This window comes from Mycolicibacterium sp. ND9-15, assembly GCF_035918395.1.
GTDB lineage: Bacteria > Actinomycetota > Actinomycetes > Mycobacteriales > Mycobacteriaceae > Mycobacterium.
The window spans coordinates 2,834,291-2,946,647 of record NZ_CP142362.1 but is presented as its reverse complement, the minus strand read 5'-3'; the positions used below and the strand labels follow the sequence as shown (position 1 = coordinate 2,946,647).

112 protein-coding genes and 2 pseudogenes (2 of these 114 cut by a window edge) are annotated in these 112,357 nt (G+C 66.8%); 56 read left to right on the top strand and 58 right to left on the bottom strand.

The window, feature by feature from the left end; all coding sequences use genetic code 11:
* From QGN32_RS14405 to QGN32_RS14390, 4 genes are all read right to left on the bottom strand, one after another.
* On the bottom strand, positions 1 to 162 hold the 5' portion of the coding sequence (locus QGN32_RS14405) for an MlaE family ABC transporter permease (RefSeq protein ID WP_326549076.1). It extends 681 nt beyond the left edge of the window; the window shows 162 of its 843 coding nt (coding positions 1-162); its start codon is at positions 160 to 162; its stop codon lies beyond the left edge, outside the window.
* Between the two features lie 88 nt (positions 163 to 250).
* Positions 251 to 1,015, bottom strand: coding sequence for an MlaE family ABC transporter permease (locus tag QGN32_RS14400; RefSeq protein WP_326545051.1), 765 nt, complete (start codon positions 1,013 to 1,015; stop codon positions 251 to 253).
* 272 nt (positions 1,016 to 1,287) lie between these two features.
* Positions 1,288 to 2,205, bottom strand: coding sequence for a 3-oxoacyl-ACP reductase (locus tag QGN32_RS14395; protein ID WP_326545050.1), 918 nt, complete (start codon positions 2,203 to 2,205; stop codon positions 1,288 to 1,290).
* Positions 2,206 to 2,250: 45 nt separating this feature from the next.
* Positions 2,251 to 2,442 carry a ferredoxin gene (locus QGN32_RS14390; protein ID WP_326545049.1) on the bottom strand — a complete coding sequence of 64 codons (192 nt, stop codon included), beginning with the start codon at positions 2,440 to 2,442 and terminating at the stop codon, positions 2,251 to 2,253.
* A gap of 145 nt (positions 2,443 to 2,587) precedes the next feature.
* Between QGN32_RS14390 and QGN32_RS14385 the strand changes: the two genes are divergently transcribed.
* The 3 genes from QGN32_RS14385 to fadD17 are packed head-to-tail and all read left to right on the top strand — an operon-like array spanning position 2,588 to position 6,391.
* Positions 2,588 to 3,778, top strand: coding sequence for an acyl-CoA dehydrogenase family protein (locus QGN32_RS14385; protein WP_326545048.1), 1,191 nt, complete (start codon positions 2,588 to 2,590; stop codon positions 3,776 to 3,778).
* Positions 3,779 to 3,786: 8 nt separating this feature from the next.
* Positions 3,787 to 4,884, top strand: coding sequence for an acyl-CoA dehydrogenase family protein (locus QGN32_RS14380; RefSeq protein ID WP_326545047.1), 1,098 nt, complete (start codon positions 3,787 to 3,789; stop codon positions 4,882 to 4,884).
* Position 4,885: 1 nt separating this feature from the next.
* Positions 4,886 to 6,391 carry a long-chain-fatty-acid--CoA ligase FadD17 gene (fadD17, locus tag QGN32_RS14375; protein ID WP_326545046.1) on the top strand — a complete coding sequence of 502 codons (1,506 nt, stop codon included), beginning with the start codon at positions 4,886 to 4,888 and terminating at the stop codon, positions 6,389 to 6,391.
* Positions 6,392 to 6,420: 29 nt separating this feature from the next.
* Here the strand turns inward: fadD17 and QGN32_RS14370 are convergent, their stop codons facing one another.
* Both QGN32_RS14370 and QGN32_RS14365 read right to left on the bottom strand, forming a co-directional pair.
* Positions 6,421 to 7,551, bottom strand: a complete 1,131-nt coding sequence (locus tag QGN32_RS14370) for an NAD(P)H-dependent flavin oxidoreductase (RefSeq protein ID WP_326545045.1) — start codon at positions 7,549 to 7,551, stop codon at positions 6,421 to 6,423.
* On the bottom strand, positions 7,551 to 9,221 hold the full coding sequence (locus tag QGN32_RS14365; protein ID WP_326549075.1) for an acyl-CoA synthetase: 1,671 nt from the start codon (positions 9,219 to 9,221) through the stop codon (positions 7,551 to 7,553). The genes QGN32_RS14370 and QGN32_RS14365 overlap by 1 nt, the downstream gene beginning before the upstream one ends.
* 33 nt (positions 9,222 to 9,254) lie before the next feature.
* Here QGN32_RS14365 and QGN32_RS14360 point away from each other — a divergent pair, with 33 nt between their 5' ends.
* Positions 9,255 to 10,055 carry a crotonase/enoyl-CoA hydratase family protein gene (locus QGN32_RS14360; RefSeq protein WP_326545044.1) on the top strand — a complete coding sequence of 267 codons (801 nt, stop codon included), beginning with the start codon at positions 9,255 to 9,257 and terminating at the stop codon, positions 10,053 to 10,055.
* A 106-nt stretch (positions 10,056 to 10,161) separates the two neighbouring features.
* The gene (locus tag QGN32_RS14355) at positions 10,162 to 11,022 is read left to right on the top strand and encodes a type IV toxin-antitoxin system AbiEi family antitoxin (protein ID WP_326545043.1); all 861 of its coding nucleotides are present in this window, start codon (positions 10,162 to 10,164) and stop codon (positions 11,020 to 11,022) included.
* Here the strand turns inward: QGN32_RS14355 and QGN32_RS14350 are convergent.
* Genes QGN32_RS14350 through QGN32_RS14340 form a run of 3 tightly spaced genes read right to left on the bottom strand, consistent with a single transcriptional unit; the run spans position 10,994 to position 13,999 of the window.
* Positions 10,994 to 12,190 (bottom strand): cytochrome P450, encoded by a 1,197-nt coding sequence (locus QGN32_RS14350; RefSeq protein WP_326545042.1) that lies wholly within the window; start codon positions 12,188 to 12,190, stop codon positions 10,994 to 10,996. The genes QGN32_RS14355 and QGN32_RS14350 overlap by 29 nt on opposite strands.
* Positions 12,187 to 12,903, bottom strand: coding sequence for an acetoacetate decarboxylase family protein (locus QGN32_RS14345; RefSeq protein ID WP_326545041.1), 717 nt, complete (start codon positions 12,901 to 12,903; stop codon positions 12,187 to 12,189). The genes QGN32_RS14350 and QGN32_RS14345 overlap by 4 nt, the downstream gene beginning before the upstream one ends.
* Positions 12,904 to 12,958: 55 nt before the next feature.
* The gene (locus QGN32_RS14340; RefSeq protein ID WP_326545040.1) at positions 12,959 to 13,999 is read right to left on the bottom strand and encodes an LLM class F420-dependent oxidoreductase; all 1,041 of its coding nucleotides are present in this window, start codon (positions 13,997 to 13,999) and stop codon (positions 12,959 to 12,961) included.
* Positions 14,000 to 14,057: 58 nt separating this feature from the next.
* Between QGN32_RS14340 and QGN32_RS14335 the strand changes: the two genes are divergently transcribed.
* The 6 genes from QGN32_RS14335 (at position 14,058) to mddA (ending at position 19,946) form a co-directional block, all read left to right on the top strand.
* Entirely contained in the window at positions 14,058 to 15,062 is a 1,005-nt protein-coding gene (locus QGN32_RS14335; protein ID WP_326545039.1) for a Zn-ribbon domain-containing OB-fold protein, read from the top strand.
* 11 nt (positions 15,063 to 15,073) lie between these two features.
* Positions 15,074 to 16,141, top strand: a complete 1,068-nt coding sequence (locus QGN32_RS14330) for a thiolase family protein (RefSeq protein ID WP_326545038.1) — start codon at positions 15,074 to 15,076, stop codon at positions 16,139 to 16,141.
* Entirely contained in the window at positions 16,142 to 17,311 is a 1,170-nt protein-coding gene (locus tag QGN32_RS14325; RefSeq protein WP_326545037.1) for a thiolase family protein, read from the top strand.
* A gap of 5 nt (positions 17,312 to 17,316) precedes the next feature.
* Positions 17,317 to 18,195, top strand: a complete 879-nt coding sequence (locus QGN32_RS14320; protein ID WP_326549074.1) for a TIGR03619 family F420-dependent LLM class oxidoreductase — start codon at positions 17,317 to 17,319, stop codon at positions 18,193 to 18,195.
* The gene (locus QGN32_RS14315) at positions 18,192 to 18,608 is read left to right on the top strand and encodes a nuclear transport factor 2 family protein (RefSeq protein ID WP_326545036.1); all 417 of its coding nucleotides are present in this window, start codon (positions 18,192 to 18,194) and stop codon (positions 18,606 to 18,608) included. The genes QGN32_RS14320 and QGN32_RS14315 overlap by 4 nt, the downstream gene beginning before the upstream one ends.
* A gap of 513 nt (positions 18,609 to 19,121) precedes the next feature.
* Entirely contained in the window at positions 19,122 to 19,946 is an 825-nt protein-coding gene (mddA, locus tag QGN32_RS14310) for a methanethiol S-methyltransferase (protein ID WP_326545035.1), read from the top strand.
* On the opposite strand, the gene QGN32_RS14305 is transcribed toward mddA, so the two are convergent.
* Entirely contained in the window at positions 19,935 to 20,915 is a 981-nt protein-coding gene (locus QGN32_RS14305) for an MOSC domain-containing protein (RefSeq protein WP_326545034.1), read from the bottom strand. The two genes, mddA and QGN32_RS14305, sit on opposite strands and share 12 nt — an antisense overlap.
* A 75-nt stretch (positions 20,916 to 20,990) precedes the next feature.
* On the opposite strand from QGN32_RS14305, the gene QGN32_RS14300 reads away from it, so the two are divergent.
* Positions 20,991 to 21,647, top strand: coding sequence for a hypothetical protein (locus QGN32_RS14300; protein ID WP_442791705.1), 657 nt, complete (start codon positions 20,991 to 20,993; stop codon positions 21,645 to 21,647).
* An 8-nt stretch (positions 21,648 to 21,655) separates the two neighbouring features.
* Here the strand turns inward: QGN32_RS14300 and QGN32_RS14295 are convergent, their stop codons facing one another.
* Positions 21,656 to 22,183: a gamma carbonic anhydrase family protein gene (locus QGN32_RS14295; protein ID WP_326545033.1), complete on the bottom strand. Its 528-nt coding sequence runs from the start codon at positions 22,181 to 22,183 to the stop codon at positions 21,656 to 21,658.
* 97 nt (positions 22,184 to 22,280) lie between these two features.
* Between QGN32_RS14295 and QGN32_RS14290 the strand changes: the two genes are divergently transcribed.
* From QGN32_RS14290 to QGN32_RS14280, 3 genes are read left to right on the top strand one after another with little or no spacing between them, the layout of a single operon-like run.
* On the top strand, positions 22,281 to 23,435 hold the full coding sequence (locus QGN32_RS14290) for a 3-ketosteroid-9-alpha-monooxygenase, oxygenase component (protein ID WP_326545032.1): 1,155 nt from the start codon (positions 22,281 to 22,283) through the stop codon (positions 23,433 to 23,435).
* Positions 23,432 to 23,896 (top strand): hypothetical protein, encoded by a 465-nt coding sequence (locus QGN32_RS14285; RefSeq protein ID WP_326545031.1) that lies wholly within the window; start codon positions 23,432 to 23,434, stop codon positions 23,894 to 23,896. The genes QGN32_RS14290 and QGN32_RS14285 overlap by 4 nt, the downstream gene beginning before the upstream one ends.
* A gap of 8 nt (positions 23,897 to 23,904) precedes the next feature.
* Complete coding sequence (locus tag QGN32_RS14280; RefSeq protein WP_326545030.1) at positions 23,905 to 24,552, top strand: sensor domain-containing protein; 648 nt, start codon at positions 23,905 to 23,907, stop codon at positions 24,550 to 24,552.
* Between the two features lie 4 nt (positions 24,553 to 24,556).
* Here the strand turns inward: QGN32_RS14280 and QGN32_RS14275 are convergent, their stop codons facing one another.
* Genes QGN32_RS14275 through QGN32_RS14265 form a run of 3 tightly spaced genes read right to left on the bottom strand, consistent with a single transcriptional unit; the run spans position 24,557 to position 27,608 of the window.
* Positions 24,557 to 25,705 (bottom strand): sulfotransferase family protein, encoded by a 1,149-nt coding sequence (locus QGN32_RS14275; protein ID WP_326545029.1) that lies wholly within the window; start codon positions 25,703 to 25,705, stop codon positions 24,557 to 24,559.
* The gene (locus QGN32_RS14270; RefSeq protein WP_326549072.1) at positions 25,702 to 26,475 is read right to left on the bottom strand and encodes an SDR family oxidoreductase; all 774 of its coding nucleotides are present in this window, start codon (positions 26,473 to 26,475) and stop codon (positions 25,702 to 25,704) included. Before QGN32_RS14270 ends, QGN32_RS14275 begins: the two co-directional genes overlap by 4 nt.
* A gap of 5 nt (positions 26,476 to 26,480) precedes the next feature.
* Entirely contained in the window at positions 26,481 to 27,608 is a 1,128-nt protein-coding gene (locus QGN32_RS14265; protein WP_326545028.1) for a hypothetical protein, read from the bottom strand.
* Between the two features lie 88 nt (positions 27,609 to 27,696).
* On the opposite strand from QGN32_RS14265, the gene QGN32_RS14260 reads away from it, so the two are divergent.
* Positions 27,697 to 28,623: an IclR family transcriptional regulator gene (locus QGN32_RS14260; protein WP_326545027.1), complete on the top strand. Its 927-nt coding sequence runs from the start codon at positions 27,697 to 27,699 to the stop codon at positions 28,621 to 28,623.
* A 36-nt stretch (positions 28,624 to 28,659) separates the two neighbouring features.
* Here the strand turns inward: QGN32_RS14260 and QGN32_RS14255 are convergent, their stop codons facing one another.
* Complete coding sequence (locus tag QGN32_RS14255; RefSeq protein ID WP_326545026.1) at positions 28,660 to 29,070, bottom strand: hemophore-related protein; 411 nt, start codon at positions 29,068 to 29,070, stop codon at positions 28,660 to 28,662.
* A gap of 121 nt (positions 29,071 to 29,191) precedes the next feature.
* On the bottom strand, positions 29,192 to 31,282 hold the full coding sequence (locus QGN32_RS14250) for a RecQ family ATP-dependent DNA helicase (RefSeq protein WP_326545025.1): 2,091 nt from the start codon (positions 31,280 to 31,282) through the stop codon (positions 29,192 to 29,194).
* A 92-nt stretch (positions 31,283 to 31,374) separates the two neighbouring features.
* Between QGN32_RS14250 and QGN32_RS14245 the strand changes: the two genes are divergently transcribed.
* Together QGN32_RS14245 and fmdA are read left to right on the top strand one after the other, a co-directional pair.
* Positions 31,375 to 31,656, top strand: a complete 282-nt coding sequence (locus QGN32_RS14245; RefSeq protein WP_326545024.1) for an FmdB family zinc ribbon protein — start codon at positions 31,375 to 31,377, stop codon at positions 31,654 to 31,656.
* 11 nt (positions 31,657 to 31,667) lie between these two features.
* Positions 31,668 to 32,921, top strand: a complete 1,254-nt coding sequence (fmdA, locus tag QGN32_RS14240; RefSeq protein WP_326545023.1) for a formamidase — start codon at positions 31,668 to 31,670, stop codon at positions 32,919 to 32,921.
* A 25-nt stretch (positions 32,922 to 32,946) separates the two neighbouring features.
* Here fmdA and dmpG read toward each other — a convergent pair whose 3' ends face one another.
* The 3 genes from dmpG to QGN32_RS14225 are packed head-to-tail and all read right to left on the bottom strand — an operon-like array spanning position 32,947 to position 35,719.
* Entirely contained in the window at positions 32,947 to 34,002 is a 1,056-nt protein-coding gene (gene dmpG / locus QGN32_RS14235) for a 4-hydroxy-2-oxovalerate aldolase (RefSeq protein WP_326545022.1), read from the bottom strand.
* Positions 33,999 to 34,919 (bottom strand): acetaldehyde dehydrogenase (acetylating), encoded by a 921-nt coding sequence (locus QGN32_RS14230; protein ID WP_326545021.1) that lies wholly within the window; start codon positions 34,917 to 34,919, stop codon positions 33,999 to 34,001. Before QGN32_RS14230 ends, dmpG begins: the two co-directional genes overlap by 4 nt.
* Positions 34,920 to 34,933: 14 nt before the next feature.
* Positions 34,934 to 35,719, bottom strand: coding sequence for a 2-keto-4-pentenoate hydratase (locus tag QGN32_RS14225; RefSeq protein WP_326545020.1), 786 nt, complete (start codon positions 35,717 to 35,719; stop codon positions 34,934 to 34,936).
* A 64-nt stretch (positions 35,720 to 35,783) separates the two neighbouring features.
* Here QGN32_RS14225 and kstD point away from each other — a divergent pair, with 64 nt between their 5' ends.
* Together kstD and chsH3 are read left to right on the top strand one after the other, a co-directional pair.
* Positions 35,784 to 37,475 carry a 3-oxosteroid 1-dehydrogenase gene (gene kstD / locus QGN32_RS14220; RefSeq protein WP_326545019.1) on the top strand — a complete coding sequence of 564 codons (1,692 nt, stop codon included), beginning with the start codon at positions 35,784 to 35,786 and terminating at the stop codon, positions 37,473 to 37,475.
* A 1-nt stretch (position 37,476) separates the two neighbouring features.
* Positions 37,477 to 38,346 (top strand): enoyl-CoA hydratase ChsH3, encoded by an 870-nt coding sequence (gene chsH3 / locus QGN32_RS14215; protein WP_326545018.1) that lies wholly within the window; start codon positions 37,477 to 37,479, stop codon positions 38,344 to 38,346.
* Positions 38,347 to 38,366: 20 nt separating this feature from the next.
* Here chsH3 and QGN32_RS14210 read toward each other — a convergent pair whose 3' ends face one another.
* Positions 38,367 to 40,076: a hypothetical protein gene (locus QGN32_RS14210; protein ID WP_326545017.1), complete on the bottom strand. Its 1,710-nt coding sequence runs from the start codon at positions 40,074 to 40,076 to the stop codon at positions 38,367 to 38,369.
* Between the two features lie 260 nt (positions 40,077 to 40,336).
* Between QGN32_RS14210 and QGN32_RS14205 the strand changes: the two genes are divergently transcribed.
* From QGN32_RS14205 to QGN32_RS14195, 3 genes are all read left to right on the top strand, one after another.
* Positions 40,337 to 41,266 carry an MPT63 family protein gene (locus tag QGN32_RS14205; protein ID WP_326545016.1) on the top strand — a complete coding sequence of 310 codons (930 nt, stop codon included), beginning with the start codon at positions 40,337 to 40,339 and terminating at the stop codon, positions 41,264 to 41,266.
* Between the two features lie 654 nt (positions 41,267 to 41,920).
* Positions 41,921 to 42,349, top strand: a complete 429-nt coding sequence (locus tag QGN32_RS14200) for an MmpS family transport accessory protein (RefSeq protein ID WP_326549071.1) — start codon at positions 41,921 to 41,923, stop codon at positions 42,347 to 42,349.
* Positions 42,350 to 42,378: 29 nt separating this feature from the next.
* Complete coding sequence (locus QGN32_RS14195; protein WP_326549070.1) at positions 42,379 to 45,213, top strand: MMPL/RND family transporter; 2,835 nt, start codon at positions 42,379 to 42,381, stop codon at positions 45,211 to 45,213.
* A gap of 63 nt (positions 45,214 to 45,276) precedes the next feature.
* On the opposite strand, the gene QGN32_RS14190 is transcribed toward QGN32_RS14195, so the two are convergent.
* The 7 genes from QGN32_RS14190 to QGN32_RS14160 are packed head-to-tail and all read right to left on the bottom strand — an operon-like array spanning position 45,277 to position 52,219.
* Complete coding sequence (locus QGN32_RS14190) at positions 45,277 to 46,071, bottom strand: hypothetical protein (protein ID WP_326545015.1); 795 nt, start codon at positions 46,069 to 46,071, stop codon at positions 45,277 to 45,279.
* 44 nt (positions 46,072 to 46,115) lie between these two features.
* Positions 46,116 to 47,282: a 17-hydroxy-3-oxo-4-pregnene-20-carboxyl-CoA lyase gene (gene ltp2, locus QGN32_RS14185; protein WP_326545014.1), complete on the bottom strand. Its 1,167-nt coding sequence runs from the start codon at positions 47,280 to 47,282 to the stop codon at positions 46,116 to 46,118.
* Entirely contained in the window at positions 47,282 to 47,716 is a 435-nt protein-coding gene (locus QGN32_RS14180) for a MaoC family dehydratase (RefSeq protein ID WP_326545013.1), read from the bottom strand. The genes ltp2 and QGN32_RS14180 overlap by 1 nt, the downstream gene beginning before the upstream one ends.
* Positions 47,713 to 48,678: a bifunctional MaoC family dehydratase N-terminal/OB-fold nucleic acid binding domain-containing protein gene (locus QGN32_RS14175; protein WP_326545012.1), complete on the bottom strand. Its 966-nt coding sequence runs from the start codon at positions 48,676 to 48,678 to the stop codon at positions 47,713 to 47,715. The genes QGN32_RS14180 and QGN32_RS14175 overlap by 4 nt, the downstream gene beginning before the upstream one ends.
* Positions 48,675 to 49,838, bottom strand: a complete 1,164-nt coding sequence (gene fadE29 / locus QGN32_RS14170) for an acyl-CoA dehydrogenase FadE29 (protein WP_326545011.1) — start codon at positions 49,836 to 49,838, stop codon at positions 48,675 to 48,677. Before fadE29 ends, QGN32_RS14175 begins: the two co-directional genes overlap by 4 nt.
* A 2-nt stretch (positions 49,839 to 49,840) precedes the next feature.
* On the bottom strand, positions 49,841 to 50,902 hold the full coding sequence (locus QGN32_RS14165; protein WP_326545010.1) for an acyl-CoA dehydrogenase family protein: 1,062 nt from the start codon (positions 50,900 to 50,902) through the stop codon (positions 49,841 to 49,843).
* Positions 50,903 to 50,938: 36 nt separating this feature from the next.
* Positions 50,939 to 52,219, bottom strand: coding sequence for a cytochrome P450 (locus tag QGN32_RS14160; protein ID WP_326545009.1), 1,281 nt, complete (start codon positions 52,217 to 52,219; stop codon positions 50,939 to 50,941).
* A gap of 129 nt (positions 52,220 to 52,348) precedes the next feature.
* Here QGN32_RS14160 and QGN32_RS14155 point away from each other — a divergent pair, with 129 nt between their 5' ends.
* Entirely contained in the window at positions 52,349 to 53,512 is a 1,164-nt protein-coding gene (locus QGN32_RS14155; RefSeq protein ID WP_326545008.1) for a steroid 3-ketoacyl-CoA thiolase, read from the top strand.
* Here QGN32_RS14155 and QGN32_RS14150 read toward each other — a convergent pair.
* The gene (locus tag QGN32_RS14150; protein ID WP_326545007.1) at positions 53,509 to 53,889 is read right to left on the bottom strand and encodes a DUF8021 domain-containing protein; all 381 of its coding nucleotides are present in this window, start codon (positions 53,887 to 53,889) and stop codon (positions 53,509 to 53,511) included. The genes QGN32_RS14155 and QGN32_RS14150 overlap by 4 nt on opposite strands.
* Positions 53,890 to 53,912: 23 nt before the next feature.
* Between QGN32_RS14150 and QGN32_RS14145 the strand changes: the two genes are divergently transcribed.
* Positions 53,913 to 54,368 carry a nitroreductase family deazaflavin-dependent oxidoreductase gene (locus QGN32_RS14145; protein ID WP_326545006.1) on the top strand — a complete coding sequence of 152 codons (456 nt, stop codon included), beginning with the start codon at positions 53,913 to 53,915 and terminating at the stop codon, positions 54,366 to 54,368.
* A gap of 23 nt (positions 54,369 to 54,391) precedes the next feature.
* Here the strand turns inward: QGN32_RS14145 and QGN32_RS14140 are convergent, their stop codons facing one another.
* The 3 genes from QGN32_RS14140 to QGN32_RS14130 all read right to left on the bottom strand — a co-directional run bounded on the left by QGN32_RS14140 (position 54,392) and on the right by QGN32_RS14130 (position 57,769).
* Positions 54,392 to 55,927 carry a PE-PPE domain-containing protein gene (locus QGN32_RS14140; protein ID WP_326545005.1) on the bottom strand — a complete coding sequence of 512 codons (1,536 nt, stop codon included), beginning with the start codon at positions 55,925 to 55,927 and terminating at the stop codon, positions 54,392 to 54,394.
* A gap of 145 nt (positions 55,928 to 56,072) precedes the next feature.
* Positions 56,073 to 56,978 (bottom strand): SDR family oxidoreductase, encoded by a 906-nt coding sequence (locus QGN32_RS14135; protein WP_326545004.1) that lies wholly within the window; start codon positions 56,976 to 56,978, stop codon positions 56,073 to 56,075.
* Between the two features lie 17 nt (positions 56,979 to 56,995).
* Positions 56,996 to 57,769: an SDR family oxidoreductase gene (locus QGN32_RS14130; protein ID WP_326545003.1), complete on the bottom strand. Its 774-nt coding sequence runs from the start codon at positions 57,767 to 57,769 to the stop codon at positions 56,996 to 56,998.
* A gap of 64 nt (positions 57,770 to 57,833) precedes the next feature.
* Here QGN32_RS14130 and echA20 point away from each other — a divergent pair, with 64 nt between their 5' ends.
* From echA20 to QGN32_RS14085, 9 genes and pseudogenes are all read left to right on the top strand, one after another.
* On the top strand, positions 57,834 to 58,592 hold the full coding sequence (gene echA20 / locus QGN32_RS14125; protein ID WP_326545002.1) for a (7aS)-7a-methyl-1,5-dioxo-2,3,5,6,7,7a-hexahydro-1H-indene-carboxyl-CoA hydrolase: 759 nt from the start codon (positions 57,834 to 57,836) through the stop codon (positions 58,590 to 58,592).
* The gene (gene ipdA, locus QGN32_RS14120) at positions 58,589 to 59,467 is read left to right on the top strand and encodes a cholesterol ring-cleaving hydrolase subunit IpdA (protein WP_326545001.1); all 879 of its coding nucleotides are present in this window, start codon (positions 58,589 to 58,591) and stop codon (positions 59,465 to 59,467) included. The genes echA20 and ipdA overlap by 4 nt, the downstream gene beginning before the upstream one ends.
* Positions 59,464 to 60,213, top strand: a complete 750-nt coding sequence (gene ipdB, locus QGN32_RS14115) for a cholesterol ring-cleaving hydrolase subunit IpdB (RefSeq protein WP_326545000.1) — start codon at positions 59,464 to 59,466, stop codon at positions 60,211 to 60,213. Before ipdA ends, ipdB begins: the two co-directional genes overlap by 4 nt.
* Entirely contained in the window at positions 60,210 to 61,271 is a 1,062-nt protein-coding gene (gene ipdC / locus QGN32_RS14110) for a (3aS,4S,5R,7aS)-5-hydroxy-7a-methyl-1-oxo-octahydro-1H-indene-4-carboxyl-CoA dehydrogenase (RefSeq protein ID WP_326544999.1), read from the top strand. The genes ipdB and ipdC overlap by 4 nt, the downstream gene beginning before the upstream one ends.
* 9 nt (positions 61,272 to 61,280) lie before the next feature.
* Positions 61,281 to 61,640 carry a thioesterase family protein gene (locus QGN32_RS14105; RefSeq protein ID WP_326544998.1) on the top strand — a complete coding sequence of 120 codons (360 nt, stop codon included), beginning with the start codon at positions 61,281 to 61,283 and terminating at the stop codon, positions 61,638 to 61,640.
* Between the two features lie 139 nt (positions 61,641 to 61,779).
* The gene (locus QGN32_RS14100; protein ID WP_326544997.1) at positions 61,780 to 62,427 is read left to right on the top strand and encodes a SatD family protein; all 648 of its coding nucleotides are present in this window, start codon (positions 61,780 to 61,782) and stop codon (positions 62,425 to 62,427) included.
* A pseudogene (locus tag QGN32_RS14095) lies at positions 62,424 to 63,160 on the top strand (hypothetical protein). The gene QGN32_RS14100 and the pseudogene QGN32_RS14095 overlap by 4 nt, the downstream one beginning before the upstream one ends.
* Before the next feature lie 59 nt (positions 63,161 to 63,219).
* Positions 63,220 to 64,338 carry an NDMA-dependent alcohol dehydrogenase gene (locus tag QGN32_RS14090; RefSeq protein ID WP_326544996.1) on the top strand — a complete coding sequence of 373 codons (1,119 nt, stop codon included), beginning with the start codon at positions 63,220 to 63,222 and terminating at the stop codon, positions 64,336 to 64,338.
* A gap of 10 nt (positions 64,339 to 64,348) precedes the next feature.
* Positions 64,349 to 65,245 (top strand): hypothetical protein, encoded by an 897-nt coding sequence (locus QGN32_RS14085; RefSeq protein WP_326544995.1) that lies wholly within the window; start codon positions 64,349 to 64,351, stop codon positions 65,243 to 65,245.
* Here QGN32_RS14085 and fadA6 read toward each other — a convergent pair.
* From fadA6 to ipdE1, 4 genes are read right to left on the bottom strand one after another with little or no spacing between them, the layout of a single operon-like run.
* Positions 65,229 to 66,398 (bottom strand): steroid 3-ketoacyl-CoA thiolase FadA6, encoded by a 1,170-nt coding sequence (gene fadA6 / locus QGN32_RS14080; protein ID WP_326544994.1) that lies wholly within the window; start codon positions 66,396 to 66,398, stop codon positions 65,229 to 65,231. The two genes, QGN32_RS14085 and fadA6, sit on opposite strands and share 17 nt — an antisense overlap.
* A gap of 7 nt (positions 66,399 to 66,405) precedes the next feature.
* On the bottom strand, positions 66,406 to 67,005 hold the full coding sequence (kstR2, locus tag QGN32_RS14075; protein WP_326544993.1) for a TetR family transcriptional regulator KstR2: 600 nt from the start codon (positions 67,003 to 67,005) through the stop codon (positions 66,406 to 66,408).
* Positions 67,002 to 67,790, bottom strand: coding sequence for a (5R,7aS)-5-hydroxy-7a-methyl-1-oxo-2,3,5,6,7,7a-hexahydro-1H-indene-carboxyl-CoA reductase (ipdF, locus tag QGN32_RS14070; protein WP_326544992.1), 789 nt, complete (start codon positions 67,788 to 67,790; stop codon positions 67,002 to 67,004). Before ipdF ends, kstR2 begins: the two co-directional genes overlap by 4 nt.
* Entirely contained in the window at positions 67,787 to 68,935 is a 1,149-nt protein-coding gene (ipdE1, locus tag QGN32_RS14065; RefSeq protein WP_326544991.1) for an acyl-CoA dehydrogenase IpdE1, read from the bottom strand. The genes ipdF and ipdE1 overlap by 4 nt, the downstream gene beginning before the upstream one ends.
* Before the next feature lie 47 nt (positions 68,936 to 68,982).
* Between ipdE1 and fadD3 the strand changes: the two genes are divergently transcribed.
* The 6 genes from fadD3 to QGN32_RS14035 all read left to right on the top strand — a co-directional run bounded on the left by fadD3 (position 68,983) and on the right by QGN32_RS14035 (position 75,161).
* Positions 68,983 to 70,527, top strand: a complete 1,545-nt coding sequence (fadD3, locus tag QGN32_RS14060; protein ID WP_326544990.1) for a 3-((3aS,4S,7aS)-7a-methyl-1,5-dioxo-octahydro-1H-inden-4-yl)propanoate--CoA ligase FadD3 — start codon at positions 68,983 to 68,985, stop codon at positions 70,525 to 70,527.
* Positions 70,527 to 71,651, top strand: coding sequence for an acyl-CoA dehydrogenase family protein (locus QGN32_RS14055; RefSeq protein WP_326544989.1), 1,125 nt, complete (start codon positions 70,527 to 70,529; stop codon positions 71,649 to 71,651). The genes fadD3 and QGN32_RS14055 overlap by 1 nt, the downstream gene beginning before the upstream one ends.
* Before the next feature lie 4 nt (positions 71,652 to 71,655).
* Complete coding sequence (locus QGN32_RS14050) at positions 71,656 to 72,612, top strand: acyl-CoA dehydrogenase family protein (protein WP_326544988.1); 957 nt, start codon at positions 71,656 to 71,658, stop codon at positions 72,610 to 72,612.
* Positions 72,609 to 73,550, top strand: a complete 942-nt coding sequence (gene ipdE2 / locus QGN32_RS14045; protein ID WP_326544987.1) for an acyl-CoA dehydrogenase IpdE2 — start codon at positions 72,609 to 72,611, stop codon at positions 73,548 to 73,550. Before QGN32_RS14050 ends, ipdE2 begins: the two co-directional genes overlap by 4 nt.
* Before the next feature lie 10 nt (positions 73,551 to 73,560).
* Positions 73,561 to 74,715: an aminotransferase class I/II-fold pyridoxal phosphate-dependent enzyme gene (locus QGN32_RS14040; RefSeq protein ID WP_326544986.1), complete on the top strand. Its 1,155-nt coding sequence runs from the start codon at positions 73,561 to 73,563 to the stop codon at positions 74,713 to 74,715.
* 83 nt (positions 74,716 to 74,798) lie between these two features.
* Positions 74,799 to 75,161, top strand: a complete 363-nt coding sequence (locus QGN32_RS14035) for a carboxymuconolactone decarboxylase family protein (protein ID WP_326544985.1) — start codon at positions 74,799 to 74,801, stop codon at positions 75,159 to 75,161.
* Between the two features lie 44 nt (positions 75,162 to 75,205).
* Here the strand turns inward: QGN32_RS14035 and QGN32_RS14030 are convergent, their stop codons facing one another.
* The 4 genes from QGN32_RS14030 to QGN32_RS14015 all read right to left on the bottom strand — a co-directional run bounded on the left by QGN32_RS14030 (position 75,206) and on the right by QGN32_RS14015 (position 80,709).
* Positions 75,206 to 76,648 (bottom strand): HNH endonuclease signature motif containing protein, encoded by a 1,443-nt coding sequence (locus QGN32_RS14030; protein WP_326544984.1) that lies wholly within the window; start codon positions 76,646 to 76,648, stop codon positions 75,206 to 75,208.
* 61 nt (positions 76,649 to 76,709) lie between these two features.
* Entirely contained in the window at positions 76,710 to 78,608 is a 1,899-nt protein-coding gene (locus tag QGN32_RS14025; RefSeq protein ID WP_442791704.1) for an acetoacetate--CoA ligase, read from the bottom strand.
* A complete protein-coding gene (locus QGN32_RS14020; protein ID WP_326544983.1) occupies positions 78,605 to 79,348 on the bottom strand; it encodes a 3-hydroxybutyrate dehydrogenase in 744 nt (247 codons plus the stop codon). The genes QGN32_RS14025 and QGN32_RS14020 overlap by 4 nt, the downstream gene beginning before the upstream one ends.
* Positions 79,345 to 80,709, bottom strand: a complete 1,365-nt coding sequence (locus QGN32_RS14015) for an MFS transporter (RefSeq protein WP_326544982.1) — start codon at positions 80,707 to 80,709, stop codon at positions 79,345 to 79,347. Before QGN32_RS14015 ends, QGN32_RS14020 begins: the two co-directional genes overlap by 4 nt.
* A gap of 120 nt (positions 80,710 to 80,829) precedes the next feature.
* Between QGN32_RS14015 and QGN32_RS14010 the strand changes: the two genes are divergently transcribed.
* Together QGN32_RS14010 and QGN32_RS14005 are read left to right on the top strand one after the other, a co-directional pair.
* Positions 80,830 to 81,747 carry a LysR family transcriptional regulator gene (locus QGN32_RS14010; protein WP_326544981.1) on the top strand — a complete coding sequence of 306 codons (918 nt, stop codon included), beginning with the start codon at positions 80,830 to 80,832 and terminating at the stop codon, positions 81,745 to 81,747.
* Positions 81,748 to 81,757: 10 nt separating this feature from the next.
* A pseudogene (locus QGN32_RS14005) lies at positions 81,758 to 82,035 on the top strand (serine aminopeptidase domain-containing protein); the annotation flags it as partial.
* Positions 82,036 to 82,183: 148 nt separating this feature from the next.
* On the opposite strand, the gene hsaB reads toward QGN32_RS14005, so the two are convergent.
* The 4 genes from hsaB to hsaA are packed head-to-tail and all read right to left on the bottom strand — an operon-like array spanning position 82,184 to position 85,792.
* The gene (gene hsaB / locus QGN32_RS14000; protein ID WP_326544979.1) at positions 82,184 to 82,750 is read right to left on the bottom strand and encodes a 3-hydroxy-9,10-secoandrosta-1,3,5(10)-triene-9,17-dione monooxygenase reductase subunit; all 567 of its coding nucleotides are present in this window, start codon (positions 82,748 to 82,750) and stop codon (positions 82,184 to 82,186) included.
* Between the two features lie 34 nt (positions 82,751 to 82,784).
* Complete coding sequence (hsaC, locus tag QGN32_RS13995) at positions 82,785 to 83,684, bottom strand: iron-dependent extradiol dioxygenase HsaC (protein WP_326544978.1); 900 nt, start codon at positions 83,682 to 83,684, stop codon at positions 82,785 to 82,787.
* Complete coding sequence (gene hsaD / locus QGN32_RS13990; RefSeq protein WP_326544977.1) at positions 83,681 to 84,595, bottom strand: 4,5:9,10-diseco-3-hydroxy-5,9,17-trioxoandrosta-1(10),2-diene-4-oate hydrolase; 915 nt, start codon at positions 84,593 to 84,595, stop codon at positions 83,681 to 83,683. Before hsaD ends, hsaC begins: the two co-directional genes overlap by 4 nt.
* Before the next feature lie 12 nt (positions 84,596 to 84,607).
* Complete coding sequence (hsaA, locus tag QGN32_RS13985) at positions 84,608 to 85,792, bottom strand: 3-hydroxy-9,10-secoandrosta-1,3,5(10)-triene-9,17-dione monooxygenase oxygenase subunit (protein ID WP_326544976.1); 1,185 nt, start codon at positions 85,790 to 85,792, stop codon at positions 84,608 to 84,610.
* Positions 85,793 to 85,995: 203 nt separating this feature from the next.
* Between hsaA and QGN32_RS13980 the strand changes: the two genes are divergently transcribed.
* The gene (locus QGN32_RS13980; protein ID WP_326544975.1) at positions 85,996 to 87,054 is read left to right on the top strand and encodes a 2Fe-2S iron-sulfur cluster-binding protein; all 1,059 of its coding nucleotides are present in this window, start codon (positions 85,996 to 85,998) and stop codon (positions 87,052 to 87,054) included.
* A gap of 39 nt (positions 87,055 to 87,093) precedes the next feature.
* Positions 87,094 to 87,639, top strand: a complete 546-nt coding sequence (locus tag QGN32_RS13975) for a hypothetical protein (protein ID WP_326544974.1) — start codon at positions 87,094 to 87,096, stop codon at positions 87,637 to 87,639.
* Between the two features lie 96 nt (positions 87,640 to 87,735).
* Here QGN32_RS13975 and QGN32_RS13970 read toward each other — a convergent pair whose 3' ends face one another.
* Positions 87,736 to 89,850, bottom strand: a complete 2,115-nt coding sequence (locus tag QGN32_RS13970; protein WP_326544973.1) for an acyl-CoA dehydrogenase family protein — start codon at positions 89,848 to 89,850, stop codon at positions 87,736 to 87,738.
* Positions 89,851 to 90,048: 198 nt separating this feature from the next.
* Here QGN32_RS13970 and kstR point away from each other — a divergent pair, with 198 nt between their 5' ends.
* Entirely contained in the window at positions 90,049 to 90,729 is a 681-nt protein-coding gene (kstR, locus tag QGN32_RS13965; protein ID WP_326544972.1) for a cholesterol catabolism transcriptional regulator KstR, read from the top strand.
* Here the strand turns inward: kstR and QGN32_RS13960 are convergent.
* From QGN32_RS13960 to QGN32_RS13945, 4 genes are read right to left on the bottom strand one after another with little or no spacing between them, the layout of a single operon-like run.
* Complete coding sequence (locus QGN32_RS13960; RefSeq protein WP_326544971.1) at positions 90,726 to 91,826, bottom strand: Rv3575c family transcriptional regulator; 1,101 nt, start codon at positions 91,824 to 91,826, stop codon at positions 90,726 to 90,728. The two genes, kstR and QGN32_RS13960, sit on opposite strands and share 4 nt — an antisense overlap.
* Positions 91,827 to 91,858: 32 nt before the next feature.
* Entirely contained in the window at positions 91,859 to 92,725 is an 867-nt protein-coding gene (locus QGN32_RS13955) for a metal ABC transporter permease (protein ID WP_326544970.1), read from the bottom strand.
* Positions 92,725 to 93,510, bottom strand: a complete 786-nt coding sequence (locus QGN32_RS13950) for a metal ABC transporter ATP-binding protein (RefSeq protein WP_326544969.1) — start codon at positions 93,508 to 93,510, stop codon at positions 92,725 to 92,727. The genes QGN32_RS13955 and QGN32_RS13950 overlap by 1 nt, the downstream gene beginning before the upstream one ends.
* A complete protein-coding gene (locus QGN32_RS13945; protein ID WP_326549068.1) occupies positions 93,497 to 94,420 on the bottom strand; it encodes a metal ABC transporter solute-binding protein, Zn/Mn family in 924 nt (307 codons plus the stop codon). The genes QGN32_RS13950 and QGN32_RS13945 overlap by 14 nt, the downstream gene beginning before the upstream one ends.
* Before the next feature lie 94 nt (positions 94,421 to 94,514).
* Between QGN32_RS13945 and bluB the strand changes: the two genes are divergently transcribed.
* From bluB to QGN32_RS13925, 4 genes are all read left to right on the top strand, one after another.
* Positions 94,515 to 95,186, top strand: coding sequence for a 5,6-dimethylbenzimidazole synthase (bluB, locus tag QGN32_RS13940; protein ID WP_326544968.1), 672 nt, complete (start codon positions 94,515 to 94,517; stop codon positions 95,184 to 95,186).
* The gene (locus QGN32_RS13935) at positions 95,183 to 95,941 is read left to right on the top strand and encodes a LamB/YcsF family protein (RefSeq protein ID WP_326544967.1); all 759 of its coding nucleotides are present in this window, start codon (positions 95,183 to 95,185) and stop codon (positions 95,939 to 95,941) included. Before bluB ends, QGN32_RS13935 begins: the two co-directional genes overlap by 4 nt.
* Positions 95,942 to 96,050: 109 nt before the next feature.
* Positions 96,051 to 96,971 carry an MBL fold metallo-hydrolase gene (locus QGN32_RS13930; RefSeq protein WP_326544966.1) on the top strand — a complete coding sequence of 307 codons (921 nt, stop codon included), beginning with the start codon at positions 96,051 to 96,053 and terminating at the stop codon, positions 96,969 to 96,971.
* A complete protein-coding gene (locus tag QGN32_RS13925; protein ID WP_326544965.1) occupies positions 96,962 to 98,200 on the top strand; it encodes an SLC13 family permease in 1,239 nt (412 codons plus the stop codon). Before QGN32_RS13930 ends, QGN32_RS13925 begins: the two co-directional genes overlap by 10 nt.
* A 6-nt stretch (positions 98,201 to 98,206) precedes the next feature.
* Here the strand turns inward: QGN32_RS13925 and rlmB are convergent, their stop codons facing one another.
* The 4 genes from rlmB to carD all read right to left on the bottom strand — a co-directional run bounded on the left by rlmB (position 98,207) and on the right by carD (position 101,637).
* Complete coding sequence (rlmB, locus tag QGN32_RS13920; RefSeq protein ID WP_326544964.1) at positions 98,207 to 99,151, bottom strand: 23S rRNA (guanosine(2251)-2'-O)-methyltransferase RlmB; 945 nt, start codon at positions 99,149 to 99,151, stop codon at positions 98,207 to 98,209.
* A complete protein-coding gene (gene cysS, locus QGN32_RS13915) occupies positions 99,152 to 100,537 on the bottom strand; it encodes a cysteine--tRNA ligase (protein WP_326549067.1) in 1,386 nt (461 codons plus the stop codon). It abuts the gene before it with no gap.
* A gap of 126 nt (positions 100,538 to 100,663) precedes the next feature.
* Positions 100,664 to 101,143 (bottom strand): 2-C-methyl-D-erythritol 2,4-cyclodiphosphate synthase, encoded by a 480-nt coding sequence (gene ispF, locus QGN32_RS13910; protein WP_326544963.1) that lies wholly within the window; start codon positions 101,141 to 101,143, stop codon positions 100,664 to 100,666.
* Between the two features lie 5 nt (positions 101,144 to 101,148).
* A complete protein-coding gene (carD, locus tag QGN32_RS13905) occupies positions 101,149 to 101,637 on the bottom strand; it encodes an RNA polymerase-binding transcription factor CarD (RefSeq protein ID WP_003888533.1) in 489 nt (162 codons plus the stop codon).
* A 341-nt stretch (positions 101,638 to 101,978) separates the two neighbouring features.
* Between carD and QGN32_RS13900 the strand changes: the two genes are divergently transcribed.
* From QGN32_RS13900 to disA, 3 genes are read left to right on the top strand one after another with little or no spacing between them, the layout of a single operon-like run.
* On the top strand, positions 101,979 to 102,533 hold the full coding sequence (locus QGN32_RS13900) for a copper chaperone PCu(A)C domain-containing protein (protein ID WP_326544962.1): 555 nt from the start codon (positions 101,979 to 101,981) through the stop codon (positions 102,531 to 102,533).
* A gap of 33 nt (positions 102,534 to 102,566) precedes the next feature.
* On the top strand, positions 102,567 to 103,967 hold the full coding sequence (radA, locus tag QGN32_RS13895; RefSeq protein WP_326544961.1) for a DNA repair protein RadA: 1,401 nt from the start codon (positions 102,567 to 102,569) through the stop codon (positions 103,965 to 103,967).
* 30 nt (positions 103,968 to 103,997) lie between these two features.
* Complete coding sequence (disA, locus tag QGN32_RS13890) at positions 103,998 to 105,116, top strand: DNA integrity scanning diadenylate cyclase DisA (protein ID WP_326544960.1); 1,119 nt, start codon at positions 103,998 to 104,000, stop codon at positions 105,114 to 105,116.
* 4 nt (positions 105,117 to 105,120) lie between these two features.
* Here the strand turns inward: disA and QGN32_RS13885 are convergent, their stop codons facing one another.
* Together QGN32_RS13885 and QGN32_RS13880 are read right to left on the bottom strand one after the other, a co-directional pair.
* The gene (locus tag QGN32_RS13885) at positions 105,121 to 105,879 is read right to left on the bottom strand and encodes a hypothetical protein (RefSeq protein WP_326544959.1); all 759 of its coding nucleotides are present in this window, start codon (positions 105,877 to 105,879) and stop codon (positions 105,121 to 105,123) included.
* Between the two features lie 58 nt (positions 105,880 to 105,937).
* Positions 105,938 to 106,558, bottom strand: a complete 621-nt coding sequence (locus QGN32_RS13880; protein WP_326544958.1) for a carbonic anhydrase — start codon at positions 106,556 to 106,558, stop codon at positions 105,938 to 105,940.
* Here QGN32_RS13880 and QGN32_RS13875 point away from each other — a divergent pair.
* Complete coding sequence (locus QGN32_RS13875) at positions 106,557 to 107,432, top strand: iron-sulfur binding domain-containing protein (RefSeq protein WP_326544957.1); 876 nt, start codon at positions 106,557 to 106,559, stop codon at positions 107,430 to 107,432. The genes QGN32_RS13880 and QGN32_RS13875 overlap by 2 nt on opposite strands.
* A gap of 14 nt (positions 107,433 to 107,446) precedes the next feature.
* Here QGN32_RS13875 and QGN32_RS13870 read toward each other — a convergent pair whose 3' ends face one another.
* A complete protein-coding gene (locus tag QGN32_RS13870) occupies positions 107,447 to 108,442 on the bottom strand; it encodes a helix-turn-helix domain-containing protein (protein ID WP_326544956.1) in 996 nt (331 codons plus the stop codon).
* Between the two features lie 71 nt (positions 108,443 to 108,513).
* Here QGN32_RS13870 and QGN32_RS13865 point away from each other — a divergent pair, with 71 nt between their 5' ends.
* Positions 108,514 to 108,735: a hypothetical protein gene (locus QGN32_RS13865; RefSeq protein WP_326544955.1), complete on the top strand. Its 222-nt coding sequence runs from the start codon at positions 108,514 to 108,516 to the stop codon at positions 108,733 to 108,735.
* Here the strand turns inward: QGN32_RS13865 and QGN32_RS13860 are convergent.
* Complete coding sequence (locus QGN32_RS13860) at positions 108,709 to 109,473, bottom strand: alpha/beta fold hydrolase (RefSeq protein ID WP_326544954.1); 765 nt, start codon at positions 109,471 to 109,473, stop codon at positions 108,709 to 108,711. The two genes, QGN32_RS13865 and QGN32_RS13860, sit on opposite strands and share 27 nt — an antisense overlap.
* 54 nt (positions 109,474 to 109,527) lie before the next feature.
* Between QGN32_RS13860 and mhuD the strand changes: the two genes are divergently transcribed.
* Complete coding sequence (gene mhuD, locus QGN32_RS13855; protein WP_326544953.1) at positions 109,528 to 109,851, top strand: mycobilin-forming heme oxygenase MhuD; 324 nt, start codon at positions 109,528 to 109,530, stop codon at positions 109,849 to 109,851.
* Complete coding sequence (locus QGN32_RS13850) at positions 109,838 to 111,205, top strand: serine hydrolase (protein ID WP_326544952.1); 1,368 nt, start codon at positions 109,838 to 109,840, stop codon at positions 111,203 to 111,205. Before mhuD ends, QGN32_RS13850 begins: the two co-directional genes overlap by 14 nt.
* Before the next feature lies 1 nt (position 111,206).
* Here QGN32_RS13850 and QGN32_RS13845 read toward each other — a convergent pair whose 3' ends face one another.
* Complete coding sequence (locus QGN32_RS13845; RefSeq protein ID WP_326544951.1) at positions 111,207 to 111,758, bottom strand: histidine phosphatase family protein; 552 nt, start codon at positions 111,756 to 111,758, stop codon at positions 111,207 to 111,209.
* A protein-coding gene (locus QGN32_RS13840; protein WP_326544950.1) for a CbtA family protein crosses the window boundary here: on the bottom strand, positions 111,755 to 112,357 show its 3' portion. 213 nt of this gene lie beyond the right edge of the window; the window shows 603 of its 816 coding nt (coding positions 214-816); its start codon lies off the right edge, out of view; the stop codon is at positions 111,755 to 111,757. The genes QGN32_RS13845 and QGN32_RS13840 overlap by 4 nt, the downstream gene beginning before the upstream one ends.

Below are 112,357 nucleotides of genomic sequence, written 5' to 3'. Positions count from 1 at the left end.
CTCGGCGATGTTGCGGATGGTCTCCTTGCGGTACCGCCTGACGGCGTTGGGCAGATACCGCATCGTCTCGCCGTAGAAGAGCGCCTGTTCACCGATGCCGTCGACGACCTTGGGCACACCGCTGAACAAGCGGCGGAATCGGACCGTGCCGTCGTAACTCATGGTCGTCTCTTCTTCGCGCAAGCGCTCATCAATCGTCTCTTCTTCGCGCAAGCGCTCATCAATCGTCTCTTCTTCGCGCAAGCGCTCATCATCGGTCCAGCACCCTCACCCCGACCGCGGTCATCACCACGTTGATGACGAACAGGCAGATGAACGCGTAGACGACGGTTTCGTTGACCGCGATGCCGACGCCCTTGGGACCACCCTTCACCGTCAAGCCGCGGTAACAGCCCACCAGGCCGGCCACCACCCCGAACAGCAAAGCCTTGATCTCCGCCATCACCAGCTCGCCCAGACCCGTCAGGACCGTCAGCCCATTGATGAAGGCGCCCGGGTTGACGCCCTGCAGGAAGACCGAGAACACGTAGCCCCCGGACAGGCCGATGAGGCACACCAGACCGTTCAGCATCAGCGCGACGAACGTCGAGGCGAGGACGCGTGGCACCACCAACCGCTGAATCGGGTCGATGCCCAACACGCGCATCGCGTCGATCTCCTCGCGGATGGTGCGTGCGCCGAGGTCCGCACAGATGGCGGTCGCGCCGGCGCCCGCCACCACCAGCACGGTCACCACGGGCCCGAGCTGAGTGATGGTGCCGAATGCGGTGCCCGCCCCGGACAGGTCGGCCGCACCGATTTCGCGAAGCAGGATATTGAGGGTGAAAGCGACCAGCACGGTGAACGGGATGGCCACCAGCAGCGTCGGAACCAGCGAGACGCGTGCGATCATCCAGGTCTGGTCGAGGAACTCCCGGAACTGAAACGGCCGCCGAAAGGTCTTGGCGAACGTATCGAAGGACATTTCGACGAACCCGCCCACGGCCCGAGCCGGAGCCGCGAGCTGTTCGATCAACCTTGGCTCCGTTCTCGGGGGGCGGGATGTTCGGCGCGCAGTGGTCGTGGCGAAGAGGTGAAACCCGTTGTCACGGCGGGTTTCAGACCCCTTGGCTAAGCGTTGCTCTCGATGAGCCGGATCATACTAACTAGAACACGTTCGCAGTGTCAAAGGACCTTTATTAGAGTTCAAATTGTGACTTTTGCGCAGGTCAAGACAGGTGTGATCTAGCTCATTCTAGAACGTGTTCTAGTAACGCAAAGCCCTGACGAGTACGGTCGAAAGTCTTGCTAGTTCATCAGCGCGGTCGCCGAGAAACTCTTCTGCGGATCCCGCTCAGCAAAGTACCCCCGAAGTGTCTCGGACAGCTCCGAGGGATCCCAGGCGTCGGATTCGGCGCTGAATTGCGCCTCGGCCGTCGGCGCTGCCACCAGTGTCACCGTTGGACCGTAGACGATGAACAGCTGCCCGTTAACCCCTTCGGCCGCGGGCGAGGCCAGGAAACGGACCAAGTTCACGACATGCTCGGGCGACAGCGGGTCGATCTGCCCCTCCGCCAACTCCGGCTCTTCGCCGAACACGCCCGCGGTCATCGCGGTCCTAGCGCGCGGCGCGATGGCGTTGGCCCGCACACCGTAGCGTTCGAGCGCCCGCGCCATCGACAGCGTCAGCGCGGTGATGCCCGCCTTGGCCGCGCCGTAGTTGGCCTGGCCGACCGGGCCTACCAGCCCGGCTTCCGAGGACGTGTTGATGACCCGGCCGTAGACCTGGCCGGCCCCATCTGCTCCGTTTTCCTTCGCTTTCGCCCGCCAGTACGTGGCGGCGTTGCGGGTCAGCAGGAAGTGTCCGCGCAGATGCACGGCGATCACCGCGTCCCAGTCCTCGTCGGACATGTTGAACAACATGCGATCGCGGGTGATGCCGGCATTGTTGACGACGATGCCGAGGCCGCCGAGGCCCTCGGCGGTCACGACCAGTTCGTCGGCCGTCGACCGCTCGCTGATGTCACCCGCGACCGCGACGCCCTTGGCTCCTGCGGCGGAGATCTCGTCGAGCACGTCGGACTTGTCCAACGCGGCGGCGATGTCGTTGACGACGACGGTGGCTCCCGCCCGGGCGAGGCCGATTGCCTCGGCACGGCCCAACCCGGCAGCCGCGCCGGTCACCACCGCAACGCGGCCGGACAGGTCATTGGGGTCTGTGCTCATGCCACTCCTCGAACGCCCGGTTTCGTCCTCAATTTATGAATACCTCTAGTCTCGGCGATTCAGGGCAGCGCGCGGACACTCCGTGATCGCCTGCTCGGCCAGGTCCTCCTGGTCGGCAGGCACGGGATCGGCCTTCACCACCGCATAATCCTCGTCATCGAGAGCGAACAGGTCGGGCGCGATTCCCACGCAGACGGCGTTGCCCTCGCACCGGTCACGGTCCACTTCCACCCTCATCACAACCTCCTCGCGGTCAGAGCTGCTCCGAGCCCAGTGTGTCACCGGCCTGGACCCCAAGACTAGAACGTGTTACAACCGGGGGTGAATCGGGGCTGCCCCCCGGTGTGCCACTTCGTGCCTCTACAGAAGTTAGGACAAGGCGATGCGGATCGGCTACACCCCAGAGCAAGATGAGCTGCGCCGCGAGCTGCGCTCCTACTTCAGCAAGCTGATGACGCCTGAACGCGCGGAGGCGCTGGCATCCAACGACGGGGAGATGGGGCGCGGCAACGTCTACCGCGAAACCGTCGCGCAGATGGGCAAGGACGGCTGGCTGACGTTGTCGTGGCCCAAGGAGTTCGGCGGCCAGGAGCGTCCGCCCATCGATGGTCTGATCTTCAACGACGAGGCCGCGATCGCGAATGTGCCCGTCCCGTTCCTGACCATCAACAGCGTGGCGCCGACCATCATGGCGTTCGGCACCGACGAGCAGAAGAAGTTCTTCCTGCCCAGGATCGCGTCGGGTGATCTGCACTTCTCGATCGGCTATTCGGAACCGGGCGCGGGCACCGATCTCGCGTCGCTGCGCACCACCGCGGTCCGGGATGACTCAGGCACCGGGGACTACGTGATCAACGGCCAGAAGATGTGGACGAGCCTCATCGCCTACGCGGACTACGTCTGGCTGGCCGCGCGCACGAACCCCGAGGCCAAGAAGCACCGGGGAATCTCGATGCTGATCGTGCCCACCACCGCGGAGGGCTTCTCCTGGACGCCGGTGCACACCATGGCCGGCGTCGACACCAGCGCCACGTACTACCAGGACGTGCGGGTGCCGGTGACCAACCTGGTCGGCGAGGAGAACGCCGGCTGGAAGCTGGTCACCAACCAGCTCAATCACGAGCGCGTCGCGCTGGTATCGGCGCAACCGATCTTCCTGGCGCTCAACGGCGTTCGCGAGTGGGCCCAGAACACCAAGGACGTGCATGGCAACCGCCTCATCGACTCGGAGTGGGTGCAGCTCAACCTGGCCCGGGTGCACGCCAAGGCCGAGGTGCTCAAGCTGATCAACTGGGAGCTGGCGTCCACGGAGGAAGCGGCGCCGTCACCGGCGGACGCATCGGCGGCCAAGGTCTACGGCACCGAGCTGGCCACCGAGGCCTACCGTCTGCTGATGGAGGTCCTCGGCACGGCGGCCACGCTTCGCCCCGGCACGCCGGGAGCGCTGCTGCGCGGACGGGTCGAGCGGATGCACCGCAGCTGCCTCATCCTGACCTTCGGCGGCGGCACCAACGAGATTCAGCGCGACATCATCGGCATGGTCGCGCTCGGCCTGCCCCGGGTCAACCGATAGGAATCGTCATGGATTTCAAGACAACCGAAGCCTCCGAAGACCTCGGCGGGCTGGTCCGCACCATCGCCGATTCGGTCGTCACCCCGGAGCGCCAGCGCGAACTCGACGGTCTCGAGCAGAGATTCGACCATGCGCTGTGGGGCAAGCTGATCGCGGCCGACGTGCTTTCGGCCGCTTCCCCGGAGGCGTTGGGCGGCGGCGGGTTCGGCGTGTTGGAGCAGGTGGCCGTACTGGTCGCGCTCGGTAGGCAACTGTGCGCGGCGCCGTATCTCGAGTCGGTCGTGCTGGGTGCGGGCGTCCTGGCCGAGTTCGGCTCCGGCGCGCTGCAACAGGAGTGGGCGGTGCCCGCGGTCAAGGGCGACAAGGTCCTCACCGTCGCGCTCGACGGTGAGATGGGCCAAGGTCCGGTCCAGGCGCAGCCGAACGGCTCCGGCCACCGGCTCACCGGGTCTCGCACCCAGGTGCCCTACGGTCCCGTCGCCGACGCATTTCTGATCCCGGCCGAAACCGATTCGGGCACCAAGGTTTTCCTCGTCGCGGCGGGGGACGCCGGCGTGGCGATCGAGTCGTTGAGCACCACCGGCCACGGCAGCATCGGGCATCTGGAGTTGCAGGGCGTTGAGGTGGGTGCCGACCGCGTCATCGGCGACGGCTCTGTCGCCGCTTGGCTCAGTGTTCGAGCGAGCCTGGGCCGCAGCGCATTCCAGCTCGGGGTGCTCGAGCGTGCGCTGGAGCTCACCGCAGCGTACGCGCGCGAACGCGAGCAGTTCGACCGACCGATCGGCAGCTTTCAGGCGGTGTCGTCCCGGCTGGCCGACGGCTACATCGACGTCAAGGCGCTCCGGCTGACGCTGACCCAGGCGGCCTGGCGGCTGTCCGAGGGCCTTCCCGCCGAGATCGACGTCAGCACCGCGGCATTCTGGGCCGCCGACGCCGGCCACCGTGTCGCCCACACCACGGTGCACGTGCACGGTGGCGTGGGAATCGACACCGACCACCCGGTGCACCGGTACTTCCTGGCGGCCAAGCAGACGGAGTTCGCGGTCGGCGGCGCCACCGGCCAACTGTTGCGCATCGGCCGGGAACTGGCCGACACGCCCGCGTGATGTGAGCGGGCTGCCCACGGTCTCCGAACTGCTGACGCCGCTGTCCGACGTCGACGATCGCGGCGTGTATTTCGAGGAGACGTTCACCACCTGGCGTGACCATCTCCGGTACGGCGCCGCCGTCGCCGCCGCATTGCGCACGCGCCTGGATCCCGACCGGCCGCCCCACGTCGGGGTGTTGCTGCAGAACACGCCGTTCTTCTCGGCCGTGCTGGTGGCCGCGGGGTTGACGGGCATCGTGCCGGTCGGGCTCAATCCGGTCCGCCGCGGCGCGGCGCTGCAGCGCGACATCACCCATGCGGACTGTCAACTGGTACTGGCGGATTCGGCATCGCTCGAGCTGGTCGGTGATATCGGCCATGTCGACGTCGACTCGCCGCAGTGGGCGGCGGAGGTCGCGAGTTTTGCCGATCAGCCCGTCGTGGTGCGCCACGCCGATCCGGGGGACCTGTTCATGCTGATCTACACCTCGGGCACCAGCGGTGACCCGAAGGCGGTCAAGTGCAGCCAGGGCAAGGTCGCGGTCGCGGGCGTGACGATGACCCAACGCTTCGACCTCGGCCCCAGGGACGTCTGCTACGTGTCGATGCCGCTGTTCCACTCCAATGCGGTGCTGGTCGGGTGGGCCGTGGCATTGGCATCGCAAGGCTCGTTGGCGTTGCGCAGCAAGTTCTCTGCGTCACAGTTCCTACCCGACGTCCGCCGCTTCGGTGTGACGTACGCGAACTATGTGGGCAAGCCGCTGTCGTATGTCCTGGCGACACCCGAACTGCCCGACGACGCCGACAATCCGCTGCGCGCGGTGTACGGCAACGAGGGTGCGCCCGCCGATATCGAGCGGTTCGCCAAGCGGTTCGGCACGGTGGTGATGGACGGGTTCGGGTCGACCGAGGGCGGTATTGCGATCGCTCGCACCCCCGACACCCCGCCGGGTTCGTTGGGTCCGCTGCCGCCCGGGACCGAGATCGTCGACGTCGACACCGGCGAGCCCTGCCCTGCGGGTGTGACGGGCGAGCTTGTGAACGTCTCGGACGCAGGGCGATTCGAGGGTTACTACAACGATCCGCAGGCCGATGCCGAGCGGATGCGCGGCGGCATGTATCACAGCGGCGACCTGGCCTACCGCGACGAAAACGGCTACGTGTACTTCGCGGGCCGACTCGGCGACTGGATGCGTGTCGACGGCGAGAACCTCGGTTCGGCGCCCATCGAGCGGGTGCTGCTGCGGCATCCCGATGTGGTCGAGGCCGCGGCCTACGGAATCCCGGCGCCCGACATCGGCGATCAGGTGATGGCGGCGGTGACGTTGACCGACGACACCGTGTTCGACCCGGACCAGTTCCGCGAATTCCTTGCGGCACAACCCGATCTCGGGCCTAAACAGTGGCCGTCGTTCGTTCGGGTGAGCGCAGCACTGCCTCGCACGGAGACCTTCAAGGTCATCAAGCGGCAGCTGTCGGCCGAAGGCACGGACTGCGCCGATCCGGTGTATCGGATTCCGCGCTGACGGCCATCACCACTGCGTCGAACGGCTGGTCAGTTTCCGCGGATGTCGTCGAGGCGGCGCGTCGCCTCTTCGAAGCCGGAGACCAACTCGGTGATGATGTCGGCGACGGGGCGGATCTCGTTCATCCGGCCGACGATCTGGCCGACCGGCATCGCCACGGTGTCGGGATCGTCCGACTCGTTCATCCGTTGGTGCGCCTCGCTGACGAGGATGTTCTGCAGTGGCATCGGCAGCGGCTCGGGCGCATCGGGGGCATCCCAGGCATCGGTCCACTTCGTCTTCAGCAGGCGCGCAGGCTTTCCCGTATAGATGCGGCGCCGCACCGTGTCGGCCGAGGTGGCCTTCAGCAGGCCCTCCTGGATCGTCGAGACCCCGCTGGGTTTGCGGTGCCCGAGGTCGTATTCGGCAGCCGTCAGGAACGCCGAACCCATCCACACCCCCGAGGCCCCCAATGCCAGCGCCGCGGCCACCTGCCGGCCCGTTCCTATTCCACCGGCCGCCAGCACGGGGGTTTGATGGCCAAGCGCGCGCAGCCCGTCGACGATTTCCGGCCACAGCACCATCGAACCGATCTCGCCGGTGTGACCGCCCGCCTCGTGCCCCTGCGCCACCACGATGTCCACGCCGTTCTCTACATGGCGCTGAGCATGTTTGGCGCTGCCGGCCAGCGCGGCGACGGGAACACCCGCCGCATGCACCTGGTCGATGACGTCCTTCGGCGGCGAACCGAGCGCGTTGGCTATCAGCTTGATCGGGTGTTTGAGCGCGACCTCGACATGCGAGCGCGCCACCGAGTGTAGCCAGCCGAGCACGCCCTCCTTGCGTTCCTCGTCTTCGGGCAGCGGTGGAACTCCAAGGTCGACAAGCGTTTTGGTGACGAAATCGCGGTGGCTCTGCGGGATCAGCTCGTCGATGTCGACCGCGGTACCCTCCTGCGGCACCTTCGCGGGCATGACCACATCGACGCCGTAGGGCTTGCCGTCGGTGTTCTCGTCCATCCAGTCCAGGACATCGTCGAGATCGTCGGCCGAGTTGAACCGCACGCAGCCCAGCACCCCGAGCCCGCCCGCCTTGCTGACCGCGGCGGCGACCTTCTCCGACGGCGTGAAGACGAAGATCGGATATTCGATGCCGAAGCGGTCACACAGGTCGGTTCTCATCACTTCACCGCCGCGTGCTTCCCATTCACCTCGTCGGCCGGCCGTTCCTCAGTGGTGTCTTTGGCCCACCGGTAGTCGGGCTTGCCCGCGGGCGAGCGCTTGATTTTGTCGACATACCAAAGGCTGCGTGGCACCTTATATCCGGCGATCTCCTTACGCACGAACGCGTCGAGCTCGGCCAGCGTCGGGCGGGCGCCCTCGCGGGGATGCACGACGGCGGCCACGCACTGGCCGTACCGTTCGTCGGGCACACCGACCACCAAGGCGTCGAATACCGCGGGGTGGCCCTTGAGCGCGGCCTCCACCTCCTCGGGATAGACCTTCTCCCCGCCGGTGTTGATCGACACCGACCCGCGACCCAGCATCGTGACGGTGCCGTCCTCCTCGACGGTGGCGTAGTCGCCGGGGATCGCATAGCGCACGCCGTTGATCGTCCGGAAGGTCTCGGCGGTCTTCTTCTCGTCCTTGTAGTAGCCGACCGGGATACGTCCGCGCTTGGCGATGATTCCCCTTACGCCGGAGCCGGGCTTCACCTCGTTGCCCTCGTCGTCGAGCACCACCGTCTTCTTGTCGATGCTGACCCGTGGACCGCCGGTGTTCGACTGGCCCTTGGCCACGATGCTGGTGCCGCCGAACCCGGTCTCGGACGACCCGATCGAGTCGGTGATCACGCGGTTGGGCAGCAACTCGAGCAGCTTCTCCTTGATGCTGGAGCTGAACAGCGCGGCGGTGCTGGCCAACAAGAACAAGCTCGACAGGTCGTGCTCCGCGTCCTTCAGCGCGTCGAGCAGGGGTCGGCCCATCGCGTCGCCGGTGAAGAACAGCAGGTTCACCTTGTGCTTCTCGACGGTGCGCCAGACCTCGTCGGGCTCGAATTCCGGTGCCAGGACGATGGTTCCGCCGGAGAACAACGCCATCCACGTGGCCGACTGGGTTGCGCCGTGGATCATCGGCGGGATGGGGTAGCGGATCATCGGGGGGCCGGCGGCCGCCTGCTTGGCCAGGTCGTGTTCGTCCTGGAGTTCCTCACCCGTCGCAAAGTCGGTGCCGCCGAACAACACCCGATAGATGTCCTCGTGACGCCACATCACCCCCTTGGGGAAGCCTGTGGTGCCACCGGTGTAGAGCAGGTAGATGTCGTCCTCGCTGCGCGGGCCGAAATCGCGCTCGGGCGAACCCTGTTCGAGGGCCGAGTAGAACTCGACGCCGCCGTAGCGCTCGAAGTCGTCGTCGGACCCGTCCTCCACCACCAGAACGGTCTTGACGAGCGGCGTCTCGGGCAGCACATTCGCGACCCGGTCGGCATATCGGCGTTCATGCACCAGCGCCACCATGTCGGAGTTCTCGAACAGGTAGCGCAGCTCGCCCTCGACGTAGCGGAAGTTGACGTTGACCAGGATGGCGCCGGCCTTGACGACGCCGAGCATCGCGATCACGATCTCGATGCGGTTGCGGCAGTACAGCCCGACCTTGTCGTCCTTCTTGACGCCGTGGTCGATCAAGTAGTGGGCCAATCGGTTGGCCTTCTCCTCCAACTGGGCGTAGGTGAGCTGCTCGTCGCCGCAGATCAGGGCGACACGGTCTGGCACGGCGTCGATGGCGTGCTCGGCAAGGTCAGCGATGTTCAGGGCCACGGAACCTAAACTAGAACGTGTTACATTTCCAGACAAGTCTGTGGCACCGACGCTGGAAGGCGAACATCTGTGAGTGAGCCCGAGAAGGGTCCCGACGCCCTCATTGAGCAGCGCGGACACACCCTGATCCTGACCCTGAACCGGCCCGAGGCGCGCAACGCGCTGTCCACCGAGATGCTCTCGATCATGGTGGAGGCATGGGACCGCGTGGACAACGATCCCGAGATCCGCACCTGCATCCTCACCGGTGCGGGCGGCTACTTCTGTGCGGGCATGGACCTCAAGGCCGCGACGGCCAAGCCGCCGGGCGACTCGTTCTCCGACGGCAGCTACGACCCGTCGCGCATCGACGCGCTGCTGAAGGGCCGACGCCTCAAGAAGCCGTTGATCGCCGCGGTCGAGGGCCCCGCCATCGCGGGCGGCACCGAGATCCTCCAGGGCACGGACATCCGCGTCGCCGGCGAGAGCGCGAAATTCGGTATCTCCGAGGCCAAGTGGAGTCTCTACCCGATGGGCGGGTCCGCGGTCCGCCTGGTACGCCAGATCCCGTACACCATCGCGTGCGATCTGCTGCTGACCGGACGCCACATCACCGCCGCCGAGGCCAAGGAGTACGGGCTGATCGGCTACGTGGTGCCCGACGGCACCGCGCTGGACAAGGCGCTGGAGATCGCCGAGGTGATCAACAACAACGGGCCGCTGGCCGTGCAGGCGATCCTCAAGACGATCCGCGAGACCGAGGGCATGCACGAGGAAGAGGCGTTCAAGCCGGATACCGCCAACGGCATCCCGGTGTTCCTCAGCGAGGACGCCAAGGAGGGCCCGCGGGCGTTCAAGGAGAAGCGGGCCCCGAACTTCCAGATGAGATAGCTTGAGCATCGGCCGCCATTTGTGAAATCTGGGCGGTTTTCGGACCGGATTTCCGCCCACGTTTCACAAATGCGGCCCTGTCAGTGGGTGCACCCACACTCCCGGCATGACGACACCATTCATCGGCAACGAGGCGTTGGCCGCCGGCCGCCTTACTCGCCACCAATTGCGAAGTCGGTTCACCGCCGTCTACCCCGGTGTCTACGTCGAAGCAGGCACTCAACTCACCGCACGTGATCGCGCGGAGGCGGCATGGCTGTGGTCGAAGCGCCGAGGCGTGCTGGCAGGCCGGTCCGCCGCCGCGATGCACCGCACGAAGTGGCTCGACCCGTGGCTGCCCGCCGAGATTCTGCACGACAACCGCCACGCGCCCGAGCGACTCCTCGTCTGGACAGATGCCGTCGACGACGATGTCAGGACAATCGACGGAATCGCTGTCACCACGCCTGAGCGCACGGCCGTGGACATGGCCCGCCGCTATCCGTTCGATTCCGCCGTCACCGCAATCGACGCCTTAGCCAACGCCACTCGAATGAATACGTCCGACATACGGCAGCTGGCCGATAGGTACTCGGGCAGACGGGGGATTCCCCAGGCTCGCCGTGTCCTGCAACTGGTCGATCCCGGTGCGGAGTCGCCGAAGGAGTCGTCGCTGCGACTACTCGTCATCCGCCACGGGTTCCCGCCGCCCGAGACTCAGATAGCGGTTCACAACGAGTACGGCATGCTGGTCGCCGTTCTGGACATGGGCTGGCGCGATCGCAAAGTGGCGCTCGATTACGAAGGCGAACACCACCGCACACCGACCCGATTCAACACCGACATCAGGCGACACGATGAGGTCACCAGCCTTGGATGGAACGACATTCGCGTCACGTCGCTGGACACCGAAGCGGTCGTCATCAGCCGCCTGACGACAGCCTGGTACGGGAAGCGCGTCAGCCGAGCACTTTCGCCGTCGGGGTGAACACCACCGGCATCTTCTCCAGGCCGGACACGAAATTGGCGGGCCGCAATGGTAATTCGTCGTCGGAGGCCAACCGCAGATCGGGCAGCCGCTGCAGCAGTTTGGTCTGCATGATCGACAGCTCGAGGCGAGCGAGTTGGTTACCCAAGCAGAAATGTGTGCCGAAGCCGAACGCCAGGTGGTTGTTGGGATAGCGCTCGATGTCGAAGGTCTCGGGGTCCTCGAAGACCTCCTCGTCGAAGTTCGCCGACTCGAAGAGCAGGAGCATCTTTTCGCCCTCCTTGAGGGCGGTGCCGTGAAACTCGGTGTCGGCGGTGAGGGTTCGCGCCATGTTCTTCACCGGCGTCGTCCAGCGCAGCATCTCTTCGATCGCGTTGGGTAGCAACGAGACATCATCGACCAGCCGCCGATGCTGGTCCGGGTGCAACAGCAACTGCCGCGTGCCCCCGGAGAGCGTGTGGCGGGTGGTCTCGTCGCCGCCGATCAACAGCAGCAGCACCTCGGTGACGATCTGATGGTCCTCGAGCTTGCTGCCCTCCACCTCGGCGTGCACCAGCACGCTCACCAGGTCGTCGGTCGGCGTCTCCTTGCGGGCCGCGATCATGCCCATCATGTATTCGCTGTAGGCGGCGAATGCGTCCATCGTGACCTGGAACTCCTCCGGGTCCGCGGTGCTGCTGAGCGCACCGACCAGATCGTCGGACCACTTGAGGAACATCTCGCGTTCTTCGGGACGCACCCCGAGCATGTCGCCGATGACCGCCATCGGCAGCGGTGCGGCGATGTCCCAGACGAAGTCGCACTCACCGCGCTCGACAACGTTGTCGATCAGCGTGTCGCACAACGTCTCGATCGATCCCTCGAGGTCTTTGACCCGCTTGCGGGTGAACCCCGAGTTGACGAGCTTGCGCCGCAACAGATGTTGCGGATCGTCCATTTCGATCATCATCTCGACACCCGGCTGGTCGGGGCGGATACCACCGGCGTTGGAGAACAGTTCCGGATTGCGCTCGGCCTCGATCACCGCGGCATAGGTTGCGGCGGCGGCCAATCCGTTGCGATCGCGGAAGACCGGCTCGTTCTCGCGCATCCATTTGTAGACCGGCCGCGAATCGCCGGCGTAGAACGCGCCGTCGGTCAGATCGACGTCTGGTCTGGTGGTGGTCATGAGATCTCCTTCGCGTCGCCGAACGACGCCTCGACGTTGTCAGCGGAAGTCGACATCATCGCGCGCTTCGGCAGGCCAAGCGCGGCAAGTTCTTTGGCGTAGGGATGCGCCCCGAGCCGCAACTGCGCTCCCCCCAGTCGCCAGCGCACGCCGGTCAGCGAAAACTCACCGACCGTCTCACGCAGGACGCCATCGCGACAGGTGTAGGTGGGGTGCGCCTGAGTGCGCGACGTCAGCGCCGAAGGGACCGGCAAGCCGGGCCGGAAATCCATGCTGAGGGCGTACTGACCGTCGACTGCGAGATCGAAGCCGAACTGCCGCCCTTCGCGAACGACGAAGTCGGCCATCACCTTCGGGTAGCCCCAGATCGTCGTTCCCGCTTCCAATGTGAACTCCTGGTCGACGGGAAGGCGATGGACGAACGCGGCGGCCGACTGCAGGGCGCGCAGTCCGCGCGTTTCTGAGCCGGGTGGATTGACCATCACATTGGTGCCGTACTCCCAGTACTGGCCGAGATCCCCGTCGAGATAGCGCATCAGGATCAGTACGACGAGGGCGCGGTTGGACCCGAACCGGCACACCTTCAGGCCGCTGTAGTCGATCATGCGCTGCGCGGCGTCGGCGTCCACGGAGAACATCGCCGTGTGCTGGTGGGCCTTGCGGATCCTCACCGGCATCGTGAGCACGGTGCCTGCGATGGTGTGCTGGGTCATCGCGCCAATCTAGGACGCCGAGTAGACAACTGGCAAGGATGTGTCTACTCGCACGTCAAACCAGCGCGGCGAGGTCCCTGATCTGTTCGGGTGACCGCGCGCCGACGACCATCATCGTGACGCCCGCCGCCTCCCAGGCCTTGATCTGCTCCTGGACATAACCGAGGTCGCCGACGATCGCCGAGTCGTCGACCAGTTCATCGGGGATGATCTTGGCCGCTTGCTCTTTTCCGTCCTCTCGTCCGGAGCGGAACAGCTTTGTGACGTCGTCGACCACGTCGGCGTAGCCCATCCGGCGGTAGACGTCCGCGTGGAAGTTGGTGTCCTCGGCGCCCATGCCGCCCATGTACAGCGCCAGATGCGGCTTCATCAACTCCATGATCGCGGCGCGGTCATCGGTAACCACCACCTGCGCCGTCGCACAGATCTCGAAATCCTCGCGGCTGCGGCGCGCGCCGGGGCGGGCGAAGCCCTCGTCGAGCCACTCGTTGTACATGCCGGCGATGCGCGGCGAGTAGAAGATCGGAAGCCAACCATCGCAGATCTCGGCGGCGAGCGCGACGTTCTTCGGTCCCTCCGCACCCAGCATGACCGGGATGTCGGCCCGCAGCGGATGCGTGATCGGCTTGAGGTTCTTGCCCAGGCCCGTGGTGCCCTCGCCGGACAGCGGCAGCGGATAGTGCGGTCCGTCGCTGCGCACCGGGGCCTCGCGGGCCCACACCTGGCGCAGGATGTCGACGTACTCGCGGGTGCGCGCCAGCGGCTTACCGAACCTGGCGCCGTACCAGCCCTCGACGACCTGCGGTCCGGACACCCCCAAACCGAGGATGTGCCTGCCCCCACAGAGGTGGTCGAGCGTCAGCGCCGCCATTGCGCACGCGGTCGGGGTGCGTGCGGACAACTGAACCACCGACGTGCCGAGCCGCATGCGGGTCGTCTCCCGGCCCCACCAGGCCAGCGGTGTGTACGCGTCCGAGCCCCACGCCTCTGCGGTGAAGACGGTGTCGAAGCCGGCTTCCTCGGCGGCGGCGACGAGTTCGGCATGGTTTTCGGGCGGTTGGGCGCCCCAGTACCCCAGCTGCAAACCCAACTTCATCAGACCGCCTCCACACCCGTTCTTGAAACGATAGTTAGAACCTGTTCTACTCGATGCCGTGACCACCAGCCAAGGCAGCCCGGTGCAGATCGACCGCCATGAGCGCCCGCTTTCAGCACCGCTGAAGCTCGCATTCGACTACACCCGTTCAGTCGGACCACTCCTGTCCCGGTTCTTCACGGCCCTGCGTGAGCGACGCATCGTCGGCGTGCGCGGTTCGGATGGGCGGGTGCACGTGCCGCCAGCCGAGTTCGATCCCGTGACCTACGAGCGGCTGACCGAGATCGTACCGGTGGCCGCGGTCGGGACCGTGGTGTCGTGGACCTGGCAGCCGGCCCCGCTGGAGGGCCAACCGCTGGACCGGCCGTTCGCATGGGCGCTTATCAAGCTCGACGGCGCGGACACCCCGCTGCTGCACGCGGTCGACGCCGGTTCCTCGGACGCGATCGGCACCGGTGCCCGGGTACATGCGCACTGGGTCGACGAACCCGTCGGCGCGATCACCGACATCGCGTACTTCGCGCTGGGGGAAGAAGCCGAACCGGAGGGGCAGCCCGACGAGCGGGATCCGGTCACGGTGCAGGAGTCGCCGTCGATGATCGAGATCCAGCACACGGCGTCGCTGCCCGAGACCACGTTCCTCAAGGCGCTCGAAGAGGGCAGGCTGCTGGGCGCTCGGACCAAGAAGGGCCGCGACGGGCAACCGGGCAGGGTGTACTTCCCGCCCAAGGAGGCCGACCCGGCCACGGGTCTGGAACTCGACGAGTTCGTCGAGTTGCCCGACAAGGGCACCGTCACCACGTTCGCGGTGATCAACATCCCGTTCGCCGGGCAGCGCATCAAACCGCCGTACGTGGCGGCCTACGTGCTTCTCGACGGCGCCGACATCCCGTTCTTGCATCTGGTCACCGAGATCGACGCGGCCGACGTCCGGATGGGCATGCGGGTCGAGGCGGTGTGGAAGCCCCGCGAGGAGTGGGGCCTGGGCATCGACAACGTCGACCATTTCCGGCCGACGGGCGAGCCCGACGCCGACTACGACTCCTACAAGCACCACCTGTAAAGGCACCACAGATGACTGATTCGAAAGATGTGGCAGTCGTCGGCTTCGCGCACGCACCGCACGTGCGGCGCACCGACGGGACCACCAACGGCGTCGAGATGCTGATGCCGTGTTTCCACCAGCTCTACGACGAACTCGGGCTGCAGCAGACCGACATCGGTTTCTGGTGCTCGGGCTCCTCGGACTACCTTGCCGGTCGGGCGTTTTCGTTCATCTCCGCGATCGACTCGATCGGCGCGGTGCCCCCCATCAACGAGTCGCACGTCGAGATGGACGCGGCATGGGCGTTGTACGAGGCCTACATCAAGATCCTGACCGGCGAGGTGGACACAGCGCTGGTGTACGGCTTCGGCAAGTCCAGCGCGGGCACCCTGCGTCGCGTGCTGGCGCTGCAGACCGATCCGTACAGCGTCGCCCCGCTGTGGCCGGATTCGGTTTCGATCGCCGGCCTGCAGGCCCGGTTCGGGTTGGACGCGGGCAAGTGGACCGCCGAACAGATGGCGCAGGTCGCGCTGGCTTCGATGTCCGCCGCGGGGCGCACCGACAGCGAGAAGCCGGCCAAAAGCATCGACGAACTTCTGGACCGGCCGTACTTCGCAGATCCGTTGCGTCGCCACGACATCGCGCCGATCACCGACGGGGCGTCGGCGATCGTCCTCGCCGCCGGCGACCGGGCGCGCGAACTGTGCGAGAACCCCGCGTGGATCACCGGCATCGAGCACCGCATCGAGACGCCGGTGCTCGGCGCCCGTGATCTGACCACGTCCCCGTCGACGGCGGCCTCCGCGCAGGCGGCTACCGGCGGTGACCCAAGTTCCATCGAGGTCGCCGAGATCTACGCCCCGTTCAGCCACCAGCACCTGATCCTCACCGAGGCGATCGGGCTCGCAGACAAGACGACGGTGAACCCGTCGGGCGGTGCGCTGGCGGCCAACCCCATGTTCTCGGCGGGCCTCGAGCGGATCGGCTTCGCCGCGCAGCACATCTTCACCGGATCGGCGCAGCGGGTTCTGGCGCACGCAACGAGCGGCCCTGCGCTGCAACAAAACCTGGTCGCGGTCCTGGAAGGGAAGAGCTAAATGGCGGTCCAACTTGCCGCGGTGCTCGGCACGGGGCAGACGAAGTACGTCGCCAGACGTCAGGACGTGTCGATGAACGGCCTTGTCCGCGAGGCCATCGACCGGGCACTGGCCGACTCGGGCGCGACGATGGACGACATCGACGCGGTGGTGGTCGGCAAGGCGCCCGACTTCTTCGAGGGCGTGATGATGCCCGAGCTGTTCATGGCCGACGCCGTCGGCGCGACCAACAAGCCGCTGATCCGGGTGCACACCGCGGGATCGGTCGGTGGGTCGACCGCGGTGGTGGCCGCCAGCCTGGTGAAGTCGGGCAAGTACCGGCGGGTGCTGGCGATGGCGTGGGAGAAGCAGTCGGAGTCGAACGCCATGTGGGCGTTGAGCATTCCGGTGCCGTTCACCAAACCCGTCGGCGCGGGCGCGGGCGGCTATTTCGCACCGCACGTGCGGGCCTACATCCGCCGTTCGGGCGCGCCGAACCACATCGGTGCGATGGTCGCGGTCAAAGACCGGCTCAACGGAGCCAAGAACCCGCTGGCACACCTGCATCAACCCGACATCACGCTGGAGAAGGTGATGGCATCGCAGATGCTTTGGGACCCTATCCGATTCGACGAAACCTGCCCGTCCTCCGACGGCGCGTGCGCGCTGGTGATCGGCGACGAAGACATCGCCGACAAGCGCGTCGCCGCGGGACATCCCGTCGCATGGATCCACGCGACCGCGCTGCGCACCGAACCGCTGGCCTACTCGGGACGCGACCAGGTCAACCCGCAGGCCGGCCGCGACGCTGCCAAGGCGCTGTGGGAGGCGGCGGGCATCAAGAGCCCGATCGACGAGATCGACGTCGCCGAGGTCTACGTGCCGTTCTCGTGGTTCGAGCCGATGTGGTTGGAAAACCTCGGTTTCGCACCGGAAGGCGAAGGGTGGAAGCTGACCGAGGCTGGCGAGACCGCGATCGGTGGCCGCATCCCGCTCAACGCGTCCGGCGGTGTGCTGTCGTCGAATCCGATTGGCGCGTCGGGCATGATTCGTTTCGCCGAGGCGGCGATCCAGGTGATGGGCAAGGCCGGCGGGCATCAGGTACCCAACGCCCGCAAGGCGCTCGGGCACGCCTACGGCGGCGGGTCGCAGTACTACTCGATGTGGGTGGTGGGGGCCGATAAGCCATGACGCGTATGCAGTACACGGTCAGCGTGGCGATGAGTCCTGTCGAGCAGCTCATCGAGATCGCCAAGACCGCCGAGGAGGTCGGGTTCGACAACATCGCGCTGCCCGACTCGATTTTCTACATGGAGAAGCAGTCGGCCGACTACCCGTACACCGCCGACGGTTCGCGGATGTGGAACGAGGACACGCCGTGGGTCGACCCGTTGATCCTGGCGGGCGCGATGGGCGCGACGACGTCGACGATCCGCTTCTACACCAACGTGATGAAGCTCGGCTCGCGCAATCCGCTGCTGCTGGCCAGGCAGGTCGGGTCGGTGGCGAACCTGACCAACAACCGGTTCGGGTTCGGCGTCGGGATCGGCTGGGCACCAGAAGAGTTCGAGTGGTGCGGTCAGCCCTACGCCAAGCGCGGCAAGCGCGTCGACGAGATGATCGAGGTGATCAAGCTCGCGCTCGCCGGTGGGATGGTGGAGTTCCACGGCGAGTTCTACGACTTCGAGAAGCTGCAGATGAGCCCCGCCCCGGCCGAGCCCGTTCCGTTCTACGTCGGCGGCCATACCGACGTGGCCCTCAAGCGTGCCGTGCGTATCGGCGACGGCTGGACCAGCGCGATGATGACCTGCGATCAGATCGCCGAGACCATAAGCAGGCTGAAGAAGCTGCTCGCCGAAGCCGGCCGTGCGGACGACCCCTTCGAGTACCAGGTGGTGTGCATCGACAAGTTCGGCATCGACGGGCACCGCGAACTCGCGGAGGCCGGCGTGACCGACTACATCGGGATGCCATGGGTCTTCGAAGGGCTCGGCTTCGACGCGCCACTCGACAAGAAGCTGGATTCGATGAAACGCTTCGCCGACACCTATATCCACTCCGGCTGGCAGCAGTGACCGTCACAGACCCGAACGCCCCGGTTCACCTGGCGGGCAAGCGCTCCCGCGAGGCCGCGATCGCACACGACAAGCAGGCGTGGCTCGACAACTTCGCCGACGACGCGATCGTCGAGGACCCGATCGGCCCGTCGCACTTCGATCCCGAAGGGCGGGGGCACCGCGGCAGAATAGCCATCGCGAAGTTCTACGACGTGGCTATCGCACCGAGCGAACTCACGTTCAACTTCGTCGAGACCTACCAGTGCGGCAACGAGGAAGCCAACGTCGGCAACATCGTGATCCGGTCCGCCGGCTACGAGGTGACCGCCGCGGGCGTGTTCACCTACCGGGTCGATGACGAGGGCAAGATCGTCGCCCTGCGGGCGTACTGGGAGCTCGACCGGGCCGCCGCCAGCGCCCGAAAGCTCTAGTACTGCAGCCGCGAGCGTGCGGGTTTGCACCCCGACACGCCGCATTCGGGCGCACGTCTGCGCACGCTCGCATCGCCATGAGGGTGCGGCAACGTTCGAGGCCCGCGAGCCGAGCGGCGGCTGCTTCCCGCGCCGACGTCCCTTCGACACCGATTTCGGCCTAGCGGTTCGACAGATGTCGCTCGATGTCCGGATGCGGATACGTTGCGGCCGTGGTGGATTAGTCGTCCTCAACCATCGGCGATGAGCACGGGCCGCTGACAATGCCCGATGGTTGCTTGCCCGGTGGATAGGAAACCCTTTCCAGTCCGGGAGTGAAATCTGTCTTGGTGGCGATTACACGAGCGCAGCTTGATGACGACCATTTCACAGATGGATTGCAGTACCTCGCGCGTCCAACCCACACGGACTCCGGGCAGCGAAACCACACCAGATGCTGCCTCGGATAACCGGGCAGGACAACAGCAAACGTCCCGTGCGCCAGAGCGACGGGGCCCGAGAAGGATTCGACCGATGACTACACGCTTCCTCACAATCACCTACGGCGCCGTAAGCTATCTCGTGTTCCTGGTGGCGTTCCTCTATGCAATCGGCTTCGTCGCCGGTGTCGGCGTTCCGCGCAGCGTCGACCACGGAATAGCCGCACCGCTCGGCCAAGCCATCACTGTGAACCTCCTGCTGTTGAGTCTGTTCGCCGTCCAGCACAGCGTCATGGCACGACCGGGGTTCAAACGGTGGTGGACACGCTTTGTGCCCCCGCCCGTGGAGCGCAGCACCTATGTGCTGCTGGCGAGTTCGGTTCTGTTCCTGCTCTATTGGCAGTGGCGGACGATGCCTGCCGTGATGTGGCAGGTGACATCTCCGGCCGCGCAGTACGCACTGTGGGCACTGTCTTGGCTCGGGTGGGCGATCGTCTTGGCGGCGACCTTCATGATCAACCACTTCGAGCTGTTCGGCCTGCGACAGGTGTATCTGGCCTGGCGGGAAAAACCCCATGCTGACACCGGTTTTCGCACACCGCTGCTGTACCGTCTGGTGCGACACCCGCTGATGCTCGGCTTCATCATCGCCTTCTGGGCCACGCCGACAATGACAGCCGGGCACCTGCTTTTCGCGATAGCCACAACCGGATACATCCTCATCGCCCTGCAGCTGGAAGAGCGCGACCTCGTCGCAGCGCTGGGCTCGCAATACCGTGAATACCGTCGACGGGTGCCCATGCTCCTGCCGTGGCCGCGCCGGCACAAGGTCACTGGGATCTCACGGCGGGTACCGAGTTCCACTCCCACAGACGACGCGCGTAGCCAACGGTCGGAAACGTCACGGCTATCGACTTAGCCGGTCGGCGGCCGAAGTCACCAGCCCGAACCCGAACCGCTTCGTGCGCCGGGCGGCGCCGGCAAGCAGGTGGTGCTTCTCAGGGCGCAGCGCCACGGCGTCGCCGACCGCGACGGACCCACCCGACTTCACCCAGCAGTTGCTGCCCAGGCGTCGTTGCGCCCGGTTGGCCACTGCCTTGGTGATCCGGCGGTCGACCTCGAGACCCGGTTGCGCGCGACTGGGGACCACGCAGCGGATCGTCGGCATCGTCACCTCGAGCACCGCGCCGCCGACCGTCAGATCGCCTCCGGTCCAATGCGATTCGGGTAGCCCGTCGGTCGGATCATCCAGCGTGATGAGCACGTTCGGCCGGAACCGGCGCACGTCCAACGGGTCACCGGCAACATCCGCGCCGATGGTTGCGAGGCTCCTCGTGCTCAGCACGTGCACCGGCGCCAGGTCGACGAACGTCCCGGGCGGTGTGGAATAGCGGGACAGGGTGGCCAGGTCCGCGATCCGGTACATCGATACGTCCGGAAAGCCCTCCTCCTCGCCGAGCCCGAAGTCGCTGCGCAGGGCGGCTATCGACATGTTCTCGCGCTCGTGCTTGCTCAACCGGTGCAGGCTGGTGTCCTCCGCCGGAGGCAACGCGGTCAGCCGGACTTCTCTGCCGGCCACTTCAGACAGCTTTGCGTTCACCGCGCTGTCGCTGCTGGACAGCTCACTTCCGTCGGGGAAAGTGATCGCGACCTCGGGCACGTTGCCGGGACCCGCATCGGGCGACAACGGGCCGACGTAACGCGCGGCGGCGGTGAGTAGCCCCGGAACGCGGCGCGCCGATGCGGTCACGTCGCGCTCGAGGTCACGAACCGCCCACAGCCGGTCGCCGACAACTCCGCGCGGTCCGATGTCGATGTGCTCGACACGCTCACCGCCCAGCGACTTCACCGGATAGCGCCACAGTTCGGCGACCCTGCCGATCATCATGCCGACACGTTACCGCTCATCGGTACGTTGAAGGGAAACCCGTCAGTCAGAGCCTGGAGACGAAGTCCGATTGAATTGAATGAATTCCGTTGCCCCAGAGAATTGCGGCGCCTGTCCGTCGCGGCGGCGGCGGCGCTGGTCTGCGCTGCCGCGGTGGCCTGCGACGCGTCAGTGTCCGGCCCGAACGCCGGCCCCGGAAGCCCATCCCCGTCGTCGACGACCTCGCCAGCGCAGGCCGCTCCGACGACCAGTCGGACCGGCGAAAACGAGACCGAGGATTACAGCCGCCTGCTCCTTCAGCCGGCCGACATCAGCAACGCCGAGGACACCTTCGTGGTGCGGTCGACCTCCCCCGTCCCGGACGGGTTGCCCGGGGCAAGTGCGCTGTTCGTGAACGGGGAGGACACGCGGGCCATCTCCGACACCATCGTGATCTACCCGGACGCCGCGACGGCGGCCCGGACGTTACGGGATGCCCTGCCCACGATCGACACCGTGGTCACCGGCGCGACACCGCGACCGGCTCCGGTCGGCACCGACGGCACCATGGCCGTCGGCACGACCCCGGACGGCAGCAAGGCCGCCACGCTGCTGCTCTTCACAGAGGGTCCGGCGTTGGTGCGTCTGGAGTTCCAAAGCGCGCCGGGCGACGCCACGACCGACGATTACGTCGTCAATGTCGGCAAGATGCAGCAGATCGCGCTACGAACCGCACTCAACCCGGCGCAGTGATTCGCCCGCTAGTCGACCGGTCTCAGGCTGTCCCGGTAGCGGCGGGCCAACTCCTGGTAGGCGCCGGGGTTGGTGTTGACCCACATCTCTGCGCCGGTCCCGCCGATGGGACCGCGGACCTTCGCGGGCGCGCCCGTGACCAGCACCTCGTCCGGAATCTTCGTGCCGGCGACGACCAGCGAATGCGCCGCGATCAGGCTGCGTGCGCCGATGACGACGCCGTCGAGCACCGTGCAGTGATTGGCGAGCACCGCCTCGGCCCCGATGTGCACCCCGTGCACGACGCAGGCGTGCGCGACCGTCGCGCCCGGCCCCACGTCGACGGGGATACCGGGCGGCGCGTGTAACACGCAACAGTCCTGCACGTTGGCGCCCCCGCGGACCACGATCGGGGCGAAGTCGGCCCGCAGCACCGCGTTGAACCACACCGAGGCGCCCGCCTCGACGTGCACGTCGCCCACCAGCGTGGCCGTCGGCGCGACGAACGCGTCCGGATCGATCGTCGGGGCGCGACCCTCAAAGGAGTACAACGGCATCGTTTGGTTATACCGCAGGTAGAAGCGTTTTGGTTGCGCGCCGAGCGGGAAAAACTGTAACGTGTTCTAGTTAGAGACACAGAACCGGGAGGCCACCGTGACTACCGACAGTGCGGGAATACGTGAGATCGACACCGGCACCCTGCCCGACCGGTACGCCCGGGGTTGGCACTGCCTGGGCCCGGTGAAGGACTACCTCGACGGCGAGCCGCACGGCCTCGAGATCTTCGGCACCATGCTGGTGGTGTTCGCCGACTCACACGGTGATGTGAAGGTGCTGGACGGCTACTGCCGCCACATGGGCGGAAACCTCGCGCAGGGCACAATCAAGGGCGACGAGATCGCGTGTCCGTTCCACGATTGGCGCTGGGGCGGCGACGGCAAGTGCAAACTGGTGCCCTACGCCAAGCGGACCCCGCGACTGGCCCGCACCCGCGCCTGGCACACCGATGTGCGCGGCGGCCTGTTGTTCGTCTGGCACGACCACGAAGGCAATCCGCCGCCCCCGGAGGTACGGATTCCGGAGATCCCAGAGTGGTCCGGTGGCGAGTGGACGGACTGGAAGTGGAACTCGATGCTGATCGAGGGCTCCAACTGCCGCGAGATCATCGACAACGTCACCGACATGGCGCACTTCTTCTACATCCACTACGGGCTGCCGACCTATTTCAAGAACGTCTTCGAGGGCCACATCGCCAGCCAGTACCTGCACAATGTCGGCCGCCCGGACGTCGACGACATGGGTACCGCCTACGGTGAGGCGCACCTGGACTCGGAGGCCAGCTACTTCGGCCCGTCGTTCATGATCAACTGGCTGCACAACACCTACGGCGAGTTCAAGGCCGAGTCGATCCTGATCAACTGCCACTATCCGGTCACGCAGGACTCGTTCATGCTGCAGTGGGGCGTCATCGTCGAGAAGCCGAAGGGCCTGGACGAGCAGATGACCGAGAAACTGGCCAACGCGTTCACCGACGGCGTCAGCAAGGGCTTCCTCCAGGACGTGGAAATCTGGAAGCACAAGACCCGCATCGAGAATCCGCTGCTGGTGGAAGAGGACGGCGCGGTCTACCAGATGCGCCGGTGGTATCAGCAGTTCTATGTAGACGTCGCGGACGTCTCGCCCGACATGACCGACCGCTTCGAGATGGAGGTCGACACCACAGCGGCCAACGAGAAGTGGCACGTCGAGGTGGAGGAGAACCTCAAACGGCAGGCACAAGACAAGGAACCGAGCACACCGGGTTCATGACTCCGCGCGACGCTGTCCCCGACGTCGACCGGCTGGCCCGGGCGATGTTGCTGCTGCACGGCGCGCATGACGACCACGACCACGGACACGGCGCTCATGGCGGTCAATCGAGTTCCGGAATCGCCTCGAAGGCACCGTCTTTCGGAGCCGAACGTGCGGCGGCCCTGCAAGAGGCCACCCAGCGGGACCGTGAGCGCTATCTGAGGTCAGGCCTGGTGTCGGTCGACTGCCGGTTCTGCCACGTCTCGGTCGATGTCAAGAAGCTGGGGCCGGCGCACACGTCGATACAGTGGAACACCGAGGCCTCGCAACGCTGTGCATACTTCGCCGAGGTCCGGGAATCCGGCGGTGACCCGGCCCGGGTCAAGGCCTGTCCGCGGCTCGCCGACAGCATCAAACACGCTGTGGTCGAGGGCTGCCTGGACGAGATGCCGTCGGGGCCCGCCCCCGGCGACGGCTAGCGTCGTCCGTGCGCCGGTTCTGGGTCGCTCTGGGCGTGTTCGCGCTGTGTGCCGCGCCGGCGTGTCAGCGGGTGATCGACACGCCGCAGCCCACGGCCGAACCGCCCGTCGCGCCGATCACCGCGGGACAGGTCGGCGATCTGTTGAGTCCCGATGCCTTTCGGGGCGACGGCAATCTGTTCGTATCCGTGGAACCCGCGGACTGCGCCGGGGTGGCCCGCGAGGTCGACCCGCCGTTCGTCGTCGATCACGATCCCGCGGCGTACGACGGCGGGCACTGGACCACCGTCCACAACGGGTTCGACGTGTACATCGAGGAGATGGTCGGCGTCTTTCGCGTGGACTTCGACGCCAAAGACGCACTGGCACATGCCAAGCGAACCATCGAGTCCTGCCGCGGGCGGACCTTTCGGGTCATCAGCATGTCGGGGCGCGAGTACGCCTTCCAGTTGCTGTCGCCGGTCGAGTCCGGTTCCCCCGAGATCTTGCTGTGGTCGTTTCAGGGGGACGACTGGGCGTGTGACAGCGCGTTCATCGCCGCGCACAACGCCGCGATCGAGATTTCGACGTGCGGTCCTGCCAACGGCTACGAGGTGGCTGCGCTGGCCGACGATGCGCTCGACCGGATAGAAGCTTTGGCCAACACTACGGCATGACCTCTCACAGCCCCTTGAAGCGATCTCTGACCTCGTCGTCGGTCAGGCCGTAGTCGGCCAGCGAATAGGTGTGCTTGGGCGCCCGCGGGCCTTTCTTGCTCTCTTCGTGAGTCGCCGTCATCGCATCGCGCGCGGCGTCTGTGAACTCGATCCCGAACGCCCGGTAGACGTCTGCCACGGCAGCGATCGGATCCTTGATCAGCGCGAAGTAGTCTAGATCGTAGAACTGTGCCGGATCATGTTCGGCGCGTTCGGCATTGAACAGTCGCAGCCCGCGCGACCACGTCTCCAAGGAGTCGCGCCCGATCGTCTCACCGACGAACGTATTCGACCATCCCTCGGTGGTGTGCTGGGCCAGCGAGCACATCGACGCCATGATGGTCTCCGGCGGCCGATGGCACTGGATGATCAACGCGTCCGGATAGGTCCGCAACAGCGCGTCGAGCGCGAACAGGTGGCTGGGGTTCTTCAGCACCCACCGCTTCTCGGGCTCGTTGAGCCCGATCAGCTGAAGGTTCTTGCGGTGCCGCTGATACGGTTTCGTCCAATCCTGCTTGGCCAGCCACTGCGAATACGTCGGAATATGGGCCAGCGTCTCATAGGACACCGAGTGCAGCGACTGACGCAGCAGTTGCCAGCACTCCTCCACCTCGTCGGCGGTCATGTAGTGCAGCCCGGTGTAGTCAGGGTTTTCCGCGTGGGCCTTGCTGAACTGGGCGTCGAGTTGGGCGAAAACCGGGTTGTCGGCCCAGGTTTCGCGGGGTGGCCGCGGCTGCGGGAACTCTGCCAGCCACAGCTCCAGCCCTTGGTGTCGAGGGTCGGCGGCCAGCAGGCGATGTATGACCGTGGTGCCGGTGCGCGGCAGGCCCGTGACGAAGATCGGCTTGGAGATCGCGACGTCGGCATGCTGCGGGTGCTGTTTCCACGCCGCCTCGGACACCAGTCGAGCGACCAGTGCGTTGCGCACGAAGAACCGTTGCATCTTGCTACCGAACTCGGTGAGATCCGCGTCGCGGCGGTAGGACTCGAGCAGCATGCCGAGCGCGTCGCGGTAGTTGTCATCGTCGCTACCGAAGTCGTCGAGGCCGCAGGCCTTGACTGCCGAGGCGTGCAGATCCTCGACGGTGCCGACGTCCGTGCGGGGTGCGGTCATGCCTTGTACTCCCCGCAGTTGACGTCGAGGGTCTGGCCGGTGATGCCGCTGGACAGATCGCTGGCCATGAACAAGATGGCCGAGGCCACCTCGTCCTCGGTCGGCAGTCGCTTGAGGTCGGAACCCGCAGCGGCGGCGTGGTAGATGTCGTCGACACTGGTCCCGTACTTACCGGCCTGGTGCTGGAAATAGCTCTTCAAGGTGCCGCCCCAGATATAGCCGGGCAGAACCGAGTTCACCCGCACACCTTGCTCGCCCAGTTCGGTCGCGAGGGTCTGGGACATGGCCAGCAGCGCCGATTTCGCCATCTTGTAGGCACCGTACTTGGCCTGCGAGTGGCGCACCACCATGGAGTTCACGTTGACGACGGATCCCTTCGCCTCGGCCAACGCGGGGGTGAAGCCCTGGATCAGCCGCAGCGCGCCGAACACCGTCAACTCGATCGCGTCGCGCATGTGCTCGAACGTGGTGTTGGCGAAGGGCTTCATCGACGGCACCCGGAATGCGTTGTTGATCAGCACGTCCACCCGCCCGTAGGCCTCGAGCGACTCTTCGACGAGGTTGTTCACCTGCGCCTCGTCGGTGATGTCGGTGCCCACCGACAGCGCGCGCCTGCCCAGATCGGTGACCTGCTTGGCGACGTCCTCCAACCGTTCCACGGTGCGGGCCGCGAGCACGAGATCGGCGCCCTCTTCGGCGCACCGGCGTGCCAACGTCGTTCCCAACGCCGGTCCGACACCGCTGATGACGACCACCTTGTTTTCGAGCAACACCGCTAGCCCACCATCCTGTTCTGAATTTGCCGTTGCCGCAATGCGATGCGCGCGCGCCAGTCTTCCTCGGAGATCTTGTTGCTGTCGTAGTACGGCAGCGCGTCGGCCACCTTGTCCACGTCGAGGACCTCGACCGTCGGCCCGTCGGCTTCGGTCAGTTGCCGCGACAACCGCTGCCAGCGGAACTGCAGATAGCCCTTGCGGTGACCGAGCGTCTCACACCAGTTCGTCACGCCCGGGTTGGCCTCGGCCACCACGATGCGGATCTTGCCGTCCGGATCCGCTTGCGCCTGAGTCCCGTTCAGCGAGGTCTGGTGGTTGATGTAGTCCAGCGAGATGTACCACAGGCTGCCCAGCTGGAAGCCGAGATAAGGGGCGTCGCTGACCGGCAACGTGATGATCATGGCCTGGTCGGGGCCCAGGTCGAAGTGACCGACCGACGAATACTGCGTGGCCAGGCCACCGGGCGTGAGCCGCGGCGGCACCATCGTGTTCACCGGCAGCGTGTTGTAGAACCACTGCGGAAACTGCAGCCACGTCTTGACCCGCTGAACCAGTTGCTTGCCCGCCACGGCATATCGCTTCTCGATCAGTTCTCTGGTCAGCGGCGCCGGCGCGGTGCCCGCGGTGTCGGTGCGCGCGATGCTGAGGTGGCCGCGCTGCGCCGACCAGTCGTTGTAGACCTCGCGGATGACCAGTTGCGACGGGCTGGTGGGCGTCACGCGCCACTCGAACGCGCCGTCGGCGGCGATGTCGAGTTCGCGGTCGTCGAACGCGGCCTGGCTGGGCGGCACTTTTTCGTCGGTGTACTCCCCGCCGAGCATCTGGAACGCAAGGTCGGTGGTGGTGCCGCGCTTGCCGGTGACGACGTACTCATTCCCCGGCTGCACGCGCGTGCCGAAGTACAGCGCGTCGGGGTTGTCGAGGCCCATCTTGGTGAACGGTCCGGTGCCGGACTGCATGAACGGATGGTCGCGGTCGTAGTCGAAGGCCAGGTGCGTACATGCGGCGACGCAGCCGGCCAGATATTGCAGGCCTTCGAGAAGGTCGGCCTCGGATTCGATGAAGGGTGCGGTGGCGACGAGATGCTCGGCCTCGGCGATCGCGTCTATCAGTGGCTGCGAGTACACCCTGCCGAAAGTAGAAGCTGTGCCACCGGTAGTCAATATCCTGACCGTATTGGTTCAAATATGAAACGTAGGGCGGTAGCCTACTGCCATGCTCAGCTCCGAGTCCGCGGGCCGCGCATCACCGCCGACCGAGCGCGTGGTGCGCATCCTCGACTTTTTGGCCGGCCACCCCGACCAGCGGTTCGGCGTCTCGGAGTTGGCGCGCCGGGTCGGGTTGAGCAAGCCGACCGCTCTGGGCATCGTCACCTCGCTCACCGATGCGGGCTATCTCATGCGTGACGGCAGCGACAAGACCTACCGATTAGGGCCCTCACTCATCACGCTGGGGCACAGAGCGCAGGAGTCGCTGCGGGTCAGTCCTGCCGCCCGCGAGGAATTGCGGCGGTTGTCGTCGCGCTTCGGTGTCACCGCGGCGCTCTCGGCCGTGGTGGACGACCGGATCACAGTGCTCGACCTCGTGGCGCCACCAGGCACCCGGCCCGGGGTCGAGGTTGGTCAAAGCTACCCGTTCGCACCGCCCGTCGGCCTGATGTTCGTGCTCTGGGACGACGAGGCGCAGCGCGACTGGTTGGCGAAGGAGCCGACAGTGCTGTTGCGAAAACCGTTGCGCACCGACACCGAGCGGCTGAAGCGGGTGATCACCGACTGCCGAGCCGAGGGTTACCTGGTCGAGCGGCTGACTCCCGGCGGCCGTCGGCTGTATTCGTTGATGGCGGGGATGTCGACCGATCTACCCGACGAATTGCGAGCGTTACTGGGCGAACTGGTGTCCGACATCGGTGAGCGGGTGTACCTGCGCGACGAGAACTCCGGCGGCCGCAAGCGGCACGACATCAGCGTGATCTCGGCGCCGGTCTATGACCACTATCGAAGACAGGTGATGGTCGCGTCGATGCACATCGGGAAGTCGTTGACCGACAACGAGATCGCTGCCCGCGCCCGGGCACTGGTGGCGACAGCGGACGCGGTGACCGAACAGCTGGGCGGGGTCAAGCCGGAGCACTCACCGCGCTGACCGAAGCCAGCGCGGTGAGATTTCGAGACTGATGAATTAGACGTCAGTCAAGGCGGCCGAGATAGGCGTCGGCGTCACCTCGATGCCACATTGGCTTGAGATTGCCGCTGCCGGCTCGTTGATCGCCTTCAACTCGGACTCGACCTGCGGATTCTCCGCGAAGTAGGTGCGGAAAGCCTGCGTGGCCTGGTCCTGCGGCTGCGCGGCGATTTCCGTCAGCGCCTCGTTGGCCTCGGGGTGCGAGGCGAGGTATGTGCTGGTCGATGCCGACACCGTGCTCGAGGTGTTGGCGATCGCGCTGACGCTGCAGGTGGTGTCCTGCGTCGGCCCCGGGGCCGGCTGCGCACTGGCGACCGGCATGACGATCGCGGCGGAACCGAACGCAAGCAGGCCGCCGGCGAACATGCCGTACAGGCCGCGTCGCACGGTCGTTGCGGACATCTTCATCGAAATCACTCCTTTGGTCTGCGACACGGTGGCCGCTCCTGAAGGCGTAACCGGTCCCGGGGGCGGCCTAAACAACCCCAGCCCAGATGGGGTGTTCCGGGCCCCGAAACACTCCGAGCGCTCAGCTGACGGCGGCGATCGCGAACGGCAGCACAGCCGGGGCGCCCGCCGCCCGCACCACACGCGCCGCCATCGTCAGCGTCCATCCGGTGTCGGTGACGTCGTCGACCAGCAACACCGGACCCGATATCCCTGACAGGTCCGGGGCGTCCCACGAACCACACAGCGCGGCGACGCGGTAGGCGGAGTTCGCGGCGGTCACCGGCCGACGACCGGGCGCGTACCGGAGGACGCCCAGGTCGGCGAGCCGGCCGAGGCGGGCAAGCGCCGCCGCCAGTGAGCCGATCAGGACCGGATGGGTGTCGGAGTCCATCGCCAACACCGCACTCGGCCGGGTCTCCCACTCCCACGACGCGAGCACCCGCACCGCGGCGTCGACCACGTCCTCGCCGGCCTCCGCATCCGGTTCGTCGAGCAGCCGCCGCAGCCGCGCACCCCACCCGAGGTCGGTCAACCGCCCGACGGCCCGCCCAGGCTCCGGACCGTCGGTGATCCGGCCGCGCAGATCCAGCCCGAGCGTGTGCAATCCCGACGGCCACTGCTTGCGTGGCGAGAGTTCGACCCCCGGCCGCATGAGCCTGGCTCTGGTGTCCTCGACGGCCGTGGCGTCAACCGCGGCCTCGTAGCGCGCTCCCGTGCAGTTGTCGCAGCGACCGCACCGCTCGCCCTCCGACAGCTCGGGATCGTCGAGTTGGGCCCGCAGGAAAGCCATTCGGCAGCGGTCGGTGTTTAGGTAGTCGAGCATCGCCTGCTGTTCGCGCTTGCGTGCTTCGTCGAGATTTCGGTAGCGCGGCTCGTCGTACTGCCAGTCCTGCCCGGTGCCGACCCAGCCGCCCTTCACCCGCCGCACCGCACCGTCGACGTCGAGCACCTTGAGCACCATCTCCAGCCGGGTGCGGTTGAGGTCGACGAGCGGTTCGAGTGCGGCCGTCGACTGCGGGCGCTCGGGTTCGAGAGCACGAATCACGTTGCGTACCATGGCTTCCGACGGGAACACCACCGACGAGAAGTACCGCCAGACATCCTGGTCCTCGCGGCCCGGCAGCAGGACCACCTCCGCGCTCTCGGTCGACCGGCCGGCGCGGCCCACCTGCTGGTAGTAGGCGATCGGCGAAGACGGCGCGCCCAGATGCACGACGAAACCGAGGTCGGGCTTGTCGAAGCCCATGCCCAGCGCCGACGTCGCAACAAGTGCCTTGACCCCGTTGGCCAGCAGGTCGGCCTCGAGTTGTTCGCGTTCGGCGGCCTCGGTCGAACCCGTGTAGGCCGCGACCGCATGCCCGTGTTCACGCAGCAGCGCCGCGATGTCGTGTGCCGCAGCGACGGTCAGCGTGTACACGATTCCCGAGCCGGGCAGCGAACCCAGTTGTGCGGCAAGCCAAGCCGCGCGTTGCGCAGGGTTGCCCGCGTTGACCACCGACAGCCGCAGCGACTCGCGGTCCAGCCCGCCGCGCAGCACCAGCGTGTCGTTGCGTACGTCTGAGGCGCCGACGCCCAACTGCGCGGCGACGTCGGCGACCACGCGGTCGTTGGCGGTCGCGGTGGTAGCCAGCACCGGGATGTCGACGCCGAGTTCGGCGATCAGGGTGCGGATCCGCCGGTAGTCGGGCCGGAAGTCGTGGCCCCAGTCGGAGACGCAGTGCGCCTCATCGACAACGACCAGTCCGGCGTCGCGCGCCAGCGCGGGCAGCACCGCATCGCGAAAGTCGGGGTTGTTCAGCCGTTCCGGGCTGACCAGGAGGACGTCGAGCTCACCGCGCTGGACACGGCGGTGGATGTCCTCCCACTCGGCGACGTTGCTCGAGTTGATGGTGGCGGCGCGCACGCCGGCCCGTTCGGCGGCGGCGACCTGGTTGCGCATCAGTGCCAGCAACGGCGACACGATCACCGTCGGGCCGTGGCCGTCGGCGCGCAGCAGTTTGGCCGCGATGAAGTAGACCGCCGACTTACCCCAGCCGGTGCGCTGTACGACCAGGGCGCGGCGCCGGTGCACCACCAGCGCCTCGATCGCCGCCCACTGGTCGTCGCGCAGGGTGGCGTGCGGCCCCGCCAACTGTTCGAGGATCGCCTGGGCCTGCTCGCGGGTCGTCACCGCTTCATCGTGCCCCAGGGTTACGTCGACCCCGACCGGGTATGCGGGTTGCACGTTGTCCGCGATGTCACCGGGCGAACAGGGAGATGACGATGGTCCTCTACGCATACCGATGCGAATCCGGCTGCGGCATCACCCAACAGATGCATCCCATGCACAACCGCCCGGACATCGTCGACTGCCCGGAATGCTCCGGACGTGCACGCAAGATGATGTCGGTGCCCCATGTGGGGCGTACCGGCATCGCGATGGCTCTCGAGGAAGCGACACGCGCCACCGCCGATCGCCCCGGGGTTGTCACCGCACCGCCGCCGACCATGCGTCGGCAGAGAACCAGCGCCAACCCGCTGCACCGAACGCTCCCGCGACCTTGATAGGGATTCCGATGCCTGAACTGATCTTTCCGCTCGACTCCACCAAGAGGTTTCCCGACCAACAGATAGTCGGCCACAACCGGTGGCATCCCGACATCCCAGCGGCGGTGACGGTCAAACCCGGTGATTCGTTTCGGGTGCACTGTCGGGAATGGTTCGACGGCGACATTCACAACGACGACTCCGCCGAGGACATCCGCGACGCTCCAATGTCCAAAGTGCACGCGCTGTCCGGACCGATCGCCGTCGAAGGTGTACGACGGGGCGATCTACTCATTGTGGACATCCTCGACGTTGGTCCCCTCCCACAGGAGGACTCCGGACCGCTCGCCGGGCAGGGCTGGGGCTACACCGGTATCTTCGCCAAGAGCAATGGTGGCAGTTTCCTCGTCGACCAGTTCCCGGACGCCTACAAGGCGGTCTGGGACTTCTCCGGCGAGAAGGCGACTTCACGCCACGTGCCCGGTGTCGAGTTCACCGGCATCACTCACCCCGGCCTGATGGGTACCGCGCCGTCGGCTGAGCTGCTCGAGAACTGGAACACGCGCGAGGCGGCGCTGATCGCGACGGACCCGGATCGCGTGCCGCCCCTGGCGCTGCCGCCTAACCCCACCGACGCCGTCTTGGGCACGTTGACCGGCGATGCCTTTGACAAGGTCGCGGCCCAGGCGGCCCGCACCGCGCCGCCGCGCGAGAACGGCGGCAACATGGACATCAAGAATCTGACCAGGGGCAGCCGGGTTTTCTACCCGGTGTTCGTCGACGGTGCCAACCTCTCGGTCGGGGACCTGCATTTCTCGCAGGGCGACGGCGAGATCACCTTCTGCGGCGGCATTGAGATGGGCGGATTCATCGACCTGCGGGTCGACGTGATCTCAGGCGGGATGGAGACGTACGGGGTGAGCGAGCACCCCATCTTCATCCCGGGCAACACTCAGCCGCAGTATTCCGAATGGTTGACGTTCTCCGGCACCTCGGTCACCCTCGACGGCGAGCAGCGGTATCTGGATTCTCAGCTTGCCTATCAGCGGGCATGCCTCCACGCAATCAACTACCTGACGAAGTTCGGGTACAGCCCGGAGCAGGCTTATCTCTTGCTGGGGGCGGCACCGATCGAGGGTCGGTTCTCGGGAGTGGTGGATATCCCCAATTCCTGTGCGACGGTGTATATCCCGACGGCGATCTTCGATATTCCCATCGCCCCGTCTACGGGCGAACCGGTGAAGATCGACCCGGGAATCGGCGCTCCGCACGCTGCGGCGTAGCTCCCTACGCGGCGATGCCGGGTCGTCAGCCGGCCGGGGCCGCGTCCTGCTCGCGTTTGATCTCCAGCGCGATGTCGATGAGCTGGTCCTCCTGGCCACCGATGAGCTTGCGCTGGCCGGCACGGTGCAGCAGCTGGTGGGCGGGCACACCGTAGCGCTCCGACTGGCGGATGGCGTGCTTGAGGAAGCTCGAGTACACCCCGGAATAGCCCATGATCAGGGCGTTGCGGTCCAGCAGGCATTCGGCAGGCATCGCGGGTGCGACGACCTCCTCGGCGGCGTCGGCGATGTCGAAGAAGTCGATACCGGTCTTGACGCCGATCTTGTCGAACACCCCGATCAGCGCCTCGACCGGAGCATTACCCGCACCGGCCCCGAACCGGCGGCATGACCCGTCGATCTGCTTGGCACCGGCGCGCACCGCCTCGATCGAGTTGGCGACGCCGAGCCCGAGGTTCTCGTGGCCATGAAAGCCCACCTGTGCGTCGTCACCGAGTTCGGCGACCAACGCCGCGACGCGGTCGCGCACCCCTTCGAGCACGAGCGCACCGGCCGAGTCGACGACGTAGACACACTGGCAGCCCGCGTCAGCCATGATCCGCGCCTGCTTCGCGAGCTTCTCCGGCGCAATGGTGTGGCTCATCATCAAAAAGCCCACGGTCTCCAGCCCCAGTTCGCGGGCCAGCCCGAAGTGCTGGATCGACACGTCGGCCTCGGTGCAGTGGGTGGCGACGCGGCAGATCGAGCCGCCGTTGTTCTGCGCCTCCTTGATGTCCTCCTTGGTGCCCACACCCGGCAGCATCAGAAACGCGATCTTCGACTCCGTGGCCGTCTCGGCGGCGAGCTTGATCAGTTCCTGTTCCGGTGTCTTGGAGAAGCCGTAGTTGAAGCTCGACCCACCCAGGCCGTCGCCGTGGGTCACCTCGATGACCGGGACACCCGCCGCATCCAACGCCGCGACGATCGCATGCACTTCGTCCTTGGTGAACTGGTGGCGTTTGTGATGGCTGCCGTCGCGCAGCGAGGTGTCGGTCATCCGGACGTCCCAGATCGGGTTGAAGTAGACGCCGTCGGTGCTCATGCTTGGCCTCCTCCGGCCGCCGCGGTCAACGCTTCTTTGGCGATCTCCTCGCCCACCTTGGTGGCCGCGGCGGTCATGATGTCCAGGTTTCCAGCGTAAGGCGGCAGATAGTCGCCCGCACCCTCCACTTCGACGAACACCGTGACCAGGTGGTTCCCACCGTTGACCACCGACGGTTCGTCGAACTGCGGTTCGTTGAGCAACCGGTAGCCCGGGACGTAGGTCTGCACCTCGGCCACCACTTCCTTGATGGACGCGGTGATCGCGGCGTGGTCGGCGTCCTCGGGAATCGCGCAGAAGATGGTGTCGCGCATGATCATCGGCGGCTCGGCCGGGTTGAGGATGATGATCGCCTTACCCCGCTGGGCACCGCCGATGTTCTGCACGCCGGCGCTGGTGGTCTTGGTGAACTCGTCGATGTTGGCGCGCGTGCCCGGACCGGCCGAGGCCGACGACACCGACGCCACAATCTCGGCGTACGGCACATCCACGACCCGGCTCACCGCGTACACCATCGGGATGGTGGCCTGTCCGCCGCAGGTGACCATGTTGAGGTTCGGGGCCTCGAGGTGCTCGTGCAGGTTCGCCGGAGGGATCACGCCGGGCCCGATCGCCGCGGGTGTCAGGTCGACCGCGCGAATGCCAGCCTCGGCGTATTTCGGCGCCGCGTCGCGGTGCACGTAGGCGCTGGTGGCCTCGAAAACCATGTCGGGCTTCTCACTTTGCGCCAGAAGCCAATCCACGCCCTCATGCGAGGTCTCCAACCCCAGCTTGCGGGCGCGGGCAAGCCCTTCGCTCTGCGGGTCGATGCCGATCATCCAGCGCGGCTCCAACCACTCCGAGCGCAGTAGCTTGTACAGCAGATCGGTGCTGATGTTGCCCGATCCGACGATCGCGACCGATGCCTTGTTCGGCATATCTAGCTCCTCGATTATTCGAAATCCAAACGCACCGAGCCGAGCCCGGCGAAGTCTGCCACGTACTGCGCGCCGGGAGTGGCGTCGAACGCTTTGGTGCACGACCCCGGCAACACGATGTCACCGGCCTTGAGGCGAACCCCGAAGCTGTCCACCTTGCGGGCCAGCCAGGCGACCGCGGTCACCGGGTTGCCCAGCACCGCATCGCTGCGGCCCTTTGCCACCACCTCGCCGTTGCGGGTCAAAGTGGCGGTGATGGCCCTTATATCTATGTCCTTGGGCGAGACCCTGTTCTCACCGAGCACCCAACCGGCCGAGGACGCGTTGTCGGCGATCGTGTCGCAGAGTTTGATCTTCCAGTCCTTGATGCGGGTGTCGATCAGCTCGATGGCGGGTGCGAACGCGGCCGTCGCCGCCAGCACGTCGTCCTCGGTGCAACCGGCCCCGGGAAGGTCGTCGGCCAGAATGAAGCCGACTTCCACTTCGACGCGCGGATAGAGGTAGTCGGCGGACTTGACTGGAGTCTGTTCGGAGACGGCCATCTCGTCGAGCAGATGCCCGTAGTCGGGTTCGTCGACGTTCATCATCTGCTGCATCGCCTTCGACGACAACCCCACCTTGTGGCCGATGACCCTGGCCCCCTCGGCGACGCGCTGGCGGATGTTGATCAGCTGGATCTCGTAGGCATCCACGACGTCGATGTCCGGATGTGCGTCGGTCAACGGTGCAATCGGGACCCGGCTGCGCTCGGCCTGTGCGAGGTCGGCGGCCAGCTGTTGGCGCACCTGGTCAGTGAGCATCCTTATGAAGTCCCCTTGTTCTGTTGACCGGCGCGGTTGTGGGTCCACCGCGCAATTCTATAACGTGTTCTACATGAGTGGTCAGGAGTATGACGTCGTTGTGGTGGGGAGCGGCGCGGCCGGTTTGGTCGCTGCGCTGACCGCAGCCCATCAGGGACTTTCCACAGTAGTCGTCGAGAAGGCTGCACACTACGGCGGTTCCACTGCGCGGTCAGGTGGTGGTGTGTGGATCCCGAACAATGAGGTCCTAGAGCGCGACGGCGTCAAGGACACGGCCGACGCCGCCCGCACCTACCTGCACAACATCATCGGTGACGTCGTCCCCGCCGAGAAGATCGACACCTATCTCGACCGCGGCCCGGAGATGCTGTCGTTCGTGCTCAAACACTCACCGTTGAAGCTGTGCTGGGTGCCCGGCTACTCCGACTATTACCCCGAGACGCCGGGCGGGAAGCCAACGGGCCGTTCCGTGGAACCCAAGCCATTCGACGCGCGCAAGCTCGGCGCCGACCTGCCGGGCCTGGAGCCGCCATACGGCAAGGTCCCGCTCAACGTGGTCGTCATGCAGCAGGACTACGTCCGGCTCAACCAGCTCAAGCGTCATCCCCGCGGCGTGCTGCGCAGCCTCAAGGTCGGTGCGCGCACGATGTGGGCCAAGGCCACCGGCAAGAATCTGGTCGGCATGGGCCGGGCGCTGATCGCACCGTTGCGTATCGGTCTGCGCGACGCGGGCGTGCCCGTGCGGCTCAACACGGCGCTGACCGATCTCTACGTCGTGGACGGCGTCGTCCGCGGTATCTACGTTCGGGACGCTTCGGCACCGGAGTCCGTTGAGCCCGAGCTGATCCGGGCGCGCCGCGGTGTGATTCTCGGCTCGGGCGGCTTCGAGCACAACGAGCAGATGCGGGTGAAATACCAGCGCGCCCCGATCACCACCGAGTGGACGGTGGGCGCCAAGGCCAACACCGGTGACGGCATCATCGCCGCCGAGAAGCTGGGCGCCGCGCTCGACATCATGGAGGACGCGTGGTGGGGCCCGACGGTGCCGCTGGTGGGTGCGCCGTGGTTCGCGCTGTCGGAACGCAACTCGCCGGGTTCGATCATCGTCAACATGGCGGGCAGACGGTTCATGAACGAATCGATGCCCTATGTCGAGGCGTGCCACCACATGTACGGAGGCCAGTACGGGCAGGGACCGGGCCCCGGCGAAAACATTCCGGCGTACCTGGTGTTCGACCAGCAGTACCGCGATCGCTACATCTTCGCCGGACTTCAACCCGGACAACGGATTCCGACTAAGTGGCTGGAGTCGGGCGTGATCGTCACGGCGGACACGCTCGAGGAGCTGGCGGAGAAGACCGGGCTGCCGGTGGAGGCGTTCAAGGCAACGGTCGAGCGCTTCAACGGCTTCGCCCGGTCCGGTCTCGACGAGGACTTCAGGCGCGGCGAGAGCGCGTATGACCGGTACTACGGCGATCCGACCAACAAGCCCAATCCCAACCTGGGCGAGATCACCCACCCGCCCTATTACGCGGCCAAGATGGTGCCCGGCGACCTGGGCACCAAGGGTGGCGTCGTCACCGACGTGCATGGCCGTGCCCTGCGCGACGACGGGTCGGTGATCGAAGGACTCTATGCTGCAGGCAATGTCAGCGCGCCGGTGATGGGGCACACTTACCCCGGTCCAGGCGGGACCATCGGCCCAGCGATGGTGTTCGGTTACCTTGCAGCACTGCATATCGCCGGAAAGGCTTGAAATGCCCATCAATCTCGACGAGGCGCTCGGCGCTGAGCTTCCCGCCGCCGAGTTCTCGTGGACGAGCAGCGACGTCCAGCTCTACCACCTCGGGCTGGGGGCCGGCACCGACCCGATGAACAAGCGCGAACTGCGCTACCTGACAGACGAAACCCCGCAGGTGCTACCGACATTCGGTAATGTCGCGCAAAGCTTCCACATGACCGACCCTCCGACGGTGAAGTTCCCCGGCATCGACATCGAGCTCTCCAAGGTGCTGCACGCCAGCGAGGCCGTGACGGTACCGGGCCCGATCCCGCCGGCGGGCACCGGGATCGCGGTCACGCGCTTCACCGACATCTGGGACAAGGGCAAGGCCGCGGTGATCTGGTCGGAGACCACGGTGACGGCGCCCGACGGCACACTGTTGTGGACCCAGAAACGCTCGATCTTCGCCCGCGGCGAAGGCGGCTTCGGCGGGGAGCGCGGACCGTCTACGTCATCGGAACCGCCGCAGCGAAATCCCGACCTCGAACTGGCCATCCCGGTGTCGCCCCAGCAGGCGTTGCTCTACCGGATGTGCGGGGACCGCAACCCACTGCACTCCGATCCGGACTTCGCCGCCGCCGCGGGCTTTCCGCGCCCGATCCTGCACGGTCTGTGCACTTACGGCATGACCTGCAAGGCGATGGTCGACGCCCTGCTCGGCGGCGACACTGCCCAGGTCGGCAACTACGGTGCCCGCTTCGCCGGTGTGGTGTTCCCCGGCGAGACGCTCAAGGCAAGCGTCTGGAAGGACGGCGACGGCTTCGTCGCGAGGGTGACCGCACCCGAGCGTGACGACGCGGTAGCCCTTGCCGGTGTGGAGTTGACCCCGGCCTCAGCGGCCTAAGCGCGCGACCAGTCCTGCCGCTACGGGGTAGAACCGGCTGCGCCGTTTCCGCCGTTGCCACCTTCGCCGCCGGCTCCGCCTGTGGTCCCGGACGGGCCGTTGCCGGAATTACCGGCGTTACCTGCATTACCGGACGGCCCGATATTTCCGTCCGACGTGTAGGACCTGCCGCCGGTGCCGCCCTTGCCGCCGGCCCCGCCGGTGCCACCGGTGCCGTTGACGCCGTTACTGCCGGTGCTGCCGCGACTGCCGAATATTCCTCCGGCGCCGCCCTTGGCGCCGCTGCCACCGGTGCCGGCGTCGCCGCCCTTGCCGCCGGTGCCCCCATTGCCGCCTCTGCCACCCGGTGCATTCCCCGGATATGTCGACCTGCTCGGGCTGGATTGGAGATTCTGCACCGCGCCGGCACCACCAAGGCCGCCGTTACCGCCGTTGCCGCCCTTGGCGCCGTTACCGCCGTTGCCACCATCGGCGCCGTTCCCGCCGTTGCCGCCGTTTCCGACCAGAAGCCCTCCGCGGCCCCCCTTGCCGCCGGAACCACCGTTGGTTCCGTTGGACCCGGCCGTGCCGGCACCGCCGTTGCCGCCGTCTCCACCTTTTCCACCTTTTACAACGCCCGTGGTTTCCGGATTGGACGAGAACAACACCACCGTCTCATTGCCGCCGCTGCCGCCGTTGCCGCCCGCGCCGCCGCCGGGACCGCCGTCACCGCCGTCGCCGCCGGCGCCTCCTGTGCCGTTATAGCGAGCCGATCCGCCGGTGCCCGTGCCGCCGTTCCCACCAGGCGCTCCCGCGATGTCGGTGTCGGCGCCGTTACCGCCGTTACCGCTGACCGCGATCGAGGTGTTGTTGTTCGGTCCATTGGAAGTCGCGAGTTGCCCCCGACCTCCGTTGCCGCCTCCCGTAGCCCCTGCCTGACCCGGTGCGCCCGGTCCTCCGTTGGCTCCGATAACTGTGCCCGTACCAGTCACGTCCGTCGCTGGACTCGGGTAACTCGTGCCGGTCGCAGCACGCGTGCCGTCCCAGGTGGGATTGACGCCGTCTGCGCCGTTCCAGCCCAGGCCGCCGTTGCCGCCGTTTCCGCCGTTGCCGATCAGGGTGAATTTCCCGACGCTGCCGCCGTTGCCCCCGTTGCCGCCGTTGCGGGTGGCATCACCGGCTGCACCGTTGCCGCCGTGGCCGGCGTTACCGATCAACGCGAACGCTCCCACGTTTCCGCCGTTGCCGCCGGCCCCATCGCGGAAGCCGAGGACGCCGTCGGCACCGTTTCCGCCGTTACCGCCGAACAACCCGGCGTTGCCACCGTTGCCGCCGTTGGCCCCGTTGCCGCCGTTTCCGAACAAGATTCCACCGTTGCCGCCGTCGCAGGCTGAGCCGACGCAGTCGGCAGCAGCGTTCAGGCCGTTGCCGATCAACCAGCCACCGGGTCCGATCATCGGCCGTCCCCCGAAATCGGTGAACGCCGCGGTGAAGCTCACAGCTGTCGGACCACCCCCGCTGGGCCCGATCAACTTGTGTTCGTACAGCCGCCAGAAATCATCGGTAACGGGAGCCAACGGCACCATCACCGATTCCACGGAGGTCAACTGAACCACCGGTGAGGCGTTCGTCGGCGCCGGCGGCGCCATCAGCAGAGCGCCACCCCCCGCCACCGCTGCCGCGCCAATTCCGGCACCGAAGTATTGCCGAATCCGCGACATGTCTCGACGAGCTTTTCGGTGTTTGGCCATGTCGTGAACTCCTCAAACGCGGTGAAACATTTCATCCCCGAGCGGTCTACCTGCTGTCCTCCGCGACGCTAATAGCCTGCTGAGAACGACCGCGAGGGTACAAAGTCATTACGGCTTAGAACCATTTGCCATCCCTGAAGATGACCCGCGTTGATCGAATAACCACTGAGCCGAACTTGGCAGCGTCCGCAATTTCCGAGCGACCTGATAGTTTCGTTTTCGGTGACCATTCCAATCCTCGGACGAATCAGGAGTACATCTTGAAGTTCACCAAGATCACCAGCATGTTTGCCGCAACTGCGACCGCCGGCTTCATCGGGATACCGCTGGCGGCCGCCGAACCTGCAGAGCCCGAAGCCACCCAAACCGGGCCCACCGTCCAGACCCAGACGCTCGGGACCCAGGGCAAGTTGGTCGACGGGGCCGTCATCCAGGGCTGGACCGTGACCAACCTCCAGCCGAGCAGCGACGCCATCCCGCATCAGGTGAATGGGACGCTGTGGGAAGCTACGGCGACCGACCACGCGATCCAGGGGTCGGTGACGCCCATCGTGTCGAATCTGAACGCCAGGGCCGCGGACGGTCAGACCTACCGAGCGCTGTTCGGAGTGGCCTCCGCGCAGGGCGTGAACCCGTCCACGCTAGCCCCGGGACAGGAGACGACCGGCAAGGTCTATTTCGACGTCACCGGCGCGAGCCCCGACAGCGTGGTGTACAACGCCGGCGGACAGGATCTGCTGGTGTGGACCCAGCCACCCGCCTCGAGCTCGAGCAGCTCGTCGCAGGCGACAGCCGCACCCGCGGAGGCCCCGGCCACCGAAACTACGGAAGGCACGGAGGCCGCTCCGGAAGGCACGACCGCCGCTCCGGAAGGCACGACCGCCGCTCCGGAAGGCACGGAGGCCGCTCCTGCCGCAACAGGTACCGAGGTACCCGAAGGCAGCCAGGGCACCCCGCTTCCTGAGGGCAGCCAGGGCACCCCGCTTCCCGAAGGCAGCGAGGGCACGCCGGTCGAGCCCGCCGAAGCCGCTCCGGTTCCGCCCGCGGAGGGCACACCTGCTCAGCCTGCCCACGGCGCGCCGGCTCCGGCCGGCACCGAGGGCGCCCCGCAACCTGCGGTAAGCCACGGCACCCCGCTACCCGCGGGTGACCAGGCGCAGACCCCGAGCACCTACGCGCCCACTCCCTGACGGAATCGGGCAAGTCAACCGGTCAGCGTCGTCACGAGTGCAACGACCACCACGTGTACAGCTGTGGGAAGGTCGGGCCAGTCGGCCCCGCTCGGACGGCGCTGACCGGTTGACCGTCCTGCAAGCCGCAGAGGAGATTTCCGCTGATCTTGTCGGAGTGGCGTTGCGGCCCCGTCCGTCGAACCGGTGAAAGACGTGGGACCACACCGACGTTCCGACGGCGGTCCTCCACAGGACCTCTAACCGGCTACCGGTCGGCGATGAGGATCTCGCACATCGGTCGGGCGATTCGAGCGCGATCGACGCGACGCTGGGCGAAATATAGTCCGGCACAAAGGGAAACAAGACCGCGCGCCGACCCTGGAGGCGCCTGTCCGTAAGCGCGGCAAGCCCACCCGATTCCCGCTCGGCACGGCCACTCGGTGAACTAGCCTCGTCTCCCGGGGGTACGTACACCTGAGCGGCCAACTTGCGTGCTTCGCACACGTTCGCGTCGTGATGAGCGGCCCGAGCGCTACGCTCAGTTGCCGAAGCAGCGACCTTGGGTTCGACACGTCTGTCGCAGAAACTTCGTCGCCCGGGGGCCTCGCCCCATAGATACCCTACGGGGTATCGTATTCGAGCGGTCGCAGGCACAAATGAGGGGGTTCGGCGATTCTGACGATTCTCAAGCGTTTCTGGGTGCCGGTTATCGTCGTGGTGGCAGCGGCCGGCGGCGCCCTGGGCGTACTCCAACTCCGCAGCGTTTTCGGCTCCGACAAGGTCTTCTCGCAGCCCAGCAGCACCGAGAACATCGTGTCGGTCAACGTCAAACAGGTGACGTACGAAATTTTCGGCCCGCCCGCCACAGCTGGCGGCGTCAGCTTTCTGGACGAGAACGCTGAGTCGCAGAGCGTCCAGTTCACCAGCCTGCCGTGGACGCACACCCTCACCACGACGATCCCGGCCGTCACCGCTTATGTGGTGGCGCAGGGCAACAGTCCTGACATCGGCTGCCGCATCACCGTCAACGGCGTGGTCAAGGAAGAGCAGTCCTCCGAGGGACACGACGCACAGACCTTCTGTCTGGTGAAAGCCGCATGAGCGCCACCGGCGAACCGCCGTCGAGGCTGATGCGCGTCATGCGTGCACTAGCCTGGCCGATCATCATCATCTGGGTGGGCGTGACCATCGTGGTCAACGTTTTCGTACCCCAGATCGAAGCGGTGGCCCGCGAGCATGCGGTGTCGATGTCACCCAACGACGCCCCGGCGGTGATCGCCGCCAAGCGCATCGGCGCAAAGTTCGAGGAATCCGATTCCGACAGCATCGTGATGGTCGTTCTGGACAGCGATCACGAACTCGGCAGCGAAGCGCGGCGTTATTACGACGATCTGGTGAAGCGGCTGGAGGCCGACACCACCCATGTGCAGCATGTGCAGGACCTGTGGGGAGATCTGGTCACCGCCGGTGGAGTGCAGAGCGCCGACGGCAAGGCCGCCTACACACAGGTGAACGTCGCCGGCAACCAGGGCAGCACGTTGGGGATCGAGTCCGTCGACGCGGTACGCACGATCGTCGACGACATCACGCCGCCCAGCGGAGTCCGCGCGCATGTCACCGGGCCTGCGGCACTCACCGCGGACATGACCGAGGCCGCCGACAAGAGCATGTTCAAGATGATGGGCGTGACCGGCGTGGTCATCGTGATCATGCTGCTGTTGACCTATCGCTCCATCACCACGACACTGCTCGCGCTGGTCATGGTCGGCGTCGGTATGGGCACCGCCAGAGGTGTCGTGGCGCTGCTGGGCGACCATGGCTTGCTGGGGTTTTCCACGTTCGTGGTCGCGTTGCTGTCGTCGCTGGCGATCGCGGCGGGAACCGACTACGCGATCTTTCTCATCGGTCGTTATCAGGAGGCCCGCCGCGCCGGCGAGGACCGGGAAACCGCTTACTACACGATGATTCGCGGTACCTCCCACGTCATCATCGGTTCTGGGTTGACGATCGCGGGGGCGACCGCCTGTCTGCATCTAGCTCGGTTGGACTATTTCAAGACGCTGGGTTTCCCTTCCGCGCTGGGCATGCTCATCGTCATCGCCGGGGCGATGACCGTGGGTCCGGCGGTCGTCGCCGTGGCGAGTGGTTTCGGTCTGCTCGAACCCAAAGGGACGGCGGCAACGCACCGGTGGCGGCGGATCGGCACCGCGAATGTCCGCTGGCCCGCGCCGGTGTTCGCCGCCTCGTTGATCACGGTGATCGCCGGCTTCGCGATCATGCCGACCATGAAGATCAGCTTCAACGACCGCTACTACATACCTGACCATCTACCGTCCAACGTCGGATATGACGCGGCCGAAGAGCATTTCTCGTTTGCGAGGCTCAATCCCGATATCTTGATGATCGAAGGCGACCACGATATGCGGAATCCGAGCGACATGATCATCCTGGACCGGATCGCCAAGGATATCTTTCGGTTACCCGGAGTTGCTCGGGTGCAGAGCATTACGAGGCCGCTGGGCGGACCGACTGAGCATAGCTCTATACCCTTTCAGATCAGCATGCAGTCGGTCCCGATCACAGCGAACCTGCAGTTCATGAAGGACCGTATGGACGACATGCTCGCCATGAGCGGTGATCTCGGCGCCATGATCGACTCGATGCAACGGGTGCACAGTCTGGTGGTCGCGATGAGTGGCACCGTCAACCGTATGACGCAGGATGTGGAAGTCATACAATCCACGGTCGGCGAGATGCGCGACAAACTCGCGGATTTCGACGACTTCTGGCGCCCCTTGCGTAACTATCTCGCGTGGGAACCCCACTGTTTCAATATCCCTGTTTGCTGGTCGACCAGATCGATATTCGCCGCTCTCGATGACGTCGATAAGTTCACCGAAGATATGGATGGGCTCGTTCGTGACATGCACGATGTGGACACGGTTATACCGCAGATGGCAAGGGAAATCCCGCCGATAATCGCGGTGGCGAATTCCATGCGAGCGAGCCTGTTGACCATACACAGCAGCTTCGCCGGAATGATCAAACAAATGGAACGCATGACCGACACCGCAGCCGCGATGGGCCATGCCTTCGACTCGTCGAAAAATGACGACTATTTCTACCTGCCGCCCGAGGCGTTCGACAACCCCGACTTCCAACGCGGGCTGGAGATTTTCCTGTCGCCGGACGGCAAGGCGGCACGCTTCATGATCACGCACACTGAGGATCCGGCTACCCCCGCGGGCATCGCAGCGGTCAAACCGGTATTGGAGACCGCGCGCCACGCGGTGAAGGGATCGCCGCTGGCGGACGCCAGATTGGATCTCACCGGCACGGCCGCTATTTACAACGACATCCAAACCGGCTCCACCTACGACGTCATGCTCGTCGGACTGGCGGCGGTCACACTGATCTTCATCGTGATGCTGATCATCGTCCGCTCCCTGGTGGCGGCGAGTGTGATCGTCGGCACCGTGTTGCTGTCACTCGGTGCCGCGTTCGGGTTGTCGGTGCTGGTCTGGCAGCACATTTTCGGACTGGAACTGAACTGGATCACGCCGGTGTTCGGGGTGATCGTGCTTCTGGCCGTCGGGTCGGATTACAACCTGTTGCTGGTTTCCCGGTTCAAGGAGGAGATCGGTGCGGGATTGAAAACGGGCATCATTCGGTCGATGGCCAGCACCGGTGGAGTGGTTACCGCGGCGGGCCTCGTGTTCGCCTTCACCATGATGTCCATGGTCGCCAGTGACTTACGCTCCATCGGCCAGGCCGGCAGCACGATCGGCATCGGTCTGCTGTTCGACACCTTGATTATTCGATCGCTGATGACGCCGTCGATTGCGGCGTTGCTGGGACGCTGGTTCTGGTGGCCACAGCAGATTCGGCCGCGCCCGGCCAGCTCGATGCTGCGCCCCTACGGACCTCGCCCGCTGGTTCGTGCCCTGCTCCAGAGCGACAAATAGTTTTACTGCGAGCCGCACGGAGTGCGCCGCGTGGCCGTCGCTCAAGCCGAGCGGTCAGCGTCGTCACGAGTGCGACGACCACCACGCGTACAGCTGTGGGAAGGTCGGGCCAGTCGGCCCGCCTCGGACGGCGCTGACCGTCATCTTGGCCTCGTCGGTCCACACGACGGTCGGTTGACTCTCCTGCAAGCCGCAGAAGAGATTTCCGCTGATCTTGTTCGGCGTGGCGTTGCGACGCCACGGCCCGGGTGACTGAATGTTGCCCGGACAGTTGACCCGGGTCGCGGCGGCGATCGCGTCATTGAAGACGAGTTCCAGTGAAGGTTTGTCACCGACCAGGCTGTAGGTCGCCGAGAGCGGCCCTCCAGGATCGCTGTTTCGATCGCAATCCACTTGTGTCAAAACGTTTTCCGGGGCGGGTACCGATTCGCACGCGTCCGTCCGATATCCCTTTGGCAGCTGCTGCATCAGCCGGGTGCCGTCTTCGGAGATGGCCGTCGGCTCCTCGGCGCTCGGCGGTTGAGCGCTGTCCTCGGATGGCCGCGTTAACCAGAAGATCAGGCCACCGACCGCGACCACCACACCGATGGCGGCAGTACCGATGATCAACGGTTTCGGATCACGCCGCCGCGCAGGCCGTGGGCTCACCGTCAGTGGCGCGTCGAACCTGTCTGTCCAGGCGGGTTGCGCGGGTTGCAGGTCGCCGCGCCGGGTCTCCCGTTCGGTATCAGCCGGTTCGTCGGGCAAAACCTCCTGCAGCGGACCGGTGTCCGCCTCATCGGGTTCCGGTGAGTGGATGTCGTCGACCGGGAGGTCGGGCTCCTGCGGCCACGGCTCTTGTGGCGTGGACGAATTCACCCCTCAGAGGGTAGTAGGCGGGCCGGGCGGCCCGCACCGGACGCTCAGCCCAGGATCAGGCCAGAGGTCGGCACACCGGTGCCCGCGGTGACGAGCACATGCTCGACGTCCGGCACTGGGTTGACCGACGTCCCGCGGAGCTGCCGAACGCCCTCGGCGATCCCGTTCATGCCGTGGATGTAGGCCTCGCCCAACTGGCCGCCATGGGTGTTGATCGGCAGGCGTCCGCCGATCTCGATCGCCCCGTCCTTGATGAAGTCCTTGGCGTCGCCCCGCTCGCAGAAGCCGAGCTCCTCCAACTGAATCAGCGTGAACGGGGTGAAATGGTCGTAGAGCACCGCGGTTTGGATGTCGTCTGGCTTCAGGCCCGACTGCTCCCACAACTGCCTACCGACGAGACCCATTTCGGGCAGCCCGAGTTCGGGCCGGTAATAGCTCGTCATCGAGTACTGGTCGGGGCTGGAACCCTGCGAGGCCGCCTCGATGATCGCCGGGCGATGCTTGAAATCCTTGGCCCGCTCGGCCGACGTGACCACCAGCGCCACTCCGCCGTCGGTCTCCTGACAGCAGTCGAGCAGACGCAGCGGTTCGGCGATCCACCGCGAATTCTGGTGATCCTCGATGGTGATCGGCTTCTCGTAGAAGTACGCCTTCGGATTCTTCGCCGCGTGCTTACGATCCGCGACCGAGATCATGCCGAAGTCCCTGCTGGTGGCGCCGGACTGGTGCATGTACCGCCTGGCGATCATCGCGACCTGGGCGGCGGGGGTCGACAGCCCGTGCGGGTAGGAGAACGAATTGTCGACGCCCGTGGAGTCGGCGTTCTCCACCAACCGCATCTGCACCTGGCCGAACCGCACGCCCGAGCGCTCGTTGAACGCCCGATATGCCACAACACAATCCGCGACGCCGGTCGCGACCGCGATCGCGGCCTGCTGCACGGTGGCGCAGGCCGCCCCGCCGCCGTGGTGGATCTTGGAGAAGAACTTCAGCTCGCCAATGCCCGTCGCCCGTGCGATCGCAACCTCGGTATTGGAGTCCATCGTGAACGTGACCATGCCGTCCACATCGGCGGGTGTGAGCCCCGCGTCGTCGAGTGCGTCCAACACCGCCTCCGACGCGAGACGAAGTTCGCTTCGACCGGAGTCCTTGGAGAAGTCGGTGGCGCCGATCCCGACGATCGCCGCCTTCCCCGACAGTGCGCCCGACATCAGGCGTTGCCTCCGATCGACAAAGTGGCAGTGGCGATCACGTGATCGCCCAGGCTGTTGCTGCCGACGACTTTCAGCGTGACGACGCCGGCCTCGATCGCGGTCACCTCTCCCCGAAACGTCACCGTGTCATAGGCGTACCACGGCACACCGAGACGCAGCGAGATCGACTTGATGATCGCAGTCGGACCGGCCCAGTCGGTGATGTAACGCTGCACCAGGCCGGTGTCGGTGAGGATGTTGACGAAGATGTCCTTGCTGCCCTTGGCCTGGGCCTTGTCCCGGTCGTGGTGGACGTCCTGGTAGTCGCGCGTCGCGATGGCCGTCGACACGATGAACGTCGGGTCGCCGTAGAGAGCGAGTTCGGGCAGCTTGGTGCCGACAGAGATCGACGGAGCCGCTCCGGTGGCGACATCCGACGTGCGCGCGCTCATGCGTCCCGCTCCCACGCATAAAGCGTCCACGCCGGACCGGAGTCGCCTTCAGGAAAGTCGATATATGTTGCGTGAACCGGCATTCCGATCTCCACGGTGGCTGGGTCGACGTTGCGGAGTTGCCCGAGCATCCGCACACCTTCTTCGAGTTCGACGAGGGCAATGACGAACGGTAGCGTGCGACCGGGCACCTTGGGCGCATGGTGCACCACGAAGCTGAACACGGTGCCCTTGCCGCTGGCGACGACGTAGTCGGTCGGCTTGTCTTTGTCTTGCCAGAGCGCGGGCACTGGCGGGTGTACCAACGTGCCGTCGGCGCGCTTCTGGATGCGCAGCTCGTGTTCGTTGACACCGTCCCAGAAGAACTTGGTGTCGCGCGACGACGCCGGCCGCATCATCATGTCGGCGTCCAGGTCGTCGGGTACCGCCGCACCCCCATCCTTGTCGGCCGGCTTGAACTTCATAATGCGCCACATCATCTCGGCGACTGGGCTTTCTACGTCATCACCCACTGTCCAGGTGATCTTCTGTGTGATGAAGAAGCCCTCGCCGAGAGCGGTGTTCTTCGGTCCGATGACGTCGGTCAGTTCCGCGGTGACACTGACCTCCTCGCCGACGCGAAGATACCGGTGGTAGGTCTGCTCGCAGTTGGTCGCGACGACGCCGATATAGCCGGCGTCGTCGAACAGGTCGAGGATCCTGCCCAGGGGGTCGTCGTCCGGCCGGACGCCGCCGAGCCCCATCATCGTCCAGACCTGGATCATTGCCGGCGGCGCGACGGCACCGGGATGCCCGGCCGCCTTGGCCGCGGCGTCGTCGACGTAGATGGGGTTCTTGTCGCCCATCGCATCGAGCCAGTGGTCGATCATGGGCTGATTGACCGGGTGCCTGCCGACCCGCGGCTTGCTCCTGCCTTCGGCCTTGACCCGTTCGGCGGCCGCCTTGATGTCCTCGACTGTCACCGCGGCACCCTCGGAACCTTCAGGCCCGCCGCCGCGATCATCTCTCGCATCACCTCGTTGACACCTCCGCCGAACGTGATCACCAGGTTTCGTTTCGTCTGGGAATCCAGCCATTCCAGCAATTCCGCGGTGTCGGGTTCGGCCGGATTGCCGTACTTGCCGACGATCTCCTCGGCGAGGCGCCCGGCGTACTGAATCCGCTCGGTGCCGAAGACCTTGGTCGCGGCCGCGTCGGCGACGTCAATGGTCTCCCCCGCCGCGGCGACCTGCCAGTTGAGTAGCTCATTGATTCGCCACATCGCCTTGAGTTCGCCGAGCGAGCGCTTGACGTCGTCGTGGTTCATCGGGATGTCGCCGTTGCCACCGGGTTTCGACGCCCATGCGTGCACTCGGTCATAGAGGCCGGCGAACCGGCCCGCCGGCCCGAGCATCACGCGTTCGTTGTTGAGCTGTGTCGTGATCAGCTTCCATCCGCCGTTCTCCTCACCGACAAGCATGTCGGCGGGCACCCGGACGTCGTTGTAATAGGTGGCGTTGGTGTGGTGGGCACCGTCGGACAGGATCATCGGCGTCCAGGAGTAGCCGGGATCCTTGGTGTCGGCGATGAGGATGGAAATCCCCTTGTGCTTCACCGCCTCCGGGTCGGTGCGGCACGCCAGCCAGATGTAGTCGGCGTCGTGGCCACCCGTGGTGAACACCTTCTGTCCGTTGACGACGTATTCGTCGCCCTGACGCACCGCGGTGGTGCGTAGCGACGCGAGGTCGGTGCCCGCCTCCGGCTCGGTGTAACCGATCGCGAAGTGCACGTCGCCGGCGAGGATCGCGGGCAGGAACTTCTTCTTCTGGGCATCCGTGCCGTACTGCTGCAGCGTGGGTCCGACCGTCTGCAGGGTGACTGCCGGCAGCGGTACGTCGGCGCGTTGCGCCTCATTGACGAAAATCGACTGCTCGATCGGGCCGAAGCCGAGCCCGCCGAACTCCTTGGGCCACCCGACGCCGAGCTTGCCGTCCGAGCCCATTCGCTTGATGACCGCACGATAGGCCTTGCCGTGGCGGTTCTTCTCCATCTCCTTCGCCTCTTCGTCAGAGATGAGATTCGAGAAGTAATCCCGCAATTCAGCTTGCAGCTGCTTTTGTTCGGGCGTCAGTTCGATGAACATTCCTATCTCCCGTCGTCCCCTGGCCTCCGGCCGTGGCCCCATCGCTCGCCCGACGCTGCTCCCACCAGGTCGAGCCGATGTGACGGACCGCCCACCACGCGGGCGAGGTCTTTGATCGAGGAGTAGTAACGGTCCATCGGATAGGCGATGTCCATCCCCATACCGCCGTGCAGGTGGTGGCAGATTTGCATCACCGGAGGCGCCTGGGAGGCCAGCCAGTATCCCAGCACGTCAATGTCGTCATCAGCGTCACGCCCCTCCGACAGTCGCCAGGTCACCGAGTTCGACACCAGCGTCAGTGTGCGGGAGGCGATGTACACCTCTGCCAGCTGCGCGGCGACGGTCTGGAACGTCGACAGCGGCTTGCCGAACTGCTCCCGGTTCGCCACATAGTCGGCGGTGAGCCGCAACGCGCCCGCCGCCAGCCCCGCCGCGAACGCGCCGATCGCTGCCAGTGCCAGTTGGTTAACCCGGCGGGCGTCCGCGCCCTCGAGCACCCCGTCGACCTCGGCGTCGGTGAACGTGACCGAGTATTCGTCGCCGTGGTTGGACGTCGGGGTCTGGGCCATTACGACGCCATCGGCCTTCGGGGATACGACGACCACCGCGTTGTCAGCGGTGACGACGAGCCAATCAGCCTGCCCGGCATAGGGAACGGCGACCTTGGTTCCACTGAGCCGGAGCCCGTTGGTCGACCGCGAAAGTACGGTCGACGGTCGGTCCGGCAGCGGCGCCCCGGGTTCGTTGAGCGCGGCCGACAGGACGCTGCCCCTCGCCACCCCGGCGAGATAGCGATCCTGCTGTTCTGTCGATGCGCGGTCGAGCAGCGGCAACAGGCCCAGGCCGAGCGTCGCGAGCGCCGGGCTCACGGTGCCGTGCCTGCCGATCTCGGTGAGCGCGGTCGCCACCTCCGGGAGGCCGACGCCGTCGCCGCCGAGACGCTCGGGCACCGCCAGCGCGGTCACCCCCCCGGAAACCAGTGCGTCCCAGCTGTTGTCGCGGGTCAACACCGAGGTCACCACATCGGCGACAGCCCGCTGCCCTTCGTCTGGACTGAAGTCCACCCGAATCCTCCTTGATACCGGGAAATTTCGCAGTCGCTATAAGTTACTCGCCGCCGGGCTGGCGGGCCCGCCCGCCATGGGGCACTTTCCGGTGTAATCGACCTGCCAGTGCTTGATGCCGTTGAGCCAGCCCGACTTGAGCCGCTCAGGGTCGCTGATCGGCTTGAGATCGGGCATGGTGTCGGCGATCGCGTTGAAGATGAGGTTGATCGTCATCCGGGCGAGATTCGCGCCGATGCAGTAGTGCGCGCCCGTGCCCCCGAACCCGACGTGCGGATTGGGATCGCGCATGATGTCGAACTTGTGCGGGTCGTCGAAGACCTCTTCGTCGAAATTGGCTGAGCGGTAGGACATCACCACCCGCTCGCCCTTCTTGATCTGCACACCACCCAGCTCGACGTCTTCCAGTGCGGTGCGCTGGAACGCCGATACGGGAGTGGCCCAGCGCACGATCTCGTCGACGGCGGTTTCGGGACGTTCCTTCTTGTAAAGCTCCCACTGCTCGGGGTGCTGCGAGAACGCAATCATGCCGTGGGTGATGGAGTTTCGGGTGGTTTCGTTGCCGGCGACCGCGAGCATGACGACGAAGAACCCGAACTCGTCGTCGGTGAGCTTCTCTCCCTCGATGTCGGCCTCGATCAGCTTCGTGACGATGTCCTCGGTGGGGTTCTTCGCCCTTTCCTCGGCCATCTTCATCGCGTACTGGATCAACTCGACTGACGATACGGCGGGGTCGATGTGGGCGTATTCCGGGTCCTCGCCGGCGGTCATCTCGTTGGACCACCGGAACAGCTTGTCGCGGTCGTCCTGAGGCACACCGAGCAGTTCGGCGATGGCCTGCAGCGGCAACTCGCAGGCCACCTGTTCGACGAAGTCGCCGCTCTCCTGAGCCGCCGCGGTCTCGGCGATCCTCTGGGCGCGGGCCTTCAGCTCCCCCTCCAACCGGCCCACCGCGCGCGGGGTGAAGCCGCGGGAGATGATCTTGCGCAGCCGGGTGTGCTGCGGAGCGTCCATGTTGAGCAGGACGTTGCGCTGCAGGTCGATCGCCTCGCGCGTCATGTCCTGCGGCCAGACCGGGATGGCGCCGTCCGGTGAGCTGCCGAAGATGTCGTTGCGCTTCGACACCTCCTTGACGTCGGTGTGCTTGGTGACCAACCAGTACCCTTTGTCGCCGAAGCCGCCGGTGCCGCCTGGCACGTCGACCCAGTGGACCGGCTCGGACTTACGCAACTCGGCCAACTCCTCAACCGGCAGGCGTTCGAGGTTGAGAGTCGCGTCGAGGAAATCGAAGTCGTCGGGGATGTTCGGACAAGGCATTGGGTGAGCTCCTCTGCAACAACAATTGCAACGTGTTCTAGTGCCAGTAAAACATGCCTTCTGCGCAGATAAAAGGCACGTCGTCAACGCCGCTTGTCAGAGTAATGAAACGTGTTCTAGCCTGACGGAATGGGTAACCCTGTCATCGTCGAAGCCACCCGCAGCCCCATCGGCAAGCGCAACGGCTGGTTGTCCGGCCTGCACGCCACCGAGTTGCTCGGCGCCACTCAGAAGGCGCTCGTCGAGAAGGCCGGCATCGACGCCGGTCAAGTCGAGCAGGTCATCGGAGGCTGCGTCACACAGTACGGCGAACAGTCGAACAACATCACCCGGGTGAGCTGGTTGGTCGCGGGCCTGCCCGAGCATGTCGGCGCGATGACGGTCGACTGCCAGTGCGGCAGCGGCCAGCAGGCCAACGGGCTCGTCGCCGGCCTGATCGCGGCGGGCGCCATCGACATCGGCATCGCCTGCGGTATCGAGGCGATGAGCCGCGTGGGCTTGGGCGCCAACGCCGGCCCCGACCGGGGCATCCTGCGGCCGGCCTCCTGGGACATCGACCTGCCCGACCAGTTCACCGCGGCCGAGCGAATCGCCAAGCGGCGCGGCATCACCCGCGAGGAGATCGACCAGTTCGGCTTCGATTCGCAGCGCAAGGCCAAGCAGGCGTGGGCCGAGGGCCGGTTCGACCGCGAGATCAGCGGCATCGAGGCGCCAGTGCTCGACGAGCAGAAGCAGCCGACGAGCGAGCGTCACGTCGTCACGCGCGACCAGGGCCTGCGCGACACCACGCTGGAGGGTCTGGCCTCGCTGAAGCCCGTGATCGAAGGCGGAATCCACACCGCAGGCACGTCGTCGCAAATATCCGACGGGGCGGCCGCGGTGCTGTGGATGGACAGCGATGTGGCCAAGGCTCATGGCTTGCGCCCGCGGGCCCGCATCGTCAGCCAGGCCCTGGTCGGCGCCGAGCCGTACTACCACCTCGACGGCCCGGTCCAGTCCACGGCGAAGGTGCTGGAAAAAGCCGGTATGAAAATGGGCGATATCGACATCGTGGAGATCAACGAGGCCTTCGCATCGGTCGTGCTGTCGTGGGCCCGGGTGCACGAGGCCGACATGGACCGCGTCAACGTCAGCGGTGGTGCGATCGCGCTCGGGCATCCGGTCGGCAGCACTGGTAGCCGGTTGATCACCACCGCGCTGCACGAGTTGGAGCGCACCGACAAGAGCACCGCGCTGATCACCATGTGCGCCGGTGGCGCGCTGTCCACCGGCACGATCATCGAACGAATCTAGTCGCGCAGCAGCGCCGGTCGCACGCGCGCGTGGATGTGGTGAATCTTCCCGTCGTGAGCTGGGATGAGGAAGGTCTCCTCGGTGCGGGCGACCACGCGGCGGCCGGCGATTCTCGGTTTGGTGACGACGGTGAAACTCGCGCGCACCTCGTCACCGTCGACGCTGAATTCGCGGTCGACGATCGCGGAGATGATCCGAAACTGAGGTCCGCGATTCAGGCTGCGCCGCAGATGCTTTCCCGAAAATCCGGTTTTGAGGCCGTTTTCGATCCGGACGCAGTCCGGTGCGAGGGGGACGTCGTCGGCCCGATGGCTGACCAGCGCATCGATATAGGATTGGGCAGCGGCAATGCGATCGGTGTCAGAGACTGTGCTCATCGACCGAGCATAGGATGACCGCCATGCCAAAATCCCGGCCGCGGTTCATGGATACGAAGGCCTCGGATTTCTTCGTCAAGTGGATGTCGAGGATCAACACCTTCTTGTACCGCCGCAACAACGGCCAGGGCCTCGGCGGCGAGATCCAGGGCATCCCGGTCGCACTGTTGACGACCACCGGCCGAAAGTCCGGGCAACCGCGGGTAAGTCCGCTGTATTTCCACCGCGACGGCGACAAGGTGATCGTCGCCGCGTCGAAAGGCGGCAGCGACAAGCACCCGATGTGGTACCTGAACCTCAAGGCCGATCCGAGAGTCCAGGTGCAGATCAAGAGCGAGATGCTCGACCTGACCGCGCGCGACGCCACCGAACAGGAGCGCGCGAGATACTGGCCGCGACTCGTCGAGATGTACCCGACCTACGAGGACTACCAGTCCTGGACCGACCGAGTGATCCCGTTGGTGGTCTGCGAACCCTGAGCGCGGCCAGAAGCCGCCGTCGTCTACTTCGAGTCGTTCGACCCGGCAGGCTTCGAGTCGTTCGACCCGGCCGGCTTCGAGTCGTTCGACCCGGCAGGCTTCGAGTCGTTCGACCCGGCAGGCTTCGTGTCGTCCGAGCCGGCCGGTTTCGCGCCTGTCGGGCCGCTCGTCGCTCTGTTGACCGCCTCGTTGATCTTGTCGGTGAAGTTCTTCAGGCCGTTGCCGCCGGTTGTCGACGAATCGGTCGACGACTTGCGGTCCCCCCGCAGCTTGGGCGTGAACTTGTTCGGACTGCTGCGATCGATTGTGTTCCTCGACACCGATTCGTTCGTCGACCTCGATGAGCCCGTCGACGTCGATTCGTCCGTCGACGTCGATGCGTCCGTCGACGTCGATGCGTTCGGCGACGTCGATGAGTTCGGCGGAGCCGGGGACGAGATCACCGGTAGCTTGCCGACTTCGTCGAGCGGCTTGGTAACCAAGTTGGTCGGGTTCTTGACGTTCTCGACCGCTGTGCGGGCACCCCGGTCCAGCCCCGCGGGAATCGATTCCGGCAGGCCTCCCAATGCGGTGAGCGACGAGCCCGGCCGCATCGGCCGCGGAACGGTCGGATCCGCCGGTATGGCGGGACGGTCGGGTAAGCCTTTGCCGTCGTTGTAACCGGCGTTGACCAACTGGGTCAGCGTTGGATCGATAGCGTCGGCCACGATGTCCCCGCCGGGAAACAGCCGCAGCGGACGGGTCAGCGGCAGATTCTCCGACTGGATCGTGACGTACGTGGTCGTGCTGCCGGGCAGGTATGTCGGGTCCCCGACTATCTCCCCTTTGGAATTCACAACATAGGCGTAGTGCTTGGCATCGGGATCGGTGTTCTGCGCCTCTTGCATCACGGAGTCCGGAATCACGGTGTTCGCCTGCGCGCCGTAGCCGTACAGATAGGCGACCAGGCTGTTCCCGAGAGCGAACGGGTTGAGCGGGTCGACCGGTGCGCTCGAGTTGATGTTGTACTCGTATGCCACATCGAGCGCCGGAACACCCAGATCACTTGGCGTCGGTTCCGCAGAGGTTCCCAGCAGCGGAGCAAACGGCGCATAGGTGGTCCAGAAGCCGCCGCCGGCCCGGTTGCTGTTGTTGTCGAGGATGACGAATGCGACGTTGGACTTGTCCGACGACGTCATCTGGCTCAGTGCGGTGCCGGTCTGGCCTGCCCCCCATCCGGAAGCCACGACACCCGTCTCGTCGGGATCGTCTCGGTGCGCGATGATCGCATTCGTGATCCCTTGCGGGCCCTTGAAGAAAGGCACGACGACCTGGTCGCCGTACACCGTCGTCCAGTTTGTGCCGTAGTACGTCGTTCCAGCGAAGATCTGCGCCGTCGAGTTGGCCGGCGTGACCAAGGCGACCAGGTCGACCGATGGCGCGACCGCTGTCGTCGTACCGGTCATCAGCGCCGTCGAAATGCTGGTCGCGGCTACCGCCGTGGCCGCCAGGCTCCCGGGCCCCATAACCCGCGCGACGACACCCGAAGCGCGTGACGATCTGCGATGTCTTGCGGCCACGCCAGCCTCCCCCGATTCATGCCCTGACGGTGGACGCATCTTCCACCCGTGCGAGCAAATTTAGCATCGCATCAGGCTCGGGGACTAGACCATCACACGGATCGAACGCCCAAGCTCTAGTCCAGCGGGTCAGGCGCCGAGAGAATCAGGCGCCGAAGACTGGCACCGCTGGCCGCGCCTTGCCCAGCAAATCGGCGACGACCGGGCCGAGTTCGGCGGGATCCCACCGCGCGCCCTTGTCCACCTGCGGCCCGTGCGCCCATCCCTCGGCCACCCGGACGATGCCGCCCTCGACCTCGAACATGCGGCCGGTCACGTCCTTGGATTCGACGCTGCCGAGCCAGACCACCAACGGCGAGACGTTCTCCGGTGCCATCGCGTCGAAATCCTGGCCCTGGGTCGCCATCATGTCCGCGAACACGGTCTCGGTCATCCGGGTGCGCGCCGACGGCGCAATGGCGTTGACGGTGACCCCGTAGCGCCCCATCTCGGCCGCGGCCACCAGCGTCAGCGCCGCGATCCCTGCCTTGGCGGCGCTGTAATTCGCCTGTCCCACACTGCCTTGCAGGCCAGCACCCGAACTCGTGTTGATGATCCGGGCATCTACGGGGTTGCCGGCCTTGGATTGTGCGCGCCAGTACGCCGCGGCGTGCCGCATGGTCGCGAAGTGTCCCTTGAGATGCACCGCGACGACGGCGTCGAACTCCTCTTCGCTGGTGTTGGCGAACATCCGGTCGCGGACGATGCCGGCGTTGTTGACCAGGACATCGAGGCCGCCGAACGTGTCGACCGCGGCCTGGATCAACCCCTCGGCCTGTGCCCAGTCGGCGACGTTGGCACCATCGGCCACGGCTTCGCCTCCGGCCGTGGTGATTTCGTCGACGACGCTCTGCGCGGCGCTACCACCGCCGGCGGGCGACCCGTCCAGGCCGACCCCGATGTCGTTGACCACCACGCGCGCGCCCTCGGCGGCGAATGCGAGGGCGTGCGCACGGCCGATGCCGCCGCCGGAGCCCGTCACGATGACTACTCGGCCGTCGAGCAATCCCATATCCCTTGTCTCCTTGCCTATTTGATGTCGGCAGTGGTAGTTGCCAGATAATGTGGCGGCTCACCGCCGCCGTGTACTTCGAGCGATGCGCCGCTGATGTAGGACGCCGCGTCGGAAGCCAGGAACGCCGCCGCCCAGCCCACGTCCGCCGGTTTGGCGAGTCGACCGAGGGGGACGTTGCGCGAGATCGCCGCGATGGAATCCGCGTCGCCGTAGAAGAGTTCGGACTGTTCGGTTTCGACCATTCCGACCACGACAGAGTTGACCCGGACCTTGGGCGCCCACTCGACCGCCAGTGTCGCGGTGATGCTCTCCATGCCGGCCTTGGCCGCGCCGTAGGGCGCGGTGCCCGGAGTGGGCCTGCGGCCGCTGACGCTGGCGATGTTGACGATCGAGCCGCCCCGCTCCTGCTTCTGCATCAGCTCGTTGGCATGGGTGGATACCGACAGCGGCCCTAGGAGATTGAGTTCGACGATCCTCCTGCTGAACTTGGCCGACGATTCGGCGGCCAGCACGTAGGGTGATCCGCCCGCGTTGTTCACCACGACGTCGAGGCGACCGTGACGCTCGGCGATCGTCGCGATCAGCGCGGCCACCGCGCCGTCGTCGCGCACATCGCACGGGTGGAACTCGTATGGCAGGCCGTCGACCGGGCGGCGGGCGCAGGTCACCACGGTCGCGCCCTGATCGGCGAAAACGGCGCTGATACCCGCACCGACCCCGCGCACCCCGCCGGTCACCAGCACAACCCTGCCCGCGAGGCCGAGGCGTATGTCTTGCAGGTCGGTCACTGTGCTAGCGTACCAAGCAAGTGCTTGCTTTCCTACCGGACCCAGGAAGTGCTCGGGAGATTAGATGACCATCACTCATACCCTGACCGAACCGGGCATCGTCTCGGTCACCGTCGACTACCCGCCGGTCAACGCGATCCCGTCGCGTGGCTGGTTCGAACTCGCCGACGCGATCACCGAGGCCGGAGCGGACCCGGAGACGCACGTCGTGATCCTGCGTGCGACCGGGCGGGGATTCAATGCCGGCGTCGACATCAAGGAGATGCAGCGCACTCAGGGTTTCACCGCGCTCATCGACGCCAACCGTGGCTGCTTCGCCGCGTTCAAGGCCGTCTACGAATGCGCGGTCCCGGTGGTCGCGGCCGTGAACGGTTTCTGCGTCGGTGGCGGCATCGGCCTGGTGGGCAACGCCGACGTCATCGTCGCCTCGGATGACGCGACGTTCGGGCTGCCCGAGGTCGAGCGCGGCGCGCTCGGTGCCGCGACGCACCTGTCGCGGTTGGTGCCGCAGCACATGATGCGGCGGTTGTTCTTCACCGCTGCAACCGTCGATGCGGACACCTTGCACCACTTCGGCTCGGTGCACGAGGTGGTGCCGCGCGACGAACTCGACGAGGCCGCGCTGCGTGTCGCGCGCGACATCGCCGCCAAGGACACCCGGGTGATCCGGGCGGCCAAGGAGGCGCTGAACCTCATCGACGTGCAGAAGGTCAACTCGAGCTACCGCATGGAACAGGGCTTCACGTTCGAACTGAACCTCGCAGGGGTCTCCGACGAGCATCGCGACGCGTTCGCGGGGACGTCCAAGGGGGAAAAGCCATGAGCGACAAGCGAGCAACGCTGGACGACGCCGTCTCGCAGATCCGCAGTGGCATGACCGTCGGCATCGGCGGCTGGGGGTCTCGTCGCAAGCCGATGGCGTTCGTGCGGGCGCTGCTGCGTACCGAAGTCACCGACCTGACCGTCGTCACCTACGGCGGACCCGACCTCGGCCTGCTGTGCTCGGCCGGCAAGGTCAAGCGGGTGTATTACGGCTTCGTGTCGCTGGATTCGGCGCCGTTTTACGACCCGTGGTTTGCCAAGGCACGAACCAGCGGTGCGATCGAGGCCCGCGAGATGGACGAGGGCATGCTTCGCTGCGGCCTGCAGGCGGCGGCACAGCGGCTGCCGTTCCTGCCGATCCGCGCGGGGCTCGGCAGCGATGTGCGTGCCTTCTGGGGTGACGAGTTGAAGACGGTGCGCTCGCCCTACCCCACCGGGGAAGGCTACGAGGAGCTCATCGCAATGCCCGCGCTGACGCTGGATGCGGCGTTCGTGCACATGAATCTTGGTGACGCACAGGGCAATGCGGCCTACACCGGTATCGATCCGTATTTCGACGACCTTTACCTGATGGCCGCCGAGCGCCGGTTCCTGTCGGTCGAGCGGGTGGTGCCGACCGAGGAACTGGTCAAGGCGGTGCCACCGCAGGCGCTGCTGATCAACCGGATGATGGTCGACACCGTCGTCGAGGCGCCGAACGGCGCACACTTCACCACGGCCGAACCGGATTACCCTCGCGACGAAAGGTTCCAGCGGCACTACGCCGAGGCGGCGGGTTCCGACGAGTCATGGCAGGAGTTCGTCCAGACCTATCTGTCCGGCACCGAGGCCGACTACCAAGCCGCGGTGCGCGCCTGCAAGGAGCAGCAGCAATGATGTCGGTGTCCCGTGCCGAAGTGTGCGCCGTCGCGTGCGCGGAACTCTTCCGCGACGCCGGCGAGATCATGGTCAGCCCGATGACGACCATGGCCTCGATCGGCGCCCGGTTGGCCCGCTTGACCTTCTCCCCCGACATTCTGCTGACCGACGGCGAGGCTCGCCTGCTCGCCGACACGCCCGCTCTCGGCGCCTCCGGCGCGATCGAGGGGTGGATGCCGTTCGGCCGGGTCTTCGAGACGCTGGCCTGGGGCCGACGCCATGTGGTCATGGGCGCCAACCAGATTGATCGCTACGGCAACCAGAACCTCTCGGCGTTCGGACCACTGCAGCATCCGACTCGCCAGATGTTCGGGGTCCGCGGCGCGCCCGGCAACAGCATCAACCACGCCACGAGTTACTGGGTGGGCAACCACTCGAAGCGGGTGTTCGGCGACGCCGTCGATGTGGTCTCGGGGATCGGCTGGGACAAGGTCGACCCCGCCAACCCGGCATACCGGTTCGTCAACGTGTACCGGGTGATCACGAATCTCGGCGTGTTCGACTTCAACGGGCCCGACCATCAGATGCAGGCGGTCTCACTGCATCCCGGCATTCAGCCCGAGCAGGTCGCGGAGAACACCTCGTTCGAAGTTCATGGTCTGGACTCCGCCGGCCAGACCCGGCCTCCCAGCGCCGACGAGCAGAAGCTGATGCGCGAGGTGATCGATCCGAAGAGCCTGCGGGACAAGGAGATTCGGGTATGACGAGATTGCGCACAGCGCTGACCGAGCTCGTGGGCATCGAGCATCCGGTGGTTCAGACCGGCATGGGCTGGGTCGCGGGTGCGCGGCTGGTATCGGCGACCGCGAATGCCGGCGGTCTCGGCATCCTGGCGTCGGCGACCATGACGCTCGAGGAATTGCAGACCGCTGTCGCCAAGGTCAAGAGCGCGACGGACAAGCCGTTCGGCATCAACATCCGCGCCGACGCGGGCGACGCCGATGAGCGCATCGACCTGTTGATCCGCGAGCGCGTGAAGGTCGCCTCGTTCGCGTTGGCGCCCAAGCCCGATTTGATCGCCAAGCTCAAGAACGCCGGTGTCGTGGTGATTCCATCGGTCGGCCTGGCCAAGCACGCCAAGAAGGTGGCGGGGTGGGGCGCCGACGCAGTGATCGTGCAGGGCGGCGAGGGCGGTGGTCACACCGGCCCGATCGCGACCACGCTTCTGTTGCCGTCGGTGCTGGATGCGGTCGATATCCCGGTCGTGGCGGCCGGGGGGTTCTTCGACGGCCGCGGACTCGCGGCGGCGCTGTCCTACGGCGCCGCGGGCGTCGCCATGGGCACGCGGTTCCTGCTGACGTCGGATTCGACGGTGCCGGATGCGGTCAAGCGGCGGTACCTGGAGTCAGGACTGGATGGCACGGTGGTGTCCACACGCGTCGACGGCATGCCGCACCGCGTGCTGCGCACCGGCCTGGTGGAAAAGCTCGAGAGCGCTTCCCGGCTGCGGGGCTTCTCCGCGGCGCTCCGCAATGCACAAAAGTTCAAGAAGATGTCGGGTATGACGTGGCGGTCGATGGCCCGCGACGGCCTAAAGATGCGGCACGGCAAGGAGCTGACGTGGTCGCAGGTCGTGATGGCGGCCAATACCCCGATGCTGTTGAGGGCCGGTCTGGTCGAGGGCAACACCGACGCCGGGGTGCTGGCGTCGGGCCAGGTTGCGGGCATCCTGGACGATCTGCCGTCGTGTGCCGAGCTGATCGAGTCCGTCGTGCGCGACGCGGTCGAACGCCTGCAGGCCGCCGCTGCGCTCGTCGAATAGCGTGGTCCGGTGCGCTACGAAGTGAGTGATGCCGACACTGCCGCAGCCCTTGGCAGCGGAAACGTACCGGTGCTCGCAACCCCGCGACTGATCGCCTGGATGGAGGCCGCGACCGTCGAAGCGGCCGAGCCGTTCATCGAGCCCGGCCAGACGACGGTCGGCACGGCGGTCCGGGTAGAGCACCGGCGAGCGACCGGAGCAGGTGGTGTGGTCGACGTCACCGCTGAGCCGCTGACCGCGCCTGAGGGCAGACGGCTTACCTTCAGCGTGCGTGCGGCCGACCAATCCGGCCAGGTTGTCGGGGTGGGCGAGATCGACCGGGCGATCGTCGATCGAGAGCGGTTTCTCGCCGCGCTTCCGACGACGTAGTCAGTTCACGACCGCCGCATCGAACCAGCGGCACAGCGATACCCGATACTTCACGGAATTCCCGTGCAGGCGCAGTTCGTCGGCCCCAGTCACTAAAGTTATATGCTTCATTTCACCTATATGAAGCTATAGTCTTCACGTGAGTGCACCCAAGGATAACGCTTCATTCCTGGCGGCCCTGATCGGCGACGTCGTCGGATCGCGCCGCATCTCCGACCGGAACGTCGCGCACCGGGTGATGAGCGAGGCGTTGGCACGCGTCGGCGCCGCTGCGATCGACCCGCCGGCCTTCACCGTCGGTGACGAGTTCCAGGGCAGCTACTCGACCGTCGGCGCGGCGATCGAAGCGGCGCTGACCATCCGATTGGCCGTCGCGCCCGGCATCGACATCCGGTTCGGCATCGGCTGGGGCGCGGTAACGGTTCTGGATCCCGAAGCCGGCATCCAGGACGGCCCGGCCTGGTGGGCGGCCCGCGATGCGATCGAGTGGACCGCCGCCGCACAGCGACAGCCAGGACTCGCGCTGGTCCGCACGTCATTTCGGTCCGGTGACGACGCCCGCCACGACGTCGACGCCATCAACGCCGCGCTGTTGTGTCGGGACCATCTGATTGGATCGCTCGATGACCGCTCACTGAGGATTGTGAAGGGACTGTTGGCCGGGAATACCAAGAAAGACATCGCGTCGACCGAGCGCATCAGCGCATCGGCGGTGTCCCAGCGCGCGGGCCGCGACGGGCTCGACCTCATCGTGGTCGCATCCCGCTACCTGCGGACTGTGCCGTGAGTGCGGTCGCGGTGATGCTGATCGCGATCGGGATAGCCGACGTCATCCGGCGCGTCACCGATCGGGTGTGGTTACCCGCCGTGGCGGCGCCCCTAGTAGTCGTCCTGTGCGCGGCGCTGGCCGGGCTGTGGCGGTGGAGCGACATCGCGCTGCTCACCCTGGCCGCCGCCGCGAGCGTCGGTTGGGTCGTGTTGTCTGCGCGAGCGGAGCGCACCGGCCGGCGTCAGGTGACACCGCTTGTCGTGTTCGGCGCCGCGTTGACGGTGCTGATCCTGTTGTCCGGATGGGGCTCCGACGTGGCAGGTGTGGCGGCTCGGTGGCCGTCGTGGGTCGGTATCGCAGTGTCCCCCGACCGGTTGCTGATGGTCGTCGGAGTGATGCTGATGCAGCTGGTGACCGGTAACCAATTGGTCCGCCTGGTCCTCGGCTCCGTCGGCGCGGTCAAACCGGCGGGCGAGCCGCAGCCGTCGGACCGGTTGAAGGGCGGTCGGCTGCTCGGCCCGATGGAACGGGTGCTGATCCTGGGGCTCGGCCTCGCCGGCCAACTCGCGGCGGCCACCGCCGTCGTCGCCGCCAAGAGCATCATCCGGTTCCCGGAGATCAACGCCCAGAAGGCGCGGGGAACGGGGGCACCGGCATCGACTTGGATATAGGAGATGTCACCGAGTACTTCCTCGTCGGCAGCTTCGCCAGTTGGATCGTCGCGCTCGGCGGACTGGCTCTTACACAGTGAACGGTTAGAGCCCTTCCATTCACCAATAATCCGGCCGTGGTTTTCTTACACTCGCGCCCATGAAGACCAACGCCGCCGTTCTGTGGGGACTCAACGAACCGTGGAGCATCGAGGAGGTCGACCTCGACGGGCCCAAGGAGGGCGAGGTCCTCGTTTCGTTCGAAGCCACCGGCCTGTGCCACTCCGACCACCATGTCGTCACCGGCGACCTCGCCGGCGTGACGCTGCCGATGATCGGCGGGCATGAAGGCGCGGGGATCGTGCAGGAGGTCGGGCCCGGTGTGCGCGATCTCCATGCCGGCGACCACGTGGTGTCGTCGTTTCTGCCGGCGTGCGGGCGGTGCCGCTGGTGTGCGAGCGGACACCAGAACCTGTGCGACCTCGGCGCGCTGATCCTGACCGGCTTGCAGGCCGATGGCACCTTCCGGCGCAAGGTCCGCGGTCAAGACGTCGGGATCATGGCCGGCGTCGGAAGCTTCTCGCAGTACGGCACGCTGTCGGAGGCGTCGGTGGTCAAGATCGACGACGACTTCCCGCTGTCCCGGGCGTGCCTGCTGGGCTGCGGCGTGATGACGGGTTGGGGGTCGGCCGTCAACACCGCCGACGTCACTCCCGGCGATACCGTCGTGGTGATCGGCTGCGGCGGCATCGGCAGCGGCGCCGTCCAGGGTGCGCGGTTGGCCGGCGCGGAACACATTGTGGTCGTCGACACCGTCGAAGACAAGCGCGACAAGGCTTTCGAGTTCGGTGCGACGCATTTCGTGACCTCGATGCCCGAGGCCATGGAACTGGTCGCCGAGCTCACCCGCGGCGTGATGGCGGATTCCGCGCTGCTGACGGTGGGCGTCCTCGAGGGCCCGATGATCGATGAGGCGCTCAACATCATCCGCAAGGGCGGTGCGGTCGTGATGACCGCGATCGCCTCGATGGCCGACGTCACGCCGACGCTGTCGATGGCGATGATGACCCTGTTCCAGAAGCGGTTACTGGGCAGCCTCTACGGTGAGGCCAATCCGCGCGCCGACATCCCGCGACTGCTCAACCTCTACCGCGACGGCAAGCTGCTGCTCGACGAAACCGTCACCGCCGAATACAAACTCAATGACATCAACGAGGGCTACGACGACATGCTCGCGGGCCGTAACATCCGCGGCGTGATCATCCACGACCATACTTAACCGGCCACGGATGGGTACCTGGCGCTGGCTCTCACATGTGCGGTCGGTGCTGAGCACCGAATGGGACGCCGTCCGAAACCGCAGACTGGACCTGAATCCCGCCGATCTCACCAGGTTCACCTTCCCGTTGTTGTTGGGTCTGGCGGGCGTGTTGGCGTTCGGGGCCCTGCCGATGGTGGTCATTCGCAGCAGCGCGACCACCGACGACGTGCTGGTGCCGCTCCTGGGATCGCTCGCCTTGACCGCCGTCGGCACGGCCGTGATGACCTGGCTGATCGCCACCGTTGTCTCCGGTCTGGTGCTGGTCGTGGTCTATCGGACCCCGCCCGCAACATCGTCGCGGCTGGTGATCCGCACCGTGGTCGACTCATTCGACCGCGTCAGCGACACCACCGCGCGGCTGGCAACCCTCGCGCTGGTCGCAGGCCTCGTCGCACTGGCGATCGGGCTGCCGACGCGCGACGACGACGAGTTGGCGCATTCGGTGATCGAAGACCTGCTCGCCGCGCAGGTCGGAGCGCTGCTGGCGGCTCTCGGCATCGCCTACCTCGCCGAGGCCGTGCGGTGCGCGGCGGAGGTGGTGGACAGGCAGTCACTCTTACTGGCCTGGCCCTGGTCGCTCGGAATCTCCTGTGTCAGTTGGATTGTCGCGACCAGCGTCGGTCCATTCCATACCAGCCGATTGCTGGCGATACTGCTCAACGAATGGCTGCCGGCCACGGTCAACGGGAGGCCGCGAGCGGAGGTGATCGCCGATCTGCTTCCGGCGGGCGCGAACTGGTGGGCGGCTTTCGCGCTGTTACCGGTGATCGCCGTGGTGTGGGCTGTGGAGGCGCGGCGGCACGACGGGTTTGCTCAGCTGCGAGGGCTCTTCGCGGAAAAGAGGAGGGTCACAGGCGCTCGATGATCGTGACGTTGGCAGTGCCGCCGCCTTCGCACATCGTCTGCAGGCCGTAGCGACCACCGGTGCGCTCCAACGTGTTCAGCATGGTCGCGAACAGCTTGGCACCTGTCGCGCCCAGCGGGTGCCCGAGCGCGATCGCGCCGCCGCTGGGGTTGACCTTGGCAGGGTCGGCGCCGGTCTCCTTGAGCCACGCCATCACGACCGGGGCGAAGGCTTCGTTGATCTCGACGGTGTCGATGTCGTCGATCGACAGCCCGGTCTTCTTCAACGCGTACTCGGTGGCGGGGATCGGGCCGGTGAGCATGAACACCGGATCGGCGCCGCGGGCGCTGATGTGATGGATGCGGGCGCGAGGCTTGAGCCCGTGGTCCTTGACGGCCTGCTCGGAGGCCAGCAATACCGCGCTGGCGCCGTCGGAGATCTGGCTGGCCATCGCGGCGGTCAACCGGCCACCGTCCACCAGCGTCTTGAGGCCGGCCATCTTCTCCAGCGACGTGTCGCGGGGGCCCTCGTCGGTGACGAAGCCGGTCCCATCGACCGGGACCGGGATGATTTCGTTCTCGAAATGGCCGGAGCGGATCGCCTCCTGTGCGCGCTGGTGGCTCGTCAGCGCGTACTGCTCCATCTCCTCGCGCGACAGGTTCCACTTCTCGGCGATCAGCTCGGACCCTCGGAACTGGGAGATCTCCTGGTCGCCGTAGCGGTGCAGCCAGCTCTTGGATTCGTTTGTGGGCGAGGTGAACCCGTACTGCTCGCCCGCGGTCATCGCCGAGGAGATCGGGATCTGGCTCATGTTCTGCATGCCACCGGCGACGATCAGGTCGGCGGTGCCGGACATGATGGCCTGCGCGCCAAAGGAAATCGCCTGCTGACTCGATCCGCACTGGCGATCGACGGTAACCCCGGGCACTTCTTCCGGAAAGCCGGCAGCCAGCCAGGACAGCCGAGCGATGTTGCCGGCCTGGGGCCCGATCGCGTCGACGCAGCCCGCGATCACGTCGTCGACGGCGCCCGGATCGACCTCGAGGCGGTCGAACAGCCCTCGCCAGCCGGCTGCGCCCAGGTCGACGGGATGGACGCCGGCAAGCGATCCGCCCCTCTTGCCGACGGCGGTGCGTACTGCGTCGATGACGTAGGCCTGTGATGTTGGAGTCATGGTCTCCTCATTTCCTCGTGATGCCCCCGAGAACGATAGCGAGGTACTGACGGCCGACCTCTTCGGCCGTCATTGGTCCGCCCGGCTGATACCAGCGGACCGAAACCCAGGTGGTGTCGCGGATGAACCGGTAGACCAGATCGACGTCGATGTCGGGCCGGAAGTAGCCCTCCTCGACACCCTGGTTGAGCAGGTCCAACCACATCTTGCGTTGCTCTTTGTTGCGTTGCTCGACGTAGGAGAAGCGCTCCTGGCCCGAGAGCCGCTTGGCCTCGTCCTGGTAGATGACGACCTGGGCGTGCCGGTGCTCGATCGCCTCGAACGAGGTCATGAACAGACCCTTGAGCCGCTCCAACGGATTCGGTTCGGTGTCGACGATTTCCTGGTACCGCGCGAACAACCAGTCGAGGAAGCCGCGGAGAACCTCGTCGACCATCTCCTCCTTGGAGGCAAAGTGGTGATAGAGGCTGCCGGAGAGGATGCCCGCGGAGTCGGCGATGTCGCGCACGGTGGTCGCCCGCAGGCCGCGCTCGGCGAACATCGCCGCGGCGAGCTCGAGAAGCTCGTCGCGTCTGCTTGCCGGCTGGCTCACGGGTCGGTTGCTCATGCGCGTTGGCTCGACACCGAGATCACTTCTCCGGTCAGGTAACTGGAGTACTCACTGGCCAGGAACGCGATGGTCGCGGCAACCTCCCACGGCTCGGCGGCACGGCCGAACGCCTCGCCTTCCGATAGCCGGTCAAGAAGGTCGGACGAGCTCGTCTTCTCGAGGAACTTATGCCGCGCGATGCTCGGCGACACGGCGTTCACACGCACCCCGTACTCGACGGCCTCGATCGCGCTGCACCGTGTCAGCGCCATCACGCCGGCCTTGGCGGCGGCGTAGTGCGACTGCGAATGCTGTGCGCGCCAACCCAAGACACTGGCGTTGTTGACGATCACCCCGCCGTGGTCGGCCTCGCGGAAGTACCGCAGCGCCGCCCGCGTCGCGCGCATCACCGACGTGAGCGTGACGTCGAGGACGCGGTCCCACTCCTCGTCGGTCATGTCGACGACGGGCGTCTGGCCGCCGAGGCCGGCGTTGTTGACGAGCACGTCCAGCCGTCCCATCCGCGCCGTCGTCGACGCGATCAGCGCGTCGACCTGGGCGGTCGACGTCACGTCGCATACCACGCTTTCGACGCGGCCCAGGCTGAGCTCGGCCAACTGGTCGCGGGTCTCACCCAACCGGCGTTCGTGGTGGTCCGACACCACGACGTCGGCACCTTCGGCGAGTGCGCGTCGCGCCACCGCCGAACCGATCCCGGTGCCGGCGGCCGCGGTCACGACGACCACCTTGCCGGTCAGCAGCCCGTGTCCCGCAATCTCTTTCGGGGCTTGTGACAGGTTCAACCCTTCAGCTCCCTCGGTAGTCCGAGCACCCGCTCGGCGATGATGTTGCGCTGGATTTCGTTGGAGCCGCCGTAGATGGTGTCGGCACGCGAGAACAGATACAGCCGCTGCCACTCGTCGAAGTCGCCGTCGGTCAGCGTCAGTCCTTCGCGGCCGAGCACGTCCATCGCGATCTCGCCGAGTTCGCGATGCCAGTTGGCCCACAGCAGCTTCGAGACGTTATCTTGCCCCGGTTGTTCCACGTCCATCGTCGCCAACGCATACGACCGCATCGTGCGCAGCCCTGCCCAGGACCGCGTCAGCCGCTCGCGGATCAGTGGGTCATCGGCTGCGCCAGTGCGTTTCGCCAACTCGGCGACGCCCGACAGCTCGCGGGCGTACTCGATCTGCTGGCCCAGTGTGGATACCCCGCGCTCGAATGTCAGCGTCCCCATCGCCACTCGCCAGCCGTCGCCGGGTTCGCCGACCACCAGTGCGGCGTCCGTGCGGGCGTCGTCGAAGAACACCTCGTTGAACTCCGAGTCACCGGTGAGCTGAACGATCGGCCGAACCTGGACACCGGGCTGATCCAGCGGCACCAGCAGGTACGACAGGCCGGCGTGGCGCTTCGACCCCTTCTCGGTGCGGGCGACGACGAAGCACCACTGCGCCCAGTGCGCCAGCGAGGTCCACACCTTCTGCCCGTTGACCACCCAGTGGTCACCGTCGAGTTCGGCGGTGGTGGACACGTTCGCGAGGTCACTGCCTGCGCCGGGTTCGGAGTAGCCCTGGCACCACAACTCGCTGACGTCGAGGATCTTCGGCAGGAATCGCTGCTGCTGCGCGGCGGTGCCGTAGGCGATCAACGTCGGCCCCAGCAACTCTTCTCCGAAGTGGTTGACCTTCGCCGGAGCGTTGGCGATCGCGTACTCCTCGTAGAACGCCACCCGGTGCGCGACCGACAAGCCGCGCCCGCCGTGCTCCTCGGGCCAACCGAGACACGTCAGCCCGGCCGCCGCCAGATGCTGGTTCCACGCCCGGCGTTCCTCGAACGCCTCGTGCTCCCGGCCCGGCCCGCCGAGGCCTTTCAACGCGGCGTAGTCCCCGACGAGGTTGTCGGCAAGCCAGTCGCGGACCTCGGCCCGGAACTCCTCGACCTCAATCACCCTTGTAGGCTAACCTACCAAGCACTTGCTTTGTTAGAGGAGCATCGATGATTGGCGATCGGCGGACCATCCCCCGGGTCTTGGATGGGATCGCGGACCGGTTTTCCGACCACGATGCGCTGGTCGCGGACCACCGTTCGTTCACGTTCGCGCAATTGCGCGACGAGGTGCGGCGTGCTGCGGCAGCGATCATCGGTCTGGGCATCGACGCCGGTGACCGGGTCGCGATCTGGTCGCCGAACACCTGGCACTGGGTCGTCGCCTGCCTGGGCACCCACTATGCGGGCGGCGTCGTGGTGCCGCTCAACACCCGCTACACCGCCAACGAGGCCACCGACATCCTGGCCCGCACCGGCGCCCCGCTGCTGTTCGCGTCCGGCGAGTTCCTGGGCTCCGACAAGGCCGCGTCCGTACAGCGTGACGCGCTGCCGAAGCTGCGCCACGTGATCCGAGTACCGGTCGAGAAGGACGACGGCACCTGGGACGACTTCATTTCGTCCGGGACCGACCTGGATTCCGTCGACGCCCGTGCCGCCGCGGTGCAACCCGACGATGTGTCCGACATCCTGTTCACCTCCGGCACCACCGGTCGCAGCAAGGGTGCGCTGTGTGCACACCGCCAGTCGCTCGACGCGCCCGCGGCGTGGGCCGAATGCGGCCGGCTCGCCAGCGACGACCGCTACCTGTGCATCAACCCGTTCTTCCACAACTTCGGCTATAAGGCGGGCATCCTCGCCTGCCTGCAGACCGGCGCCACACTCATCCCTCAGTTGACGTTCGATCCCGAGAAGACGATGGCAGCCGTGCAGGAGCACCGCATCACCGTGTTGCCCGGACCGCCGACGATCTACCAGACGCTGCTCGACCATCCCAAGCGCGCCGACTACGACCTCACCTCGCTGCGGTTCGCGGTCACCGGCGCGGCGACGATCCCGGTCGTGCTGATCGAGCGGATGCAGACCGAACTCGACATCGACATCGTCCTGACCGCGTACGGCCTGACCGAGGCGAGCGGTTTCGGGACCATGTGCCGGCCCGACGACGACGCAGTCACCGTCGCCACCACCTCGGGGCGTCCGATCGCCGGTTTCGAACTGCGCATCGACGACCCGAGCCAGGACGGCACCGGTGAGGTGCTGCTGCGCGGCCCGAACGTGATGCTGGGCTACCTCGACGACCCGGAAGCCACCGCCGCGGCGATCGACCCCGAGGGCTGGTTGCACACCGGCGACGTCGGCACTGTCGACGAGAACGGCAACCTGCGCATCACCGACCGTCTCAAGGACATGTACATCTGCGGCGGGTTCAATGTCTATCCGGCCGAAATCGAGCAGGTGCTGGCGCGGCTCGACGGCGTCACAGAGTCCGCGGTGATCGGTGTGCCCGACGAACGGCTCGGCGAGGTGGGCAAGGCGTACATCGTGGTCAAACCCGGTGCCGCGCTCGACGAGCAAACCGTAATCGCTTACACCCGCGAACATCTGGCGAACTTCAAGACGCCCCGGTCGGTGGAGTTCCTCGATGCGCTGCCGCGTAACCCGGGCGGCAAAGTAGTGAAACCGCTTCTGCGTGAGAGGGCTGGATCTTCCTGATGGACCTGACTTTCGACGACGCCACGCGCGAGTTCCAGGCCGAGGTGCGCGAGTTCCTGGCCGAGAACAAGGACTCGTTCCCCACGAAGTCGTATGACACCGCCGAGGGTTTCGAACAGCACCGGCGATGGGACAAAGTGCTTTACGACGCCGGACTGTCGGTGATCACCTGGCCCGAGAAGTACGGCGGACGCGACGCCACCCTGCTGCAGTGGGTGGTGTACGAGGAGGAGTACTTCCGCGCCGGGGCGCCCGGTCGCGCCAGCGCCAACGGCACCTCGATGCTGGCCCCGACCCTGTTCGCGCACGGCACCGAAGAACAACTCGATCGCGTGCTGCCGAAAATGGCCAGCGGCGAGGAGATCTGGGCGCAGGCCTGGTCGGAACCGGAGTCGGGCAGCGACCTGGCTTCGCTGCGGTCCACGGCCACCAGGGCCGACGGCGGCTGGCTACTCAACGGGCAGAAGATCTGGAGTTCACGCGCGCCGTTCGGTGAGCGCGCGTTCGGGCTGTTCCGCTCCGACCCCGAGGCCGAACGCCATCGCGGCCTGACGTACTTCATGTTCGACCTCAAGGCCGACGGCGTCACGGTTCGTCCCATCGCGCAACTGGGCGGAGACACCGGCTTCGGCGAGATCTTCCTCGACGACGTGTTCGTCCCCGACAGCGACGTCATCGGCGACGTCCACGACGGGTGGCGGGCGGCGATGAGCACATCGAGCAACGAACGCGGCATGTCGCTGCGCAGCCCGGCGCGCTTCCTGGCACCTGCCGAACGGCTTGTGGCGCAGTGGAAGGCCGATCCCGACGAAGCTTTCACCGATCGCGTGGCCGATGCCTGGATCAAGGCGCAGGCCTACCGCCTGCACACGTTCGGCACGGTCACCCGGGTGTCCGCGGGCGGTGAACTGGGCGCCGAGTCCAGCGTGACCAAGGTGTTCTGGTCCGATCTCGACGTCGCCATCCATCAGACCGCACTGGATCTGCGCGGGCCGGATGCCGAGCTCACCGACAGCTGGACCGACGGGTTGCTGTTCTCCCTCGGCGGGCCGATCTATGCGGGCACCAATGAGATTCAGCGCAACATCATCGCCGAACGGCTGCTGGGACTGCCCCGAAAGTAGACATATGAACTTCGAATTGGACGAACAGCAGCGCGACTTCGCCGCCAGCATCGACGCCGCACTCGGCGCGGCCGACCTGCCGGGCGCGATCCGGGCCTGGGCCGTCGGTGACACCGCTCCGGGCCGCAAGGTGTGGGCGCAGCTCGCCGACCTCGGCGTGACGGCGCTCGTCGTGCCGGAGAAGTACGACGGCATCGAGGCGCATCCGGTCGACCTGGTGGTCGCCGCCGAGCGTCTGGGCCGCTGGTGCGTGCCGGGCCCGGTCACCGAATCGATTGCGGTGGCACCGCTTCTGCTTGCCGATGACGATCGCGGTGCCGGCCTGGCCTCCGGTGAACTGATCGCCACCGTCGCGTTGCCACCGCATGCGCCGCGCGCCGTCGACGCCGACACCGCCGGGCTGATCCTGGTGGCCGCCGATGGCGAGGTCCGCGAGGGTTCCCCGGGTGCTTCACACGAGTCCGTCGATCCGAGCCGAAAGTTGTTCGACGTCAACGCCTCCGGTGACAGCTGGTCCGCCGACGTGGCGCGGGCCTACGAGTTCGGGGTGTTGGCGACGGCGGCGCAGCTGGTGGGCGCCGGAGAGGCGATGCTGGATATGTCGGTCGAGTACGCCAAGCAGCGCAGCCAGTTCGGCAAGGTGATCGGCACCTACCAGGCGATCAAGCACAAGCTCGCCGATGTGCACATCGCGGTGGAGTTGGTTCGTCCCTTGGTGTACGGCGCGGCGCTGTCGCTCGCCGGCGAGTCGCCCGACACCGCGCGCGACGTCAGCGCCGCCAAGGCCGCCGCGTCCGACGCAGCGCTGCTCGCGGCGCGTTCGGCGCTGCAGACGCACGGCGCCATCGGCTTCACGCAGGAGCACGACCTGTCGCTGTGGCTGCTGCGCGTGCAGGCGCTGCACTCGGCGTGGGGTGACCCGAGTGTGCACCGTCGGCGGGTATTGGAGGGTCTCTCGTGAGTGAAGAACGTCAACTCCTACGCGAGACGGTCGCTGCGCTGGTGGACAAGCACGCCTCACCGGCCACCGTCCGTGAGGCGATGGAATCCGAACGCGGATATGACGAGTCGCTGTGGACACTATTGTGCGAGCAGGTCGGTGCTGCGGCGCTGGTGGTACCCGAGGAACTCGGCGGCGCCGGTGGTCAACTCGCCGATGCGGCCGTCGTGCTCGAGGAACTCGGCAAGGCACTGGTGCCGACCCCACTGCTCGGCACGACGCTCGCCGAAATGGCACTGCTGGCCGAAGATGAGCCGGACGCCGAGACGCTCGAGGGGTTGGCCGGGGGCACGCGGCTGGGCGCCGTGGTGTTCGACCCGGAATATGTGGTCAACGGTGACGTCGCCGATGTGGTGATCGCCGCCGACGGCGGCCGGCTGACCCGGTGGACACGGTTCACGGCCCAATGTGTCGACGCGATGGACCGGACACGCCGGCTGGCCCGTCTCGAGGCCCAGGAGACCGCCGACATCGGCGCCGACCCGGGGCTAGCCGACACCGCGGCGTTGCTGGTCGCCGCCGAGCAGATCGGCGCCGCGTCGCGCTGCCTCGACCTCACCGTGCAATACACCAAGGACCGGGTGCAGTTCGGCAGGCCCATCGGCAGTTTCCAGGCACTCAAGCACCGGATGGCCGACCTGTACGTCGCGGTGCAGTCCGCACGTGCGGTGGTCGACGAGGCGATCGCGGCGCCGTCGCCGACGTCGGCGGCCCTGGCCCGGTTCTCGGCGAGCGAGGCGTTCACCAGGGTCGCCGCCGAGGCCGTGCAGATGCACGGCGGGATCGCGATCACCTGGGAACACGACATCCAGCTGTACTTCAAACGCGCGCACGGCAGTGCGCAGCTGCTCGGGCCGCCGCGCGAGTATCTGCGCCGGCTCGAATCCGAAGTGCTCTAGCGTTGAAAGCGTGAGCGTATCGCTGCGGTCCGGGATCCCGCCGTTCTACGTGATGGACGTCTGGCTGGCCGCCGCAGAGCGCCAGCGCAGTCATGGCGACTTGGTGAACCTGTCCGCCGGCCAACCCAGCGCCGGCGCACCCGCGGCGGTGCGGGCGGCGGCCACGGAGGCGCTCGAGACCACGGTGTTGGGCTACACGGTCGCGCTCGGCATCCCGGAGTTGCGCGCCGCGATCGCGGGTGCGTATCTGGATCGGCACGGGCTGACGGTGGATCCGAACGACGTCGTGATCACCACGGGTTCGTCGGGCGGATTTCTGTTGGCGTTCCTGGGCTGCTTCGACGTCGGCGACCGGGTCGCCATCGCGAGCCCGGGCTACCCCTGCTACCGCAACATCCTGTCCGCACTGGGTTGCGAGGTCGTCGAGATACCGTGCGGCCCCGAAACGCGTTTTCAGCCGACGGTGCCGATGCTGGACGACCTCGACCCGCCCGTGCAGGGTGTCGTCGTGGCCAGCCCGGCCAACCCGACCGGCACGGTGATCCCGCCGGACGAGCTGGCCGCGATCGCCTCGTGGTGCGAGTCACGCGGTGCGCGGCTGATCAGCGACGAGGTGTACCACGGGCTGGTCTACGAGGGTGCGCCCGCCGTCAGCTGCGCGTGGGCGACATCACGCGATTCGGTTGTGGTGAACAGCTTTTCGAAGTACTTCGCGATGACGGGCTGGCGGTTGGGCTGGCTGCTGGTGCCGCGCGAACTGCAGCGCGCGGTCGACCGGCTGACCGGCAACTTCACCATCTGCCCACCGGCATTGGCGCAATACGCCGCCGTCGCAGCGTTCACCCCGGAATCGATCGCCGAGTCCGACGCTCTGCTACACCATTACGCCGCCAACCGGCTTCTGCTGCTCGACGGCCTGCGCCGGCTCGGCATCGACCGCGTGGCCCCGACCGACGGTGCCTTCTACGTATACGCCGATGTCTCCCATCTGACCACGGACTCGCTGACGTTCTGTTCGAAGTTGCTCGCCGACACCGGAGTTGCGATCGCACCGGGTATCGACTTCGACCCCGCCCGCGGCGGTACGTTCGTCCGGCTGTCGTTCGCGGGGCCGACGAGCGACATCACCGAGGCGCTGCGGCGAATCGGCAGCTGGCTGGGTTGACGCCCGCGCAAGATGCCAAACGTCCCGCCAACTGAGGACTACTGGCCGTGTCGCAACGCTTTGCCGCCGGGCAGCATCGCCTCATGAGCTATGGCAAAGCGGTCCGCGACGAGTTGCGCAAACCCACACGCGAGTTAAGGCATGCGATTCCCGCCGTATACGAGGGCTTCAAGCACCTGCACGAAGCAACGCTGGCGTCTGGGGCGATCGACGCCAAGACCAAGGAACTCATAGCGTTCGCGATCGCGGTGAGTACGCAATGCGACGGGTGCATCTCCTCGCACGCCCACGGCGCGGTACTGCGCGGCGCCACCCCGGAAGAGGCCGCCGAGGCAATCGCTGTCGCGTTCCTGATGGCGGGCGGGCCGGCCACCGTACACGGGCCCCGCGCATACGAGGCGTTCAACGAGTTCTACGCGGACTCTCAAACCGGCGGCGCTGGCTAGCCGGACGTCGGCCACAATCGAACTCGACGACACATCCACCGGTGTCAATATGGTGACGGGTCCGAGGTGTCTTGTCCTCGTTCGGCTTTGATGCGTTGGGCGCGTTCGACTGATCGCGGTTTCTTGCGCATCGGCATCTTCAGACCGCGGCGGTCGGGCGGTGGGCTGGTACCCGGCCGCGGGAGGTCGGCCGCGGTGGTGTCCCAGTCGGGAAACAGACTTCGACACCCCGGATGAGTCATATAGATGTGACCGGTCGGTGCAGTCCAGACCGCGGCGCCGTCGGCGTGCAGCAGATAGGACCAATCACCGATCCAAAAGGTCTTCAAGAGGTGGTGAAGACGGCACAGGCAAGCCAGGTTCGACTGATGCGTCGCCCCGCTCGGGTGGGCCACGACGTGGTCGATGTCGCAGAACTCTGCACGCCGCTGGCACCCAGGGAAGCGGCAGCGCAAGTCGCGGGCGCGGATGCGGCGGGCCAGCTTGACCGAGGGCCGATATCCGTGCTCGGGCTGTTGGTCCGGTACGGCCAGCGGCCGCAGGGTGGCGCCGTTGCGCAGCAGCGCGGCCAGCATGGGGTTGGGCAGCACCTCCGTACCGCCGACTCCGGACAGCACTGCGGTGCCCGGATCTCGCCGGCAGTCCGCGGTGCGGCGGACTGCCGCTTGTGGCGCTAGGGCAGCATCGACGGCGGTCTCGTCGGCGTAGACATTCACCACCACCGACGATGTGGGGGTGGGCTGGGCCGCGCGCGCCGAGCAGTTCGGGGAGCCGCAGGCACACGGTAGGTGGTCGTTTCCGTTGGCGATCGCCCCGATCGCATCGGAGCGGCGCTCGCCGGCCGAACGCGGATCGTCGGGGCACACGGTGTCCACCATCGCGGCGACCTTGCGCTCGAGCACCGCGGCATCGGCGGCCAGCAACTTGCCCCACACCGAGGTGGCGCCGTTCTCGTCTTCATAGGACCCGACTTTGAAATCGCGGCCACGGGCGCGGGCCTGGCTGGCGATCACCGCGTCGGGGTCGTACTGCAGTACCAGCGCATCCACGGCGGTGCGCAGATCGTCTTCCGACAACGGTCCCCACTGGTCCACCCGTTCGGCCATCGCCGTGTCGATCAGCGCCCAAGCCGCCTCGTCGGCGATCAGCCGGGTACGCCAGGTGAGCGCCCCGATCACCCGCGCCGAGAGCCGGCCCGCCGCGAACAGCGCACCCACGTTGGGCAGGTGATCGCGCAGGGTTTCGGCGATGCGCATCTGCCCGCAGGCCCTGCCGTGGCTGATGTTCATCGCCGCAGCGACCTCAGCGGCCGCCGAGGCCCACGGATCACAGACCCACAACGCGCGCGGGTGATCGTCGTCGCCGACACCGCGGCGCGACATCAACTCCCCGATCGCCGCCGTGCGCAATGCGCCCGCGCACACTTCGGCGCGGGTGGCCTCCTCAATGGTGGCGACCAGCCCCGCCTCATCCACGCCATCGAACACGTATTCGATTCTGTCAGGCAGGACCGACAATCGTGGACGCCGGCGGGAATCTATGGATAACTCAACGCTTCTGCGTGACGTACCACTCCAGCAGCTCGGGGTCGTCGACGGCGCTGCGCTCGACCACCTTCGCCGCGTCGGCGCCCTGGAACAGCTTCTTGATCGGCACCTCTAGCTTCTTGCCCGTGCGGGTGTGCGGAACGCCTGGCGCGGCGATGATCTCGTCAGGCACGTGCCGCGGTGACACTTCTTCGCGAACGGTGTTCTTGATGCGGTCGCGTAGCTCGTCGGTCAGTTCGGCGCCGTCCGTGAGGACCACGAACAGCGGCATCCAGTACCCCCCGTCGGGCTGATCGACGCCGATGATGAGCGACTCGGCCACCTCGGGCAGTCGTTCGACGGCCTGATAGATGTCGGCGCTGCCCATCCGGATGCCGTGCCGGTTCAAGGTCGAGTCCGACCGGCCGTGCACGATGACGCTGCCGTGGTCGGTGATCGTGATCCAGTCGCCGTGCCGCCACACGCCAGGGAACATCTCGAAATACGCTGTGCGATACCGTGACCCGTCGGCATCGTTCCAGAAACCGATCGGCATGGACGGCAGCGGCTTGGTCACCACCAGCTCGCCGACCTCGTTGCGCACCGGCTTGCCCGACTCGTCCCAGGAGTCCAGCGCGCAGCCGAGGTACCGCGCCGACAGCTCGCCCGGCCATACCGGGACTGTGCGAACGCCGCCGATGAACGCCGAAACCACGTCGGTGCCGCCGCTGATCGACGAAACCTGCACATGCTCACCGGCGTTGTCGCTCAACCACAGTGACGACGATGGCGGCAGCGATGCGCCGGTGATGCCGACCGTGCGCAGCGCCGACAGGTCGTGCTCCTTGCGCGGCTCCGCGCCGGCCTTCATGCAGCCGAGCACATAGCCAGGACTCGTGCCCAGCACGGTGGCCTTGACACGAGCAGCGAGGTCCCACAGCGTATCGGGCCGCGGGGCGCTGGGGCTGCCGTCGTAACAGACGATGGTCGCTCCGACCAGAAGTCCGGCGACCTGGAAGTTCCACATCATCCAACTCGGGCTGGTGTACCAGAAGAAGGTGTCGTCAGGTCCGATGTCGGATTGCAGGGCGACGGCTTTCAGATGCTCCAACAAGACACCGCCGTGCCCGTGCAGGATGCCCTTGGGCAGCCCCGTGGTGCCCGAGGAGAACAGGATCCATAACGGGTGCGCGAAGTCGACGGGCGTCGTTGTCAGCGCAGCGCTGTCGGCCCCGCCGGTGAGTTCGGACGCCATCACGGTGGCGCGCAGAGTCGGCAGACCGTCCTGCAGCACGGCGATGTCGCGGCCCTTGTCGTGAAACTTGCCGCCGTAGGTGTAGCCGTCGGTGGTCACCAGCACGCTCGGCTCGAGTTGCCCCAGCCGATCCAGAGCGGCCTTTGCCGAATAGTCCTGGCCGCAGGCGCTCCAGACGGCCCCGATGCTCGCGGTGGCCAGAAACGCGATCACGGCTTCGGGGATGTTCGGTAGGTATCCGACGACCCGGTCACCGGTCGTCACTCCGAGCGCCCGCAGCTTGTGTGCGAAAGCCGCAGTGCGGCTGATCAACCCGGCCCACGACACCTCGGTGAGCTCACCACCCTCTGTGAGGTAGAGGATCGCGGGCCGATCGGACCGGGCGTTACTCACCACCTGATCGACGTAATTGAGTTCGGTTCCCGGGAACCATTGCGCACCGGGCATTTCGGTGGATGCGAGCGCCGCGTCTGGGCGGACGCCAAGCTCGAAGTAATCCCACAGCGCTGCCCAGAAACCGTTGACGTCGTCGACCGACCAATGCCACAGCGACTGGTAGTCGGGTAGGTCGAGGCCGGTGCGCCGCTGTACGAAACGTGCGAAATCGGTGACGCAGGCCCCGGCGATGTCGGCCTCGGTGGGCGTCCATTGCGGTGCGGCGGTCACCGGGCGCTCCAGCCGCCGTCCATCGTGTACGACGCACCGGTCACCATCGTCGCGGCGGGTGAGGCAAGCCAGGTGACCAGTGAGGCAACTTCTTCGGGTTCGACGAGTCGCTTGATCGCACTCTCCTTCAGCAGAATGTCAGCGATCACCTTATCCTCGTCGATCCCGTGGCTGCGGGCCTGATCGGCGATCTGCTCGGTCACCAACGGCGTGCGCACGTAGCCCGGGTCGACGCAGTTGCTGGTGACGCCGTGCGGGCCGCCCTCCAGAGCGGTCACCTTGGACAGTCCCTCCAATCCGTGCTTTGCGGTGACGTAGCCGCTCTTGTACTCCGAGGCGCGCAGGCCGTGCACCGACGAGATGTTGATGACGCGGCCGAAGTTCTGTTCGTACATATGCGGCAACGCCGCACGGATCAGCAGGAACGGCGCTTCGAGCATCAGCTTGAGGATGAACCGAAAGCGCTCGGGCGGAAACTCCGGGATTGGGCTGACATGCTGAACCCCGGCATTGTTCACCAGGATATCGGTCTGCAGCCGAAGACCCTCGAGCTCCGAGACGTCGGAAAGGTCGACAGCCCATGGCTTTCCACCGATCTCCTCGGCGATCGTCTTGGCGCCGGCCTCGTCGAGATCCGCGACGGTGACCGACGCCCCATCTGCCGCCAGGGCGCGTGCGCAGGCCGCACCGATTCCACTCGCACCGCCGGTGACCAGCGCGCTACGCCCGTCGAGACTCATGCGATGCCTGCCTTGGCGAGTTGCTCCCGATCGGCCGCATCGAGCGTCCTGAGGTCCAGGCCCTTGGTCTCCCGGCTGAACAACGCGGCAACCAGGGTGATCACCGAGGCACCGGCGAGATACAAGGCGATCGGCACCGCCGAGTGGAACTTGTCGAGGAGCCAGGTGGCAATGGCCGGTGCGAGCGACCCCGCGATGATCGATGTCACCTGATAGCCAAGGGAGACACCGGAATACCGCATCCGAGTCGGGAACATCTCGGCCATGATCGCCGGCTGTGGTGAGTACATCAGGGCGTGGATGACGAGCCCCAGGATGATCGCGGCCATGATCAGCAGGTAGGACCCGCTGTTCATCATCGGGAACGCGAAAAAGCCCCAGGTCCCTCCGGCGATCGCACCGACGATGTACACCGGTCGCCTGCCGAACCGGTCCGACAGCCGGCCCACTTGCGGGATCACCACGAAGTGCACCGCGTGCGCGACCAGCAGCCACCACAGGATGTCGCTGGTATCGGCGTCGACGTGCGTCTTGAGGTACACGATCGAGAAGGTGACCACCAGGTAGTACATGATGTTCTCCGCGAACCGCAGCCCCATCGCGGTGAAAACCCCACGGGGATAACGCTTCAGCACCTCGACCACGCCGTATGAGACGGCCTTGACTCGATCCACTTCCTCCTGGGCGGCCACGAAGATCGGCGCGTCGGTCACCTTGGTGCGGATGTAGTAGCCGATCAGCACCACCACAGCGGACAACCAGAACGCCACCCGCCATCCCCACGACAGGAATGCCGATTCCGGGAGCACGTAGGTGAGCACCAAGAGGACGACGGTGGCGAGCATATTGCCGACGGGCACCGCGGCCTGTGGCCAACTGGCCCAGAACCCGCGCTTGTCTTTGGGGCTGTGTTCGGCGACGAGCAGGACCGCTCCGCCCCATTCGCCGCCGACCGCAAAGCCCTGAAGGAATCGCAGGATCACCAGCAGAATCGGCGCCCACACTCCGATCTGGTCGTACGTTGGCAGGCAGCCCATCAGGAATGTGACGGCACCGACGAGCAGGATCGCGAACTGGAGCAACTTCTTGCGCCCGTACTTGTCACCGAAGTGTCCGAAGACCACCCCGCCCAACGGGCGTGCGACGAATCCGACGGCGTAAGTCAGCAGCGCGGCGATCAGCCCGCTCGCCTCGCTGGTGCCTTGTGCGAAGAAGACCTTGTTGAAGACCAATGTGGCGGCGGTGGCGTAGAGGAAGAACTCGTACCACTCGACGACGGTGCCGGCCATCGAGGCGACCACGACGCGTTTGAGGCCGGTCGGAACCGGAGCCGCGCCGTTCCCCACATTGGTGACACCCATCGCGCTCCTTCGGGCTGTGAGGGCAGACACAGACGCCTGTGAGTATTCACGCAGATAATAGGACTCGCAATGGCGAAAACTGCAGGAGGTATCTGCGAAAATGCAGTTGTGCCGCCTCCAATGAGCCAACCATCCGGTCGGCGGCGGCCGAGCGCCGACGATCTGCTCGTCTTGTTGGCCGTCGGCCGCTCCGGGCGGTACAAGGCCGCCGCGGAGGAACTGGGCCTCAACCACACCACGATCTCGCGACGCGTCGCCGCGCTCGAGGAGTCCGTCGGCGGACGGGTGCTCGCGCGCGGCGCGGGCGGATGGGAACTCACCGAGCTGGGACGCGACGCGCTGGGCGCTGCGGAGGCCATCGAGTCGGCGGTGCGGTCACTGGCTGTCGACACCGCGGGCGACCGGGCACTCGAGGGCGTCGTCCGCATCTCGGCGACCGACGGCTTCTCCGCCTACATCGCAGCGCCCGCTGCCGCGCAGGTGCAGCGTCAGCACCCGAAAGTGGCCGTCGAGATCGTCGCCACGACACGACCCGCCGCCCAGCAGCGATCCGGACTGGATGTGGAGGTGGTTGTCGGCGAGCCCAAGGTGCACCGGGCCAGGGCGATCAGGCTCGGCGATTACTGCCTCGGGCTCTACGGGGCCCGCGACTACCTGGCCGAGCGCGGGACCCCGAGCAGCATCGCCGATCTCGAGCACCATCCGCTGGTCTACTTCATCGACTCGATGCTGCAGGTCGACGATCTCGACGTGGCGACGAGCTTCGCTCCTGCGATGAGCGAATCTGTCACTTCCACAAACGTTTTCGTTCATGTCGAGGCGACCCGCGCGGCCGCGGGGATCGGGTTGCTGCCCTGCTTCATGGCCGACCGCCATGACGACCTGGTTCGCGTTCTTCGCGGCAAGGTCGCCGTCCGACTGACGTACTGGCTCGTCACGCGCGCGGAGACGCTGCGCCGACCCGAGGTGGCGGCCGTCGTCGAGGCGATCCGCGACCGGGTGCACGACCAGCACGACGTCCTGCTGGGCAAGCGATAACGTCATCAGGATGCCGTTCACCGACCATCCGAAGGGCCGGGCCTACTACCGACGCTGGGCATCGGCCGAACAGCGTGCGGCGGTGATCTTCCTGCACGGCTTCGGCGAGCACACCGGCGCCAACCACCGCTACGGGTACGCGGTCAATGCCGCGGGTATCGACCTGTGGGCAGTCGACCGGTTCGGGCACGGCCTGAAGCCCGGGCACGCGGGGACTTCGGGTCGATCGAAGACAGCTCCGATCTCGCGGGCGCCCTGACCGCGCCGGCCGAAACAGAAACGCCCGGGTGCCGTTGATCGCGCCGCGGCAATCGTAAAGTTCATCGACAAGCGGTTGTAGACGGCGGTTGCGCACGGTGAGCTGCGGCGAGCGTGCCGAAAATGCCGAAACTGCGCGGCGTGTCATGTGCAAACGCGCACGCTCGCGCAGGAAGGACTACAGCCAGGTGTCGTCGGTGGTAGCGGTGAGGAAGGCCTCGAGGTCATCGCGCCATTGGGCGGGCGTGTTCTTGTCCGGCTCGATGCCGGTGTACTGCCCTCGATAGAACAACAGCGGCCGTGGCTTCTTGTGCGGCACGTCCGACAGCGAATGCACCGCGCCGAACACGACGTAGTGGTCTCCACCGTCGTGCACCGAGTGCACCGAACAATCGATATGCGCCAGCGTGCCTTCGATGACCGGCGACCCGAGTTCCGACTGATACCAGTCGATTTCGGCGAACTTGTCGGGTTCCTTCGACCCGAAGCGCGCCGAGACCTCCTTCTGGTTCTCGTGTAGCACGTTCACACAGAAACGACCGCTGGCCTCGATCGCCTGCCACGACCGCGACACTTTGGTGGGGCAGAACAGCACCAGCGGCGGATCCAGGGACAACGCGGCGAAGGACTGGCAGGCGAACCCGACCGGCCCACCGTCGTGCATCGTGGTGATCACCGTGATGCCCGTGCAGAACTGCCCGAGCACACTACGGAACGTGCGCGAGTCGATCGGTTCGCCCGTCATCATCGATTGTTCTTCGCGCAGGCGCTCATCACCGTTACTTGAAGCCGACGCTGAAGTCGTGACCCCACAGGCTGACCGCGGTGCTTTCTCGGGCGACCCAGTCGTCGTCCTCGACTTGTAAACCCTCGCACCCGAACTCGACGTCGAAGCCGCCCGGCGTCTTCATGTAGAACGACAGCATCTTGTCGTTGACGTGGCGGCCCAGCGTCGCCGACATCGGCACCTTGCGACGCAACGCGCGGTCGAGGCAGAGCCCGACGTCGTCGGCGCTTTCGACCTCGACCATCAGGTGCACGATGCCGCTCGGCGTCTCACCCGGCATGAACGCGAGGCTGTGATGGCGCGGGTTCACTCCGAGGAAGCGCAGCCACGCGGGCGCACCGTCGGCCGGCCTGCCGACCAGTTGGGGCGGCAGTCGCATCGAGTCGCGCAGATAGAAGCCGAGCACGTCGCGGTAGAAGTGCAACGTCTCGGCGTCGTCGCGGGTGGTCAAGACGACGTGGCCGAGGCCCTGCTGCTCGGTGACGAACTTGTGACCGTACGGGCTGACGACGCGGCGGTGCTCGAGGGCGACGCCGTGGAAAACCTCCAGCGTGTTGCCGGACGGGTCGTCGAAGACGATCATCTCGTCGACCCGACGTTCGGTGAGCTCGGCGGCCGAGGCCTCCTTGTACGGCACGCCTTCGACGTCGAGTCGGTTGCGGATGTCTTGGAGCTCCGCGGCGTTGGCGGTCTCCCAGCCCGATACCAGCAGCCGGTCGTGCTCACCGGGCACCACGACCAGGCGAGCCGGGAACTCGTCCATCCGCAGATAGAGCGCTCCCTCTGTCTGGCCGGAGCCCTCGACCATCCCGAGTACCTTGAGGCCGTACTCGCGCCAGGCCGCGACGTCGGTGGCTTCGATCCGAAGGTAGCCAAGCGATTTGATGGTCATCGTGAGCCATTCCTAGGAACGTCTGTCAGAAAATCAATGGTCAGCTTGTTGAACTCGTCGAACTTCTCCAGCTGTGCCCAGTGTCCGCACTGGCCGAAGACGTGCAACTGCACCCGGGCGATCTGCTTGAGCGCGACCAGCGCGCCGTCGAGCGGGTTGACGCGGTCCTCGCGACCCCAGATCAGTAGCACCGGTTGGCGCAGCTTGTACACCTCGCGCCACATCATGCCGAGCTCGAAATCCGCGCCCGCGAACGACTTTCCCATTGCCTTGGCTGCCGCCAGCGACTCGGGCCGGCTGGCGATCGCGAAGCGCTCGTCGATCAACTCGGGGGTGATCAGGTTCTGGTCGTGGACCATGATGCGCAGGAACTTCTCCATGTTCTCGCGCGTCGGCTCGGCGGTGAACTTGCCCAGCAGCTTGACACCCTCGGTGGGGTCCGGGGCGAACAGGTTGACCGACAATCCGCCCGGACCCATCAGCACCAGGCGACCGGCCCGCTTGGGATGGTCGAGCGCGAACCGCACCGCGGTTCCGCCGCCAAGCGAATTACCCACCAGCGCAGCGCGTTCGATGCCGAGGTGGTCGAACAGGCCGAGCAGCGCGGTGGCGCTGTAGCGGTTGTACTGCTCGTGCTCGGTGTGCTTGTCGGAGTGCCCGTAGCCGGGCTGGTCGACGGCGATGACGTGGAAGTGTCGGGCAAGCACCGCGATGTTCTTCGAGAAGTTCGACCAACTCGACGCGCCGGGCCCACCGCCGTGCAAGAGCACCACCGTCTCGGAGTGGCCGACACCGGCCTCGTGGTAGTGCAACCGCATGTCCCGGTCACCGGCGCGGACCTGCGCGTACCGCGAGGTGGATTCGAAGGTGACCTCGACCTGCTGCTCGGTCTCCTGGATGTAGGACGTCATGAGGCGTTCCCGTTAGACCATTGTGTCCTGAGGCGGCAGCCCGAACTCGTTGTTACCGAAGATCAGGTAGGCGCGTTCCGGGTCGTTGGCCGCGTGCACCCGACCGGCGTGGGCGTCGCGCCAGAACCGTTGCACCGGTGCGTCGTTGCTCAGCGCGGTGGCGCCGGACGCCTCGAAGAGCCGGTCGATCGAGGCGATCGCACGGCCGGTCGCGCGGACCTGGTCGCGGCGGGCGCGGGCGCGCAACTCGAACGGAATCTCCTTGCCCGCGGACAGCAGTGCGTACTCGTCGCCGACATTGCCCATCAGCTGACGCCAGGCCGCGTCGATATCGCTGGCGGCCTCCGCGATCCGGATCTTGGCGAACGGATCGTCCTTGGCCTTCTCCCCGGCGTACGCCGCCCGCACCCGCTTGCCCTGGTGCTCGACGTGGGCGTCATAGGCGCCGTAGGCCATGCCGACGATCGGAGCCGAGATCGTGGTGGGATGCATCGTGCCCCAGGGCATCTTGTAGACCGGCGCGGTGTTGTTCTGCAGACCGCCCGCCGTGCGGTCGTTCATCGCCTTGTACGACAGGAAGCGGTGCCGCGGCACGAACACGTCTTTGACCTTGAGCGTGTTGCTGCCGGTGCCCTTGAGCCCGACCACATGCCACACGTCGTCGATCTCGTAGTCGGTGCGGGGGATCAGGAAGCTGCCGAAATCCACCGGCTTGCCGTCCTTGATCACCGGACCACCGACGAAAGTCCAAGTGGCGTGGTCACATCCGGACGACCAATTCCACGAGCCGTTGACGATGTAGCCGTCGTCGACGACGGTCCCCGCGCCCATCGGCGCGTACGACGAGGAGATCCGCACGGCCGGATCGCTGCCCCAGACGTCCTCTTGGGCCTGCTGGTCGAAGAGCGCGAGGTGCCAGTTGTGCACCCCGATGATCGAAGCGACCCACCCGGTCGATCCGCAGGCACTGGCGAGACGGCGCACGGCTTCGTAGAAGAGCGTCGGGTCGCATTGCAGCCCACCCCACTGTTCGGGCTGCAGTAGCGTGAAGAAGCCGATTTCGGTCAGCTCGTTGACCGTCTCATCGGGGAGCCGGCGCAGGTCTTCGGTGGCCTGCGCGCGTTTGGCGATCAACGGCAGTAGGTCATCGGTCCCGGCTAGGACCGACTGCACGTCACGCTGTTGAATGGACGTCACTGATGTGCCTCCCGGATAGGACGGACTGCGATGAGCACTCACGCGAAGCGCGAACCGCTTAGTCGTCAGATTAGAACACGTTACGATTCGTGTCGAGTAGCGCGTGTCTGTGGCGGCTGGACCTGCACACATGCATTTCTGTAACCTGTTCTAGTTATAGGCCCAATCGGCAGGAATGCCGGACGTGAGAGGTGGACGCGAACGTGACCGACGAGCCGCTCGGCAGCCATGTGCTCGAGCTGGAACTTGCCGACGTCGTCACCGAGACCGACGACGCGCGCTCGCTGGTGTTCACCGTGCCGACCGGTGCAGAGGTCCCGGCCGGACGGTTGCGGTACGCGCCCGGACAGTTCCTGACGCTGCGCGTGCCCAGCGACAGGACAGGTTCGGTGGCGCGCTGCTACTCCTTGTGCAGTTCCCCGTTCACCGACGACCGGTTGACCGTCACCGTCAAACGCACCGCCGACGGCTATGCGTCCAACTGGCTGTGCGATCACGCGCACGCCGGCATGAAGATCCACGTGCTCGCACCGTCAGGCACCTTCGTACCCAAGACGCTCGATACCGACTTCCTGCTATTGGCCGCCGGCTCGGGGATCACGCCGATGATGTCGATCTGCAAGTCGGCGCTGGCCGAGGGCGGCGGCAAGGTGGTGCTGATTTACGCCAACCGCGACGAGAACTCGGTGATATTCGGCCCCGCACTGCGGGAACTGAGCGAGAAGTACCCAGAGCGGCTCGTCGTCGTGCACTGGCTGGAGACGGTGCAGGGGTTGCCGAGCGCGGCGGCGCTTGCCGCCCTGATCGCGCCGTACACCGGCCACGACGCGTACATCTGCGGGCCCGGGCCGTTCATGGCCGCGGCGGAGGAGGCGGTCAAGGGCGCCGGGGTGCCGGCCGAGCGAGTGCACATCGAGGTGTTCAAGTCGCTGGACTCTGACCCGTTCGCCGCGGTGGTCATCGAGGAGGACGACAGTGACGAAGGCCCGGCCACGGCGATCGTCACGCTCGACGGCGAGACGCACGAGGTGCGGTGGCCGCGTAACGCCAAGTTGCTCGACGTGCTGCTGGACAAGGGCCTCGATGCGCCGTTCTCCTGTCGTGAGGGCCATTGCGGAGCCTGCGCGGTGCTGAAGAAGAGCGGTGAGGTCGAAATGGACGTCAACGACGTGCTGGAACAGTCTGATCTCGACGAGGGCCTGATCCTGGGCTGCCAGGCGATGCCGCGGTCGGATTCGGTCGAAGTCACGTACGACGAATAGCTCGCGGGCTAGCATTCGCCGCACGTGGGAGGGAGCAACGTGAGGAAGCAGTTGACCGGCGTCGCTGCGGCGCTTGCGGCGGTGTGGTTGGCGCTGGGGCTCGTGGCACCCGCAACCGCGTCGGCCGCGGTCGACACCGCCGACGCGTCGATTCCGGTCGACCCCGCCAGCATGTTGGAGATGCACGTGACCGCGAATTGCATCGCGGCCGAGGCCAAGTGCCTGTTCAACACCAACGCCAACCTGCGCAGGGGGCCCGACGTTTCGGGCTTCCCCGGCGACCTGTGGGCCCGCCAGACCACCGCGCTGCGGACCATGGATCGCGGCGTGTACATCAACTTCAACTTCGATGCGCCGAACACCCGCTCGTTCAAGTCGCTGACCGACGTGGAGTTCACCACCATCTACTTCGGCGGCGGCCCGCCGGAGAAGTTCGGATTCCGGGGGATCGCTTGGCCGGTCGATCAGCGCACCGGCGCACCTCGGACCGACGTTCCGCTGATCGTGTGCTCGCACATCCAGGTGGTCTACGCGGGCGTAAACGTCACCTCGCCCGACGCCTGCGCCCAGGCCGCCTTCAGCTAGCGCACCGCTGGGGACGCCAAGCGCCGCGAGAGCTGCACGAGTGTCGCGATCATGGCAAATCCACAGCCCTGGCGTAGATCTCGGCGAATGACGACGCTAGCGGGGTAGGCCGAGCAGCCTCTCGCCGGCCAGTGTCAGCAGGATCTGCTCGGTGCCGCCCGCAATGGTCAGGCAGCGGGTGTTGAGAAAGTCGAACACCGTCGAGTTCTCCACCACGCCGCCTCCTTCGGACAACTCCATCCGAAGTTCTGCGAGGGCCTGCCGGTAGCGCACGCCGATCAGCTTCCGCACGCTGGCCGCCGGGCCCGGATCCTGGCCTCCCAGAGCGAGTTCGGCGATCTTCCGGTCCAGCAGCGAGCCCACCTGCGCCGCCACGATCAACGCGCCCAACCGGTCTTGACTTGCCACGTCGAAGTCGAGCGTGGCGATCTGCTCGAGCAACTCCTCCATCGGATTGCCGAGCGCGGTCCCGTGTGCCATCGCGACGCGCTCGTTCGCGAGCGTGGTGCGGGCCAGCCGCCACCCGTCGTTGACGTGACCGACGACCATCTCGTCCGGCACGAAGACCTCGTCGAAGAACACCTCGTTGAACAGGTTGTCCCCGGTGATCTCGCGCAGCGGGCGGATGTCGATGCCCGGCGAGGACATGTCGACCAGGAAGTACGTGATGCCCTTGTGTTTCGGCGCATCCGGATCGGTGCGGGCCAGGCATACCCCCCACGCGGCCTTGTGCGCCGCCGACGTCCACACCTTCTGGCCCGTCAGCTTCCAACCGCCGTCAACACGGACAGCCCTGGTGCGCAAGGCTGCCAGGTCCGATCCGGCTCCCGGCTCGGAGAAGAGCTGACACCAGAGCAGCTCACCGCGCAGCGTCGCGGGTACGAACCGCTCGATCTGCTCCTGGGTGCCGTGCTCGAGAATCGTTGGCGCGGCCCACCATCCGATCACGAGGTCGGGGCGCACGACGCCGGCCGCCGCCAGCTCCTGGTCGATCAACAATTGTTCGGCGGGCCCGGCGCCGCGACCGTACGGTTTGGGCCAGTGCGGTGCCTGCAAGCCGGCGTCGGCGAGTGCGGCCTGTTGCCTGTCGGCCGGCAGCGCGGCGATTTCGGCGACGGCCGAGATGATTTCGGGCCGCAGATCGGTGACCGACTCGAGGTCGATGCGCAGTTCGCGGCGCGCGCCCCGTTGCGTCAATCCGGCCACCCGGCGCAGCCAGCGCTGCGCTCCGCCGAGGAAATGGGCGGTGCCGTAGGCGCGGCGCAGATACAGATGCGCGTCGTGCTCCCAGGTGATCCCGATACCGCCCAGCACCTGGATGCAGTCCTTGGCGTTGGCCACCGCGGCGTCGATCCCGACGGCGGCGGCCACCGCGGCGGCGACCGACAACTGCGCGTCGTTCTCGCCCACGGCCCTCGCCGCGTCGGCAGCCGCCACCGAGGCCTGCTCGGACCGCAGCAGCATCTCCGCGCACATGTGCTTGATGGCCTGGAAGCTGCCGATCGGCTTGCCGAACTGCTCGCGCACCTTGGCGTACTCGGTGGCGGTGTGCAGCGCCCAGCGGGCCAGACCGGCGGCCTCCGCCGCCATGACGGTCGCCGCGATGTCGATCACTCGTTGCGCGGGAACGTCGACAGCCTCGGCGGGTGCCGAGTCGAGAACGACGCGCGCCAGCGGTCGGGAGAAGTCGGTGGCGTTGCGCGACTCCACGGAGACGCCGTCGGCACCGGCGTCGAGAAGGACGAACTTCTCCCCCGCCGGCACCAGCAGCACGCCGGCCGGATCGGCGCCCAGCACGTATTCCGCGGTACCCGTGGCGCGGCCGTCGACGAGTTGCACATCTGCCGTCAATGCCACCCCGGCGACCCGCTCCCCGGACGCCAGCGCCTGCAGCACCTCGGGTTGCTCGAGCGCCAGCGTGGCCAGCGCGGTCGTCCCGATCGGGCCGGGGACCAGCGCGGCGGCCGCCTCGTCGACCATCGCGCACAGGTCATCGACCGTGCCGTCGGCGCCGCCGTGGTCCTCGGGTAATGCCACGCCGAAAATGCCCAGTTGGGCTATCCCGGCATAGGGCTGCCGCCAGGCGTCCGGCTGGCCCTGCTCGACGTCCCTGGCCGCCGCGATGGCGCCGGAGGCTGCCGCCCAGTCACGCACCAGCTCCCGTACGGCTGACTGCTCGTCGGCGATGGTCCCCGGGGATGCGAGCGACAACGTCCACTCCTAGCGATCGGGTGAGAAGGCGGTGCTCCTCACTAGAACGTGTTCTAATAGTGCCAGCGATCGACCGTCAAGTCGAACGGCATTACAGCAGGACACCTCGGTGCCACCGTGGGCGTCGAGGTGAGAAGAAGAGGATCGGCATGCGTATCGTTTCCAGCGAGACCGCATCGTGAAGGAGTTGCCCGCCGCATGTCTGGCCCATCTCAGCCAGCGCCCGCCAGCCCGGGTTCGGGGTCGGAGTCTCGACCGCGCCAGGTGATGAACGTAGCGGTCCTTTCCGAGTCCGAGCTCGGCTCCGAAGCTCAACGCGAACGTCGCAAGCGCATCCTGGACGCCACGCTGGCGATCGCCTCCAAGGGCGGCTACGAAGCCGTTCAGATGCGCGCTGTGGCCGAACGGGCCGACGTCGCGGTCGGCACCCTCTATCGGTACTTCCCGTCGAAGGTTCATCTGCTGGTCTCCGCGTTGGGCCGCGAGTTCGAGCGGATCGACGCCAAGACCGACCGCGCGTCGCTGTCCGGCGGCACGCCCTATGAGCGATTGAACATCATGGTGGGCAAGCTCAACCGTGCGATGCAGCGCAATCCGCTGCTGACCGAGGCCATGACACGCGCGTTCGTCTTCGCCGACGCGTCCGCGGCGGGTGAGGTCGACCACGTCGGCAAGCTGATGGACTCGATGTTCGCCCGCGCCATGAGCGACGGCGAGCCGACCGAGGACCAGTACCACATCGCCCGGGTCATCTCCGACGTCTGGCTGTCGAACCTGCTCGCCTGGTTGACGCGGCGCGCCTCGGCGACCGACGTCTCCAAGCGACTGGACCTCGCGGTGCGGTTGCTGATCGGCGACGGAGCGCACCCCAAGATCTAGGCGGGCGGGCCCGCGGTGCGGCCGCGGACCACTTCGGTCTCGAGCACCTCGACCACCGGCAATCCCGATCGTGGCGGGTGATGTAGCAGTCGTCCTGTACGACGGCCCTTTTCGATGCTGGGCTGGATGACGGTGGCAAGGCCACGCTGCAGCGCCTCGGGCACTCCGTCGAAACCGGTGACCGTCATCTGCCCGGGAACGTATATTCCCCGCGCCCGTAAGTAATCCATCGCCGACAGCGCCAGTACGTCCGCGGTGCACATCAGCGCCGTCAGCCGCGGGTTGGCGTCGAGCGCGACTTCGGCGGCCGCTCCACCCGAAACAGCCGAGTGCTCATAGCTTTCCACCACGGTCAGCGATTCCGGGTCGAGTCCGGCCGCGCTCAACGCATCCCGCACTCCGGCGATACGCTCCCGCTGTACGTGGAAGTGCGGTGTCTGCAAGCGGTCGGGCTCGGCGATGGTCGGCCCCTCTGCGCCGTGCGGCTTGTCGCGGCCGAGCTTCATGGTCAGCAGGCCGATCTCCCGATGGCCAAGCTGCACAACATGTTCGGCGAGGCTGCGCATCGCCGCACGATCATCGATGCAGACTCGGGAGGCTCCCGGCAGATCCTTGGGCTGGTCGACCACCACCATCGGGAGATGCCGCTGCTGGACGAACGCGAGATACGGGTCGTCGTCGGAGGCGGAGTAGACCGCGAAACCGTCCACCCCCGCCGCCAGTATCGCGGCGGCACCGTCGCTGACACTGCGGTTGGGACCGATCGCGACCAAAAGCAGTCCCTGCCCCGCCTCTTCACACGACTCCGCCAACCCGGCAACGAAATCGAGCGCGGCCGGATCGCTGAACGAGTAGTTGAGCGGTTCGGTGATCATCAGGCCGATCGCACCGGCCTTGCGGGTGCGCAGCGAGCGCGCCACCGGGTCCGGGCCGGCGTATCCGAGTCGCTTCGCCGTGGCCAGCACCCGCTCACGAAGTTCCGCCGACAACTGGTCCGGCCGGTTGTAGGCGTTGGAGATCGTCGTGCGCGAAACCTTCAGCTCCGCCGCCAGAGAAGCCAGGGTGGCCCGCCGTCTGGGCGTGGGACTCCTCGGCATGCTCCCTGAGCGTAGCCGAACCGGCCCTCCGGTTAAGTGATCAGCACTCGATCGGCGGTTTGCCGAAGACCCCGCTGCGCTGCCCACACCACCGCCCAGACGCTGCATGCGATGGTGACGATCACGAAGCTGGGCGGCGCGTTGAACATCGCCGAAAGGGTAAGCCCCGCCCACACCGAGACCAGGCTGAACCCGGTGGACAGCGCGATCGCGCTGCCCGGTCGCGGTGTCAGCATGATCGCCGCGGCGGCGGGTGTGACCACGAGCGCGAACAGCAGAAGCGTGCCGACCGCCTGCACCGCCATCGTCACCGCGAGACCGAGAAGTGCCATGAACGTCACCGACAAGGCCCGCACCGGCACTCCTCTCGCGTCGGCCACCTGAGCGTTGACCGACGTGAACAGCAGCGGCCGGTAGATCATCGTGACGCACAGCGCCAGCACAACCAGCAGCACCGCGAACGTCGTGATCTGCTGCTTGGAGACAGCCAACAGATTGCCGAACAGCACGTTGGTCATCGTGCTCGTGCTCTTGGTCGCCAGCGAGTTGAAGAACAACCCGAGGCCGGTCGCCATCGCCAGCACGGTGCCGGTCGCCACTTCGCGGTCGGCCGCTCGACGGCCCAGCGCACCGATCACCAATGCGCCGCCGATGCAGAACACGCCGAGCCCCAGCGTGACCGGGACGCCCACCAAGACCGCGCCCGTCGCGCCGGGCAGCCCGATGTGGGCGAGCGCATGGGCGGCGAAAGCCGTGTTGCGCACGACGACGAAGTAACCGATGAGACCGGCCGCGAGTGCGACGATCGTGCCGCCGATCAACGCGTTGCGCATGAACGCCGAGGTCACGATGTGCCACCAATTCTCTTGGTAGCCAAGCGCGACGATGGTCGTATTCATCACGTACCCCGCACGTACAGCTCGCCCTGCGGCGTGTGCACGACTTCCACCCGGGTGCCGTAGAGATGGCTCAGCAGCGTCTCGTCGACGACACCGCCGAGGGTGTCGAAGTGCGCGTGTCCGTCGAGCAGATAGATCGCGCTGTCCAGGACGCCCAGCAGCGGGTTGAGGTCATGGGCGACGACGAGGATCGTCACGCCGAACTCCTTGTTGATCCGCTCGAGCACGCCGACGATCTCGCGTTGGCTGCGCAGGTCCAGCCCGGCCAGCGGTTCGTCCAGGATCAGCATCCGGGGCTTGGAGACGAGCGCCTCGGCCAGTGCGACCCTCTGCCGTTGGCCGCCGGAGAGTTGGGACAACCGCTTGCGTCCGACCGCCGTGGCGTCGACGGCGGCCAGCACCTCGTCCACGCGACGGTTGTCCTCGCGGCTCGGCCAGCCGATACCCCATCGGTGCCCGATCAGGCCGAGCATCACGGCATCGCGGGCGCGGATCGCCTCACCGGACGCCGACGCGTAGTACTGGGGGACATAGCCGATCGTCTTGTTGAGCGTGCCGGGCGGCTGGCCGAAGACTCGGACGTGTCCCGACGCCGGCGGCACCAGGCCGAGCACGATCTGCAGCAGCGTCGTCTTGCCCGTTCCGTTCGATCCGATGACGGCGACGATGCCGCCCGCGGGCACCTCGAACGTCGCCTCCGACCAGATCAGCCGCCCGCCGCGCGCGGCGCTGACGTCTTCGAGCGCGAGCGCCGCGGCAGCGGTTTCCGCATCAGGTTGCGACACCGAGCGCCTCGCCGAGTGCGGTCAACTGGTTCACCTGCCAACTCTCGAATGAGTCGGCATCCGGCGGGACGGTCTCCGTGATCTCGACCACCGGAACCCCCGCCTGCTCGGCGGTGGCTCGAAGCTGTTGTGGGACAGCACCTTCGGTCTGCACGTTGTAGATCAGCACGTCGACGCCGCGGTCACCGAGCAGACGCAGGAATGCATCGAAATCGGCGGGCGAGGGCTCGGAGTCGCTGGCCGACGCCACCTGATAACCACGGGGGGTGCGGTTGGTCAAGCCGAGTGCCGCGCCCATGTCGTCGAACGAGGTCTCGGTCGCGGCATAGGCTTTGCCGGTGACACTGGCCTTGATGGAGTCGATGAGCTCATCGTACGGCTTGAGGGCCTCGCCGAGCGCGACGCGACGTTCGTCGAAATAACCCGCCGCATCCGGCGCGAGTTGGCGTAGTCGAGCACTGACCGCGTCGACGACAGCCGTTACCGACCGGGGGTTGTACCAGGCATGCGGATTCACTTCGCCGCCGCTGACGACGACCGCGTCAACGATCGGCACATTCGGTGCCGTACTGGCGGCGAGTTTGGCCGCCCATTCGTCGTAGTGGCCGCCGTTGAGAACCACGAGTTGGGCACCCTCGAACTTCGCCGCATCCGCGGGCGAGGGTTCGAAGTCGTGGGGATTGGCCGACGAACCGGCCAGCACCGTGGTGACATTCGCGCAGGCGCCCCCGAGTCTGGAGACGAGGTCGCCCCATTGGTCGACACTGACGACCACGTCGACCGGCCGGGCCGGACACTGAGCGACGCCCGTCTCCGGGGCCCGATCGTCCCCGCCGGCGCATGCCGCGGGGCCCCATGGCGCGGCGAGCAGCGCACCGGCGGCGATGCCGCGCGCGATCCGGAGACTCATCACGCCGATAACGATAACCGTTTCCAATAGGGTGCGCCTTTTCGGACCGCGGAGCCCGCCCCGTGTGATCGTCGCCGACGCTTAAGCTGACCGCGTGAGCCAGCATGCGTTCGACGTCGGGGAACGCCGGGCGGTCTACCGGGTGATCGCCGAACGCCGCGACATGCGCCGGTTCGTGGCCGAGGCCGCGGTGCCCGACGATGTGCTGGCCCGGTTGCTGCAGGCCGCGCACGCCGCGCCCAGCGTGGGCCTCATGCAGCCCTGGCGATTCATCCGGATCACCGACGACCGGTTACGGCGAGGCATCCACGACCTCGTCGACGAGGAGCGATTGCGCACCGCCGAGGCGCTGGGCGCACGCGGTGCAGAGTTTCTGGCGCTCAAGGTGGAAGGCATTCTGCAGTGTGCCGAACTCTTCGTCGTCGCACTCGGCGACGGTAGACAACGCCATGTGTTCGGGCGCCGCACGCTGCCGCAGATGGACCTGGCGTCGGTCTCATGCGCGATCCAGAACCTGTGGCTGGCCGCCCGGGCCGAGGGCCTGGGCATGGGGTGGGTCTCGATTTTCGAACCGGCAGCACTCGCAGAATTGCTGTACATGCCGGATGGCGCTGAGCCAGTTGCGATCCTGTGCCTGGGACCGGTACCGGAGTTTCCCGAACGCCCTCAGTTGGAGATCGACGAATGGGCGCTCGGACGCCCACTGACCGAGTTCGTCGCGGAGAACCGTTGGCCGTCGTCGACGGACGCTGGGCTCCCGACGTGAGCACGGTCGATATGAACGCCGACCTCGGCGAGGGTTTCGGCGTGTGGCGCCTCGGCGACGACGAAGCCATGCTAGACATCGTCACCAGCGCCAACGTCGCCTGCGGTTTCCACGCCGGTGATCCCGCCCTGCTGCTGCGGACGTGCCGCGCGGCGGCCGAACGCGATGTGCGCGTCGGCGCGCAGGTGAGTTACCGCGATCTGCCCGGGTTCGGCCGGCGGTTCCTCGACGCCACCCCCGAGGACCTCAAGGCCGACGTGATCTACCAGATCGGCGCGCTGCAGGCCATCGCACACACCGCCGGCACCATCGTGCGATACGTCAAACCCCATGGGGCGCTTTACTTCGCGATCGTGACCAACACCGACCAGGCACGGGCGGTCGCCGAAGCGGTGCACGCCACCGATCCCGGCCTCCCGGTGCTCGGGCTGGCGGGATCGGCGTTCTTCCGCGAGGCCGAGCAACTCGGGTTGCGCACGGTGCCCGAGGCGTTCGCCGACCGGGCGTACCGAGCGGACGGCCAGCTGGTGGACCGCCGCCACCGCGGTGCGGTCCTGCACGACACGGACGTCATCGCCGACCGCATCGCGTCGATGGTGTTGTCCGGACGCGTCGATGCGGTCGACGGCTCGACGATCCCGATCACGGTCGATTCGATTTGCGTGCACGGGGATTCGCCGGGCGCCGTACAGATTGCGACGGTGGTGCGCGAACGGCTGCTCGCCGAGGGCGTCGAGATCGCCCCCTTCATCTGAGTCGCAACGCACGGTCCAGGCATTTGGACCCGCGCTTCGACCGACCGCCAACCCCGCACGTCACAGCGATCGCGAAACCCGCGGAGCCGACGCCTCTAAGGTTGGCGCTATGCGTCTGAAGCTCGGCCGGCCGGACCTGACCGATTACCAACGCTACTTCGACGCACCGCGGGCGACACCGAGCACACCTCTGACGGTCACCTGGGCAGGCGTCACCACGCTGCTGATCGACGACGGCGAATCGGCGGTGCTGACCGACGGTTTCTTCTCGCGCCCCAGCTTGCGCCATATCGGGCTGCGGCGACTGGCGCCGTCGGAACCGCGGATCGACGGCTGCCTGGCCCGGCTGCGCATCGAGCAATTGGAGGCCGTCCTACCGGTACACACTCACTACGACCATGCAATGGACAGCGCGGTGGTCGCCGAGCGGACCGGTGCGCGCATCGTCGGCGGCCAATCGGCCGCCCATGTCGGCCGCGGCCACGGGCTCCCGGAGGACCGCCTCGTCGTGGCCGATCCCGGTGACCCGATTCGCCTCGGCGCCTACGACGTCACGCTCATCGTGGGGTCGCACTGCCCACCCGATCGGTTCCCCGGTTCCATCGCCACGCCGGTCGTACCGCCGGTCAAGGTGTCGGCGTACCGGTGCGGCGAGGCATGGTCGACGCTGGTTCACCACCGTCCGTCGGATCGGCGCCTGCTGGTGGTCGGCAGCGCGGGATTCGTTTCCGGCGCACTGGCCGGACGGCAAGCCGACGTGGTGTACCTCGGGGTGGGCCAACTCGGTCTACAACCGGAGCGCTACCTCGTCGACTACTGGCAGGAGACGGTGCGGACGGTGCGCGCACGCCGCGTCGTGCTCATCCACTGGGACGACTTCTTTCGTCCGCTGTACAAACCCCTGCGCGCGCTCCCGTACGCCGCCGACGACCTCGACGTGTCCATCCGCGTGTTGTCGCGGCTGGCCGAAGACGACGGCGTCGCGCTGCACCTGCCCACGCTCTGGCAGCCCGCCAATCCGTGGCTCTGACCCTTGCGCTGACCGCGTTGGCGGTCGTGTTGGCGTTCGCGGTCGCCCGCCCGCACAGGTGGCCGGAAGCCGTGGTGGCGGTCCCCGCGGCTGGGCTGCTGATCGCTGCCGGGGTCATCGCCCCGGCGGAAGCGGCCGCGGAGGCCGGCCGGCTGCTGCCGGTGGTCGGGTTTCTGGCGGCGGTTCTGGTGTTGGCGCGGCTGTGCGCCGACGAGGGGGTGTTCCGCGCGGCGGGAGCGGTGATGGCACACGCCGCCGCGGGGAATCAGAACCGCCTGATGGCAACGATATTCGCAATCGCGGCGGCCACAACGGCAATCCTGAGCCTGGACGCCACCGTGCTGTTGCTAACGCCCGTCGTGCTGGCGACGACGCGCATGCTGTCGGTTCCCGCCACACCGCATGCCTACGCGACCGCGCACCTGGCCAACAGCGCGTCGCTGCTGTTGCCGGTGTCGAACCTGACCAACCTGTTGGCCTTCGCCGCCGCAGGCATCTCGTTCCTACGTTTCGCCGCGCTCATGACGCTGCCGTGGCTGGCGGCCATCGTAGTCGAATTCATCCTGCTGCGTTGGCTTTTCAAGCGTGAACTGTCGGTTGCCACTCAGCGCGTCGCGGACCAGGCAGTACACGTACCGGTGTTTGCCCTTGTCGTGCTGGGCCTGACCCTGGCCGGCTTCGTCGCCGCCTCGATACTCGGTGTGTCGCCGGCCTGGGCGGCGCTCGGCGGCGTCTTGGTGCTCGGCGGGCGGAGCCTGGTCCGGCGAAGCGGCACGGTGACCCGCCTCGTTGCGGCCGCGGACCTCCCGTTCCTGGTGTTCGTTCTGTGCCTGGGCGTCGTGGTCGACGCCGTGATGGTCAACGGTCTGGACACCGCGATGCAGGGCGTGCTGCCGACCGGCCAAAGCCTGCCGGCCCTGCTCGGGATCGCGGCCGTCGCCGCTGTGCTGTCGAACGCGGTCAACAATCTGCCCGCCGTGTTGGTGCTGCTGCCGCTGGTGTCGGCAGCGGGACCCGGGGCCGTATTGGCGGTGCTGATCGGAGTGAACATCGGCCCGAACCTGACCTACATCGGTTCGCTGGCCAATCTGCTCTGGCGGGGTGTCGTGCGACGCGAGATCGCAACCGGCCCAGTGGAGTTCAGCCGTATCGGGCTGTGCACGGTGCCGGTCACGCTGGTGGCATCGGTTGTGGGACTGTGGTTGGGAATGCAGCTGTTCGGGGTTTAGTGGGCTCTAGCCGCGGCGCTGGCGAGCGATCTCGGCGAGCACCACACCGGCGGCGACCGACGCATTCAATGATTCAGTGGGGCCCGCCATCGGAATGGACACCACCGCGTCGCACGTCTCCCGGACCAGGCGCGAGAGCCCCTTACCCTCGGAACCGACCACCACGACGATCGGTCCGGAACCATCCAGTTCGTCGACCGTGGTGTCGCCGTCGGCGTCCAACCCGACGATCTGCAATCCCGCGTCCGCCCACGCCTTGAGCGTGCGAGTGAGGTTCGTGGCCCGCGCGACCGGTAACCGCGCGGCCGCACCCGCACTGGTACGCCAGGCCACCGCGGTCACCGAGGCCGACCGGCGCTGCGGAATGAGCACGCCGTGACCGCCGAACGCGGCCACCGAACGCACGATCGCCCCGAGGTTGCGGGGATCGGAGATGTTGTCCAGCGCGACCAGCAGCGCCGGTGCGCCGTCCGCGGTCACCGCTGCCAGCAGATCATCCGGATGCGAATACGAGTAGGGCGGAACCTGAAGCGCCACACCCTGATGCAGACCGTTGGTGGCGATGCGGTCGAGGTCGTGGCGCGGTACCTCGAGGATCGAGATGCCGGCGTCGGCGGCGATCTGCACAGACTCGGTCAGCCGTTCGTCGGCGTCGGCGCCCAGTGCGACGTAGAGCGCCGTGGCGGGCACCCCGGCACGCAGACACTCCAGCACCGGATTACGGCCGAGGACGACCTCGGTGCCGTCGGTCTTCCTGGTCTGTCGTCGCGCCTGCGACTTGGCCGCCTTGGCCGCGCGCTTGGCGGCGGGATGGTTGGGGCGCATGTGCGCGGGCGGAGTGGCGCCGCGGCCTTCCAGCCCCCGTCGTCGCACACCGCCCGAACCCACCGTCGGGCCCTTCTTCGTTCCCGGTTTGCGGACCGCCCCCCGGCGCTTGGAGTTTCCGGCCATCTACGTCGCGTGCCCGTCGAGCAGCATCCACTGCGGACCGTCGGCGGTGTCGGTGACCTCGATGCCCGCATCCTTGAGACGGTCGCGAATCGCGTCCGCCTCGGCCCAGTCCCGCCGCGCCCGAGCGTCTTCGCGTCGCTTTACCTCCGCCCGCACCAGCACGTCCACCGCCGCCAGCGCGGCCGAGGTCTCGTCGTTGGACGCCCAACGCTCGTCGAGAGGGTCGGCCCCGAGGATGCCCATCATCGCGCGGATCGACATCGCCTGGTTCAACGCCGCCTCGTGGTCGCCGGCGTCCAGCGCGCGATTGCCCTCGGCGCGGGCTGCGTGCACCTCCGCCAACGCGATCGGCACCGAGAGATCGTCGTCGAGCGCCGCGGCGAACTTCGGTGTCCACTCGCCGGGCACCACCGCACCGACGCGCGTACGCACTCGGTGCAGGAAGTCCTCGATCCCGGTGTAGGCCCTCGCGGCGTCCTGCAGCGCCGTCTCCGTGAACTCGAGCATCGACCGGTAGTGCGCACTGCCCAGGTAGTACCGCAGTTCTGCGGCTCGAACCCGTTGCAGCACAGCGGGAATCGCGAGCACATTGCCCAGTGACTTGCTCATCTTCTCGCCGCCCATGGTCACCCAGCCGTTGTGCAGCCAGTACCGGGCGAACGGGTCACCGGCGGCCTCGGCCTGGGCGATCTCGTTCTCATGGTGCGGGAACACCAGATCCATCCCGCCCGCGTGGATGTCGAACTCCGCGCCGAGGTACGCCTGGCACATCGCGACGCATTCGGTATGCCAGCCCGGTCGACCGCGGCCCCACGGCGTCGGCCACGACGGTTCACCGGGTTTGGCGCCCTTCCACAGCGTGAAGTCGCGTTCGTCGCGCTTGCCGGTCGCGACGCCCTCGCCCTGATGCACGTCGTCGATCTTGTGCCCGGACAACTTCCCGTAGGCCGGCAGGCTGAGCACGTCGAAGTACACGTCGCGCGCCGCGTCTCCGGAGCCGACGTACGCGTGATCCCGCTCGATCAACCGCTCGATCAACTCGACCATCTGCGTGATGTGGCCGGTGGCCCGAGGCTCGGCCGACGGCGGAAGCACCCCGAGCGCGTCGTAGGCCGCCGAGAACGCCCGCTCGTAGGTGGCCGCCCACTCCCACCACGGCCTGCCCGCGTCGGCGGCCTTGGCGAGGATCTTGTCGTCGATGTCGGTGACGTTGCGGATGAACGTGACGTCGTAGTCCTTGGCCATCAGCCAGCGCCGCAGTACGTCGAATGCGACCCCGCTGCGCACGTGCCCTATGTGTGGCAGTCCCTGGACTGTGGCGCCGCAGAGGTAGACCGAGGCGTGACCGGGACGCACGGGGACGAAGTCGCGTACCGCACCGGTCATGGTGTCGTGCAGCCTCAGGTCGGTCACGACCAAGAACCGTTCGCTCCGCTCACAGCCGTCCAACCGTTCGCTCCGCTCACAGCCGTCCAACCGTTCGCTCCGCTCACGACGGGCCAGCTTACCGGCCTATTCGGCCTCGACGACCAACGCGGTCGCGATCGCGGCCAGACCCTCGCCCCGCCCGGTCAGCCCCAGGCCGTCGGTGGTGGTCGCGCTCACCGACACGGGGGCGTCGAGCAATCCGGACAGCATCTCCTGTGCCTCACCACGGCGCGGACCGACCTTGGGTTGGTTGCCGATGACCTGAACGGCCGCGTTGACGACGCGCAGACTGCGCGCGGAGAGGAGCTGACGGACGTGCCGAAGCATGGCCGCGCCACCGGCGTCGCGCCATTCCTCGCGACCGGTGCCGAAAACCTCACCGAGGTCGCCCAGACCGGCCGCCGACAGCAGCGCATCGCACAGGGCGTGCGCTGCGACGTCACCGTCGGAGTGGCCGGCGCAGCCGTCGGCGTCATCGAACAACAGGCACAGCAACCAGCAGGGTCGTCCTACCTGAATGGGATGAACGTCGGTGCCGAGCCCGACCCGTGGCAGGCTCGTCATCGGCTTCAGGAGGCGGCGGCGAGTGCCTCGTCGAGGATGGTCGCGGCCTTCTCATCGTCGGTGTTCTCGGCCAGCGCCAGCTCGCCCACCAGGATCTGCCGCGCCTTGGCCAGCATCCGCTTCTCACCCGCGGACAGGCCACGCTCCTGGTCGCGCCGCCACAAGTCGCGCACGACCTCCGCGACCTTGTTCACGTCGCCCGAGGCCAACTTCTCGAGGTTGGCCTTGTACCGCCGCGACCAGTTGGTCGGCTCCTCGGTATGGGGGGCGCGGAGCACCTGGAACACCTTGTCCAGGCCCTCCTGTCCGACGACGTCGCGGACCCCGACATACTCTGCATTCTCGGCGGGCACTCGAACCGTGAGGTCCCCCTGGGCGACCTTCAAGACGAGATATTCCTTCTGCTCGCCTTTGATGGTCCGGGTTTCGATCGCCTCGATTAACGCAGCACCGTGGTGGGGATAAACAACGGTGTCTCCGACCTTGAAAATCATCAGTTTCGAGCCCCTTTCACACTTCAATGCTAGCACGGTGCCCAGCCGGGGGTCGGCCAACGGTGCAGGTCAGGGGCACCTCAAGTGAACAATAGGGCTTGACACGCCCGCGAATCCGTGCATGGCGGAGGGATATTGACGGTGTGCGCGACGCGTCTGGAAGGTAGCTGCCGCAGGCCGTTGATCATGGGGTAGCGGCACTTAGGAGGTAGCTGTCGGGCGGTTTGGGCCGCCCTGTCGGCCCTGCGCTACCACCGCCCGCGCTCACCTACTACTGTGCATAGTCGAAATCCCCGCGACCGGTCGCATCGGTCGCCTCGACGGTCGAGCAGGAGGCAAGAGTGGACCGCTTCAAACTGGCCGCCTGCGGGCTGGCCGCCGCCGTCGCACTGGTCGGCTGCAGTTCCGGGCAGGTCTCGCAGATGGCCACGCAGGAGCCAGCGGTCAACGGCACCAGCGCGAACCTCGGCGCGATCGCGTTGCGCAACGTGCACCTGCGGGCCGATCAGGTGACCGACTTCGTCCGCCCGGGCAAAGAGGTGGAACTGATCTTCCAGGCGTCCAACAGCTCACCCGACGAAGCCGACAAGCTTGAGTCGATCACCTCTGAGGTCGGCACGGTGACACTGACCGGCGACACCACCGTGCCCGCGAGCGGCGTGCTCACCGTCGGCGCGCCAGACGGGCAGATCACCCCGCTGGAGAGCGTCGAGGCCGCCGAGGCCGCCGAAGCGAAGGTGGCGTTGAACAAGCCGATCACCAATGGGCTGACGTACGACTTCACGTTCAAGTTCGAGAAAGCCGGCGAGGCCAAGGTCCGCGTGCCCATCTCGGCCGGTGAGGCGCCGCGCCGGGGGGATGCTGTCGAAGCGGGCGGACACGGCGGCGGGCACTGAGATTCTGTCGGCGGTGACGGCTACCGTCACTATGTGGCCAAAGGTGGCGTCAAGGGGCGTTCGCAGCACCGCTGCTCGGAGTGCCACCGCATCAGCCCTAAATGGGTCGGTCGGTGCCCGGAGTGCGGCGCCTGGGGCACGGTCGACGAGGTAGCTCCGCTCTCCGCCGTGGCCGGTTCGGCCGCGCGCCGTTCGGTCGCACCGTCCTCCCCCGCCGTCCCGATAAGTTCGATCCATCCCGGCCGTACCCGCCACTTCCCCACCGGTGTCGCGGAGTTGGACCGGGTGCTCGGCGGCGGCCTGGTGCCCGGATCGGTGACGCTGCTGGCCGGCGACCCCGGGGTTGGCAAGTCGACGTTGTTGCTCGAGGTCGCGCACCAGTGGGCGGTGGCCGGTAGACGCGCGCTGTACCTCTCGGGCGAGGAGTCCGCCGGCCAGATCCGAATGCGGGCCGGACGCACGAGATGTACGCACGACGAGGTCTTCCTGGCGGCGGAATCTGACCTGGCGACAGCGCTGGGACACATCGACGACGTGCGGCCCAGCCTGGTGGTGGTCGATTCGGTACAGACGATGTCGTGCACCGAGGCCGACAGTGTGGCCGGGGGTGTCACCCAGGTGCGCGCGGTCACCACCGCGCTGACGTCCTATGCCAAGGCCGGCCCATCACCGGGCGTCGCGATGATCCTCGTCGGGCACGTGACCAAGGACGGCGCGATCGCCGGTCCGCGCTCGCTCGAGCATCTGGTCGATGTCGTCCTGCACTTCGAGGGCGATCGCGCGTCGTCGCTGCGGATGGTCCGCGGCATCAAGAACCGGTTCGGCGCCGCCGACGAGGTGGGCTGTTTTCTGTTGCACGACAACGGGATCGAGGGAGTGGCCGACCCGTCGGGCCTGTTCCGCGATGAGCGGCCCGAACCCGTGGCCGGTACCGCGATCACCGTCACCCTCGACGGCAAGCGCCCGTTGATCGGCGAGGTGCAGGCCCTGATCGGGGCGCCCGCGAACGGAACACCGCGACGGGCCGTCAGCGGTATCGACTCCTCGCGGGCCGCGATGATCACCGCGGTGTTGGACAAGCACGCGGGGCTGACCGTCGGCGCCCGCGACATCTACCTGTCCACGGTGGGCGGGATGCGGCTGACCGATCCATCGGCGGATCTCGCGATCGCGGTGGCCATCGCCTCGTCATCGATGGACCTGCCGATGCCCGCCGCGGCCGTCGCGATCGGCGAGGTGGGCCTGGCGGGCGACCTGCGGCGCGTCACCGGCATGGACCGTCGCCTTGCCGAAGCGGCGCGGCTCGGCTTCACATCGGCGGTGGTACCGCCCGGTGTGACCTCGGTGCCGGCGGGGTTGCGCGCGATCACGGCCGGCGACATCGGTTCGGCGTTGCGGGTCTTGCGGGACATCAGCGAAGATCAGCGGAGATAGTGCAGTGGCGGCCGATCCTAGGGAGGGGCGATGGCCGTGAAGTCGGGTGGCAGATCAGGCCGCAGGGTGGTGCCGCTGGCGCGGCCCACCATGCGCGAGACCATCGCCCGGTTGGCTCCTGGTACGGCGTTGCGCGACGGCCTCGAGCGCATCCTGCGGGGCCGCACCGGCGCCCTGATCGTGATCGGTTACGACGAGAGCGTCGAGGCCATCTGCGACGGCGGCTTCTCGCTCGACGTCCGCTATGCGCCGACCCGGCTGCGCGAGTTGTCGAAGATGGACGGCGCCGTCGTGCTTTCCAGCGACGGGGGGCACATCCTACGGGCCAACGTGCAGTTGGTGCCCGATCCGTCGATCCCGACCGAAGAGTCCGGGACCCGGCACAGATCCGCCGAACGCGCGGCGATCCAGACCGGTTACCCGGTGATCTCGGTGAGCCACTCGATGAGCATCGTGACGGTCTACGTCGACGGTGGGCGCCACGTGGTCCCGGAGTCGGCGACCATCCTGTCGCGCGCGAACCAGACCATCGACACGCTGGAGCGCTACAAGACGCGACTCGACGAGGTCAGCAGGCAGCTTTCGACAGCTGAGATCGAAGACTTCGTCACCTTGCGCGACGTGATGACCGTCGTGCAGCGACTCGAGATGGTTCGTCGCATCAGCCTCGAAATCGACTCGGATGTGGTCGAACTCGGCACCGATGGCCGTCAGCTCAAACTTCAACTCGAGGAACTGGTCGGCGACAACGACACCGCCCGCGAGCTCATCGTGCGCGACTATCACGCGAACCCGGATCCGCCGTCGGCGGCGCAGGTGAGCGCCACGCTCGAGGAACTCGACACGCTCTCCGACAACGAGCTGCTCGACTTCACAACGCTGGCAAGAGTTTTCGGCTATCCGTCGACCCTCGAGGCGCAGGACTCGGCGATGAGCTCACGCGGCTATCGCGCGATGGCCGGGATCCCGCGCCTGCAGTTCGCCCACGTCGACCTGCTGGTTCGTTCGTTCGGTTCCCTGCAGGGCTTGCTGGCAGCCAGCGCGGGCGATCTCCAGTCGGTCGAGGGAATCGGCTCCATGTGGGCGCGCCACATCCGCGAGGGTTTATCGCAGTTGGCCGAGTCGACGATCGCCGACCGGCTGGCGTAGGTCCTCAGTTCGGTACGGGCCCTGGGGGCGGGGCCGCGCCGTCACCGTGGGTCGGCGCCTGGGGTGCGGCGAGAATGAACGGCACCGTCGCCGAGCGCAGATTGCCCAACTGCACGACGAGGTTGTAGGTGCCGGGCCCGATCGGTTGCCGCGGCAGCGGGCAGCCCGGAGCCGAACCCATGCCCGTCCAGGTGACCTCGGTCGTCACCTGCTCGCCGGGCTGGAAGGTCTTGACCAGCGTTTCGTTCGACGGCGCACAGTCGAGGTTGGACCAGAGCCGGGAGTTGTCCAACGAGTAGACGTAGGCGGCCAGCACTGCGGCGCCGACATCCCGTTTGCAGCCGACGAGCCCGATGTTGGTGACGACCATCGTGAACTTCGGCTGCTCGCCGACGACGTATTGCGGTTGGTTGGTGATGCCCTTGACCGCAAGCGCCGAGTCCGGGCAGTCGTCGCCCTCCTTGAGCACCGGAGGCGGTACGACAGCCGCGGTCGGCGTCGCGGTCGGTGGCGGCGCATCCTGCGCCGGCGGCATCACCGGCGTTTTGACCTCTGGGTTCTCTCCCGGCAGTGGCGTCGGCGCGGACGCCCCGGCGGGGGCGGGCGCCTCGCCTTCGGCGTCGGTGCCCCCGGTGTTCTTCACGACCACGACAACGATGGCCGCGATCACGCCGATCACGAGGACCGCTATGCCCAGCGCTAGTGCCCTGCGACGCCAGTAGATCTGCGTCGGTAGCGGGCCATGCGGTTCCAGATCCAGCACAAGTCCAAGGTAGGCCCAGGTCACACCTAATTGGGCGACGTCGCCCGGCGTGTCGCCCTCAGCCTTCGCCGATGTCGCCGAGATGGTTGCGCAACACCACCCGCCCGTCGGCGAGTTGGTAGGTGACGCCGACGATCGCCAACTCGCCCGCCGCCACACGATCGGCCACCGTGGTCGAGCGGGCGAGCAGCTGCGCTCCGGTCTCGGTGACATGACGGGCTTCGAACTCATCGACCCTGCTCAAGCCGTCGCGACGGCCCAACAGGATCGACGGGATCACGCGCTCCACGATGTCGCGTACGTAGCCGCCGGGCACCACCCCGTCGTCGAGGGCCCCCAGGGTCGCCTTCACCGCACCGCAGCTGTCGTGGCCGAGCACCACAATCAAAGGCACGTCGAGCACCGCGACCGCGTACTCGATCGAGCCGAGCACCGAGGAATCGATGACGTGGCCGGCGGTCCGGACCACGAACATGTCGCCCAATCCCTGATCGAAGATCAGTTCGGCGGCCACCCGGCTGTCCCCGCAACCGAACACCACCGCAGTCGGCTTCTGCGACGTGGCCAGGCTGGCCCGGTGCTCGACACCTTGGCTGGGATGCAGGGGCTTACCGGCGACGAAGCGCTCGTTACCCTCTTTGAGTGCTTTCCACGCGGTCACTGGGCTGGTGTTGGGCATGACCAACATTGTGCACCAGTTGGTCGAGTGGTACGGCCGCGAGCACCGCGGCCTGCCGTGGCGCAGGCCCGGGGTCACGCCGTGGCAGATCCTCGTCAGCGAGTTCATGCTGCAGCAGACGCCGGTCGCACGCGTCGAGCCGGTGTGGGTTTCGTGGGTGCAGCGCTGGCCCACGCCGTCGGCGACGGCAGCGGCGGGCGCCGCCGACGTGCTGCGGGCGTGGGGAAAGCTCGGCTATCCGCGCCGGGCCAAACGGTTACACGAGTGCGCGACGCTCATCGCCAGCGAGTATGACGACGCCGTGCCGTCTGACGTCGAAACGCTGCTGATGCTGCCGGGTGTCGGCGCGTACACCGCGCGTGCGATCGCCTGCTTCGCCTACCGCCAGCGGGTGCCGGTGGTCGACACGAACGTCCGGCGGGTGGTCGCCCGGGTCGTGCACGGCCGTGCCGACGCCGCCGCCGCGTCGTCACTGCGCGACCTCGCCGACGTCGAGGCGCTGCTGCCCGATGGTGAGCTGGCGCCGACGTTTTCGATCGCGCTGATGGAGCTCGGCGCGACGGTCTGCACGGCTCGGAACCCGCGGTGTGGATTGTGTCCGCTGAGTGCGTGCGCGTGGCGCTCCCGGGGTTTTCCCGCATCGACCTCGCCGGCGCGACGCGGGCAGCGCTATGCCGGCACCGACCGGCAGGTCCGCGGCCGGTTGCTGGATGTGCTGCGCGGCAACGATTCGCCCGTCACGCGCGCACAGCTCGACGTCGCGTGGCCCTCCGATGCCGCGCAGCGCGACCGCGCACTGGACTCGCTTCTGGTGGACGGTCTCATCGAGCAGACCGCAGACGGCCGGTTCGCGCTCGCCGGCGAAGGCGGCTAGGCGCGCGACATCGGTCAGCCGGTGGCCAGTTCGTTCCCCGCAGCAGGGTCTGAACCCGCTGTGCCGCAGGCGAACCGGCGCCGGTAGTCCGACGGTGTCACGCCGATGATCCGGCGGAAGTGGTGGCGCAGAAGCGTCGCTGTGCCGAAGCCGCTGCGTTCGGCGATCCGGTCGACGTCGAGATCGGTCTCCTCGAGCAGGGTGCGCGCGTACAGCACCCGCTGGTCGGTCACCCACTGAATCGGGGTGCGGCCGGTCTCCTCCACGAACCGGCGCGCGAAGGTCCGCATCGACATGTGCGCACGCGCCGCCAACGCGGCGACAGTGTGCGGCTTTTCGAGATTCCCGAGTATCCATTCCAGATGTGGGGCAAAGCCTTGCGAACACCGGACGGGAATCGGCTGGTCGATGTACTGGCGCTGGCCCCCGTCGCGTTGCGGCGGCACCACCATCCGGCGCGCGATCTTGTTGGTCACCTCGCTGCCGAGTTCACGCCGGACCAGATGCAGGCACGCGTCGATTCCGGCCGCGGTACCCGCGCTGGTGATCAGGTTGCCGTCGTCGACGAACAGTACGTCGCGGTCGACCTTGGCTGTGGGGTACTTGCGCGCGAGTTCGTCGGCGTGCATCCAGTGCGTCGTACAGGGCCTGCCGTCGAGCAGTCCGGCGGCGCCCGCGACGAAGGCGCCCGAGCACACCGTGAGGATGGTCGATCCGGAGTCGGCTGCCGCCCGGACGGCCGCCAGTGCCGCCGGCAGATATTCCGTGCCGCCGATCGCGGGAATGGCGACCAGGTCGGCGCCGATCAGGTCGGCGAGGCCGTGGCCAGGGGCGAGCGTGGCGCCGACGGAGGTGCGAAGCGGCTCACCCGGGGCCGGACCGCAGACCTTGAAGTCGAAGTTGGGCACGCCGTCGCCGGAGCGGTCGACACCGAAGACCTCGCAGATGACACCGAACTCGAACATCGCCAGACCGTCCAGCACGAGCGTCGATACGCTCTCGATTGACATGGCAGTATTTTATTCCCAAGTGGCCTCACTGCCACTGCTGGCCGGATCTTATCTGGCGAAGAATTACTGCCATGACCACTGCTCTGACACTGCTGATCCTGGCTTCACCGTTGGCGGTGGCCGCCGCGTTCGCCCGCGCCGCGCGCCATTCCGCCCGGGCGGCACCGGTGGGCCGACACTTCGAGGACGACCGTGACATGCTGCGCTTCGAGCATGACCTGGACGCGATCCGTACCCGGTTCGAGCGTCAACCGGCCTGGCCGCGATCAGGCGCCATCGGCGAGCGCCGTTAGGAAGGACTCGACCGCCTGCCGATAGGCGTGCGGCGCGTCGTCGTGGATGAGGTGGCCGGCGCCGGGCACCCGCAGATACGTGGTGCGGTGGCCCGTCTGCGCCATCCGCGCCATCTGGCCTGCCGGCGTGACGGAGTCGTCCGCCTCGATCAACAGCGCCGGAACGCGTACGGCTTGCCACTCGCGCCAATAGTCGCGGGTGCCCCACTCGGCGGCGATCTCGATCCAGACATTGGCACGCCCGTGCAACCGCCAGCCGGTCGCGGTGCGGTCGAACGCCTCGAGGAAGTACTGGCCGGCCACCGGGCCGAACTCGTCGTAAATCCGTTGCGCAGAGCCGAATTCGACCGGCAGCGCGTGTAGCCACGGCTCCCAGGGGCCGGTGGTGCGGCCGCGGAAGTCCGGTGCCATGTCCTCGATGACCAACGCCTCCACCAGGTCGGGACGCGTCGCGGCCAGGCACCACGAATGCAGTCCGCCCATCGAATGGCCGATCAGGACGACGGGCTTTCCGATCGTCGCGACCGCGTCGCCGAGTTCGGCGACCAACCGCTCGGTGCTGATCGGCCGGTCGTCGTCGACGTCTCGGCCGCGGTGCCACGGCGCGTCGTAGGTGTAGACATCGCCCAGCCGGGTCAGCCACGGCAACTGCCGGGACCAGGTACTGCCCCGTCCCATCAAACCGTGGACGAGGACAAGCGGTCGACCCTTGCCGCCTCGACGGGTCAGGGATCGCATGCCGACATCATCACGCGTGGGGCGGCGCACCGCGCATTCGGTAGCCTGATTCGCATGCCTAGCCAGAATCCCGTGGTGAAGATCAACGCAATCGAGGTCCCGGCCGACGCCGGTCCTGAACTGGAGAAGCGGTTCGCGCACCGCGCCCACGCCGTCGACAACCAACCCGGCTTCCTCGGCTTTCAGCTCCTGCGACCCGTCAAGGGTGAAAACCGCTATTTCGTAGTCACGCAGTGGGAGTCCGAGGAGGCGTTCCAGGCCTGGGCGACCGGCCCGGCCATCGAAGCCCACAAGGGCCAGCAGGCCAACCCGGTTGCCACCGGCGCCTCGCTGCTCGAGTTCGAGGTCGTCCTCGACGTTGCGGGTGCCAGCAAATAAGCGAAGGCTCGACGCGCGCCGTGCGCTCTGGCTGACGGTCACGGCCTCGTTGGTCGTCGCGCTCGTCGGTTGCACGAAGGTCGACCCGGTACCGGCCGACGCCGCGTACGGCACGCCGATCGAAATCAACACCCCTCAGGGGCTGCGCGCCAAGCAGACACTCGACATGCTCAACTCCGACTGGCCGATCGGCCCGGTCGGGGTGCGCACGATGGCGGTGCCCGAGAAGGTCGACGACATCGCGTTCAAGCTCGACAGGATCTGGTGGGACCGGCCGTTCACGGTCACCGACGTCGAGATCGGCGCCGGAGCGGCCAAAATCGGGGTACTGACGTCCTACGGAGTCGCACAGGAGATCGACCTGCGCACCGACGACGCGGGACTGGTGGACCGGTTCGATGTGACGTTGCGGCCACCGGTCATCGACGAATGGGCGGACGTCGACGCCGAGCTGACGAAGTCCGGCGCGCGCTATTCGTATCAAGTGTCGAAGGTGGTCCCGAACAGTTCGAAGTGCGAGGTGATGGCCGGGACCAACACCGAGCTGTCGCTGCCGTTGGCGTCGATCTTCAAACTCTATGTGCTGCTCGCGGTCGCCGACGCGGTCAAGGCGGGCACCCTGAAGTGGACCGACCCGTTGACCATCACGAAGCGGGCCAAGGCAGTCGGTTCGGCCGGCCTCGAAGAGCTCCCTCCAGGCGCGCGGGTCTCGGTGAGAACCGCTGCGCAGCAGATGATCTCGGCCAGCGACAATATGGCCACCGATCTCTTGATCGGCCGCCTCGGCCCCGGTGCGGTGGAGCGGGCGCTGATCTCGGCGGGCCACCACGACCCGGCGAGCATGACGCCGTTTCCGACCATGCACGAGATGTTCTCGGTCGGCTGGGGGCGACCCGACCTCCGTGAACAGTGGCGCCAAGCCGTCGAAAGAGGTGGCCCGCAGGGCCGTGCGCAATTGCTCCAGCAGACGAGTTCCCGTCCCTACGAACCGGACCCACAACGCACACACACGCCGGCTTCGAACTTCGGGGCGGAGTGGTACGGCAGCGCCGCCGACATCTGCCGCGTGCACATCGCATTGCAGGCGGCCGCGGTCGGCGAGGCCGCACCGGTCAAGGACATCCTTGCCGCGATTCCCGGTATCGATCTGGACCGGTCGAAGTGGGATTACATCGGGGCCAAGGGCGGAAACCTGCCGGGCGACCTGACGTTCAGCTGGTATACCGTCGACCACACCGGCCAGCCGTGGGTGGTCAGCTTCCAGTTGAACTGGCCGCGCTACCGCAGTCCCACGGCCGCCGGATGGTTGTTGTCGATCGTGCGCCAGGCCTTCGACCTCGTGCCGATCGGGTGACTCAGCGGTTCGACCGGAGCGTCCATGCATGCCCACGGAAATGCATGACGGTACGGCTCGCCGGCGCAATGTCAATGCGCCAGAACGACTTTGCGGGTGCATCGAGGGCAACCAGAATCGCGGCTCGGATCACCGCCGGATGCGTGACCGCCACCAGCCGGGCGCGATGGTCGGTCAGTGAGTCCATCCATCCGCGGACCCGGTCGACCAGGTCGACCACCGATTCGCCGCCGTGCGGCGCTTGCGTCGGGTCGGTCAGCCAGATCGCCAGGTCCGCCGGTCGAACCCCGCCCAGCACATCGCCTCGCCACCGACCGCAGTCCAAATCGGCCAGCCTACTGTCGACCTCAGCCTGAAGACCGAGCAGTTCGGCGGTCTGCCGAGCGCGCTTCTCGGGACCGCAGAAGGCCGCATCGGCGACGCCCAGGTCGATGGACGCGTCGACCTGCCGGTGACCGACCGGGTTCAACGGCTCGTCGGTGGGAAATCGTCCGGCCGACATTGCGTCGGTCAACGCATGGGACACGAGTGTCAGCCGAACGACCTCACTCACGCAGACATGCTCTCCCGCCGCTTCTCCCCGAGCAGGCGCGTGACCATCGCACCGAACACCAGCGCGATCGTCGCGTACATGACGAGCTGGGTGCCCAGCGAGAAAAGCCGGAACTCATAGAGATCGTCGGCCGGGAAGCCTTCGTAGACGATGGTGCCCGCGGCGTCGGTCAGGGGCCCCGGTGTCTCGTTGACGCTCGGCAGTACCAGCATCATGACGGCGACCGCGACGATGTAGGACCCCGCAGCGGCCAACGTCGCGTTCCATGCCCCCAGGCGTGCGGCCAATCGCCGGCCCAGGTACACCGCCCCGACCAACAGGGCCGCGGACAGCACCACGATCAGCAGGTACAGCAGGGTGCGCTGCCGGATCGTCTCGTCGAGGCTCACCGCGGGTGGACTCGCCGGATACTTCAACGCAGGAACGATGTAGAGGCTCAACAACATTCCGCCGGCCACGTACACCGACAGCAGCCGTGCCGAGACCGTGCCCTTTCCACCGACGCGGGAATAGGCCACGGTGAACACGACGCTGAACAACGCGGCGATCGCCAGGCTGAAGGCCAGCACCCCGAACCCCATGCCGATGTTCATCTGGAC

Bases quoted from the DNA above. Each gene is read 5' to 3' on its own strand.
- QGN32_RS14395 (WP_326545050.1), bottom strand. From the start codon at position 2,205: ATGAGCACAGACCCCAATGACCTGTCCGGCCGCGTTGCGGTGGTGACC.
- QGN32_RS14390 (WP_326545049.1), bottom strand. From the start codon at position 2,442: ATGAGGGTGGAAGTGGACCGTGACCGGTGCGAGGGCAACGCCGTCTGC.
- QGN32_RS14385 (WP_326545048.1), top strand. From the start codon at position 2,588: ATGCGGATCGGCTACACCCCAGAGCAAGATGAGCTGCGCCGCGAGCTG.
- QGN32_RS14380 (WP_326545047.1), top strand. From the start codon at position 3,787: ATGGATTTCAAGACAACCGAAGCCTCCGAAGACCTCGGCGGGCTGGTC.
- QGN32_RS14370 (WP_326545045.1), bottom strand. From the start codon at position 7,551: ATGAGAACCGACCTGTGTGACCGCTTCGGCATCGAATATCCGATCTTC.
- QGN32_RS14355 (WP_326545043.1), top strand. From the start codon at position 10,162: ATGACGACACCATTCATCGGCAACGAGGCGTTGGCCGCCGGCCGCCTT.
- QGN32_RS14350 (WP_326545042.1), bottom strand. From the start codon at position 12,190: ATGACCACCACCAGACCAGACGTCGATCTGACCGACGGCGCGTTCTAC.
- QGN32_RS14345 (WP_326545041.1), bottom strand. From the start codon at position 12,903: ATGACCCAGCACACCATCGCAGGCACCGTGCTCACGATGCCGGTGAGG.
- QGN32_RS14340 (WP_326545040.1), bottom strand. From the start codon at position 13,999: ATGAAGTTGGGTTTGCAGCTGGGGTACTGGGGCGCCCAACCGCCCGAA.
- QGN32_RS14330 (WP_326545038.1), top strand. From the start codon at position 15,074: ATGACTGATTCGAAAGATGTGGCAGTCGTCGGCTTCGCGCACGCACCG.
- QGN32_RS14325 (WP_326545037.1), top strand. From the start codon at position 16,142: ATGGCGGTCCAACTTGCCGCGGTGCTCGGCACGGGGCAGACGAAGTAC.
- QGN32_RS14320 (WP_326549074.1), top strand. From the start codon at position 17,317: ATGCAGTACACGGTCAGCGTGGCGATGAGTCCTGTCGAGCAGCTCATC.
- mddA (WP_326545035.1), top strand. From the start codon at position 19,122: ATGACTACACGCTTCCTCACAATCACCTACGGCGCCGTAAGCTATCTC.
- QGN32_RS14305 (WP_326545034.1), bottom strand. From the start codon at position 20,915: ATGATGATCGGCAGGGTCGCCGAACTGTGGCGCTATCCGGTGAAGTCG.
- QGN32_RS14295 (WP_326545033.1), bottom strand. From the start codon at position 22,183: ATGCCGTTGTACTCCTTTGAGGGTCGCGCCCCGACGATCGATCCGGAC.
- QGN32_RS14285 (WP_326545031.1), top strand. From the start codon at position 23,432: ATGACTCCGCGCGACGCTGTCCCCGACGTCGACCGGCTGGCCCGGGCG.
- QGN32_RS14275 (WP_326545029.1), bottom strand. From the start codon at position 25,705: ATGACCGCACCCCGCACGGACGTCGGCACCGTCGAGGATCTGCACGCC.
- QGN32_RS14260 (WP_326545027.1), top strand. From the start codon at position 27,697: ATGCTCAGCTCCGAGTCCGCGGGCCGCGCATCACCGCCGACCGAGCGC.
- QGN32_RS14255 (WP_326545026.1), bottom strand. From the start codon at position 29,070: ATGAAGATGTCCGCAACGACCGTGCGACGCGGCCTGTACGGCATGTTC.
- QGN32_RS14245 (WP_326545024.1), top strand. From the start codon at position 31,375: ATGGTCCTCTACGCATACCGATGCGAATCCGGCTGCGGCATCACCCAA.
- fmdA (WP_326545023.1), top strand. From the start codon at position 31,668: ATGCCTGAACTGATCTTTCCGCTCGACTCCACCAAGAGGTTTCCCGAC.
- dmpG (WP_326545022.1), bottom strand. From the start codon at position 34,002: ATGAGCACCGACGGCGTCTACTTCAACCCGATCTGGGACGTCCGGATG.
- QGN32_RS14230 (WP_326545021.1), bottom strand. From the start codon at position 34,919: ATGCCGAACAAGGCATCGGTCGCGATCGTCGGATCGGGCAACATCAGC.
- QGN32_RS14225 (WP_326545020.1), bottom strand. From the start codon at position 35,719: ATGCTCACTGACCAGGTGCGCCAACAGCTGGCCGCCGACCTCGCACAG.
- chsH3 (WP_326545018.1), top strand. From the start codon at position 37,477: ATGCCCATCAATCTCGACGAGGCGCTCGGCGCTGAGCTTCCCGCCGCC.
- QGN32_RS14210 (WP_326545017.1), bottom strand. From the start codon at position 40,076: ATGGCCAAACACCGAAAAGCTCGTCGAGACATGTCGCGGATTCGGCAA.
- QGN32_RS14195 (WP_326549070.1), top strand. From the start codon at position 42,379: ATGCGCGTCATGCGTGCACTAGCCTGGCCGATCATCATCATCTGGGTG.
- ltp2 (WP_326545014.1), bottom strand. From the start codon at position 47,282: ATGTCGGGCGCACTGTCGGGGAAGGCGGCGATCGTCGGGATCGGCGCC.
- QGN32_RS14180 (WP_326545013.1), bottom strand. From the start codon at position 47,716: ATGAGCGCGCGCACGTCGGATGTCGCCACCGGAGCGGCTCCGTCGATC.
- fadE29 (WP_326545011.1), bottom strand. From the start codon at position 49,838: ATGTTCATCGAACTGACGCCCGAACAAAAGCAGCTGCAAGCTGAATTG.
- QGN32_RS14160 (WP_326545009.1), bottom strand. From the start codon at position 52,219: ATGCCTTGTCCGAACATCCCCGACGACTTCGATTTCCTCGACGCGACT.
- QGN32_RS14155 (WP_326545008.1), top strand. From the start codon at position 52,349: ATGGGTAACCCTGTCATCGTCGAAGCCACCCGCAGCCCCATCGGCAAG.
- QGN32_RS14150 (WP_326545007.1), bottom strand. From the start codon at position 53,889: ATGAGCACAGTCTCTGACACCGATCGCATTGCCGCTGCCCAATCCTAT.
- QGN32_RS14145 (WP_326545006.1), top strand. From the start codon at position 53,913: ATGCCAAAATCCCGGCCGCGGTTCATGGATACGAAGGCCTCGGATTTC.
- QGN32_RS14135 (WP_326545004.1), bottom strand. From the start codon at position 56,978: ATGGGATTGCTCGACGGCCGAGTAGTCATCGTGACGGGCTCCGGCGGC.
- echA20 (WP_326545002.1), top strand. From the start codon at position 57,834: ATGACCATCACTCATACCCTGACCGAACCGGGCATCGTCTCGGTCACC.
- ipdA (WP_326545001.1), top strand. From the start codon at position 58,589: ATGAGCGACAAGCGAGCAACGCTGGACGACGCCGTCTCGCAGATCCGC.
- ipdB (WP_326545000.1), top strand. From the start codon at position 59,464: ATGATGTCGGTGTCCCGTGCCGAAGTGTGCGCCGTCGCGTGCGCGGAA.
- ipdC (WP_326544999.1), top strand. From the start codon at position 60,210: ATGACGAGATTGCGCACAGCGCTGACCGAGCTCGTGGGCATCGAGCAT.
- QGN32_RS14090 (WP_326544996.1), top strand. From the start codon at position 63,220: ATGAAGACCAACGCCGCCGTTCTGTGGGGACTCAACGAACCGTGGAGC.
- QGN32_RS14085 (WP_326544995.1), top strand. From the start codon at position 64,349: ATGGGTACCTGGCGCTGGCTCTCACATGTGCGGTCGGTGCTGAGCACC.
- fadA6 (WP_326544994.1), bottom strand. From the start codon at position 66,398: ATGACTCCAACATCACAGGCCTACGTCATCGACGCAGTACGCACCGCC.
- kstR2 (WP_326544993.1), bottom strand. From the start codon at position 67,005: ATGAGCAACCGACCCGTGAGCCAGCCGGCAAGCAGACGCGACGAGCTT.
- fadD3 (WP_326544990.1), top strand. From the start codon at position 68,983: ATGATTGGCGATCGGCGGACCATCCCCCGGGTCTTGGATGGGATCGCG.
- QGN32_RS14055 (WP_326544989.1), top strand. From the start codon at position 70,527: ATGGACCTGACTTTCGACGACGCCACGCGCGAGTTCCAGGCCGAGGTG.
- QGN32_RS14050 (WP_326544988.1), top strand. From the start codon at position 71,656: ATGAACTTCGAATTGGACGAACAGCAGCGCGACTTCGCCGCCAGCATC.
- QGN32_RS14035 (WP_326544985.1), top strand. From the start codon at position 74,799: ATGAGCTATGGCAAAGCGGTCCGCGACGAGTTGCGCAAACCCACACGC.
- QGN32_RS14020 (WP_326544983.1), bottom strand. From the start codon at position 79,348: ATGAGTCTCGACGGGCGTAGCGCGCTGGTCACCGGCGGTGCGAGTGGA.
- QGN32_RS14015 (WP_326544982.1), bottom strand. From the start codon at position 80,709: ATGGGTGTCACCAATGTGGGGAACGGCGCGGCTCCGGTTCCGACCGGC.
- QGN32_RS14010 (WP_326544981.1), top strand. From the start codon at position 80,830: ATGAGCCAACCATCCGGTCGGCGGCGGCCGAGCGCCGACGATCTGCTC.
- hsaB (WP_326544979.1), bottom strand. From the start codon at position 82,750: ATGACGGGCGAACCGATCGACTCGCGCACGTTCCGTAGTGTGCTCGGG.
- hsaC (WP_326544978.1), bottom strand. From the start codon at position 83,684: ATGACCATCAAATCGCTTGGCTACCTTCGGATCGAAGCCACCGACGTC.
- hsaD (WP_326544977.1), bottom strand. From the start codon at position 84,595: ATGACGTCCTACATCCAGGAGACCGAGCAGCAGGTCGAGGTCACCTTC.
- kstR (WP_326544972.1), top strand. From the start codon at position 90,049: ATGTCTGGCCCATCTCAGCCAGCGCCCGCCAGCCCGGGTTCGGGGTCG.
- QGN32_RS13960 (WP_326544971.1), bottom strand. From the start codon at position 91,826: ATGCCGAGGAGTCCCACGCCCAGACGGCGGGCCACCCTGGCTTCTCTG.
- QGN32_RS13955 (WP_326544970.1), bottom strand. From the start codon at position 92,725: ATGAATACGACCATCGTCGCGCTTGGCTACCAAGAGAATTGGTGGCAC.
- QGN32_RS13945 (WP_326549068.1), bottom strand. From the start codon at position 94,420: ATGAGTCTCCGGATCGCGCGCGGCATCGCCGCCGGTGCGCTGCTCGCC.
- QGN32_RS13930 (WP_326544966.1), top strand. From the start codon at position 96,051: ATGCGTCTGAAGCTCGGCCGGCCGGACCTGACCGATTACCAACGCTAC.
- rlmB (WP_326544964.1), bottom strand. From the start codon at position 99,151: ATGGCCGGAAACTCCAAGCGCCGGGGGGCGGTCCGCAAACCGGGAACG.
- cysS (WP_326549067.1), bottom strand. From the start codon at position 100,537: ATGACCGGTGCGGTACGCGACTTCGTCCCCGTGCGTCCCGGTCACGCC.
- ispF (WP_326544963.1), bottom strand. From the start codon at position 101,143: ATGACGAGCCTGCCACGGGTCGGGCTCGGCACCGACGTTCATCCCATT.
- carD (WP_003888533.1), bottom strand. From the start codon at position 101,637: ATGATTTTCAAGGTCGGAGACACCGTTGTTTATCCCCACCACGGTGCT.
- disA (WP_326544960.1), top strand. From the start codon at position 103,998: ATGGCCGTGAAGTCGGGTGGCAGATCAGGCCGCAGGGTGGTGCCGCTG.
- QGN32_RS13875 (WP_326544957.1), top strand. From the start codon at position 106,557: ATGACCAACATTGTGCACCAGTTGGTCGAGTGGTACGGCCGCGAGCAC.
- QGN32_RS13880 (WP_326544958.1), bottom strand. From the start codon at position 106,558: ATGCCCAACACCAGCCCAGTGACCGCGTGGAAAGCACTCAAAGAGGGT.
- QGN32_RS13870 (WP_326544956.1), bottom strand. From the start codon at position 108,442: ATGTCAATCGAGAGCGTATCGACGCTCGTGCTGGACGGTCTGGCGATG.
- QGN32_RS13865 (WP_326544955.1), top strand. From the start codon at position 108,514: ATGACCACTGCTCTGACACTGCTGATCCTGGCTTCACCGTTGGCGGTG.
- QGN32_RS13860 (WP_326544954.1), bottom strand. From the start codon at position 109,473: ATGCGATCCCTGACCCGTCGAGGCGGCAAGGGTCGACCGCTTGTCCTC.
- mhuD (WP_326544953.1), top strand. From the start codon at position 109,528: ATGCCTAGCCAGAATCCCGTGGTGAAGATCAACGCAATCGAGGTCCCG.